The organism is Eoetvoesiella caeni (genome assembly GCF_003315175.1).
GTDB classification, from domain to species: Bacteria; Pseudomonadota; Gammaproteobacteria; order Burkholderiales; family Burkholderiaceae_B; genus Eoetvoesia; species Eoetvoesia caeni.
On sequence record NZ_QNRQ01000002.1, the window covers coordinates 338,666 to 454,008 of the forward strand.

A 115,343-nucleotide genomic window follows, 5' to 3' on the forward strand; every position below is an offset into this window, starting at 1 on the left:
GACCGCCTTCGCGAATCGCGAAGCGCAGGCCTTCTTCCATGGCGATCGGAGCAATCAGCTTGACGGTCATGGACACGTTATCGCCGGGCAGAACCATTTCCTTGTCCTGGGGCAGGTCGATCGTACCCGTCACGTCCGTCGTGCGGAAGTAAAACTGGGGACGATAGCCATTGAAGAACGGCGTGTGACGGCCACCCTCTTCCTTGGACAGGATGTACACCTCGGAGCTGAACTCCGTGTGCGGGTTGATCGAACCGGGCTTGGCCAACACCTGGCCGCGCTCGACGTCTTCACGCTTGGTGCCGCGCAGCAAGATCCCGACGTTGTCCCCGGCCTGACCCTGGTCCAGCAGCTTGCGGAACATTTCCACGCCCGTGCAAGTGGTCTTGACCGTGTCTTTGATGCCGACGATTTCGATTTCTTCGCCGACCTTGACAATGCCGCGCTCGATACGACCGGTCACGACGGTGCCGCGACCCGAGATCGAGAACACGTCTTCCACAGGCATCAGGAACGTGCCGTCCACCGCGCGCTCGGGCGTGGGGATGTACGTGTCCAGCGCTTCGGCCAATTGCATGATGGCTTGCTTGCCCAGAGGACCTTCGTCGCCTTCAAGCGCCAGCTTGGCCGAACCCTTGATGATCGGGGTGTCGTCGCCGGGGAAGTCGTACTTGGACAGCAGCTCGCGCACTTCCATCTCGACCAGCTCGAGCAACTCTTCGTCGTCGACCATGTCGGCCTTGTTCAGGAACACAATGATGTACGGCACACCGACCTGGCGGCTGAGCAGGATGTGCTCGCGCGTTTGCGGCATGGGGCCGTCTGCGGCCGAGACCACCAAAATGGCGCCGTCCATTTGTGCTGCGCCCGTGATCATGTTCTTGACATAGTCCGCGTGGCCCGGGCAGTCCACGTGCGCATAGTGGCGCGCCTGCGTTTCGTACTCGACGTGCGAGGTGTTGATCGTGATGCCGCGTGCCTTCTCTTCAGGAGCCGCGTCAATTTGCGCGTAGCCCTTGGCTTCGCCGCCGAACGCCGTGGCCAGCACCGTCGTGATCGCCGCCGTTAGCGTCGTTTTGCCGTGGTCAACGTGGCCAATCGTGCCCACGTTTACGTGCGGTTTGGTCCGCTCAAACTTACCTTTTGCCATGATTTATCCCATCGATATTTTCAAGGAAACAAAAAAATTTTCCCGCCCACATTTGATTACGTGGGCGGAACCTGTATTACTTATTTGCCGCGTGCGCTGATAACTTCATCAGCAACGTTCTTTGGAGCTTCGGCGTAATGCTTGAACTCCATCGTGTAGGTTGCGCGACCTTGCGTTTGCGAACGCAAGCTGGTCGAATAACCAAACATTTCGGCCAACGGAACCTCGGCCTTGACGATCTTGCCGCCGCCCGGGATGTCATCCATGCCCTGGACCATGCCGCGACGTGAGGACAAGTCGCCCATCACGGTGCCGGCGTAGTCTTCAGGCGTTTCGACTTCAACCGCCATCATGGGCTCGAGCAGCACAGGACTGGCCTTGCGCATACCCTCTTTGAAGCCCATGGACGCAGCCATACGGAAGGCGTTTTCGTTCGAGTCCACATCGTGGTACGAACCGAAGAACAGCGTAACCTTCACGTCGACCACCGGATAGCCCGCCACCACACCGGCTGGCAGGGTTTCCTGGATACCCTTGTCAACGGCGGGAATGTATTCGCGAGGAACCACACCGCCCTTGATGGCGTCCACAAATTCGTAGCCGCTGCCGGGAGGCAGGGGCTCGAGCTTGAGCACAACGTGACCGTACTGGCCGCGGCCGCCCGATTGCTTGACGAACTTGCCTTCGACTTCTTCGCAAGTTTTGCGAATAGTTTCGCGGTAAGCCACCTGCGGCTTGCCGACGTTGGCTTCAACACCGAACTCGCGGCGCATACGGTCAACCAGAACTTCAAGGTGAAGCTCGCCCATGCCGGAAATAATCGTCTGGCCGGACTCTTCGTCGCTGCGGACACGGAAAGAAGGATCTTCCTGTGCCAGACGGGACAAAGCGATACCCATTTTTTCCTGGTCGGCCTTGGTTTTCGGCTCGACGGCCTGCGAAATGACGGGCTCGGGGAATACCATGCGCTCGAGCAGGATGTGCTGACCGACATCGCACAGGGTTTCGCCCGTGGTAACGTCTTTCAGGCCAACCACAGCGGCGATGTCGCCTGCCAGAATTTCTTTGATTTCAGCACGGTTGTTGGCGTGCATCTGCAAGATACGGCCGATACGTTCTTTCTTGCTCTTGATCGGGTTGTAAACCGTTTCGCCAGAATGAAGAACGCCCGAGTAAACACGCACGAAGGTCAATTGACCCACGAACGGATCGCTCATGAGCTTGAATGCCAAAGCTGAAAACTTGGCGCTGTCGTCGGCCGGCAGGCTGATAGGATTGCCGTCGTCGTCCATGCCTTCAACCGGAGGAATATCCACAGGCGACGGCAGGTAGTCGACAACCGCGTCCAGCATGCGCTGCACGCCCTTGTTCTTGAACGCCGTACCGCACAACATAGGCTGGATTTCGCCAGCGATGGTGCGAGTGCGAATGCCAAGATTGATTTCGTCTTCAGTCAGGGCACCTGTTTCCAGGTACTTGTCCATCAACTCTTCGGACGACTCGGCGGCCGATTCGATCAGCTTTTCATGCCATTCGTTGGCTTGGTCGACCAGGTCGGCGGGAATGTCGATGTATTCGAATTTCGTACCCTGGCTGGCTTCGTCCCAGATGATACCGCGCATCTTGACCAGGTCGACCACACCCTTGAACGTATCTTCAGCCCCGATAGGGATGACGATAGGCACAGGGTTGGCCTTCAGGCGCAGCTTGAGCTGGTCGTAGACCTTGAAGAAGTTGGCGCCCGTACGGTCCATCTTGTTGATGAACGCCAGACGGGGCACGCCATACTTGTTGGCTTGGCGCCAAACGGTTTCGGACTGCGGCTGAACGCCGCCCACGGCGCAATACACCATGCAAGCGCCGTCGAGCACGCGCATCGAGCGCTCTACTTCAATAGTGAAGTCGACGTGTCCCGGGGTGTCGATGATGTTGATGCGATGCTCGGGACGATCGCCGGCCATGCCACGCCAGAAGGCAGTGGTAGCAGCCGATGTAATCGTGATCCCGCGCTCTTGCTCTTGTTCCATCCAGTCCATTGTGGCGGACCCTTCGTGCGTTTCACCAATTTTGTGGTTGACGCCGGTGTAGAACAGAATGCGTTCGGTAGTTGTAGTTTTACCGGCATCGATATGCGCGGAAATACCAATATTGCGATAGCGCTCGATTGGGGTTTTGCGGGCCATGTTTCTATCCTTAGATTACCAACGGAAATGACTGAAGGCTTTGTTGGCTTCAGCCATTTTGTGCGTGTCTTCACGCTTTTTCATCGCACCGCCGCGACCTTCGGCCGCATCCAGCAATTCGCCAGCAAGGCGCAAATCCATGGACTTTTCACCGCGTTTCTTGGCTGCTTCGCGCAACCAGCGCATTGCAAGCGCCAGGCGGCGCACAGGGCGCACTTCAACTGGCACTTGGTAGTTCGCACCGCCCACACGGCGGCTCTTGACTTCAACGACGGGCTTGATGTTGTTGATCGCGGTGTTGAACACCTCGATAGGCTCTTTGCCAGTTTTAGCCTGGATCTGGTCAAACGCGCCGTAAATAATACGTTCGGCAACAGCTTTCTTACCAGACAACATAACAACGTTCATGAATTTGGCGAGCTCTACGCTGCCGAATTTGGGATCGGGGAGAATTTCACGCTTGGGAACTTCGCGACGACGAGGCATTTTTAACTTCCTTGTGACAGTTCAGTTGAACCGTGACTTACACGGTCTCGGCCATCAAAAATGAAGGCCACTTACATGCTATGGGCCCATGCCCACGGCTGCACTGATACGACTAGCGAGGCTAGCCAGACAAATAACTTAAGCTTTTTTCGGGCGTTTCGCACCGTACTTAGAACGCGACTGCTTGCGGTCTTTGACACCTTGCAAGTCGAGCGAACCGCGGACGATGTGGTAACGAACACCAGGCAAGTCTTTTACACGACCACCGCGCACGAGAACAACCGAGTGCTCTTGCAGGTTGTGGCCTTCACCGCCGATGTACGAAATGACTTCGAAACCGTTGGTAAGACGTACTTTGGCGACTTTACGCAAAGCCGAGTTAGGTTTTTTAGGGGTGGTGGTGTACACGCGAGTGCAAACACCGCGGCGCTGTGGGCAATTTTCGAGCGCGGGGCTCTTGCTGTTGGCGCGGCTGACTTCGCGCGGTTTACGCACGAGTTGACTAATGGTTGGCATGACCTTTACGCATCCTATGGCCTGTACGCTAAAAAAACGTGCGTACTGATTTACGTATTTGAATGAACGCCCCGGCCAGACTGACCTGGCCAGCTGCCTTGCTACCCATTGGCGCCTGCGGCGCAATGGACAAAAACAACTTGGGCGGTTTACGCAAAAACCGCCCAGAAACGAATACAACATACGTAAAAGAGCGGGTCTTGCAACTTAGCTTGCACTGGTACTTTGCAGACTAAAACCAAAAGGTTTCGGCAATTAAATCCTTTGGTTAGCTTGCCATAGTATCACGAGAAAACAGAAGCGGTCAATGTAAAGCCTCTTTCAATATGAGATGAGTCTGAGCGGGGTCTCGGGAAGGGCCTGTTTGAAGGCCGAGTTTGTATATTTGCCACAAAAGTGACTTAGCCCGGCTCCCGACCTGCTGGATTGACTAATGCGCCTGCTTAAACCAGCCAAACGGCAAACGGTGTATTAGCTACCCATGAACTTTGCCGGACGCTTAGCGTGGAATGCTTCAACGCCCTCGCGGAAATCATCCGACGAACGCAAGCGACTGTAACAATGCCCTTCCAGCTCGATAGCAATCGATAATGTTGAGTCTTCGGTATCGTTTAGTAGCTTTTTCGCTGTACGCTGCGCAAGCGGCGAAAACTTCCGCAGTTCGTCAACCAATTCGTCGGTGGCCGCCTCAAGTTCGGAGTCTGAGACGCACATAGTAGCGATGCCCCAATCATACGCCTGGTGCCCAGGAATTCGGCGCGAACGCATAACGACGTCTTTGGTACGAGTAACGCCCACCATTTTTTGTAAGCGAGCCGACCCACCTGACCCAGGAATTTGCCCCAGCTTTTGCTCCGGTAGTGCATATTGCGACGTTTCGGACACGATGCGAAAATCGCAAGCCAGCGAGATCTCAAAGCCAACCCCAAAGCAATAGCCCCGATTGGCGGCAATCACGGGCTTGGTGCAACGTGACGGCGCAGCGATATTCCAGGCCAGCTTAGAGACGTGCTCCGGGGTGGCGTCCAAGAAGCCTCGAATATCACCACCACTGGAAAAATGCTCGCCATGCGCGCGCAGAACAATAACCCGCACAGCTGGGTTCTCGTCGAGCGACTCGAAGACGAGGCGCAACTGCTCACGTTGCGGCATTGAAATAATGTTGAACGGCGGCCGGCTCAACACAATGTCGGCGCGCTCTCGAGCCTCATCGATAACAACCGAAAATCCATCCAGCTGTTCGAGCTGTGTATGCGCGGGGTGCTTAAGTTGAGACATATCGCTTATTACTCCAGATATAAATAATTGAATTTGAATTTTTCACGCTGAATCACACCGCAATAACTTCGTCCAGACTCACTCTATCAAAGGTCGACGAGGCATCTCCCTGCATAACAATCTGGCCACGCTCCAGGGCGTAAAACCGTGTTGCCACGTCAAGCGCACGGTGCACGTTCTGCTCAACCAGCAAAATGGGAATGCCCTCGTCGCGCAGACTGGCGATAATTGCAAAAATCTCGTCCACAATGATCGGAGCCAGCCCTTCGGTCGGCTCATCGATCAATAACAGTTTGGGGGCTCCGATCAAAACCCGGGCAATGGCCAACATTTGCTGTTCGCCACCAGACAAAGCAGTACCCATTTGAAACCGTCTTTCCTTCAAGCGCGGAAAGCGTTCGTAAGCCTGCTCAATCATTAGCCTGGACTCTCGGGTGGGCCGCCACGGGCATTGCAATAGCCCCAGCTTTAAGTTTTCTTCAACCGTCAGTCCCGGAAAAATGCGCCGGTCTTCAGGCACCAGGCCTATACCCATGCGGCAAATACGATCGGATGACAACCCCTCCAGCCCAACTCCGTTAAGCCGGATCGATCCAGATGCCGCTTTAACCCAGCCGGCAATCGTCTTGATGGCCGTAGTCTTACCCACGCCATTGCGACCGCACAGCACTACCACCTCGCCAACGCCCACAGAAAGTGTTATGCCTTGCAGAACATGGCTCAACCCGTAATACGCTTGTACGTCTTCCAATTCAAGCATCAGACTCTCGCTGTCCAAAATAAGCGGCCTGAACCGCAGGATTAGCACGGACTTCAGCCGGTGCGCCCTCTGCCAGTTTCGCCCCCTGCGCCATAACCACCACATGATCGGAAAGGCCCATAACCAACCCAACATCGTGCTCGACCAGCAAAATAGATACTTCGCCCGCCAGTGACTTGATCATGGCACCGGTCTCTTTGGTATCGGCATGCGACATGCCTTGCGTCGGCTCATCCAAAAGCAAAAGCTTGGGCCTGCTCGCCAACGCTACCGCAATCTCCAAGCGTCGCTGTTCGCCATGGGAAAGATAGCCAGCTTGTTCATTGACTTTGTTATGCAGACGAAATTGCTCTATAAGTTCATCCACGCGTTGACGGGCATGATGGTTGCGGCTTAGCGGTAAAAACACATGACGGGCGGACTCGAGCGACTGCGCTGCCAAGCGCAAGTTCTCACGCACCGACAAATCAAAGAACAATTTCGTAATTTGGAACGAGCGAGCCAAACCCGCATGCAAAAGCCGGTGCGGCGGCAAGCCGGTAACTTCGATGCCATTGAACTTGACCGACCCGCTACTTGGCCGGATCGCACCGCTGATAAGGTTGAACAACGTGCTCTTTCCCGCACCGTTTGGGCCGATCAACGAAGTGATATGTCCGCGCCTGGCCTTGAAACTTACTTGATCCACAGCCCTAAGGGCACCAAAGGCTACCGAAATATTTTTGATGTCAAGGACGTCCGCGCTACCGTTGGCCATCGAATTTCCTGCCGGCGTCATGATTGCTCCTTGCGTCGTAGCAACCATGGCTCGACTTGTGTTTTCAACGCCCCAATGACGCCCTTCGGGAAAAACATGACCAAACACATAAACAGCAGCCCGATCACAATCAGATGATGCTCGGTAAATGAACCTACGATAGACTTCAACGCAGTCAGAATGACGCTGCCGTACAACGGCCCGATCAGTGTTCCCACCCCGCCGAGGATGACGGTTATAACAGCGTTGCCCGATGAATGAAAATACAGCAACTCTGGTGAAACGAACCCGCGCAACATCGGATACAGAGCTCCCGACAAAGCGGTCACGTTCGCGGCGATGACAAAAACCCCAAGCTTGTAGCGCTGCGAGTTGAAACCAAGGAAAGGAACTCGATCTTCGTTGGCTTTGATGGCCACCACGAGACGTCCAAACGGCGTTCGCAACAGCGCCTCTAGCGCAAAGTAAAACGCCATAATGACAACCAGAACCAGGAGAAAGAAATGGGCGGCATTGCTGGTATCAACAGAGAAGAGCAGAAAATTCGCCTTGATAATAGGGACGCCAATGATGCCATCCGACCCACCCAACTCTTGCGTGTTGAACACCGCTTTGGCAAGAACCTCGGCCATACCAAACGTAATCAATGCAAAATACACGCCTCGAGCGCGAATGGCGATTGCACCAGCGACGACACCAACAAGCGTGCCAACACACAGCGTTACGGCAAGCGCAAGCCAGAATGACGGCGCCACCTCTTTCAGTACGACCGCAGATGTATACGCCCCCAGCCCGAAAAACAAAGCATGGCCCAGCGACAACAAGCCGCCAAACCCGAGCAACAAATCGACACCCATGGCAAAACCGCCATAGATCAATGCCTCGGTTGCCAGACGGAAGAAAAATACATCACCATACGCCTGCGCTATAACAGCAAACACCAATGCCAAAATTACAAACACGTAGGCAAAATAGCGCAGAACATTGCGGGCGAGATCTTCACGCTGAAAGCCTGAACTACTTGGCAAATAACCCAGAGTCACGGAACTAGTGCTACGCATGGCCAAGCCTCCCGAACAAGCCCTGGGGCCGTATCATCAGGACAACCACCATAATGGCAAACACCAAGGGGTCGGTCCACGAAGGCGAAATATATAGACTGGAAATGGCCTGAATCTGCGTCAGAACCAAACCCGCAATCAGCGCCCCTTTTATGCTTCCCAGGCCACCGACAATAACCACGCTGAAGGCCAGCAAGATAAAGTCTTTACCCATTGTTGGAAACACCGAATAAACGGGTGCCAGCAATACACCGGCCAAACCGGCCAGGGCTACGCCGAACGCAAAAGTGCCCGCATAGACGTGCGACACAGGCACACCAAGCGACGAGGCCATATCCTTATCGAATGCGGCGGCACGAACCATGGCTCCCAGACTGGTTCGATATACCAGCAGCCATACACCAACGATAATCGCCGCGCCTATCCCCATAAGAAACAGACGATAGTTCGGAAAAAAAACACCCAATACTTCGCTGCCGCCACCAATCGGCGTTTTGATCGAAAGCGCCTGGGGCCCATATATGAGCTTATATACATCTTCCAGCACAATCGCCAGACCGAATGTCAACAGCAAAGTCAGAATGTGTCTGTCCTTCTGATGGAACACGCGCTGAATGAACAAGCGCTCGGTCACATAGCCCAGCGGCGCCATGATCAATGGGACGAACAATAGCACCACCCAAAAACTCACCCCCAAAGCCATCAGGGTGACCCCGACATAAGCACCTAACGCATAAAACTCACCGTGCGCCATATTGATTACGTCCAACAGGCCGAAAATAATGGTCAAGCCCAACGCCATCAAAACCACTGCAACGCCTATAGACAAACCGTTGATGATTTGAGGCGCAAATACAAATTGCAGTGTGTCAATAAACCCGCTCATAATTAACATTCCTTATCTTGGCTACGACTGACCGGCAAAGCTCACGCCGCACCGGCCAATACACGAACGCTTTCGATCAGAATCTCGTGCACGTATCGGGGCCAATCGCCGCCGCGCCGTCCACCTTGCTCAGAACCTTGAACTGACCATTTTGCAGGCTGGTAACATACATGTCCTGAATAGCCTGATGATCCCCTGCACGCATGGTTTTCTTGCCTTGGGGTGTCATCCACTCCAATCCTTCCATAGCCTTGCGAACCTTGACCGTGTCGGTGCTCTGCGCTTTCTCGACGGCAGCCTTGTAGAAATACATCACGCCGTAAGAGTCGGCGCCATATAGATCGGGCGAAGCCTTGTATGCCGCGTCGAATGCGGCCACGAATTTCTTGTTTTCGGGAATATCCAGATCAAGTGAATAACCCACACCCGTGGTAAAGCCCTCGGCATTCTTGCCCATGGCATCTAAATTCTGCGAGGTGACTGTTCCCGAGGCGCCGACAATAGCCATTTTCTTCAATAAGCCGTATTCGCTCAATTGATTAAACAAACGTACAGTGTCGTTACCGGCGACCGACGTGTACATCACATTCGGACGGGCCGCACGAATCTGGCCAAAGAAGGGTGAGTAGTCCTTGTTGTCAAGCGGCGCAAACACTTCACCCACTGTCTTGGCTCCCTTGGCTTCCGCCGCGGTTTTGAAGGCGTGAACTGTGCTTCGCCCCATTTCATAATCAGGGCCTAGATAAAACACTTCGGCGTTCGGCCTGGCGTTGCTAAGCCATTCAGCCAAAGCCACTGACTGCTGGCCCGCCTTGGCATTCACCCTAAACACATTGGGTGAGCATTTGTCTCCGGTGATCGCATCGGAAAACGAAACAGTGGTAGCGATAAGACGTTCATTGCGCTCGGCCACCTGACCGACTGCCAGCGTCGAGGCAGAGCTGACCGTGCCGGTCAGAAAATCCACCTTCGATACCTGAAACAGCTTCTCTGCTTTAGGTGTAGCAACTGAAGGGTTAGCCTCTTCATCTTCAAAGAGCAATTCAATCTTGCGCCCCATAACGCCGCCGGCATCGTTTATCTCTTTGGTGGCCAGTTCAATGCCCCAACGAACTTGCTGCCCAAGACTTGCATACGTGCCAGACAATGGCGTCAGCACCCCGATCTTGATTGGCTCGGCAGATTGCGCCGCGACGGTGCCCGCGAAGCCTGCTGCCAACGTGGCGATAATGATTCCGCAAAATAGTTGTGAGTTGTTCATATTGTCTCCTGATTTTGTCTTTAAGAATGTTCAGCCTGCTGTATTGCCAACCACGTCCTTCTACTGTTGCTCGGGTTCGTATTCGTTAGCCACCAATTTTCGACGCAGCAATTTCCCGACTGGCGAGCGGGGCACCTCACGGACGAAGACGTAAGAGCGAGGACGCTTGAAGTTTGCCAACCCAGAAGAGCGACAGTGATTATCCAGCTCGTCTTCCGTTACTGCGCCAATCCGCTTAATGAAAGCGGTAACCTTTTGACCCCAGCGTGGATCCGAAATGCCCACCACCGCCACCTCATCGACGGCCGGGTGCAGCGAAAGCAGACTTTCTATCTCGATGGGAGAGATGTTTTCCCCCCCACTGATAATCATGTCGTCAGTCCTGCCCGATACAAAAAGGTCGCCATCGCTATCGACGTAACCTGTGTCGCCGGTAAAGTACCAACCCCCGCGCAATGCCTTGGCATCGGCGTCCGGCCTGTTCCAATAGCCCTCGAACGATTCGTCCCCTGCAAGGTCGGCGATGATCTCACCCTCTTCGTATTCAGGGACGACGCAGTCCGGATCCCCGGAGTTCAACTGAACGACCCGGATGCGTTGATTGATTCCGGCCTTGCCCGCACTACCCGGCTTTTTTGCGGCTTCTTGATCAATAGTGAAGGTGTAGACCTCCGAAGAACCGTAGTGATTGACGAAGAGTTCAGGCAAAAAAACTGCAACCAGCTTTTGCACCAAATCCTGATTCATTGATGCGCCAGCAAAGCCAAGCTTGCGCACTGACGATAAATCCGTACGCGCACAATCCGGGTGTGCCACGACATCGTGATAAAGCGTTGGAACCAGATACAGGTTTGTAATGCGTTCGGCTTCGATGGTGGCCAACACAGAGGCTGGATCAAATTTAGGAACGCACACAAAGCACCCGTCAATCAAGGCCATGGCCAACAATGAGCGCACACCCATGGTGTGATAAAGAGGCATAACACCCAATGTGCACTCGCCATGCCGGTAGAGATTCTGGGCAACATGAGCCAACGCCGCAGAACGCTCGTGGCGGTGGCGGCGAGGCACCCCTTTGGGCTTCCCTGTGGTTCCAGACGTATACAGCATCAAGGACCAATCTTCAGCACATGCACTTACGGGCTTCATCAGCTTAGCCGCCTGCAGCAAGTCATCAAGTGTCAAATTGCCGCCGGTGGCTCCTCCAACGGCTATGCGCGACAAACGCCGCGCGGTGCTCGACTCGGCCACCGCCTGTGCCGAAACGTCCTGAAACGCAAGCACCCTGGCACCAGAATCCTCAATGCAGTAATCGATCTCTTCAGGCTTGGCACGCCAATTCAACGGAGTAACTATCGCGCCAAGAAACTGACACGCCCAATGCAGAGTCGCCATCTCCCACCGGTTCTGCAGCACCAGAATCATATGGTCGCCCTTCTCGACTCCCATATTGCGCAAACCACCCGCAACACTCCGAATGCGCTCATACCACTCTGCATAGCTAAGACGCACTTCTCCATCAACTACGGCAATCGCACCTGGGCTGCGCTCCACCGCCGCCAGAAAACTTGTCCCCAAATCAAGCATTTTTATCTTCCACCAAAGTAGGGTTATTACGCAACGCGGCAACATCAAGCACCGCATTGACAATATTGGTATAGCCAGTGCATCGGCATAGGTGTCCCGAAAGCATTTCGCGCACGTCATGCTCGGTAGGATTTGGAACGCGTCTTAAATAGTGCTCGCAAGACATCAAGATTCCCGCCGTGCAATAGCCGCATTGCAGCGCGTGGTGACGATGAAATGCTTCTTGCAGATCGGCCAGCCCCTCTGCGGTTTCTTGCGCCAAGCCCTCCACTGTGTCGACCTTGCGATCCTGGGCCTGCACGGCAAGTTGCAGGCAGGATCGAACGGCAATTCCGTCGATCTGCACCGTGCACGCACCACAAACTCCATGTTCGCAACCAACATGAGTGCCAGTTGCCCCCAGCTCAAGACGCAGGAAATCCGACAACAACATACGCGAGTCGGTGTACCCGCTGCGTTCGACCCCATTCAGCGTCAATGAAATCCGATTGAAGGTGTCTTTCTCGTATCGCTTCATGCCTTCGCCTTTTCAATCAATTTGCGCCCCATATTTCGCACCAGGTGCCGGCGATAATGCGCACTGGCGTGTGCGTCGCCCTGAGCATCCAGTTCCCATGCAAAATCATTCAAAGCAATGTCCAAGTCATTGCCTTCCAACATCGACCACTGCCTGCGCTGAGGACGATCGGCTACTCCTCCGACCGCTACGGCAATGCTGTCTTTGCTGACTATTGCCGCCATTGCAACAATGGCGAAATCCCCATGCCGCATCGAAACCTCTTCGAACCCGTAACGAGCTTTAGGATCGCGCAGTGGGAACCGCACCTCCTCCACGATTTCTCCCGGCCTTACAGCAGTAAGCAACATCCCTTGAAAAAACTCCTCGGCCTCCAGCACCCGACGTCCCGATTTCGAACGCAATACAACCTGGCCATGCAAGGCCGTCAGACACAACGGCAACTCTGCGCTTGGATCGGCGTGGGCCATGGAACCGCAAACAGTTCCATGGTTGCGAATCTGAAAATGCGATATCCACGGGAAGATCAGCTTAAGCAATGGGACTTCTTCCGCCAGAGTCGGCCTTGTTTCCACGCTGGCCTGAGTCGCAGCGGCACCCACCGCCAGGTACCCTCTCTCAATGCGGATATAGTCCAGCTCCGCACAGCGGGATATGTCCACAAGGATTCGAGGCTGTGCAAGACGTATATTCAGCATAGGCATCAGCGACTGCCCTCCCGCCAGAATTTTGGCTTCTTCGCCGTATTGCGCCAAACTATCCACCACTTCCTGCGCTGTTTCGGCACGAATGTAATCAAACCCCGCCGGTTTCATTTCGACACCCCCAACAAATTTAGAAGATGCCGCCACCACGATTGGCCCGGCACCGCCGCATCGCCCCCGGCCTGGCGTCCCAATTGCTCAAACAATTGCTTAAGCACCACTTTGGCCGCACCTTCCAGCATCCTTCCACCCACAGCAGCCACCTTGCCGCTTACAGCGACTTCATAGTCATACGACAAGCGCATGCCATTGGGAGTCGGCTCCAGCTGCAACCGGCCGTTACCCTCTGCGGAGCCTAGCGAACTGACTCCGCTGCCCCCCAGTGACAAACCATGCGGAGGATCCAGGTCACTTAACCTGACTTGAGCCAAATAGCGGGCCTTGACCAGGCCGATGCCGATTGTGACGTCGGCGCGATAGTGATTCTCGCTAATCAAGGTGAGGCCTCGGCATCCTGGAACCACTCGGGCCAAAGCATCCGGACTCAGCAACACTGCATATACCTGCTCGGGAGTGGCGGCCAAATCAACCGCGCCGGACATATGCAACGCATGCCCACCCTTGCTTTTCTTTACGGGGGCCTGCGGGTGCGAAGCCTGACTCATAGGGCTAGGCTCTGGATCGGTGGTGGCCAACAGCGCATGAATGCGGGAAGGGGTCAGCGGCAAACGGATATCGGCAACCCCTAGCGCGTCTGCCACAGCGTTGGCAATACACACCGGCGTGCTCATGTTGTTGCCTTCACCGATTCCTTTCGTGCCAAGCGGCGTGAAAGGAGAAGGCGTTTCCATATGCAGAATCATTGGGTCGGGAACCTCGCAGCTCGTCGGCACCAAGTAATCCGCGAAGGTGCCGGACAAGAAGCTGCCGTCATCACCGTAGACGAACTCTTCCAGAAGCGCAGCACCAACACCTTGCGCGAATCCTCCGCGGGATTGTCCATCCGCCAAAGCGGGATTAAGGATTTTTCCGGCGTCGTGCAAAGTGATATAGCGATCAATGCGGACTTTGCCCGTCACTCGATCCACCTCCAGCCCGCAAATATCAAACACCAAGCCGTATACCGCCGAGCTGTTGATTACATCATTTTCATCCGGTGCCACTAACTGAGGGGGAGTCCAAAATACCGTCTCACGTAGCCCTGGCTCCATGCCCGACGGCAGCGTGGCCGGAGACCAATGCGCATTGCCGGCCACACGATGAAACGCAAGCTTATGCTCGGGGTTGGACTGTACGAAGATTTTTCGCTGAGCAAAGACTAGTTCATTAGGCGAAACCCGCAGCGTATCGGCAGCGATCAGCGCCAGCTTTTCGCGTACCTTCATCGCCGCAAGATGCACGGTGCCTGCTACGGCACCAGCGAAGCGGCTGGAATAATTGCCAGCCGCAATCGACCAACCATCCTTTTGTGTATCGTGCTCGGTATTGACCACGATATCGTCGGGCTCCAGGCCCAGCGCGTCGGCCACGACTTGCGCAACAACCGTACGATGCCCCTGGCCTTGCGGTACCGAGTCGATCATTACGCTTACGCTTCCAAGCCCGTCGATATTGATGGTGGCGCTAGTATTTGCGCCGTTCTTCGGGCCCGCTTTGGCACGCTCGTCCGGCGTCAGGGCGGTGGTGATATAGCCCATATTGGAGATGGATGGCTCAACAATCATGGCGTAGCCTATGCCGTACACGCCACCCTTCGCCCTCACCTGTTCACGCCGCGCCAGTAGCTCGTCCAGCCCCCCCTCCTTACAGGCCTGGCTGATCGCCGCTTGATAGTTTCCAGAATCGTATAAGGATCCGGCCGGCGTCAGATATGGAAACGCGTCCGCTTCAATCAAATTGCGGGCGATTACATCCAACGGATCCAAATCCAGCTCAACGGCGATCCGTTGCATCAAGCGCTCGAGCGCGAAATACATTTGGGGTCCACCAAAACCTCGCACCAAACCGGTGGGCGTCTTGTTTGTTAAAACAACCTGGTTACGCACATCAAGGTGCCGTACTTTATATGCTCCCGTGAGCATTCCGTGCATACGATAGAAGGTTGCAGGCTCGGGGGCGCGCAAATATGCGCCGCAGTCATCAATTTGATGATAACGAAGCGCCAGTATCTCGCCATCGGCCTGCACCGCCGCCTCAATCGTTGTAACGCGATTGGTAGCGGAAACCGCAGCCACCAAATGCTCCAGACGGTCTTCGATCCACTTCACCGGCGCTCCCGCTTTTCGCGACGCCAGACACATCAACACGACGTAAGTCGATACCGCCTGTTTGGTGCCAAAGCTGCCGCCCGAATCGTGAGGCGTACGCATGCGCAATTTGGCCCCGGGCACTTTCAGCGCTCGCGCCATCACAGGGTGCAGCGCGAACGGTCCCTGAAAATTCGACAGCACATCGTAACCATCGCCGCCGGACAGGTACTCCGCCACAACGGCAAAGCACTCCATCGGCGTACAGGAATTTCGTGGATAATGCACCTTGATGCTGACCGTGCGTTCGGCCGAAGCAAACACCGACTCGGGGTCGCCGTAACGGAAGTTCCTATCGTTGACCGCGTTGGTACCCACAGCGTCGTGCAGAACCGGAGCATCCGGACACAACGCCTGTTCCGGATCCACGACGACACCCAGCTTGACGTATTCCACACTAATCAACTCTAGCGCGTCTTCAGCTATATAACGACTTTCCGCCATTACAACAGCCACCGGCTCTCCTACATAGCGTACGCGCTCTATCGCCATACACCAATGCTCCATCGGCTGCTTCACCCCCACCGCAAATGGGGTCGCCCAATGTTTGATGTCGGCGCCCGTCAACACGGCACGAACGCCAGCCAGCCGCAGCGCGGCGGAAGTGTCGATGGATCGTATCTGCGCATGGCCATGCGGTGAACGCAATATAGCTGCATACAACGTACCTGGCTTAACACCAACGTCATCAACAAAACTTCCACGGCCTGTTAGCAGAGGCGTGTCCTCCACTCGCAGCGCGGAGCGTCCAATATGCTTTTGCGCACCGGTCCGAGCGGAAGCGGCAGCAGCACCGGCAAGAACTGTAGTTGAGCAATCCAAAATAGGCGCCTCTTTTTGCAACATGACTAATGCAAAAAGTGTAGGGCGGCATGCGATGAAGCGCGTTACCTTCGAGTCTGGCTATTTACCATAGAGTCTTTTTTTTACTGATGCAAGAAGCTTGACGCACCCAGCCGCCAGCGGCGGCACATTTATGAAGATCAGTTGGAATAGGGCCGAAGACGAATGAAAAGGCTTAAGCGGGAGACTGCGCCAATACGTTGACCACTTTACGGTACTGGCTGGGCGTGGCGCCGACATGTTGATGAAAGAACCGCGTGAAATGGCTTTGAGCACTAAAACCAAGATTTCCCGACAGCAACGCCAGCGGCTGCTGAGTTTGAGCAATCCCCTGGATAGCCGCTTCCATGCGCAGCACATTGGCATAGACAATTGGCGTTACATGCGTGGATTGCTGAAAAAGCTTGAAAAAGTGTGCTCGCGACAAGCAAGCCTGCTCGGCCAGGGTGTTTATGTCGAGCTCGGAGCCGAGATTGGCCCGCATATATGAAATTGCCCTGCGGATGCGAAAATCCGGTATGGCAGGAATATTGCCCTGTAGCAGTAAATTAAAACGGCGCCACTCGGAAAACGACTCGATTACCGCAATCATCAGATTGAATAGTTGCTCTTCCAGATATTGATCGCTTAAATCGTCTCCGTACAACATCTCGGTTGCCAGAGTATTTGAAAGTTTGCGCACGCGATCGGAAATTTGCACGCACGAATGGGGAAAGAACCCTGGATTACCACTGGAAATTAATGCCTTTTCAATTTCGACCAGCCATTGAGGCTCGATATAAAGACCCAGAATAATCGTGCGCGGAGCCTCGGTATTGTGCGTATATGCATGCGGTTCCCAGGTGTTTATGAGAACCATGGTGTCGTCGGTTAACGGCACAGATTTATCGCGTACGGAAAAATGCGTATCTGCGCCACCAACCTTGATTAACGCATGACACTGAGTATGGGCGTGTGTAACCAACGGTCGATCCATATCTAATAGAGCGATCCGTCCAAACTTACCCTGAAAAGCTCGTATTGCGACAGACATTGGAACTCCCGGAGCACGATCGACACAATGGCAGGGCCGAAAAGACATTCCTTTTGGCGGCACAACCCGTATTTGTGCGCAAACAGCCAATACACCGAATATTTTAGAGTTGTAGATGTGCCCTTGCGTATTCTGACTTGCTTTTTGTTGCGCCGAAATCGGGGCAAACCATTACTGCCGGTTTGCCGATTGCTTGCTTTAAACATTCTAGTCAAGCAAACACCACACTCTGCAAAAGCAAGGCCGCATTTAGCCGTGCGCGCCATCACCGCAAAAAAAACGCCAGACAGAATGACCGCCTGGCGTTTTTTGAGCACTTAAGTGATGATTACTCTTCGGTCGAACCTGCTTCTTGATCCGAAGCCTGGTCTTCTTGCGTTTCAGCAACCACTGCCACAGGCGCATCCTCGAAAGGATTGGCCAGGGCGCGGGCGGCTTGGCGTTCGACGTCTTCGAGGCGCTCTTTTTCCTTGCGGGCCATATGGTAGGCCATGCCGGTACCCGCCGGGATAAGGCGGCCGACAATGACGTTTTCCTTGAGGCCGCGCAAGTCGTCGCGTTTGCCCATGATGGCGGCTTCGGTCAGGACTCGCGTGGTTTCCTGGAACGATGCGGCCGAGATGAACGAGTCGGTCGACAGGGATGCCTTGGTAATACCCAGCAGTACGTTGTCGTACGAAGCTGTAAGCTTGCCATCGGCCTCCATGCGATCGTTTTCGTTCAGCAGTTCAGAGCGTTCGACCTGTTCACCCGTGATGAAGCTGGTGTCGCCTGCATCGCTGATGTTCACACGGCGCAACATCTGGCGAACAATCACTTCGATGTGCTTGTCGTTGATCTTCACGCCCTGCAGACGGTACACGTCCTGGACTTCGTTGACGACGTACGTGGCCAGGCGCTCGATACCTTGCAAACGCAGGATGTCGTGCGGATCGGCCGGGCCGTCGACAATCATCTCGCCCTTGTTGACGACTTGACCGTCGTGCACCAGAACCTGTTTTTCCTTGGGAATCAGGAACTCGTGGCTGACGCCGTCCAGGTCGGTAATGACCAGACGCTGCTTGCCCTTGGTGTCCTTGCCGAACGAAACCGTGCCGGTGACATCGGCCAACATGCCGGCGTCTTTGGGCGAACGGGCTTCGAAGAGCTCGGCCACGCGGGGCAGACCACCGGTAATGTCACGAGTCTTTTGCGATTCTTGGGGAATACGCGCCAGGACTTCGCCGACATTGACCTGCTGTCCATCACGCACGGTAATCAGCGCGCCCACCGGGAAGGAGATATTCACCGAGTGGTCGGTGCCCGCGATCTTGACTTCTTCGCCAGCATCGTTGAGGAGCTTGATTTGCGGACGCATCATCGTCTTGCCGCCACGCGTTTTAGGCGTGATGACCACAAGCGTCGACAGACCGGTGACTTCGTCGAGCTGCTTGGCTACCGTTGCGCCTTCTTCGATGTTTTCGAAGCGGACGCTGCCGGCATACTCGGACACGATGGGGCGCGTCAGCGGATCCCAGCTTGCCAGGCGTTCGCCGGCCTTGATGGTGTCGCCGTCGCCCACGGCAATCGTTGCACCGTAGGGGATCTTGTGGCGTTCGCGTTCGCGACGATTGTCATCAAAGATGACGATTTCGCCGGAACGGGAAATCGCGATCCGTTCGCCCTTGGCGTTGGTGACATAGCGGATGGTCAATGCAAAGCCCACCGTACCGGCAGACTTGGTTTCGACCGAGCTTGCCATGGCTGCACGCGATGCCGCACCACCGATGTGGAAGGTACGCATCGTAAGCTGGGTACCCGGCTCGCCGATCGACTGCGCAGCGATAACGCCGACCGCTTCACCGCGGCTGACCATGGAACCCCGGCCCAGGTCGCGGCCGTAGCAATGCGCGCACAAACCGTGGCGCGTTTCGCAAGTCAGCGGAGTACGCACCTTGACTTCGTCAACGCCCAGGCTGTCGATCAGTTCGACCAGATCTTCGTCCAACAAAGTGTTGGCGGCGATCGCGGTTTCCTGATTGTCCGGATTGACGATGTCGCTGGCGGTAACACGGCCCAGAACGCGGTCGCGCAACGGCTCGATGACCTCGCCGCCTTCGACCACGGCTTTCATGGTGTAGCCATGGGAAGTGCCGCAATCGCGCTCGGTAATGACCAGGTCCTGCGTCACATCGACCAGACGGCGCGTAAGGTAACCGGAGTTGGCGGTTTTAAGCGCGGTGTCGGCCAGGCCTTTACGTGCGCCGTGAGTCGAGATGAAGTACTGCAGTACGTTCAGGCCTTCACGGAAGTTGGCGGTAATCGGCGTTTCGATAATCGAGCCGTCAGGCTTGGCCATCAGGCCGCGCATACCGGCCAGCTGGCGAATCTGAGCAGCCGAACCGCGGGCGCCGGAGTCGGCCATCATGTAGATGGAATTGAACGACTCTTGGCGGACTTCGTCGCCATGGCGGTCGGTGACCGGCTCGGTGGCAAGCTGTTCCATCATGGCCTTGCCGACTTTATCGCCGGCCTTGCCCCAGATGTCGACCACGTTGTTGTAACGCTCTTGCGAGGTAACCAGACCCGACGAGTACTGCTTGTCGATCTCTTTGACCTCTTTGCTGGCCTGGGCAAGGATTTCTTCCTTGACCGATGGGATCAGCATGTCGCCCATGGCGATGGAAATACCGCCGCGCGTTGCCAGGCGGAAGCCGGACTGCATGAGCTTGTCGGCGAAGATCACCGTGGCGCGCAGGCCGCAGCGACGGAACGACTGGTTGATCAGGCGCGAAATTTCCTTTTTCTTCAGGGCGCGGTTAAGCACCGAGAAGGGCAGGCCCTTGGGCAGGATCTCGGACAACAGCGCACGGCCGACCGTGGTTTCGAAGCGGCGCAATACAGGCTGCCATTCGCCGGCAGCATCCTTTTCGAACTCGTTCAGGCGCACGGTAATGCGCGTTTGCAGTTCGACTTCGTTGCTGTCGTAAGCGCGCTGCACCTCGGACACGTCCGTCAGGAACATGCCTTCGCCCTTGCCGTTGATACGTTCGCGGGTGGTGTAGTACAGACCCAGCACAATGTCCTGGGACGGCACGATGGAAGGCTCGCCGTTGGCCGGGAACAGAATGTTGTTCGAGGCCAGCATCAAGGTACGGGCTTCCAGCTGCGCTTCAAGCGACAGAGGGACGTGAACAGCCATCTGGTCGCCGTCGAAGTCGGCGTTGAAGGCGGCGCAAACCAGCGGGTGAAGCTGGATGGCCTTGCCTTCGATCAGCACCGGCTCGAATGCCTGGATGCCCAAACGGTGCAGCGTTGGCGCACGGTTGAGCATGACCGGGTGTTCGCGGATGACTTCTTCAAGGATGTCCCAGACCACAGGCTCCTGGCTTTCGACCAGGCGCTTGGCGGCCTTGATGGTGGTAGCCAGGCCCATCATTTCAAGGCGATTGAAGATGAAAGGCTTGAACAGTTCAAGAGCCATCAGCTTGGGCAGACCGCACTGATGCAGCTTGAGCTGCGGACCCACCACAATGACGGAACGGCCCGAGTAGTCGACGCGCTTACCCAGCAAGTTCTGGCGGAAACGGCCGCTCTTGCCCTTGATCATGTCGGCCAGCGACTTGAGCTGGCGCTTGTTGGCGCCGGTCATGGCTTTACCGCGGCGGCCGTTATCCAGCAGCGAGTCGACCGACTCTTGCAGCATGCGCTTCTCGTTGCGCAGGATGATGTCCGGCGCCTTGAGCTCGAGCAAGCGCTTGAGGCGGTTGTTGCGGTTGATGACGCGGCGATACAGGTCGTTCAGGTCCGACGTGGCGAAACGGCCGCCGTCCAGCGGCACCAGGGGACGCAGGTCGGGAGGCAGCACGGGCAGCACTTCCATGACCATCCATTCGGGCTTGATGCCCGACTTCTGGAAGCCTTCCAGCACCTTCAGGCGCTTGGAGATCTTCTTGATCTTGGCGTCGGACGAAGTGGCCTTGAGTTCGGCGCGCAGCGTTTCGACGTCGCGGTCGATATCGATGGTGCGCAACAATTCGCGCACGGCTTCCGCGCCCATCAGGGCATGGAAGTCGTCGCCGTACTCTTCGGTCTTGGCAAGGTAGTCGTCGTCGGACATGATCTGGCCGCGCTTGAGCGGCGTCATACCCGGTTCGATAACGCACCATGCTTCAAAGTAAAGCACGCGTTCGATGTCGCGCAAGGTCATGTCCAGAACCATGCCCAGACGCGACGGCAGGCTCTTCAGGAACCAGATGTGCGCAACCGGGCTGGCCAGTTCGATGTGGCCCATACGCTCGCGGCGAACTTTGGCGACTGTGACTTCGACGCCGCATTTTTCGCAAATGACACCGCGATGCTTAAGGCGCTTGTACTTGCCGCAAAGACATTCGTAGTCCTTGATAGGCCCGAAAATCTTGGCGCAGAACAAACCGTCGCGCTCGGGCTTGAAAGTACGATAGTTAATCGTTTCAGGCTTGCGCACCTCGCCATAAGACCAAGAGCGCACCTTTTCAGGCGACGCAATACCAATCTTGATGGCGTCGAATTGCTCGTCTTGCGAGACTTGTTTGAAAAGATCGAGTAGCGCTTTCATTATTTACGCTCCAGATCCATGTCCAGAGACAGGGATCGAATTTCCTTAACCAGGACGTTGAACGATTCAGGCATGCCGGCATCGATGACGTGGTCGCCCTTGACGATGTTCTCGTAAACCTTGGTACGGCCTGCAATATCGTCGGACTTGACGGTAAGCATTTCCTGCAAGGTGTACGACGCACCGTAGGCTTCCAGCGCCCAGACTTCCATCTCCCCGAAACGCTGTCCACCGAACTGCGCCTTGCCTCCCAGCGGCTGCTGGGTAACCAGGGAGTACGGACCGGTAGAGCGGGCATGCATCTTGTCGTCGACAAGGTGATGCAGCTTCAGGTAGTGCATGTAGCCGACCGTGACGGGACGTTCGAACTGTTCGCCGGTACGTCCGTCGAACAACCATGCCTGCGTGCGGCTGGGAGTCAGCTTGAGGCGCTCGGCGACGTCGTCGGGGTAGGCCAGTTCGAGCATCTTGCCGATTTCTTCTTCGGTGGCGCCGTCGAAAACGGGGGTTGCCAGAGGCACGCCGTTCTTGAGATTGCGCGCCATCTCGATGATTTCGTCATCGCTGAGCTGCTCGAGGTGAGCCGGGGTGCCGCTGCTGTTGTAGACCTTTTCGAGATAAGCGCGGATGCTCTTGACCTGCACCGTCTTTTCTTCGTTGATCATTTCAGCAACACGCTGGCCCAGGCCTTTTGCGGCCCAGCCCAAATGCACCTCAAGAACCTGTCCGACGTTCATCCGCGAAGGCACGCCCAGCGGGTTAAGAACGATGTCGGCGGGAGTTCCGTCGGCCATGTGCGGCATGTCTTCGATAGGCGTAATGCGCGAAACAACACCCTTGTTGCCGTGACGGCCGGCCATCTTGTCGCCAGGCTGCAGGCGGCGCTTGACGGCCAGGTAGACCTTGATCATCTTGAGCACGCCGGGGGGCAGCTCGTCGCCTTGCGTCAGCTTCTTGCGCTTTTCTTCGAAGGCCAGGTCGAACTGGTGGCGTTTCTGTTCAAGCGACTCTTTGCCTTGCTCGAGTTGAACCGCATGCGACTCATCAGACAGGCGAATGTCGAACCACTGCCAGCGGTCCAGGTCGGCCAGATAGTCCTTGGCCAGGACCGTACCCTTGGCCAGCTTGCGCGGGCCGCCGTTGACGGTCTTGCCGACCAGGAATTTCTCGATACGATCGAAGGTATCGTCTTCGACGATACGCAACTGGTCGTTCAAGTCCTGGCGATAGCGGCGCAGTTCGTCGTCGATGATGGACTGGGCGCGCTTGTCGCGCTCGATGCCTTCGCGGGTGAAGACCTGAACGTCGATGACCGTGCCGATCATGCCCGAAGGCACGCGCAGCGAGGTGTCTTTAACGTCGGAGGCTTTTTCGCCGAAAATTGCACGGAGCAGTTTTTCTTCGGGGGTAAGCTGGGTTTCGCCCTTGGGTGTAACCTTGCCGACCAGTACGTCATCGGCGCGCACTTCGGCGCCGATGTGCACGATGCCCGAATCGTCCAGGCGATTCAATTGGGTTTCAGCCAGGTTGCTGATGTCGCGCGTGATTTCTTCCGCACCAAGCTTGGTGTCGCGGGCAACAACAGTAAGCTCTTCGATGTGGATCGACGTATAGCGGTCGTCGGCCACGATTTTCTCGGAGATGAGAATCGAATCCTCGAAGTTGTAGCCGTTCCAGGGCATGAACGCGATAAGCATGTTCTGGCCCAGGGCGAGTTCGCCCAGGTCGGTCGATGCGCCATCGGCCAGCACGTCGCCGCGCGCGACGATGTCGCCGCGTTTGACGATAGGACGCTGGTTGATGTTCGTGTTCTGGTTGGAACGCGTGTACTTGATGAGGTTGTAGATGTCGACACCGACTTCGCCGGCGACGTTTTCATCGTCGTTGACCCGAATAACCACACGCTCGGCGTCGACATGGTCGACCAGGCCGCCACGGATGGCTTGCACGGTCGTACCGGAGTCGACGGCCACGGTGCGCTCGATACCTGTACCTACCAGCGGCTTTTCAGGGCGCAGGCAAGGCACGGCCTGACGCTGCATGTTGGCACCCATCAGGGCCCGGTTTGCGTCGTCGTGCTCGAGGAACGGAATGAGCGAAGCGGCAACCGACACGATCTGCGAAGGCGCAACGTCCATGTAATGCACGTTGGTCGGCGATGTCAGCATGGTTTCGCCGGCTTCGCGGCAAGCGACCAGGTCGTCGGTGAAGCGGCCTTCGGCGTCGAGCTCGGCGTTGGCCTGCGCAATGACGTAGTGGCTTTCTTCGATGGCCGACAGGTAGTCGATTTGCTCGCTGACTTTGCCGTCGATAATCTTGCGGTACGGGGTCTCGAGGAAACCATACTCGTTAAGACGGGCGTACAAGGCCATGGAGTTGATCAGGCCGATGTTCGGACCTTCCGGCGTTTCGATCGGGCACACACGGCCGTAATGCGTGGGATGCACGTCGCGCACTTCGAAGCCCGCGCGTTCGCGAGTCAAACCGCCAGGTCCCAATGCCGAAACGCGGCGCTTGTGCGTGATTTCGGACAAGGGGTTGGTTTGGTCCATGAACTGCGACAATTGGCTCGAACCGAAGAACTCTTTGATCGCCGCGGAAATCGGCTTGGAGTTGATCAGGTCATGCGGCATGAGGTTTTCGGTCTCGGCCTGGCCAAGACGTTCTTTGACAGCGCGCTCGACACGGACCAAACCGGCACGGAACTGGTTTTCGGCCAGCTCGCCCACGCAACGCACACGGCGATTGCCCAGGTGATCGATGTCGTCGATCTGGCCGCGGCCGTTACGCAATTCGACCAATACCTTGATGGTTTCAAGGATGTCTTCGTTGGTCAGGGTCATGGGACCCGTGATGTCTTCGCCACGGCCCAGACGGCTGTTGACCTTCATGCGGCCAACGCGCGACAGGTCGTAGGCGTCTTCGCTGTAGAACAGGCGCTGGAACAGTGCCTCGACGGCCTCTTCGGTGGGAGGCTCGCCGGGACGCATCATGCGGTAGATGGCAACGCGCGCGGCCATCTGGTCGGCGGTTTCATCGGTGCGCAACGTTTGCGAAATGTAGGGACCGCGATCGAGATCGTTGGTGTACAGGGTTTGCATTTCGTGGATGTTCGCGGCGCGCAAATCGGCCAGCACACCTTCGGTGATCTCGTCATTGGCATTGGCAATGACTTCGCCCGTTTCGGGGTTGACCACGTTCTTGGCCAGTACCCGGCCCAGCAGGAAGTCTTCGGGCACGGAGATGTACTCGACCTTGGCGGCAGCCAGGTCGCGCAGATGCTTGGCATTGATGCGCTTGTCTTTTTCGACGATGACGGCGCCGCTGCGATCGGTGATGTCGAAGCGCGCAACTTCGCCCTTCCAGCGCTCGGACACGAACTCGAGCATGCCGCCTTCTTTCTTGATGTCGAAGTGATCGAAATCGAAGAAGTGGGCCAGGATGCTTTCGGGCGTCATGCCGATAGCTTTAAGCAGTATGGTGACAGCCATCTTGCGGCGGCGGTCGACACGGAAGAACAAGACGTCCTTGGGGTCGAACTCGAAGTCCAGCCACGAGCCGCGATAAGGAATCACGCGGGCCGAGAACAGCAGCTTGCCCGAGCTATGGGTCTTGCCGCGGTCGTGTTCGAAGAACACGCCAGGCGAACGGTGCAGCTGCGACACGATAACGCGCTCGGTGCCGTTGATGACGAAAGAGCCGGTATCGGTCATGAGCGGAATTTCGCCCATGTATACTTCTTGCTCTTTCACTTCCTTGATGGTTGGCTTGCTGACTTCGCGATCCATCAGCACCAGGCGCACTTTGGCGCGCAGCGGGGACGCATAGGTCAAGCCCCGGAGCTGGCACTCTTTAACGTCGAAGACGGGCTCGCCCAGCACATAGCTGACGAACTCCAGACGTGCCATCTGGTTGTGGCTAACTATAGGAAATATTGATGTAAAGGCAGCCTGAAGGCCTTCGTCTTTACGTTTGGAAGATTGTGTATCCGCCTGCAAAAATGTTAAGAATGATTGCAGTTGAGTCGCCAAAAGGTAGGGGACGTTTTGAACGTCTTCACGTTTGGCGAAGCTCTTACGTATGCGCTTTTTTTCGGTGTACGAATAAGGCATGAGCACTCCGACTCGAGGGGGTTACATGGGCCGTCAACCACGGCCCCGGTTTACGACTCCACAGAACCCGGCTTGGGTAAAAATACAACACCAAACACGGGTTTTCTGGAAACGCAAAAGCCCGGGAAGGCTTTTTTCCTTCCCGGGCCGGCAAAAAAAGCTTATTTCAGCTCGACTTTTGCACCAGCTTCTTCAAGCTTCTTCTGGGCGGCTTCAGCGTCAGCCTTCGAAATGGCTTCCTTAACGGCCTTAGGGGCACCGTCAACGAGGTCTTTCGCTTCTTTCAGGCCGAGACCGGTGATTTCGCGCACAGCTTTAATCACGCTAACTTTGTTAGCGCCGACTTCGGCCAAAATAACGTCGAATTCAGTCTTTTCTTCAGCAGCAGCTGCGCCAGCGGCAGCAGGAGCTGCAACAGCCACAGCGGCGGCAGCAGCCGACACGCCGAATTTCTCTTCCATGTCCTTGATCAGTTCGGACAATTCGAGCACGGTCAAGCTTGCGACCGCGTCGAGGATTTCTGTTTTGCTTAATGCCATTTGTAGAACTCCAAATATAAATAAATGCCAGGGTTGGGTGTCGCTAGGTCGTTCAACGAAGTCCGAAACCGCTTACGCAGCTTCTTTCTGGTCGCGCACAGCCGCAAGGCCACGCACGAACTTTGTGGGAACTTCATTGAGCGTACGCACAAATTGCGCGACGGGTGCCTGCATGGTGCCCAACAGTTTCGACAGCAACTCTTCACGAGACGGCATGGTGGCCAAAGCCATTACGCCATCCTGGCCAAGGACGTTATTGGGCAATGCCCCGCCTTGAATAGCCAGCTTATCGTTAGTCTTTGCGAAACCGGCGAGTACTTTTGCCGCCGAAACCGGATCTTTGCTGATGCCATACATCAGCGGACCGGTCATCTGTGCCGTCAGTGCCTCGAAAGGCGTTCCGGCTACAGCACGACGAACCAACGAGTTCTTGAGAACACGCAGATACACACCCGACTCACGCGCTTGTTTGCGCAATACGGTGACGGAAGCGACGTCCAGACCACGGTACTCTGCGATAATGATCGATTCGGCGGTTGCAACTTGTGCAGCGACTTCTTCGATGACTACCGCCTTCTCTTGACGATTGAGACTCACGGTTTGAACACTCCATCTAATGACGCAAGAGAGGGTCCCTTGCGTCTACCGAATGCGGCGCACCTCTGGTCGAGTTCTTTGAAAAGAATTCTTCCATGGGCGCCGTCTACGCTGGATTCAGACTGAAAAACACCTGAGATTAAGCCCGGAACCGGTTGCTTGCGCGGTTGGTTCAAGGCTCCAGCGGTCTTTGACAGCAACATCCGAATACCTTTCGGATGCGGCCCAAAGTCCTTTTTTGTCGCAGCTTAAAACGATTAAGCTGCGAGCGAAGCTATTTCTACGCGAGCACCGCCGCCCATCGTGGACGAAACGGCCAGCTTGCGCATGTAAACACCCTTGGATGCTGCGGGACGAGCCTTGTTCAAGGCGTCGACCAAAGCGGCAAGGTTCGACTGCAATTGCTCGACGCCGAACGAAGCGCGGCCGATTGTGGCGTGAATGATGCCGGCCTTGTCGGTGCGATACTGCACTTGACCAGCCTTGGCATTCTTGACGGCGGTTACAACGTCGGGCGTAACAGTGCCGACCTTGGGATTAGGCATCAGGCCGCGAGGGCCGAGGATTTGACCCAGGGCGCCAACAACACGCATGGTGTCGGGCGAAGCGATCACGATATCGAAATCGAGATTGCCGGCCTTGATGCTTTCAGCCAGGTCGTCCAGGCCGACGATATCGGCGCCGGCAGCCTTGGCGGCTTCGGCTTTTTCGCCTTGGGCGAACACGGCGACACGAACCGACTTGCCGGTACCGGCAGGCAAGACCACCGAGCCGCGCACGAGCTGGTCGGATTTTTTCGGGTCGATCCCCAGCTGAACGGCGACATCGATGGACTCGTCGAACTTGGCTGTTGCGGTTTCTTTAACCAAGGCAAGCGCCTCGGCAACCGGGTACAGCTTGGCGCTGTCAATCTTTGCCTGAATGGCGGCAATGCGTTTGCTAAGTTTGGCCATGATTAAACCACTCCCTCAACAGTAATACCCATGCTGCGGGCGCTGCCAGCGATCGTGCGGACAGCGGCGTCCAGATCGGCGGCGGTCAGATCGGGCTGTTTGGTCTTGGCGATTTCTTCGGCTTGCGCACGTGTCAAGGTACCGACCTTGTCGGCGTTGGGACGCGGCGAACCTTTTTGCACACCGGACGCCTTCTTGATGAGGATCGTCGCGGGCGGCGTCTTCATGATGAAGGTGAAGCTCTTGTCGGCGTAAGCGGTAATGACAACAGGAATTGGCAAACCGGGCTCGACGCCTTGGGTCTGGGCGTTGAACGCCTTGCAGAATTCCATGATGTTCAGGCCGCGCTGACCTAAAGCCGGGCCAATGGGGGGGGACGGATTAGCCTTACCAGCTGGTACTTGCAGCTTGATAAAGCCGACGATTTTCTTCGCCATGCTGTACTCCTTGCGGGTTCATGCGCCAAGGCTGCTTCATGCAGGCCGCTTGGCTCCCCGGGGTTGAAATCAGGTCTTTTCGACCTGGCCGAAATCGAGTTCCACAGGGGTGGCGCGGCCAAAAATCGTAACCGACACTCGCACCTTGCTTTTCTCGTAATTTACATCTTCCACGTTGCCGTTAAAGTCGGCGAACGGGCCTTCTTTGACGCGGACCATTTCGCCCACTTCAAATAGAACTTTAGGCTTGGGCTTTTCGACGCCCTCTTCCATTTGCGACAGTATCTTTTGAACTTCGCGGTCGGAGATGGGAGCCGGCCGATTGCCGGAACCGCCCAGAAAGCCGGTAACCCGGTTGGTGTTTTTAACCAAATGCCAGGTTTCGTCGGTAAGGTCCATTTCGACCAGCACATAACCCGGAAAGATCCGGCGCTCGGAAATGGACTTCTTGCCGCCTTTTACTTCTACAACTTCTTCGGAAGGAACCAGAATGCGCCCGAAGGAGGTTTGCAGTTCGGCGCGTTCGATACGCTCGACCAACGCCTTATGCACGCTTTTTTCCATACCGGAATAAACATGGACTACATACCAACGCTTGCTCATGTGCGTCCTTTATTTCCAGCCCAGCAACAGGCCGTATATGACCCAGCCCAAAAGCTTGTCGACCAGCCAAAGCAATGCGCCCATGGCAACGACGAAGGCAAACACGATGCCGGTCATTTGGGTGGTTTCTTTGCGCGTAGGCCAGATGACACGCTTGGTCTCGTTATACGAGTCGCGCGAGAAACTGATAGTGCGGCGACCGGGTTCGCTAAACCAGGCAATGAAGGCAGCAACTACCAAACTACCTATGAAAATACCGACGCGCACCACCGTAGGCTGGTCGGCCAATACGGAAAATGCAACAATACCGGCAACGATAACAAGCAGCGCCAGGGCCAACTTTACGCGGTCGAGGGTGCTGGTAACTGTTTCTACGTTGTTGTTCGACATATTCCGTTGAGTGTCCCGCTATGCGCGGCCTGAATGCAGTACTGCCGATGGTGGCAGGGGCAGTAGGAATCGAACCTACAACCTTCGGTTTTGGAGACCGACGCTCTGCCAATTGAGCTATGCCCCTATACCCTGAAATTCGGCAGCAAGCCCGCCGGTAGCCTTTGCTACTTCCTTCCGCTTTCTTGCTGCCTTGACGACTACAGCGGCAAAGAGCGCATATTACGCTCAAGCCGCTGAATCGACCATTGTAACGCTTATTTGATGATTTTGGCTACCACGCCGGCGCCGACGGTACGGCCGCCTTCGCGAATCGCGAAGCGCAGGCCTTCTTCCATGGCGATCGGTGCAATCAGCTTGACGGTCATGGACACGTTATCGCCGGGCAGAACCATTTCCTTGTCCTGGGGCAGGTCAATCGTGCCGGTTACGTCCGTCGTGCGGAAGTAAAACTGGGGACGATAGCCATTGAAGAACGGCGTGTGACGGCCACCCTCTTCCTTGGACAGGATGTACACCTCGGAGCTGAACTCCGTGTGCGGGTTGATCGAACCGGGCTTGGCCAACACCTGGCCGCGCTCGACGTCTTCACGCTTGGTGCCGCGCAGCAAGATACCGACGTTGTCGCCAGCCTGACCCTGGTCCAGCAGCTTGCGGAACATTTCCACGCCCGTGCAAGTGGTCTTGACCGTGTCTTTGATGCCGACGATTTCGATTTCTTCGCCGACCTTGACAATGCCGCGCTCGATACGACCGGTCACGACGGTGCCGCGACCCGAGATCGAGAACACGTCTTCCACAGGCATCAGGAACGTGCCGTCCACCGCGCGCTCGGGCGTGGGGATGTACGTGTCCAGCGCTTCGGCCAATTGCATGATGGCTTGCTTGCCCAGAGGACCTTCGTCGCCTTCAAGCGCCAGCTTGGCCGAACCCTTGATGATCGGGGTGTCGTCGCCGGGGAAGTCGTACTTGGACAGCAGCTCGCGCACTTCCATCTCGACCAGCTCGAGCAACTCTTCGTCGTCGACCATGTCGGCCTTGTTCAGGAACACGATGATGTACGGCACACCGACCTGGCGGCTGAGCAGGATGTGCTCGCGCGTTTGCGGCATGGGGCCGTCTGCGGCCGAGACCACCAAAATGGCGCCGTCCATTTGTGCTGCACCCGTGATCATGTTCTTGACATAGTCCGCGTGGCCCGGGCAGTCCACGTGCGCGTAGTGACGCGCCTGCGTTTCGTACTCGACGTGCGAGGTGTTGATCGTGATGCCGCGTGCCTTCTCTTCAGGAGCCGCGTCAATTTGCGCGTAGCCCTTGGCTTCGCCGCCGAACGCCGTGGCCAGCACCGTCGTGATCGCCGCCGTTAGCGTCGTTTTGCCGTGGTCAACGTGGCCAATCGTGCCCACGTTTACGTGCGGTTTGGTCCGCTCAAACTTACCTTTTGCCATGGCTAGACTCCTGACTATGGAATTACGCTGTGAAATTGAATAAATCGGTTTGGTGCCCATGACGCGGATCGAACGCGTGACCTCTCCCTTACCAAGGGAGTGCTCTACCACTGAGCCACATGGGCAACTGCTTTTCTGATGCCGCTTGTTTTCGAAGGAAACTTCAACAACAAGCGCCAAAAAACTGGAGCGGGTGAAGGGAATCGAACCCTCGTCGTAAGCTTGGAAGGCTTCTGCTCTACCATTGAGCTACACCCGCGAGGGGATTCTTGTTCATTCCCGGCTTTTAAAGCAACTTATGCTGCTATTTGCCAGCGCCGCAGGGGTGCTGAAACAACCGCATACATAAGCCAAGCTCTTTTGGTGGTGGGAGTTGGATTCGAACCAACGTAGACGCAAGGTCAACAGATTTACAGTCTGCCCCCTTTAACCACTCGGGCATCCCACCAAAAGAGAACCACGGATTATGAAGGTTTTTTTTTTGCTTGTCAAACAGCATTTATTGTATTTTTAATATTCATGCAAGGAAATAATCCTGCAATTGGGTCGCGTCCGGGCTTTGGGCAAGCGCCAGCATAAGAAGAATGCGGGCTTTTTGCGGATTGAGGCTGCCCGCGACAATAAACCCGGCATTGTCGTCGTCGACTTCCATATTGCGCACGACGCGCCCCGAGCCGGTGCGGCTGGCACGTACGATTGCCACGCCTTGGGCGGCCGCCTGACCCAGTAGAGCCAGCGCTTCGTCGGTGGTATTGCCGTTACCCACGCCGGCCAGCACGATTCCGTCCGGCTTCAGGGCCGTCATGGCCCGCAGCAAGTCAATGTCCAGGCCACCATGTGAATACAAGACATGCACCTTGGCCGGGGCCGCCGGCAAGGATCCAAACAAAGGCGGCTTTTGCGGAGCCGCGGCGCCGTAAAAGCCAATATCGCGATCGTGCACCCAACCCAAAGGCCCGCTGTTGGGCGACGCGAACGCGTCCAGGCCAGACGCCGCCATTTTCTGGACATCGCGCGCGCAGTGGATTTTCTGGTTCATGACAGCCAACACCCCCCGGCCCGCCGCCAAAGGACTGGCGGCAACCGCCAATGCGGACAGCAGGTTGGCCACGCCGTCGGAACCGGGCGCGTGGGCCGGGCGCATGGCTCCGGTCAATACCACCGGGACCCGGGTACTTAAGACCAGGTCCAGCAAGTAGGCCGTTTCTTCCAGCGTATCGGTACCGTGGGTGATGACAATGCCGTCGACATCGCCCAGGTCGAGCCTGGCTTGCACCGCAAAAGCCAGCCTGCGCCAGTCTTCGTAGACGATATTCTGGCTGCCCACATTGGCTACCTGCTGGCAGTCCAGATGCAGCCACTCTTCCAGGCCTGGCAGCGCTGTCAGGATGTCTTGCAGCGACATGCCGCCGGCCCGATAGCCCAGGCCCTGCGCCGCAACGCCCGCAATAGTACCGCCCGTTCCCAGGACGGCAATGCGCGGACGGCGCAGATCAGGCATCGACGACTCCGGCCAGCCCCTGGCGCTCCAGCAGTGAATTCAAGTGCTCCCAGTCGTGAAAATCGATAAGCAACTGGCCGCGATTGCGCGCATTGATCTTAAGGGTGACTTTGGTACCCAACTGATCGGACAGCGCGGCTTCCAGACGCCGGGCATCGCCGGACTGCGCGACAGCCTGGCGCGGTAAACGGGCTTGCGGTTCTTCGGCTTCGCGGATGGTGCGTCCAACCAGCTTCTCGGTTTCACGAACCGACAAGCGCTTGGCGATGATCTCGTTGGCCAGCAGAATTTGCTGGGCCGCGTCGGTGGCCAGCAAAGCCCGGGCATGGCCCATGTCGATATCGCCCGCCAGCAGCATGGTCTGCACCGGGCCAGTCAGGTTCAACAGGCGCAGCAAATTGCTGGTTGCCGAGCGCGAGCGCCCGACCGCCTGGGCAGCCTGTTCGTGCGTAAGCCCGAATTCGTTCAGCAAGCGCTTGACGCCCTGCGCTTCTTCCAGGGGGTTGAGGTCTTCACGCTGGATGTTCTCGATAAGCGCCATGATGGCGGCATTTTCATCGGCGACTTCTCGAACCAGCACCGGCACTTCGCCAAGGCCCGCGATCTGCGCCGCGCGAAAACGCCGTTCGCCGGCGATGATTTCGTATTTTCCGGCGTGCTCGCCACCAAGCGGCCGCACCAGAATAGGCTGCATGATGCCCTGGGTACGTATGGATTCGGCCAGTTCGTTCAAGGCGCCTTCGTCCATGCGGGTGCGCGGCTGATACTTGCCGGCAACCATGAGCTTTACGTCAAGCGCCGTAGGCACGCGGGCGTCGGCCTGGGCCGGTGTGCGGCCGAGAATCTCTACCGCGGCGGCGTCGGCGCCCAACAGGGCTTCCAGGCCGCGGCCAAGGCCTTTTGGCTTTTTCGTTGCAGCTTTTGCCGCAGTCTTGGCCGCAGTTTTTACGGCTGTCTTTGTAGCCATGATCGATATTCCTTATAAATTGACTTGGCGGGGCGGCTGGGCAATTGCCTTGAGCGCCTCTTTCTTGACACGTTTCACCAGCTCATTGCCAAACTCGATATACGCTTTTGCACCACGCGAATTCTTGTCGTAGACCGTTCCTGGCAAGCCGTGGCTGGGAGCTTCGGCAAGACGCACGTTGCGGGGGATGACGGCCTTGAAGACGCGGTCGCCGAAATGGGTTTCGATTTGCGCAGATACTTGCTGCTGCAACGTTACGCGCGCGTCGAACATGACACGCAACAGGCCTATGAGCTGAAGATCCGGGTTGATGTTGTTGTGCACGCGCTTGATCGTGTTGACCAGGTCGGACAAGCCCTCCAGGGCGAAATATTCACACTGCATGGGAATGATCACGCCATGCGCGGAAGCCAGCCCGTTCAAGGTAAGCAACGACAAGGTGGGCGGGCAGTCGATGAGAATGAAGTCGTATTGGTCCAGAACCAAAGCAATGGCTTGCTTTAGCTGCTGTTCGCGCTGGTCCATCTGGATAAGGTCGATCTCGGCGCCCGAGAGTTCGCGGTTGGACGGCAGCACATCATAGCCGCCCGCTTCGGAACGAACCCGGGTTTGTTCGATGCTGGCCTCGCCAAGTAGCACTTGGTACAGATTGGACTGAACCTTGTTTTTATCGACGCCGCTGCCCATGGTGGCATTGCCCTGGGGATCGAGGTCGATAAGCAATATTTTTTTTCCCAGCGCGGCCAAGGCCGCCGCCAAGTTTATTGCCGTGGTGGTCTTGCCGACCCCTCCCTTCTGGTTTGCAATGCAAAAGACCTTAGCGATTTCGCCGGCACTATTCTGACTCATGGGTTTCCTTGACGACTCATCCAGACTAAACAACGTTGGGCATCCAGTTCCGGCACAGCCAACGATTCAATGCGCTCCACGCGCCAATCGGTTTCCTGCTTGAGGGCCTCGATTTCGGCGACGGGTTCGCGCCCTTTCATTGCCAGCAAGCGACCGCCTTGCGCCGCGTGAGGCCCTGCCAAAACTGCAAAGTCGCGCAACGAGGCAAACGCCCGCGAAACCACGATATCGGCGTTGAATGCCGGCAGACTTTCAATGCGGGCATGCACAGCATGCAAATTTGGCAGCCGCAATACGCCGGACATCTGGCACACGAATGCCATTTTCTTTTCGACCGCATCGACGCAATGCACTTGCCATGACGGAGCCATGGCGGCAAGCACGACGCCCGGAAGCCCACCGCCCGAACCCACATCCACAATCGTGGGCGTGAGCGAAACATTAGCATTGCCCAAGGCCCGCCGCAATGGCTCAAATATGGCCAGGCTGTCGAAAATATGCTGGACCAGCATTTGACTGGCGTCGCGCACTGCTGTCAGGTTGTAGGTGCGATTCCACCGCTGCATTTGCTCTATGTAGGCCAGCATGGCCTGCAATTGGCTGGGGGTAGCCTGCACCCCCAACTTCAGCGCTGCGTCGCTTAGACGGGCCGCAAAATCGTTCTGTGCCATTACGCTGCTTTCTTGCCGTATTGCAATCGTTTGATGTGTATAAGCAGCAAAGATATGGCCGCCGGGGTGACTCCCGATACCCGGCCCGCCTGGCCCACGGTTGTTGGCCGCGCAGCCTTCAAGCGCTGACGCACCTCGATGGAAAGGCTGGTAATGGAGTCATAGTCGATCTCAGCTGGAATCGGCTGCTCGTTCTGCGCGGCCTGCTTTTGCACTTCGTCCTGCTGGCGCGCTACGTAGCCCGCATACTTGACCTGGATTTCGACTTGCTCTGCGGCTGTCTCGTCGGCCAGGCCCGGACCGCCCAGTTGCTGGTCGTTCGTGTCCTTCAGTTGCACCAAGGCATCGTAGGAAACCTCCGGGCGTCTCAGCAAATCATAAAGTGAGTACTCACGTTCAATATGCTTTCCCAGCAGAGCTATCGATGCTTCTTCGGAAAGTATTCGTGGATTGACCCAAGTGGATTTAAGCCGCTCGACCTCGTTTGCCACGGCATCGCGTTTGCGATTGAACATTGTCCAGCGCACATCGTCGATCACCCCCAGGCCTCGCCCTATTTCCGTCAAGCGAAGGTCGGCATTGTCTTCCCGCAAGCTTAGGCGGTATTCCGCCCTGGAGGTAAACATACGATACGGTTCTGTAACCCCGCGAGTAATGAGGTCATCGACCAAGACCCCCAGGTATGCTTCGTTACGCTTTGGACTCCAGCCTTCCAGGCCTTGAGACTGGCGCGCTGCATTGACACCGGCCAACAAACCTTGTGCCGCGGCTTCTTCGTAGCCGGTGGTGCCATTGATCTGTCCGGCAAAGAACAAGCCTTTGATTGCTCGTGTCTCCAAAGTGGCGGAGATTTCACGTGGATCGAAGTAATCGTATTCAATGGCATAGCCCGGCCGCATAATTACCGCATTTTCCAGCCCGGGAAGGCTTCGCACTAGCGCAAGCTGTATATCGAAAGGCAAGCTCGTGGAAACGCCGTTCGGATAGATTTCGTTGGTCGACAGCCCTTCAGGCTCAAGAAATATCTGATGGCTGGCTTTGTCGGCGAAACGATGAATCTTGTCTTCGATTGACGGACAATATCGGGGACCTATACCTTCGATCTCGCCCTTGTCGCTGTACATCGGCGAACGATCCAATCCAGACCGCACTATGTCATGCGTCTTTTCATTGGTGTGAGTAACCCAGCAAGGCAACTGCCTTGGGTGCATATCAGCAGACCCAAGATAAGAGAACACGGGAATTGGATCGGTGTCTCCTGGTTGAACCTCTGTACGGCTAAAGTCTATGCTGCGTGCGTCGATACGCGGCGGAGTTCCTGTTTTAAGCCTACCTTGTGGCAGCTTCAACTCTTTTAATCTTTGACCGAGCGATATAGCCGGTGGATCCCCCGCCCGACCGCCTGAATAGTGATCAAGCCCCACGTGAATCAATCCATTCAGGAAGGTACCTGCAGTCAACACCACGGTTTTCGACTTGAATTTGATACCTACTTGCGTAACCGCGCCAACAACACGATCACCTTCCAGCATCAGGTCGTCGACTGCCTGCTGAAAAATCATAAGATTAGGCTGGTTTTGCAATATCGTTCTGATCGCCTTGCGATATAAGGATCTATCCGCCTGTGCACGTGTCGCGCGTACCGCTGGGCCTTTCGAACGATTAAGTATCCGAAACTGTATCCCCGCCTGGTCTGTGGCGTAGGCCATGGCACCGCCCAGCGCATCAACCTCTTTAACCAGATGACCCTTGCCGATACCCCCAATAGAAGGGTTGCAAGACATCTGCCCCAAGGTTTCCATATTGTGGGTAAGCAGTAAAGTCTTGGCGCCGGTTCGAGCTGAGGCCAAAGCAGCCTCGGTTCCCGCGTGGCCGCCACCAACGACTATTACGTCGAATTCGTCTGGGTAAATCATTTTTTGCTTGATGAACAGTAAGAAGGTCTTGATTATACTTCTCGTGCCCAAGTGTTTCACGTGAAACACGAGCTTAGTTTGTAATAGATGGCTCAGATTGGCCCACGCTCATCAAAAAACAACAAAGACACATTGTTTCGAAATTTCTGCCTGCCACAAAGTAACGATACCATCCAACACATTGTTCCACGTGAAACAAATCAAACAAGTACGTAATCATTGCCATGCGGACTATTAATCAATATGGCGCGCAGCGGCAACAATAGAATAGGGATTCCCGCTTGCGGGTTTACATAGCCTCTAATGAAATGCCTGCCCAAACCACATCAGTGCCGCCAGACTCCTGCAACAGGCGACCACACCATAACAGGCATGCAACGAGCACCCGCCTGCTAGCAGCCTTAAGCCGCTCACTCCCGCATAGATCGCACAGCTAATATATATAGGCATCAGCAGGCTGCTACCATCGAAATGGCAATGCACCTTGCATACGTAAGAATGACATGAGTGTTTCACGTGAAACACAGGGGCGGCAGGTGTGACTGAACACAAGCGCTAAATGCAAACACTTAGACCAGCCGCGTCGTATCCGTCCATACACCAGGACCTGGCGAAAACATTCCATGAAGACCTAACCGAGTCATATATATGAACAGAAAGGCTTTGACTTCCATCACGTCCCGTCCGCCTACCAGGCTTGCATAATCCACCCCGGGCAAACACTGCAACGAAAACATCATTAAATCCAACAGCCACGCCAGTTAACAAAACACAGTCAGAATTCCGTTTTAATGTTCGGGATAACGTAATGAGCATACCTGTGGGTAAACATGTGAATAACCCGGTGAACTCTTATGTACAAATTGGGGATAACTTGCTGCAATGCAGAAAGCTCAAATCCGTCTCTGCACAAGTATGCTTAACCTGAGTTCCCCATAAGCAGCAAATCCGCCGGCGCCAAGCCCTATGTCTCTGGCAACCGTCTACAACGCGAAGCGAACCCGCTGTGTATAACTTTGTGCATAAGTCGGTGGAAACACGCTATCATTTGGCGTCCGTACGACTGGTCGCACGCCAGGAATCAAACTTGGCAGCTAAACGAAAAACGCCCCAACAAAGTGGGGCGTTACGTAATTTGTGCGACTAGCCACACAAATCAGGCGGCAATTACACGGGGCGAATTGCCGCTGCTTGTGGGCCTTTAGGGCCGTCTTTTACTTCGAACTCAACTTCTTGACCTTCGTTGAGGCTGCGGTAGCCGCGACCTTCAATTTCCGAAAAGTGAGCGAATACATCGGCTCCGCCTTCGTCTGGGGTAATGAAACCAAAACCCTTGTCAGCGTTGAACCATTTAACTTTGCCCTTCTGAGCCATAATGTGTAGCGTCCAAAAAAATAAACAAAAGTGCAATGAACCAAGACGCCTACACAAACCAAAATAAGTTTTGCTAACAGACATCAATTTAAAAATTGAAGCCTTGTAAGACCTTTAATACCAAGACTTGCATACGGCTTGTTTCAAATACAGGTGTGAGCATACCTACAGGCCATCGCATTTTCAAATAGTTATTAACCCCAATGTGGTTTTTTTTCATCAACCGCGGTTAATGACCTGGAAACCGTATAACACTTGGACACACAGGTACTTTTTAATTCAAAACATAAAACTCAAGCGATTATTACAATGAATTTTCAATCCAAGCTACCCAACGTCGGGACCACAATTTTTACCACCATGAGCCAATTGGCTTTGCAACACCAAGCCATAAATCTGGGCCAAGGGTTTCCAGACTTCAGCCCCGACCCCAAGCTGATAGGCCTGGTACACGAGGCTATGCTGCAGGGCCATAATCAGTACCCGGCCATGCCGGGCGTTCCGGCACTGCGCGAACAAATAAGCCTTAAGGTCAACAAGCTGTATGACCACAGCTACAACCCGGAGACCGAAGTAACCATAACCAGCGGCGCAACCGAAGCCTTGATGTGTTCGATCCTGGCTTTGGTCAGAAGCGGGGATGAAGTCATTGTTATTGAACCGGTATACGACCTGTATATACCGGCAATTGAACTAGCCGGAGGTACTCCTGTTGTCGTTCCTATGCTGGCCCCCGATGCACAGCATGGCAACTACAGAGTCGACTGGCAACGGGTTCGAGATGCCATCAATGCTAAAACCCGGATGCTGGTGTTGAACTTCCCTCATAACCCCACGGGAATCATTCTTACCGAAAATGATCTGGATATTCTGGAGGCCATCGTAGCCGATTCGGGTGTCTTCATTTTGTCCGACGAAGTGTACGAACACATCGTGTTTGGCAATGCATTGCATTGCAGCATGGCCAAGCGCAGCGCTTTGATCGAGCGTTCGATCATTGTTTCTTCGTTCGGCAAGACCTACCACGCCACTGGTTGGAAACTTGGGTATTGTCTGGCAACAGCCACGGTCATGCACGAAATAAGAAAAGTTCATCAATTTACGGTCTTTACTGTGTACTCGCCGATGCAATATGCAATGGCTCAATTCCTGCAAGATCCTGCGCCCTATACCGAGTTGTCACGTTTTTACGAGTCGAAGCGCGATTACTTGGCTAACGGTTTAAAAAATTCCCGGTTCAAACCGTTGCTTAGCCAAGGTACTTTCTTCCTGCTTGCCGATTACAGCGGGATATCGACTGAACCTGAAGCGGTGTTTGTCAGGCAATTGACGGTAGAACATGGTGTAACGGCCATTCCTATGTCGGCCTTTTATCAAAACCCCGATGCCGCCGAGTCCAACCACCAACTTATCCGACTTTGTTTTGCCAAGGAAAATGCAACCTTGGATGCGGCTTTGGATCGATTGAAAGAGCTTTGAGCAAGTGAGAAGTAATTGGATGGAACGAAGTATAGGCCAGGATTTGTTTTTTTTTGTTGGCTGTCTGGCGCTGGAAAAAGAAGGAGTGTTTAAAGTTCTTATCTTTTCTTTATATATACTTGGTAATAATTATGGGTGTCTGGGGATAAGTGGAACAACGTAAAAATCATCTTTGGTCTCATGGAGTTAGAGCTGATTTTTTGCCAGCATAAGTCGGCTTTTTACAAAGGATGGATTCTGAACAACTTTTGAAGGCCTGAAAAACAAGACAGTTGTTCGCGTTATGTCCACAGCCTGTCCACAATCCCTTTGCCAGAGCTTATCCACAACGTAATAAATTGTAAATTCTTTGTTTCGACGGTCGTTTCGCGGTCTTTTAAACTGGAAATGCGCCGACGCCGGTGATTTCGGATGTGGTACGACGAAGGGGATTCGTTTTCCATACCGCAACGAGATCTTTGGCTCAAGATTGAAAACCAGGAATGCTGGGCCGTGTTGCGCACCCGTCATTAGTCATGCGCGGCTATGGGCTTGGCGTAGATGCACAAGGCGGCTGTATGCCGCAAGGCTGGAGCGTCGGTTGCGGCCGCGTTGCAGGCCGTGAAGGGGTCAACAAGTGGGTAGAGAGGGAAGAGGGGGCATGCGGGCCGTCAAGCCCGTTGGGGCCCCTAAAACGGCTTGGTGGTAAGCGTTTCGCCGGTATCGAATACCAGCCGGCTTTCAGGCCATTGCAAGGCGGCCAATTTGTAGCGGGACTCGCTTACGCTGCGGTGTGCCTTGCGGTCGCGCCAGCGTGCTCCTACCGAATAGTCAATACAAAAGACATTATGCAATTTGCCATGCCAGGTGGTGGGAGGGATATTGCGGAATAGCTGGCTATAACGGGGCGCCTGTTCGAAATTTCGGGGTTTGATCAGGCGCCAGTAATGGCCAATAACGACCGGAGTTTTCTCTTCGTAATTGTCCCACCAGTTGACCCGGTCGGAGAATCGCCAACGGTTCCCGGCAAAGAACGCGGTTTCAGCCTGTTGTTCCACACCCGAGGTCAGGACTTTCAGTGGGTTGACCATTTGTTGGGTTGCTTCGTATTCGGCTATGGCGTGCAGAAATGGCGGGGGATTTTTTTCGTCTTCGAGTTGGGCGGCCCAGTGGGTTTTTTCCGCCTGATAACGTTCGTACAGGCCCGAGGCTTCGGCGGCCGATTGCGCGGCATATTCCCAGGCTTTATATTGCTCGGCGATGGTGCCGATAGGCAGCCCTTGAATGGCCTTGACGGCCGGAGTGCTCCAGGCCGCATGAACCACGCGGATATCTTCCCGAACAAGTGCAGCCGGCAAGCTTCCCAGGAAATCGCGGACGGCTTGGCGGCGTTCGGGCGGCGTGCGTTGAAACGGCGCATAATTTTTCAGGTCGGCGGTGTAGCGTTCGTCGAAAAACCAGCCCGAACCGTCCTTGATGTCGTCTATCAGGAGATTGATTTCGTGATTGCCGAGTATTGAATAGGCGTTGCCTGTTTCGATCAGCGCCTGTACCAGTTGTATCACTCCGTCGCTGTCGGGCCCGCGGTCGACAAGGTCGCCGATAAACACCAATTTGCGATGCTGCGGATGGTTTCCGCAAGCGTCGTACCCCAATTGTTGCATCAGGGTTTGCAATGCGGTCAGTTCGCCGTGGATGTCTCCGACTATATCCAGTGGATTGTCGGGCAGGTTCTTAATTAAATGCATTCATTCAAGTTTTAGTGTTTGTTTGAAAATAATCCATTTTTTTCAATAAAGGAAATAACCTGGTCCAGGCCGATGTTCTTTTTAAGATCGCACATGACGAAAGGGCGATCCAAGCGCATGCGCCTGGCGTCCTGTTCCATGATGTCGAGCGATGCTCCGACATAAGGCGCAAGGTCGATTTTATTGATGATGAGCAGGTCCGACTTGGTAATGCCGGGGCCACCCTTGCGCGGGATTTTCTCGCCGGCGGCTACATCAATGACATAAATAGTCAGGTCGGATAATTCGGGGCTGAATGTGGCTGCCAGATTGTCGCCGCCCGATTCAATGAAGACGATATCGGCGTCGGGAAACTTCACCAGCATGCGATCGATGGCTTCCAGGTTGATGGAGGCATCTTCGCGGATAGCCGTATGCGGGCAACCGCCGGTTTCCACACCCATGATGCGCTCGGGCGGCAAGGCCCCCGATATGGTCAGCAGGCGCTGGTCTTCTTTGGTGTAAATGTCGTTGGTAATGGCCACCAGGTCGTATTCAGGCGACATTTTTTTGCACAGCATTTCAAGCAAGGTGGTTTTGCCGGATCCGACCGGGCCGCCGACCCCTACGCGCAACGGAGGCAGAGATTTTGTGCGTGCGGCGCGGGTTTGGCTTGCAAAAGTAGCGGTGTTCATGAAGATGCCTTTAAGAACGAAACAGACGGGAATACTGGGTTTCGTGCCGGGACGACAAAATGGAAAACTGCGGCGCCAGCGTGGCCAGTCTTGGGGGAGTGGCAAGCGCGCGGTCCGTGGCTTGCAGCACGATATCGGGTATTAGCTGCCGAGCCTTGTTCAGAATACGCTGCCCGGCGACCTGCCCCAGCGGTACGGCCTTGATTGCGGCCATTACCTGGTTTTCGAGCCAAGTGAACAAATAGGCCGTCAGGCCGTCCAGTTTGTCCATTTGCAGTACATGCGCGCAAAATGCGTGGGCATAGGGCAAGGTAATCGATGACGCGGATGAAAGCAGTGTTCGTGTGCCTTCGTCGCCCCATTGTAAATCCGAAGCCAATTTGGCCAAAGACCAACCCATTTGTTCGGTTTCCAGCCGTGCTTCGCGGGTTTCGCGCGAGGCAAGAAACCATTGATTCCATGCAAGCGCTTCAGTGTGCTCTTTGCCGGCCCAGGCGTCAAAGAGCAATAGCCATATGGGCGCTTCGCATTGCGCTATGACGATTTGCAATTGGTCTGCGATCCAGCCGAGTGCGCCGGCTTCATCGACAACAATTCTATGTTCGACCGCGGCTTCGAAAGCTTGCGAATAGCTGAAGCCGCCTATAGGCAGGGTAGGCGAAGCAAGTTGCAAAATAGCGGTAAGCCGTTGGTTGTCCATCGACCCGGCTTACTTGTGCGAATGTTTGTGGTCATGACCGTGAGCGTGGCCATGACCGGCGCCATGTGCTTGATCGTGACTATGCGCATGTCCATGGTCGTGCGCCTTGTAGGCGTCTTGAGCCAGGGCGTAGTCTTCGGCAAAGGTTTCGTCGTGCCCGTGCTTGTGGCCGCCGCCGTAAGCGCCGGTTTCGGGTTCGAAAGGCTGTTCGACCGCTACGGCCGAAACGCCGCCCATGCGTTCAAGCATGTCCACCAGCACGGGGTCGTATTCCAGGTGCAGGTAGTCGGGACCGATTTCCAGCAAAATATGGCGATTGCCAAGATGATACGCGGCGCGGGCCAGTTGCTGGGCGGTTTTTGCGGTGACGCGCAAAACAGGTTCGTTGGCGGCCTGCACCACAATGAATTGGCCATCGTCGGCCAGCAGCAGGTCGCCTTCGCGCAAAACGGTTCCGTGCGGTAATGCCAGGCCGACTTCTTCGCCGGTGGTGAGTTGCAGTTTTTGCCGGCTGCGGCGTCTGGCCTCCAGGGAAAGGACTGCGCTTGGCGCATTATTCCAGAGAGCCCTGGCGACTTTTCCGGCAGGCAGGTATTTTTGAACGATGCGCATAATCAAAAAAGAAAATAACGTTGTGCCATGGGCAGGGTCTGGGCTGGTTCGCAGGTAAGCAATTGGCCATCGGCAACGACCTGGTATGTTTGCGGGTCGACGGTAATATGCGGCAGCCAGGTATTGCGTACCATGTCTTTCTTGCCCACTGTTCGGCAGCCGTGTACGGGTTCGAGGGTTTTGACCAGGCCCAGGCTTTGTATGGTGGGATTGTCGTACCCGGCCTGGGACAGAAAGGTAATGGAGGTCTTTAGCCCTTTGCCGTAGGCGCCGTACATCAGGCGCGACATAACCGGCTGAGGCGTGGAAATGGAAGCGCCGAAGTCGCCGCTGGAGGCCAGCGCGATCATTCCTCCTTTTAGCACCATATACGTTTTTACGCCGAAGAATGCCGGGCGCCATATGACGATGTCGGCCAGCTTGCCGACTTCGATGGAACCCACTTTATGGGCGATGCCATGAGCCACGGCCGGGTTGATGGTGTATTTGGCAATGTAGCGCTTGATGCGCTCGTTATCGGCACGGGCGCTGTCGCCTTCAAGTGCGCCGCGTTGGGCTTTCATTTTGTCGGCGGTTTGCCAGGTTCGCAATACGACTTCGCCCACGCGGCCCATGGCTTGCGAGTCGGAGCTCATGATGGAGAACGCGCCCAGATCGTGCAGGATGTCTTCGGCGGCAATGGTCTCGCGCCGGATGCGGCTTTCGGCAAAGGCCAGGTCTTCGGCCAAAGAGGGGTCAAGATGATGGCAAACCATCAGCATATCGAGATGCTCGTCGATGGTGTTGCGGGTGAAAGGCATGGTTGGATTGGTGGAGGCCGGCAAGACATTGGGCATCCCGGCGGCCCGGATGATGTCGGGCGCATGCCCGCCGCCCGCGCCTTCGGTGTGGAAGCTGTGGATGGTGCGGCCCTTGAAGGCCTTGAAAGTGTCTTCAACGAAACCGCTTTCGTTCAGCGTGTCGCTATGAATGGCAACCTGAATGTCCATTTTGTCGGCAACGGTCAGGCAGGTGTCGATGGCGGCGGGTGTGGTGCCCCAGTCTTCATGTAATTTAAGGCCGATCACGCCGGCGTTGACCTGTTCGATCAGCGGCCCCTGGGTGCTGACATTGCCTTTGCCCAACAAACCGATATTGATGGGGAAGGCGTCGAGCGCCGACAGCATGGAATGGATGTGCCAGGGGCCGGGCGTGCAGGTGGTGGCCAGTGTTCCCGTGGCTGGCCCGGTGCCGCCGCCGATGAAGGTGGTCGTTCCGGTGGCAAGGGCTTCTTTGGTTTGTTCGGGACTGATGAAATGCACGTGGGTGTCGATGGCGCCGGCCGTGATGATCATGCCTTCGCCGGCAATGACCTCGGTTGCGGGCCCGATGACAATGGTAATGCCGGGTTGCACGTCGGGATTGCCGGCCTTGCCTATGCCGCTGATATGGCCGTTCTTGATACCGATATCGGCTTTGACGATGCCGGTTACGGCATCGATGATAAGCGCATTGGTAATGACTGTATCGACGCAATCGGCGCTCATGCGCTGGCTTTGGCCCATGCCGTCGCGTATGACTTTGCCGCCGCCGAACTTGACCTCTTCGCCAAATATCGTGAAGTCCTTTTCGACTTCAGCAAGCAATTGGGTGTCGGCCAGGCGGATGCGGTCGCCGGCCCCGTTGGCCGTGGTGGGGCCGAACATTTCCGCATAGGCGCGGCGAGACATCGTAGTCATTAAAGTGCCCCCATGATTTTGCCGTTGAAGCCGTAGACTTTGCGGTCGCCCGAAAACTGGATCAGTTCGACGGTTCGCCGTTGTCCGGGTTCGAAGCGCACGGCCATGCCGGCGGCAATATTAAGCCGCGAGCCGCGGGCAAGCTCTCGGTCGAACTGCAATGCGTCGTTGACTTCGGCAAAGTGATAGTGCGAACCCACTTGTACGGGTCTGTCGCCGGTATTGACGACGCTGATGGTGGTGCTGGGCCTGTCGCTGTTGAGTTCGATTTCGCCGGGTTCGGCAATAATTTCGCCAGGTATCATTTTTTCTGTCCAAAGGGAAGGCGCGTGAATATTGGGAATTACAGGTGGGTTCAGGCGACGGCAAGCAGGGCTACGCCGTAGGCGGCTATGCCTGTGCCCGCTATGCGTGTAAGCCAGGCGGAGCGTTGCTTCAGGCTAAAGCCGGTGAACAGGCCGACCAGGTGCAATGCCAGGGTTGCAAGCATGAATCCGGCAATGAAATAGGCTGGGCTGCCAGCTTGCGGCAGTTCTGCACCGTGAGCCATGCCGTGGAATAAAGCAAAAAATCCGACCAGGGCTGCGCCCGCCCAGGCGGGCAACGTGGTGCGGCTGGCAACCAGCAGTCCCAACACCAGCAGGGAAGCCACGATGACGGGTTCTACGGCGGGCAGGTGCAGCCCTGCCATGCCGGCCAGCGCGCCCACCAGCAGCAGGCAAAGGAAACATGCCGGAGTCCACAGCGCCTGTCGCATGGTTTGGTGGCTTAATGCGCTCCAGAGGCCGACCGCCAGCATGGCAAGCAAATGGTCGACGCCGGTCAGGGGGTGCACCAGGCCCGAAATGAACATATTGGCGGAAACCTCGTGGCCTGGATGAGCCAGGGCGGCGCCGGAAACCAGGGCCGGAATGCAGGCGCGGGCGAGGAACGAGCTGGCTTTATGGATCAAAGTTGGGATGGACATGGGAACTCCGGGTAAATGCGTTGCTTTTAATATTCAGACAATGGGCTGGTGCACGGTGATGAGTTTCGTGCCGTCGGGGAAAGTAGCCTCGACCTGGATGTCGGAAATCATTTCCGCAACGCCTTCCATGACGTCGTCGCGGGTCAGTATCTTGGTGCCGTAGTGCATCAGTTCGGCAACGGTCCGGCCGTCCCGCGCGCCTTCCAGCAGCGCGGCAGTGATCAGTGCGATGGATTCCGGATAGTTGAGTTTTACTCCGCGGGCTTTGCGGCGTTCGGCAAGCAGTCCGGCGGTGAAGATCAAAAGTTTCTCTTTTTCGCGAGGTGACAATTCCATAGTCTATTCCTGTGGGGGCAAGGTAGGCCGCAATTTTTGCGTGCAGCCGACGCTTTGAATGTTGGTGTTATTGGTGTCGGCTTGAGCCAATGATAGTTAGGTAGTCCATAGCCGTAAAGGCACTGCCGGCGTGTTCATCAATAGCGGCCGCAACGCCGTCCATTGGGCTACAAGCAAGTTGCGGACGTCCTCCATATGGGTGCCCACGGCCCTGACTAAAATCAGCGCTTGCTCATGCTTTTGCGGCAAACAGGTAATACCGGCGCGCAGGCAGTCAGTCCAGGGCAGGGTGTCCGCCAATTGTTCGATGATGTCCTGGTCGGGGGCGGTACCGAAGCCCCACAAGGTGCCCATGGCGGAAAAGCCGTCCAGGCCGTTGGCGGCATGGCGCAGGCGGTCGCTTGCGCCAAGTTCTCCGGCATCTATCCAGACCAGGCTGCCGTCCAGGTATACCTGCGTATTTAGCCCTATGCGGCCATTGTTCCAGTGGCCGTCGCTGTCGATGCTGCCCAACTGGGCCATTTCCCAGCCGATGGCGCTGGCGCCGGTTTGCAATTGGACATGGGTTGCGCTGTGTGCATCGGTGCCCTCGAAGTAGATGTTTTCCTGGGGCAGCCAGTCTATTCGGGCATCGCGAACAACATGGATGGTGGTGGTTTGGGACGCGTTGCGGCCGTTGGATTTATACCAGCGGGTTGCGCCGGGGGTGGCCAGGACGGCGTGGGCTTGTTGGCCGACATGAACGTCGATGGTGAGGACATCGCCGCCGGCAATGCCGGACGGCGGATGCAGGATGGCAACATGGCAGATGCCGGGGCCTTCTGGGTAGAGGGCCTTCTGGACCAGTAAAGGGCCTTCGTGCCAACGGTCGGCCAATACGGTCTTGTACTGCCCCTGGCTGGCAAATGAAAGGGCCAGACGGGCCTGCCATTCGTTCGCCATACCGTTCATATTCTATCTGCCAAAGTCCATAACTAGCAGATTTTAAACTGGAAATCAGTTCTGGGCTGGAGGAAGGAAGACCTTCTGCAAGAGCCGCAGCAGCTCTAGGCGTTCGTGTTCGGCCAGTGGTTGCCGGCTGCCGGACCCTGGTCCATTTTCCGTTTTTTCCAGCGCGATTTCCGCCTTGGCGCACGCTGCGGCTCCGGTGGAGGTAAGCGCCAGGCTTTGCGAGCGCCGGTCCAGGGGGTTGCGCTGGCGCAGAAGCAGCCCGCCGGTTTCCATACGGTCCAGCAGGGTTGCCAGATTGGGGGGGGAGATATTCAGGGTTGTGCCCAGACGTTTCTGATTGATGTCGGGGTTGGCCTTGATCAGCGAAAGTACGGTGAACTCCACCGGCCGCAAGGAATACTTGGCCAACTGCTTTTTGGTGACGGGCACCAGGGACAAATAAGCTTGCAAGCAGTTGTAGCCCAGCAGACCAAGCAGTACTTGCTGGTTTACCGGGTCTTGCGGCCGGGTTCGGGCGGGCTGTTTAGCTGGCGCGGCTGGCATGGGCTATGGCGTTGCTGAGGTAGGCTGGGCGTTTGCCGGAAGCTGCTTCGTGCAGGCAGCCTTCGATAACCGATAGAAGTTGCTGCGTTTCGGGCAATACGAACGAATAGTAGTAGTCGGCCGTACTAAGTTTTTCCTGGTGAAAGGCGGGGTCGCTGTTGTGGTTCCGGTGCGCGGTGTCGGCCGCGCGCAGCCATAGCCAGGCAAGGGCGCAATGCCCGACCAGCCGCAGCATTTCAGAGGCGATGGTATAGGGCAGTTCCGGGTGGCTGGCCGAGGCTTTGGCGATGTCGCCGGCGCAATGGCGGATGCGTTGGGCCAGGCTTAGCAGTGTGCCGGCGTAATGCGCGAAGGGGCCGCTATGGTGCTGTTGCGCGGCGGTTTCGACGCCTTCAAGAAAGTGCTCCAAACGCTGGCCGCCGTCGCCAATGATTTTGCGCATAAGCAAGTCGACGGCCTGGATTTCGTTGGTGCCTTCATACACCATGGTGATGCGCGCATCGCGCAGGTACTGCTCGATGCCGGTTTCAGAGATGTAGCCGTGGCCGCCATAAACCTGCAATGCCTGGCTGGCGCCCTGGAAGCCTTGCTCGGTAAGCATGGATTTGATGATGGGCGTCATCAGCGCAAGCTGTTCGTCGGCGGACTTACGCACGGCGGCGTCGGGGTGGTGCTCGGCGTTGTCCAGAAGCAGTGCGTTCCAGTAGGTAAGCATGCGGCCGCCTTCCAGGTAGGCGCGCTGCGTCATCAACAGCCGTTGTACTGCCGGGTGCATGATGATGGGATCGGCTGCTTCGCCCTTGCGTTCGGCCGGCCGGTTGACCGCGCGCATTTGCAGTCGCTCCTGCGCATAGGCCAGCGAGTTCTGGTACGAAGTTTCGGCAATGGCTACGCCGTTGATGCCGACAGCCAGGCGTGCGGCGTTCATCATCACGAACATGGCGGCCAGGCCATGGTTAGGTTCACCCACCAGCCAGCCGCGCGCCTGGTCGAACTGCATACTGCAGGTCGGGCTGCCGTGTATGCCCATTTTGTGTTCGATGCCCGTGCATTGAACGGCATTGCGTTCGCCCAGAGCTTCGTCCTGAGGAAGGAACTTGGGCACCAGAAATAACGAAATGCCTTTGCTGCCTGCCGGCGCGTCGGGCAGGCGGGCCAATACGAGATGGACGATGTTATCGGTCATGTCCTGCTCGCCGCCCGAGATGAAAATTTTATTGCCTGAAATCAGATAAGAGCCGTCAGGCTGCGGTACGGCCTTGGTGCGCAGCAAACCCAGGTCGCTGCCGGCATTGGCTTCGGTCAGGCACATGGTGGCCAGCCATTCGCCGCTGATTATTTTAGGAAGATAGCGGGTTTTGAGTTCAACAGAGGCATGCCGGTGCAGGCAGGCGTAAGCGCCGTGCAGCAGCCCCGGAAACATGGTCCAGGCATGATTGGTGGCGCTGAGCATTTCGTACAGAACGCTATTCAGGGTATTGGGCAAACCCTGGCCACCGTATTCAGGGTCGCAAGCCAGCGCGGGCCAGCCGGCTTCGCAGAACTGCCGGTAGGCGGCGGCAAATCCGGTGGGAGTCTTGACCTTGCCTTCGGCGTATTGGGCGCCTTCCCGGTCGCCGACGGCGTTCAGCGGGAACAATACTTCGCTGGCAAAGCGCCCGGCCTCTTCGACTACTTGCAGCATAAGGCCGTCGTCTATTTCGGCAAAAGCCGGGATTTGGTTCAAGACTTCAGTCGCGTTCAAAAGGTCGGACAGGACGAACTGAATATCCTTGAGCGGCGGTTGGTAGGTGAACATTAGGCAAGACTCCGGCGGTATAGGCGTTATGTATGGGCGGCGAGGCAGGACAGCGAGGGGCGGTTGTTCCGGCGCCAGCGTGCGGTGCAGTGTTGTGCGTTGCGTTGGACGTAGGCTTGCTCAGGAAGGCTTGAACTGGACCTTGTTTTTCTTGCCTTGCAAAAATTGCGCCAGCAGGTCCAGTGTGGCTGGGTCGGTCTGAGCGACCGCAGCCATCAGTGATTCGGTGGCAAGGCCGTCTTGTATGGATTGATCGGCAATGCGCGGCAGCATGTGCATGACCCCGTAGTTGGTCATGGCGGCATTGGTGGCAATGCTTTCAGCCAGCTCCATGGCCTTGGCCAGGCCCTGGCCGTTGCCGACCGAGTATTGCGAGATGCCGATCTGGTGCCCTTCTTGCGCGTTCAGCACCCGGCCGGTAAGCATCAGGTCGGACATGCGGGCAACGCCGATAAGGCGCGAAATGCGCACCGAGCCGCCGCCACCGACAAACAGGCCGCGCTTGCCTTCGGGCAGGGCATAAAACGCGGACTCTTCGGCCACGCGTATATGGGCGGCCGAGGCCAGCTCAAACCCGCCGCCCACGACGGCGCCGTGCAGAACGGCGATAACGGGCGCACGCCCGAATTGAACATGCTCGAATGCCGCATGCCACATGCGCGAGTGCAGCACGGATTGGGGTACCGTGTGGGCCGAGACTTCGGAAAGGTCCAGTCCAGCGCAAAAGTGGTCGCCTTCGCCGTACAACACAATGGCTTTGACGGATTCGGGCATGGACTCGAAACAAGCCTTGATGGCCATGACCAGGTCTTCGTTCAACGCGTTGCGTTTATTGGGCCGGGTAATACGCACCTGGGCGACGGCGCCGATGTGCTTGACGGACAGGAGATGAGAATAATCGGGCTGGCTCATGATGGCTGGATTCGCGAAAAGGGGATGGGAGATGAATTTAGTTATTAAACATAATTGTTATTGATTATAAATAGTTGGGAAGAATAAGCAAGAGGAAAAGAGCGGGACGCGCGGCGGCTGCGGTTGCGGAGTGGGCACTTGCGCTACATGCAATGTAGGGATCTTTCAGATTGAAAAAGCGCCCGGCCGGTGTTGGCGCGGGCGCCAGGTGTACTTATATAGGGATCTGCGGTACTGACAGCCACTATGGCTTTTTACCGGAACAGGGTGTCGACGTAGTCTGCGCCGATGCCGACTTTTTCGTAATGTTCGCGGCACATTTTGATGTAGTCGTGCACGTCGAAATAGCCGTCGGCTTCGCCTTTGTCGTCAAGCCAGATCAATGGGCCTTTGACGATGAAAAAGGTCTTCATGGGGTCTTTGTGTTCGTAGGCAACCAGGGTGTGGCCTTCGCCCGGGGTTTCATAGACGAAGTCGCCGGCGGTGGCTGTCCAGTCATGTTCAAGATAGCCCCATTTGCCCGAGATGGTGTAGGCGAAAACCTCGTGCGGATGGTAGTGGCGGTTGACCAGCCCGGCGGATTTGGCCATGAGGATGTCGGCCCATTTGTTTTGGGTGGGCGAGATCCACAGGGGGCGGGACGATACTGTGTCGGAAAACGGTACGTAATACCGCTCGTCGTCGGTGGGGGCGTTGGCTATGTAAGCTTCAGGCAGGGCGTCTGGTTTGAAGACATTGGCAATGGCGGGAATGTCTTTCCAAAATTCGGTGGTAGGCGCGTCGGCCATGATGATCTCCTTGCAATGAAAACAGCGCGCGATACGAAGGAGTATCACGCTTGAGCGTCTGGTCTGCTCGCGGACACATAAGCTTAGCGCATACTGAGTTTTACAGTGAGATACATTTTTATATATGCAGGCCGGCGCGCATCGGTGGTGCCCGATTGCCGATGCAATCCGATCGAATCGTGATATTTCCAAGATTTCCGTGGCTTATGGCTTATTTGCCGATACAGAAGGATTGATTGAGTCGTATCTTTCGGATCATCTCTTGCCGCCTGGCTTGCCAGAATGGGCGTAAATGGGTTTCCAAATGGAATGTGGGGATTTTTGGGTGTAAACGGGTGTACTATTGGTTGCATGATTCGCACCGACTCTCTCCAGATCTCCCCGGAAATCCTCGGCCTGATCGCCGGCATCGACGAATTCAAGGGCGCCTGGCGCGCCCTGGGCACGCTGGCGCCTGACCGGCTGTCGGCATTGCGACGGGTTGCCACCATCGAGAGCATCGGTTCCTCGACACGGATCGAGGGCAGCAGACTGTCGGACCGTGAAGTCGAACGCCTGCTCTCCAACCTGCAGATCAAGTCCTTCGAGACCCGCGACGAACAGGAAGTGGCGGGTTATGCCGAAGTCATGGAGCTGGTGTTCTCGTCCTGGCAGGACATTGCACTGACCGAGAACCACATCCGGCAGTTGCACCGCGACCTGTTGACCCACAGCGACAAAGACGCCTGGCATCGCGGCAACTACAAAACCACCACCAACAGCGTCGCGGCATTCGATGAAGATGGCAAGCCGCTTGGTGTGGTGTTCGAGACTGCAACGCCTTTCGATACGCCACGCCTGATGGCCGAATTGGTGGCCTGGTTCAACGAGGAACGCAGCCGTGGACGCCTGCATCCATTGCTGTTGATCGGCATCTGGGTCGTGGTGTTTCTGGAGATCCACCCCTTTCAGGACGGCAATGGTCGCCTGAGCCGGGTGCTGACCACATTGCTGCTGTTGCAGGCCGGCTATGCCTACGTGCCTTACAGCTCGCTGGAAAGCGTGATCGAGCAGAACAAGGAAGCCTACTACCTGGCGCTGCGCCAGACACAAGGCAGTATCCGCAGCAACGCGCCGAACTGGCAGCCTTGGCTGGTGTTCTTCCTGCGCGCACTGTCCCAGCAGGTACGTCGCCTGGAGCGCAAGGTCGAGCGCGAGAAGCTGGTGTTGGCCAAGCTGCCGGACCTGGCATTGCAGATCGTCGAATTCACGCGCGAGCACGGCCGTATCACCATGGCCGAAGCCATCCGCCTGACCGGCGGCAACCGCAACACGCTCAAACAGCACTTCCGTACGCTGGTGGAGCAGGGGCATTTGCTCCAGCAGGGGGGCGGGCGTGGGACGTGGTACGAGTTGCGCTGAGTTGCCTGCCAAATCCAGAAAGATCCATCGGACATCAGTATCATGAGTGAATACCAATACTACGAATTCGCGGCCATCGACAGGCCGTTGACCCGTACCGAGATGGCCGAACTTCGCGCTGTCTCCACTCGCGCCGTCATCATGCCCGCCAGCTTCACCAATCACTATGAGTGGGGCGATCTCAAGGCCGATCCTGCCGAATGGATGCGGCGCTATTTCGATGCCTTTGTCTATTTGGCCAATTGGTGCAGTTGTCATGTGTCGCTGCGACTGCCGAAGGCCGTTTTTCGCAACGCCGAGCTGGATGCCTTCACCCGTTCGGCTGCGCTGTCGGTTGAATCCAGCGATTCGCACTGGATCGTCAGTTGGATGCTGGAGGAAAGCGAGGATTGTGACCGCTTTGCCGAAGACGACGGCAGTGGTTGGATGCGCAGGTTGATTCCCTTGCGAGATGAGTTGATGCGCGGCGATTTGCGGCCTCTGTACCTGGGCTGGTTGGCTGCTGGCAATGCCTTGCACGATGACGTGCTGGAGCCGGAAGTGCCTTGTGGGTTGGCCGACCTCTCGCCAGCGCAGCAGGCCTTGGTCGAGTTTCTGGAAATCGACCCGGATCTGCTTGAAGCCGCCAGCATGAACAGTGCCGCGGCCACTTCGTTGCACGACGAAACGCTGCCAATATCCACCTGGCTGGATACCTGGCAGACAGCGGATATGGAGGACGTGCTCAAGACAATTGCATTGGGTCGGGGCCAGGAGGCGGAACGCCAGGTAAAGTCGCGCTACGCGGCCTGGCTCAAGGCACAACGCCCGGCATCTTCGGGGGCCGCCCGACGCCAAGTGGCGGAACTGCGAGAACTGGCGCAATCGGCTGCCGCAGCCAGGCGGGCTCGCGAAGCCCAGGCTCATGCAAAACGCGAGGCGGAACGGCGCCAGAAACGCGAGGCCGAATTACGCCGGATCATGGACTCGCCGGACAAATACTGGAAAGCGGCAAGTGAACAGGCATCTCGCGGCAGTGCATCCGGCTACGAAAAAACGGTCAGTCTGCTGAAGGTGCTTGCCGAAGGGTATGCGTTGGTTGCCGGCCCAGACGCCTTCGATCGCCAGTTGCGGCGCTTTCTTGTCCCTCACGCCAAGCGGGCGGCACTGCTGCGTCGCCTGGCCGAAGCGGGCTTGTGGTCAGGATAAAGCGCAGGCGATGACTGGCCGCGACGACGAACTCGCCCGCCTTCGTGCCGAGAACGCCCGCTTGGTCGCTCTGCTTGAAGCGCACGGCATCGTTTGGCAAACACCTGCCCCGGTTCCCAAGTCTCCGGCAACTTTATCGTTGACCACAGGCGAGAAAGTCGCGCTCTTTGGCCGGTTATTCCGGGGCCGCACCGACGTCTATCCAGTCCGCTGGGAAAGCAAGACCGGCAAGAGCGGCTACTCGCCGGCTTGTGCTAACGAGTGGCGTCCAGGCGTCTGTGAAAAGCCGCGCATCAAATGCAGTGACTGCCAGCAGCGGCAACTGTTGCCATTGACCGATCAGGTCCTTTTTGATCACCTGGCGGGACGCCATACCATCGGCTTTTATCCGCTGCTGGCAGGCGATGATTGCCATCTGCTTGCCGTTGATTTCGACGAATCGGACTGGCGTGATGATGCCCGAGCCTTCGTTCAATCTTGCCGTGAGCTGGGTGTTCCGGTGGCGCTGGAAATTTCGCGCTCCGGCAATGGTGCCCATGCCTGGATCTTCTTTTTCGGCCGCGTCCCTGCCCGGGATGCCCGCCGGTTGGGAACGGCTTTGATCAGTCACACCTGTGCTCGTACGAGGCAATTGGCACTGAGCTCCTACGATCGTCTGTTCCCGAACCAGGACACCCTGCCCAAGGGTGGGTTCGGCAACCTGATTGCCCTGCCTTTGCAGAAGATGCCTCGCGAGCGTGGGGCAAGCGTCTTTGTGGACGATGCCCTGCAACCGCATCCCGACCAATGGGCCTTCCTTGCCTCGCTGCAGACGATGGAGCCGCACGACATCGAGCCTGTCATCCTGCGCGCCACCGGCGGCTCTCATCCACTGGACGTCACCTTTGCTACTGAGGAGGACCTGCACGAGCCATGGAAACGTTCGGCAGTGAGCCGGCAACGGTTGGTTGGTGCGATGCCGGCTTCGCTCACATTGACTTTGGCCAATCTCATCTACATCGAGAAGGACACACTTCCGCAGGTATTGGCCAACCGGCTCATCCGTCTGGCCGCTTTCGCCAATCCTGAGTTCCATCAGGCCCAGGCGCTGCGCCTGCCGGTCTGGAACAAACCTCGTCTGATTGGTTGCGCCGAGAATTTCCCTCACCATATCGCCCTGCCACGTGGCTGCCTCGATGCTCTCCACGAGCTACTGCGTGAGAACGCTATCGGCTGCGCACTGTGGGACGAACGCTGCGGCGGCCAAGCCCTTGCTGTTGAGTTCGAAGGCCAACTTCGTGAGGACCAGGAGCAAGCCGTCAGAGCGATGCTCCGCTTCGATACCGGCATCCTGTGCGCACCCACCGCCTTCGGAAAAACCGTTACCGCCGCAGCATTGATCGCCCGGCGTGGCGTCAACACGCTGGTACTGGTGCATCGCACGGAATTGCTCAGGCAGTGGCAGGAGCGGCTGCAGACTTTCCTGGGTTGCGGAAAGGAGATGGTCGGCGTGATTGGCGGCGGCAAGTCCAAGCCGACAGGCCGCATCGACATCGCAGTCATGCAGTCCATACATCGGCAGGGAGAAACCAACCCCATTGTGGAAAATTACGGACACGTCATCGTCGACGAATGCCACCACCTCTCTGCAGTGTCGTTTGAGGCCATTCTCAAACGTGTCCGCGCCCGTTATGTACTGGGGTTGACGGCTACACCGATCCGGCGCGATGGCCGTCAACCCATTCTGTTCATGCAGTGTGGCCCGATCCGCCATACCGCTGCCAAACCGGCTGGTGCGCCACAGATGCTGGAGTGTGTGCCACGCTACCTGCCGGCGCGAACCGCATTTCCTGAAGATGCGGCCATCCAGGACATATTCCGCCAGCTTTCCAGCGATATCACCCGTACCGCTACGATCGCCGACGAGATCGCGAAGGTTTTTGCACAGGGCGGCAAGGTGCTGGCCTTGTCCGAACGGACCGATCATCTTGACGGCTTGCACGCCGCTCTGGTGGGGCGTGTCCAGCCCTTGTTCCTGCTGCATGGCCGCCAGTCGAAGAAACAACGCGCCAGCGTGATCGCTGCCTTGAATGCATTGGATGCCGATGTCCCGCGCGTGTTGCTGGCCAGTGGCAGATTGGTGGGAGAAGGCTTCGACCACCCGCCGCTCGACACGCTGGTGCTGGCAATGCCGATCTCATGGAAAGGTACGCTGCAACAGTATGCCGGCCGTCTGCACCGGGAGCAGGTGGGCAAGCAGCGTGTGCGCATCATCGACTTCATCGACGCTGGACATCCTTCGCTGCTGCGCATGTGGGAACGGCGGCAGCGTGGCTACCAGGTGATGGGTTATCGGATGGCGACTGCGGAGGAGTTGGACCTGGAGTTACCAACGTAGCGCATGCTTTTTGCTCCTGGTAATGAATACGGGTAGCACGCAGTTCGGATTGTTTGCAGCGGCAGCGATGATGCTGGGGTGAGATAGCGGCTCCTTTGGCCATGTGGCCGATACCGACAGGAGCCTTGCCATGTCACATCAACCTTCAGACATCATCACCCCGAAAGCTTTGTTGCTCGATGAGCGGCTGACTCCGCTGGTCGAGTACCGCCGCAACCCGATGACCGGCTTCTCCATGGTCAGCCGTTATGCCGTGCGGAATCAACCACTGACGTTCGTCGAAGCATGCCTGGAAGACGACGATTACCTGCCGTTGCTCGAACGGGCACTCAACCATACCAGGGCGACGATTCGCCAGTTGGCTCAGTCCATCCTCGGCGAGGCCATGCGTCAGCCTGATGCTTTGGAGAGGTTGCCCGCTGTAGCGAGGGAGTGCATCGAACTGCTGCGGGGCAAAACTCATCCTTGGTCAGGTAATTCTTGGCGACGGCCACATCGGTTTTCAGAATCTTGCCTTCGGGCGCGCTCGCCCAGGAAGTCAGCCCCATATGCGGCTTGCTGCTATCGGCCCGCTTGCGGATCAACTCAGCGGCCGTATGACCGTGGATGGCGTAATGCAGTTTGTTCTGCACTTTGGCGAAGAATGCCTTGGTAGTCGGTGCGTCCTTGTTGTAATCCACGCTGGTGGCATAGATGTCGGTGATCTTCTGGTAGAAGCGTCGCTCGCTGAGCCGGATCTCGCGGATTTCCGCCAGCAGTCGCTCGAAGTAGTCCTCGCCCAGGAAGCTGCCGTTTTCCATGCGCTGACGATCCAGCACATAGCCCTTGATGGCGAACTCTCGCAGGACGCCGGTCGCCCACTGGCGGAACTGCGTTGCGCGTATGGAGTTGACCCGATAGCCGACGGAAATGATGGCGTCGAGGTTGTAGAAGTCCACCGCCCGGGACACCTCCCGATGGCCCTCCTGCTGAACTATCCGGAATTTCCGGATAGTTGCCTCAGGCGCGAGTTCCTGGCTGGCAAAGATGTTCTTCAGGTGCTCGCTGACGGTGCGCACATCCACCCCGAACAGTTCGGCCATCAGCTTCTGCGACAGCCACAGGGTCTCGTCCTCGTAGCGGGCTTCGATGCTCTGCTCGCCGGCTTGGCCAGTGAAGATCAGAAACTCGGCTGTGCTGTTGCGAATCAGTTTTTTGCCATTCATACCAAGTATCTCCACGTGGTCTGTACTTCGACCAAGCATGCAACTGTCATCCTTGGGCTTGAGCGCCTTGAGCGCGGTATCTGTGAGAGACATGGACCCTCCTTGAGCCCATACAAGCCAATAATCAGGCTATTCGGCGAACTTGGACCCGTAATCAGTGATGTCCCTGAACCACACCTCACTTCCCGATACAGAAGCTGGAAAAGATCTCGCCCAGCAGGTCGTCGCTGGTGAATTGGCCGGTGATGGCGCATAGGTCGTCGTGGGCCAGGCGCAGTTCTTCGGCGAACAGATCGAGGACGCTGTCGTTGTGGCTGGCGTGCTCCGCGGCCAGTTCAAGATGCTCGGCGGTCAGGCTCAGTGCGCGCAAGTGGCGTTCGCGGGCAAGCCAGGGCGATTCGGTGCTGGGGTTCCAGCCGGCGATGTCGAGCAGTTTGTGGCGCAGGTCGTCCAGGCCGGCGCCTGTTTTAGCGGAAATTCCAAGTCTGAACTCGACATGGGCGTCGGCCGATCCGGTTGACGCTGCGGCAGGATCCGCCGCAACGGCAAGGTCGTTTGGCAATGTTGCGGGCTTGTTCGAGGCAGCATCGGCCAGCAAGTCGATCTTGTTGAACACCTTCAATACCGGTGTGCGGGCGGGCAGGCGTTGGGTAATGGCGGAGTCGAGTTCGTCGTTGTGGGTGCGGGCGTCTTGCAGGTGGACGATGACGTCGGCTTTTTCGATTTCAGCCCAACTGCGGGCGATGCCGATGCTCTCGACAGTGTCTTCGGTTTCGCGCAGCCCGGCGGTGTCGATGATGTGCAGGGGCACGCCCTGGATATGGATTTGCTGGGCGACTTTGTCGCGGGTGGTGCCGGCTATGGGGGTGACAATGGCGATTTCGTCGCCGGCCAGCGCGTTGAGCAGGCTGGACTTGCCCACATTGGGTTGGCCCGCCAGCACCACTTGCAGGCCTTCGCGCAAAATCATTCCTTGCCTGGCCTGGCGGGTCAAGTCCGCCAGGTCGTCGCGGATCTTGGCCAGGGTGGCGCCCGCCTGGTATTTTTCCAGGAAGTCTATTTCCTCTTCGGGAAAGTCCAGGGTGGCTTCGACCAGCATGCGCAAATGCACGATGCGATCGGCCAGGGCGTTGACATGGGTAGAGAACTGGCCGCTAAGGGAAGCCATGGCGCTGCGCGCGGCTGCCTCGGATGACGCGTCGATGAGGTCGGCCACCGCTTCGGCCTGGGCCAGGTCCAGGCGCTCGTTCAGGAAGGCGCGCCGGGTGAATTCGCCCGGTTCGGCGTGGCGCAGTTCCTGATTGCGGCCCGCCTCAAGACAGCGCTCAAGCAGGCGGCGCAATACGGCGGGACCGCCATGGCCTTGCAGCTCCAGCACATCTTCGCCGGTATAGGAGTTGGGCCCTTTGAAGTAAAGAACGATGCCGGCGTCGATAGGTTGTCCCTGGGCGTCTTTGAAGGGCAGATAATGGGCGTGTCGCGGTTGCAGAGGCGTGCCGAACAGGCTTTGCGCCAAGGCGCTCAGGTCGCGGCCCGAAATGCGCACCACACCGATGCCGCCGCGCCCGGGGGCGGTGGCTATGGCAATAATGGGCTGATGCGAGTAAGAAGTCATGGACTGTAGGACGGCAATTGTGGAGTTGTCACATTGTAGTGGGCGGGACGATGAAAGGCTAAGCGCCGCTCCATTGGCGAAAGCTGGCGCGGCGTTTAAGATAAGCGTTGAAACCACGCCTTTTTAAGGAAGCGCCATGCCTTATATGATCGACACCTACGACAAAGAGCACATGCACGCTTTGCGCCAGGCCTTGCGCGACAAGCATCTGGACTACCTGGACGAAAACCGCGCCTTGTTGCTGGCATGCGGTGCCAAGCTCGAAGACGACGGGGTGACAGGCTTGGGCAGTTTTTACATTATTGATGTGGAAACCCGGCAAGAGGCCGAACAGTTCATCAATGACGACCCGTTTACCAAAGGCGCCTTGTTCGACCGCATCAGCATTACCCGCTGGCGCAAGGCGTATCTGGACGGCAAGTGCTATTTGTAGCGCTACCCACTGGCCATAAAAAACACCCCAAAGCCTGGATCAGTGTCCAATTTTTGGGGTGCTGTTTGCGGGGCAGGTGCCTTCCGCGGCCGTATCGACGACCCGGGGCTTGAGCCGCCTAGCGGTGCGCTACCGCTGTTTGTTTGTCCAGCTTGTGCATGATGTAGCGCTGCTGGGCGATGGACACAATATTGTTGACGCACCAGTACAGAACCAGACCCGCGGGGAAGAAGAACATCATGCCGCCGAATACCAAGGGCATGATCAGCATGATCTTGGCCTGCATGGGGTCCGGAGGAGTCGGGTTCAGCTTGATCTGCAGGAACATGGTGCCCATCATGATGGCCGGCAAAATAAACCATGGGTCGCCGATCGACAGATCGTGAATCCAGAGGATCCAGGGTGCGCCGCGCATTTCCACGCTGCCCAGCAGGACCCAGTACAGGGAAATAAAGACCGGCACCTGAACAACCATGGGCAGGCAGCCGCCCAGCGGGTTGATTTTTTCGGTGCGGTACATCTCCATCATGGCCTGGTTCATTTTGGCCCGATCGCCGCCGAACTTTTCACGCAAGGCCTGCAGGCGCGGCGTGACCAGTTTCATTTTGGCCATGGAGCGGTAGCTGGCGGCCGAAAGGGGGTAGAACACCAGCTTGATCAGCAAGGTCAGCAGCACGATCGTCCAGCCCCAGTTGCCGACGAAACTATGTATCCAGGTCATGAGCTGGAACAGGGGCTTGGCGATAATGGTCAGGAAGCCGTAGTCGACGACCACATCCAGGCCGGGGGCGACATGCGCCATGGCTTTCTGGTCTTGGGGACCCAGCCATAGGTGGGCGGTGGTGGCCTGGTGCTGGCCCGGTTCGATGGTGCCCAGCGGTTCGATGGCCCGTACGGCGTACAGGTTGTCGGAAACGCGCAATGCCTCGTTATGGCGCACTTTGCCTTCCGCCGGTACCCAGGCGGTGGCGAAATAGTGCTGCACAATGCTGATCCAGCCATTGTCGGCCTGCTTAATGTAGCTGGCCTTGTTCTTGTCGATATCGGAGAACTTGATCTTCTGGTACTTGTCTTCGCTGGAATAGACCGCGGGACCCGTAAATGTGCTGTAGAAGTGCGAAGTATTGGGAGGATCGTTGCCGTCGCGTGTCAGCTGGTAATAGATGGACGGATTAACCGGGGCCGTGCCCACGTTGTACAAGTCGTTTTGGACGTCGATATCGTAGCGGCCCTTGTGCAGGGTGTAGGTCCGGACGACTTTTAGGCCGTCGGACTGCGCTTCGAAGACGACTTTAAGCGTGTCGCCCGACATCGTGCGTTCGGATGAGGTCATCTGAAACGGCGTCAGGTGCGTGGGAAAGCTTTGGCCCTGCGCAGCGCCGACCACGCCGGCCTGGACCAGATAGGTCAGGCTGGCCGAGTCGTCCAGCAACATCATGGGTTTGCTGGGATCTTCGAGGTCTCTGTATTTGGTCAGTTGAGCCTTGACCAACTGCGCACCCGTGGTGTCGAAGGTCAGCTCGTAGACGTCGGTCTTGATCTGGATTTTTTCCGAGGCGCTGGCTGCTTTTTGGCCCGCGCCGGGCACCGTCTCGTTGCCGGCGGCTGGGGCCGGCGTTACCGCGGCCGGAGCACCGGCCGGAACGCTGGCGTTGGGCGCCTTGGTGCCGTTTGCCGCCTGTTTCGGTTCTGTACCGGCGGTCTGGCTTGTGGTCGAGCCGCCAAAGAGCGAAGGCTTGCCAGTATGCACTTGCCAGTTATTCCACAGCAGCAAGAGCGAGAAAGAGAAAATCATCCAGAGGACGGTGCGTCGGATATCCATAGCGCCTGTTTTCTTAAGTTAAAGCGGAGCAAAAGCTCGTTAGTTTAACGTAGCTCAACTGAACCGCAGTTGAGCATGAGGGGATTCATAAAAACGAGCGGTAAACAGCCGATGAGCCGGCTGGTTATTTGCTCGTGTGTTTCGAGCCCGGAACGGGATCGCAGCCGCCTGAACACCAGGGATGGCAGCGGGCGATACGCCGTACGGCCAGCCACAGGCCTCGCAGCGGGCCATGGATTTCGATGGCTTCGATGGCATAGGCGGAACAAGTCGGGGTGAAGCGACAGTTGCGGCCTAGCCAGGGGCTAAGGAAATACCGGTAAAAGCGGATGGGGGCGATAAGCAGGGCCTGAGGCAGACTATGGTTCATCGCACCGCCCGGTCAAGCAAGGCATCAACTTCGGAACGTACCAGCTTTTTCAGTTCGGTCAGCGTAAGCGGGCCGACTTTGGAATGCAGCCGGAATACGTAATCGCACTGGGGGAGCTCGTGCCGGCGCAACCGGAATGCTTCGCGGATGACGCGCTTCATGGCATTGCGGGTAACGGCTCTGGCGGCATAGCGTTTGGCTATTATCAACCCCAGACGAGCCTGGTCGGCACCCTCGGCAGCATCCCGGGGCGTAGTTATAACAAACAAAGCCCCTCTGGCAATACGTTTACCCTTGAGGGCGGCGGCGTATTCCGAGGGGCGGTGCAAACGCGCCGCGGGAGTAAACGTGGCACGCATGGGCTTTATAGCCAAGGGCAGCCTTGGCTGGGCCAAACGGGCTTAAACGGCCAAGCGCTTGCGGCCTTTGGCACGACGCGCTTTGATGACGGCGCGACCACCACGGGTCTTCATGCGTACGAGAAAGCCATGGGTGCGCTTGCGGCGGGTAACGGAAGGTTGAAAAGTGCGTTTCATGGGTAATCCAAATAAAAGAGCTATAAAGAGCTGTTGTCGAGCCGAGCGCCGAAAAGCCGTAGTCGGTCGCTTGCTTTGCTGGTTTCACCGCCGGGTTTGTTGTACCGATTAAACAGTAAAACAGATGCCAGGCGGTTTTTTTAGGCCCAAGGCTGATGCCTTGCCGCCCATAAGACTTGCAGTTGTGGCTGCCACCATTTGCTGTTACGTCTTTTTTTGCACCCCGTAGCCGCGTTTTTAGCGGTTTTCGCGCAGCTTTTGATGGCTTTTGGGGGGCTTAGGGTATTAAAAGCCGCACCAAGCGCAGCAACAAAAAGGCCGTCTCAGCATTAAAAATTCTTGAAAAGCCCACTATTTCATCAAATTCTATGTGTTTAGTCAAATGCTTAGCATAAGTACTGGGTGCCGATCTTATCCTGGCTTGTGGATAACTTGCCGCTCAACAAGGTAGAATCGAGGTTTACAGAAGTGGTGGACATGAACGAATTTTGGCAGACTTGCATTCATCGGCTCGAGCAAGAACTTCCTCCTCAGCAAATAAGCGCCTGGATAAGGCCCTTGGTTCCGCTCGCGTTCGATGAAGCGCAGGCTGTGCTGCGCGTGTCTGCTCCCAATCGATTCAAGCTAGACTGGGTGCGCAAGAATTTTTCGCACCAAATAGAAAACTTGGCGTCCGAATGGTTTAAACGCCCGGTGCAGGTATCTTTCGAGCTGGCGGCGTCCAGTCGGCCCGCGCCGGTTGCGCGCGCCGCTGCCGCCGTGGCAACCCCAACCAACAATGTTGTGCCACAAGGGCAGGCGCCGGTTCAGGTTCCCGCCATGCCGTCGACGGCCGTCAATGCCGCTACGGCCGAAGCCGCGCACGACCGTTCGCGCCTGAACACCGACCTAACCTTCGAGAACTTCGTTACCGGTAAAGCCAATCAGCTTGCGCGTGCGGCGGCACTGCAGGTGGCCGAGAATCCAGGGGTTTCGTATAACCCTTTGTTTTTGTACGGCGGCGTCGGCTTGGGCAAAACCCATCTTATTCACGCTATCGGCAATGCGTTGCTGGCCAATGGCAATGGAACCCGCGTGCGCTATGTGCATGCCGACCAGTATGTGTCCGATGTGGTCAAGGCGTACCAGCGCAAGGCGTTCGACGAATTCAAGCGTTATTATCATTCGCTTGATTTATTGCTGATAGACGACATCCAGTTTTTTGCCGGAAAAAACCGTACGCAGGAAGAGTTTTTCTACGCCTTCGAAGCCATGGTGGCGCAGCGCAAGCAAATCATTATTACGTCCGATACCTATCCCAAGGAATTGGCCAATATCGACAGCCGGCTCATTTCGCGTTTCGACTCGGGGCTGACGGTTGCCATCGAGCCGCCCGAACTGGAAATGCGGGTTGCCATTTTGCTGCGCAAGGCTGAAACCGAAGGCGTGACCATGCCTGAAGAGGTGGCGTTTTTTATTGCCAAGCATCTTCGCAGCAACGTGCGCGAACTCGAGGGCGCGTTGCGCAAAGTATCGGCTTATGCGCGCTTTCACGGCCGCGAAGTCCTTACTGTGGAAGTCTGCAAAGACGCCCTGAAGGATTTGCTGTCGGTGTCCAATGGGCAGATTACCGTCGAGAACATTCAAAAGACGGTGGCCGACTTCTACAAGATCAAGGTGGCCGACATGTATTCGAAACGTCGGCCTGCCAACATAGCATTACCCAGGCAGGTGGCCATGTATCTGGCCAAAGAGCTGACGCAAAAAAGCCTGCCTGAAATCGGAGATTTGTTTGGGGGGCGCGACCACACTACGGTGTTGCACGCGGTACGCAAAATTTCCGATGCACGGTCCAAGCAAACCGAGCTTAATCACGCTTTACATGTATTAGAACAAACCTTAAAAGGATAACCATGCAACTCGTACAAACGACTCGCGATGCATTGTTGAAACCGTTGTCAACGGTGGCGGGAATTGTCGAAAGAAGAAATACGTTGCCTATTTTGGCCAATATTCTGCTGCGCAAAGAAGGCAATAACGTTGCGTTTATTGCCACCGACCTTGAAGTCCAGATCACGACCCATGCCGAGTTCGGCGTAGGCGACTCGAACGAGTCCACAACGGTTGCCGCGCGCAAGTTGCTTGACATCTTGCGTGCCTTGCCCGAAGTGGGCGATGTAACGCTGTCCCAGGTCAGCGGCAAGCTCACCGTGCAGTCCGGAAAAAGCCGTTTCAACCTGCAAACGCTGGGCGCGGCCGAATTCCCCACTTTGTCGCAACCCGAGAAATGGGATGTCTCCCTGTCGTTGCCGCAAAAAACGCTTAAGCACTTGTTCAATATGGTGCACTTCGCCATGGCGCAGCAAGACATTCGCTACTACTTGAACGGGCTGTTGTTCGTGTTCGAGCCCGGCTTTGTGCGCGCGGTGGCCACCGACGGTCATCGCCTGGCACACAGCGGCACCACTGTCGAGGGCATTACAGAAAAGCACGATGTCATCGTGCCGCGTAAAACAGTACTTGAAATTCAGCGCCTGCTGGCCGACTCCGACGACCCCGTGGCCATTGACGTCGCGCCCGGCCAGATCCGTTTTCGCTTTGGCGACGTCGAGCTGGTCTCTAAGCTGGTCGAGGGTAAATTCCCCGATTTCACCCGCGTGATCCCCAACAACTACACGCGCTTTTTCGAAATCAATCGCGAAGCCCTGCAAGGCAGCTTGCAGCGGGCCGCCATTCTTACCACCGACAAGCTCAAGGGCGTACGCATCCAGTTGTCCGACCATCTGCTCAAGATCTCGTCAACCAACGCCGAGCAGGAAGAGGCGCTGGAAGAGCTGGATATCGATTACGGCCACGAGCCGCTGGACGTAGGTTTTAACGTTGGCTATTTGCTGGATGTGCTGGCCAACGTCAAGACCGAAACAATCAAATGGGCCGTCCAGCCCGATGTCAATGCTTCGGCGCTTATTACTTCGCCCGACGACGAGCAGTTCAAGTATGTCGTCATGCCGATGCGCATCTAGCCTGGATATGAACAATACAAAGGCGTGTTGCGTTCAAATGTGTGGTCATGTCGATGCGCATTAATCTGCTTGGGATTCATGCCGAATAGGCCGGTCCGGCGCGCTGTTTGCGTGCGGCCGATTTATTCGTCACACAGCTTTTATAGGGTTTTAAATTAGTCATGTCAGATCAAACCGCGAATACCGTCGATACCGGATACGGTGCCGATTCCATCAAGATGCTCAAAGGGCTCGAGGCCGTACGTAAACGCCCGGGCATGTACATTGGCGACACATCGGACGGGACCGGACTTCACCACATGGTGTTCGAGGTTGTCGACAATGCTATCGATGAAGCGCTAGCCGGTTATTGCGACGATATTGTTGTCACGATTCATTCGGACAACAGTATTTCTGTAAGCGATAACGGCCGAGGCATACCTACGGCCATCCACAAAGACGACGAATTCGGGCGCAGTGCGGCCGAGATCGTCATGACCGAACTGCATGCCGGCGGCAAGTTCGACCATAACTCGTACAAGGTTTCCGGCGGCCTGCACGGTGTTGGCGTGTCGTGCGTCAACGCGCTGTCCGAGTGGCTGCGCTTGACCATCTGGCGCAATGGCCACGCACACGAAATGGAGTTCAACCGTGGCGAACGGGTACAGCCGTTAGGCATTACCGGCGACACCGACCAGCACGGAACGCGGGTGCAGTTCCTGGCCGACCCAGAGATTTTCGAGAACATCGAATATCACTACGAGATCCTGGCCAAGCGCCTGCGCGAGCTCTCTTTCCTGAACAACGGCGTAAAGATCCGTCTTATCGACGAGCGCCAGGACAAAGAAGAAAACTTCGCTTTTTCGGGTGGGGTCAAAGGCTTTGTCGAATACATCAACCGTACCAAAACGGTGCTGCACCCCAATGTATTTTCTGTCAGTACCGAATCCGTCGTCAACGAAACGGCCATCGGCGTTGACGTGGCCATGCAATGGAACGATGCCTACACCGAAACGGTCCTGTGCTTTACCAACAATATTCCCCAGCGCGACGGCGGCACCCACCTGACGGGCCTGCGCGCCGCCATGACGCGCGTTCTTAATAAATACATCACCGATAACGAGTTGGCGAAGAAAGCCAAGGTCGACACCACCGGCGACGACATGCGCGAAGGCCTGGCCTGCGTGTTGTCGGTGAAGGTGCCCGACCCCAAGTTCAGCAGCCAAACCAAAGACAAGCTGGTTTCCAGCGAAGTGCGTCCGGCCGTGGAAGAGGCTGTGGCGCGTACCCTGGAAACCTGGTTGCTGGAAAACCCGGTCGACGCAAAAGCGTTGTGCAACAAAATCATCGACGCTGCGCGAGCGCGTGACGCCGCACGCAGGGCGCGCGAAATGACGCGCCGTAAAAGCATACTGGAAGGCGCCGGCTTGCCTGGCAAGCTGGCCGACTGCCAGGAAAAAGATCCTGCGCTCAGCGAAATTTACATCGTCGAGGGCGACTCGGCCGGCGGCTCGGCCAAGCAAGGCCGCGACCGCAAGTTCCAGGCTATTTTGCCTTTGCGCGGCAAAGTGCTCAATGTGGAAAAAGCGCGTTTCGACCGCCTTATCGCCAGCGAACAGATCACCACCTTGATTACCGCATTGGGTACCAGCATCGGCCCGGATTTCAACATCGATAAATTGCGCTATCACCGCATCATTATCATGACCGACGCCGACGTTGACGGCGCGCACATCCGTACTTTGCTGCTTACGCTGTTTTATCGCCAAATGCCCGAGCTGCTGGAGCGCGGCTATATTTATATTGCCCAGCCGCCGCTGTACAAGGTCAAGGTAGGCCGCGACGAACGTTACCTGAAAGACGACCAGGAAGAAGCCCAGTTCATGATGCAGCTTGCGCTGAAAGATGCCAAGCTGTTCCCCCGCGAAGGTGCGAACGCCATCGAGGGCGATGCCCTGGGCGAACTTGCGCGCCAGTATATTCTGGCCGACACCGTCATCAACCGCCTGTCGCGCTACACCGACCTGGACTCGCTCTCGGCCATGGCCGAAGGCGTTGAAATCAATCTTGACAGCGCCGACCACGCCGCCGCGTCGGCCCAGCGTTTGCAAGCCGCCATCGAAGATCCCAAGCTGCCGCATACGGTCTCGGTCGAAGTCGAGTCCAACGACGAAGACACCATTTGGCGTCTGGTTGTACGTCGCATGCACCACGGCAATATACGGGTCAGTATTTTCGACCGCGCATTCGTGCGCGGCGCTGACTACGCTGTCTTGGCCAAGGCGGCCAAGACCTTCGTCGGCATGCTTGGCGCCGGTGCCAAGGTTGTGCGCGGCGAGGGCGACAAGCGCAAGGAGAAGCTGGTCGGCGATTTCCGCGAGGTCATCCAATGGCTGCGTAGCGAAGCCGAGCGCAGTGTCAGCAAGCAGCGCTACAAAGGCCTGGGCGAAATGAACCCCAGCCAGTTGTGGGAAACCACCATGGATCCCACCGTGCGCCGCTTGCTGCGCGTGCAAATCGAAGACGCCATCGCCGCCGATGAAATCTTCACAACGCTAATGGGCGACCATGTGGAGCCGCGCCGGGCGTTTATTGAACAGCATGCGCTGCAAGCGGGGAATATTGATATTTAAGTTTGTTGGGCCATTTGATAAGCTGGCCAACGAACCAGCGTTGAGATGACATATCGTTCTTGATGAACGCAAAAGCATAGGCTCATAAATTGCAAAATTTATGAGCCTTGTGTTTTTGGTAATAGGTATCTATTTTTTGGGAACGACGTTACTAGAATCCGTGAAACAAGAAGTCTATTGCGGCTACGATATCATCGTGACGATTTTGAATATTGAATATCGCGACTTTGAGGTCCTTGACGGGGACCGCAGCTAAGTATTGGGTCACCATTGAGTACTCGATGCCTTCTATATTAAACAAGGGGTTGAGCGTCTTTGCGGGCTTTGGCGCTTCGGCAAGAGGCAGCAGCGGAATCACGATACGAGTTAAACGGGTGCATCAAGTCTGCTTGGACATTGACGAGATACCCGGAGCCTGAAGGATTAGGGTAGACGTTAAATCGGCTCATCAGAACATTCTGTACTTTGCTAGGGGCAGACCGTGCTCTTCGACGAAAGCGTTAGAGCTATCAATAGCCTCTTTATTTTCCTTCAGCCAGAGTTCTGTACGCTTGCGCTTAATGGCTAGGGCCACTCCTGCCTCAGCAGCCTGTGAAATATTGATGTGCAGTGCCTTAGCTTCGGAGAGCAGGCTTTCCGTTAGGGTCACGTTGGTCGCCCGTTTGGGGGCGCTTTGGGAACTACTTAGCGAGGGCATAAGTCGACTCCTTTTTCAATATAATCAATAGTGCCATGGATGCGCATATTTCATAACATGAACTGTAAATTTACTACTTGACTATCCAGAGCCATGGTCCTTTACCCTTCAATATACGTCGCTTCTAGGGATTTCTCCGGACCGAGGATGCGAGGTATTTTGAGTCGCTTCTATGAGCGGCTTGCCGCTCTGATTGTTCTTAATCTTGGGGCACCGCCGGTGGCAGCTAGCTGCCTGCGCCCGTTGGCCTCAACTTGCGCCCCAACCTCTGCCGATCCAACGCTCCCGATGCCGCCGCCTGGAGCAACCCCTGAAATGTCGGGCATTCGGCATGGCTGGGCGCGGGGCATGCGGCTGCATGCCGTAGCCCGCGGCTTACGGCCCTGAGCTGCTTGATGGTTGCGTCTATCTCGTCCGCCTTCGCGGAAAGCAATCGGCGGTCGATGTTTGGTGGGCCGGCGGGCGAGAGCATGGACTGGATCTCGTCCAGGGAAAGGCCCGCCGCCTGACCCAGTGCAATCAGCGCCAGCTGGTCCAGTACCCCGGGGGCGAAGCGGCGTCGTGCTCCTTGCGGGCCGACGGACGCTATGAGGCCCCGTTTTTCGTAATAACGCAGCGTGGAAGCGGGCAGCCCAGCGCGCTTGGTTACTTCTGAAATGTCCATCAAAAGCCCCTTGACTTGAAGTTGACTTCAACTTCTATAGTGTCCTCGAATACTTCGCGAGTCAACCAAAGAGGCATCTTATGACGTTATTGCAACTAACTTTCGGGGCTGTATTCATCGGCATTGGCGCTACCGCGGTCATGGACTTGTGGCTTGTCTTTCTTAAACGCATGGGCATGCCGTCGATGAATTTTGCGCTTGTGGGCCGCTGGGTTGGGCATTTGATGCGCGGAAGGCTGGCGCACGCAGCTATCGGCAAGGCGGAACCCATATCGGGGGAGCTGGCATTGGGCTGGTTCACGCATTATGCAATCGGCATTGCGTTTGCTGCTCTGTTGCTGGCGATTCAAGGGGCGTCATGGGCGCTGAACCCGACGCCGCTGCCTGCCGTAGCCGTGGGTGTGTGCACGGTGCTGGCGCCGCTGTGCATCATGCAGCCAGCCATGGGCGCGGGGTTCGCATCAACCAAAACGCCGACACCGTTGAGGAACTGCCTTCGCAGTTTGGCCAATCATACGATTTTTGGTGTGGGCCTCTACTTGTCTGCATTCTTTTTAAGCGGCTTATAGAGAATGGCAATGGGTCTGGACGGCCCGATGCAAGGCTGCTTTTCTTTAAGCCATGACTTTGTCCAAGGTTATGGGCAGGTCGCGGACGCGGATGCCGGTGGCGTGGAAGACCGCATTGGCAATCGCTCCGGCGACTCCGGTAATGCCGATTTCGCCGATACCGCGGGCGCCCAGTTCGTTGATGTAGGGGTCGCCATGGTCCAGCACGGTGATATCGATCGCCTGGATATCGGCGTTGACGGGTACGTGGTATTCGGCCAGATTGCCGTTGGAATAGCGGCCGTAGCGCAGGTCCAGGTCGCTGACTTCGGTCAGCGCCGAACCGATGCCCCACACTACCCCACCCATGAGCTGGCTATGCGCGGTCTTGGCGTTGAGTACGTTTCCGACATCGTAGACGGCCACGACTTTCGCCACGCTGATGGTGCCAAGGTCGGCGTCCACGTGCACTTCGGCGAAGACGGCGCCGAACGAGTGAAAGGCGTAGTTTTTCTTCTCGTCGCCCGGTTCAGCGCTTGCCGTGGCTTCGATGGGTTTGCCGCCGTTGCGGGCAATGAGCGCCGCGGCGGGTTCGCGCCGCGATGCATCGGTACGGTCGATCAGCCATCCGCCTTCCACCTTGACCCGGTCCGCAGTGGCGCCGCTCAAGGGCGACGCGGAATCGGCGATCGCCAAGGCAATCAACTTGGCGCGTGCCTGCGTTGCGGCTTCGCGCACTGCGGGCGAGACGCTTGCCACCGACTGTGATCCGCCGGATACGGGCGCATGCGGCAGTGAGCTGTCTCCCAGTTGGAAATGCACTTTGTCCAGAGGGAATCCCAACGCGTCGGCGGCCACTTGCGTCATCACGGTGAAAGTGCCGGTGCCCAGGTCTTGCGTGCCGGATGCGGCCATGGCCGTGCCGTCGGCAAGAACGCGCGCGATCGCCGAGGCCTGGCTGCGGTTGGCGGGATAGGTGGCGGTGGCCACGCCATAGCCGACCAGTACATTGCCCTGGCGCATTGAGCGTGTTTGCGCAGTGCGGCGCGACCAGCCGAATTTCTCCGCGCCGATGCGGTAGCAATCGTTCAGGTATTTGCTTGACCAGGGCTTGTTGTCCTGAGGCTCGGTTTCTGCGTAATTTTTGATCCGCAACGCCAGCGGGTCCATGTCAAGCATATACGCCATCTCGTCCATGGCCGATTCCAGCGCGAACGAGCCGCTGGTCTCGCCGGGAGCGCGCATGAAGGTGGGTGTGCCAAGATCCAGTTTGACCAGTTTGTGCGATGTGGCCTGGTTGGGGACTGCATACAGTTTGCGGGTTATGAGCGCTGAAGTTTCGGTCCAGTCTTCGAATGTCGAGGTGGGCGAGATCACGTCGTGCCGCATGCCGTTCAGCGTGCCGTCTGTTTGCGCGAAAATTTGGAAATGCTGGTCGGTGCAGGGCCGGTTGCCCACCATGCCGAACATCTGCGGCCGCTGTAATACCAGCCGTACCGGGCGCCCGGTTTGCTTGGCCGCCATGGCGGCCAGCACCGTATGCGACCAGGTTGAGCCCTTGCAGCCGAAGCCGCCGCCGACAAAGGGGCAGATCACACGTACTTGTTCAGCCCGAATGCCCAGCACCTTGGCCACGGCGTTGCTGACGCCGGATACGCCTTGCGTGCTGTCGTGCAGCGTCAAATCCGGCCCGTCCCAGTGCGCCAGCGTGGCATGCGGCTCCATGGGGTTGTGATGTTCATAAGGAGTGGTGTAGACCGCGTCCAGATGAGCAGTCCCTTGCCGCAAGGCGGCGGAGATGTCGCCTCGGCTGGAGCTGGCCTGGCGACCCATCATTTGTTCGGGCTCGTAGGCGCTGCTTTTCGTCTTATTAAAGCTGACGTTCGGTTCGGCGGCTTCGTAGCGGATTGTTTTTTGCAGCCGGTGCGCGCCTTCGGTTGCGGCTTCCAGCGTTTCGGCAACCACGACGGCGACCGGTTCGTTGTTGTAGCGGACCCGATCGTCCTGTAATAGAGTCAACACGCGAACGGCTGGCGGTTCGGCATCTGTGACGCCGCCATCAGGAAGACGCATTGCGGTTTGATGAGTCATTACCAACACCACGCCTGGCATTGATTCGACCGAACCAGCATCGATGGAGACGATCCTTCCCTTGGCTATGGTGCTGGTGACAAGAACGGCATGCGCCAGTTTCGGTTCGGTGTAGTCGGCGGAATATTTCGCCTGGCCGGTAACTTTGGCCAGCCCGTCGGTGCGGTCTACCGGTTGTCCTAAAACAGTCATGCGGCACCTCCTGCAATGGAAACCGCCCGCACGATGGCGCGTTGCGCCAGTGCAATTTTGAATTCATTACCCGAGTATGCTTTGGCGCCTTGCGTGGCAAGTGCCGCGGCGTCTCTTAACGCGTTGGTCGACAGAGCTTTGCCGGTAAGCATCTGTTCCGTCGCTGTTGCGCGCCACGGCTTGTGGGCCACGCCGCCCAGGGCGATGTGGATGGTTTGTACAGTACCGTTATCTATCTGCAAGCCGACGCCCACAGATACCAGGGCAAAGGCGTAGCTCGCACGATCGCGAATCTTCAAATAGTGCGCATGCTCGGCAAAAATCGGCGCAGGCAAGTCGATGGCTGTAATCAATTCGCCGGGCTCGAGCGTGGTATCCCGTTCGGGATGTTCGCCCGGCAGGCGATGGAACTGTTCGATCGGAATCGTGCGCTCGCCTTGAGGGCCGGCCACCCGAATCACGGCGTCCAGCGCCGCCATGGCGACGTTCATGTCGGACGGATTGGTGGCAATGCATTGGCTGCTGGCGCCCAGGATTGCATGGATCCGATTGTTGCCTTCGATCGCCGCGCAGCCGCTGCCGGGCACGCGCTTGTTGCAATGGGGAAAGGCCGTGTCGTAGAAATAATAGCAGCGCGTGCGTTGCATCAGGTTGCCGCCCATGGTTGCCATATTGCGCAACTGGGCGCTGGCGCCCGCCAGGATGGCTTGCGACAAAAGCGGGTAGTGCGCGCGCACCATGGGATGGTTGGCGGCGTCGCTGTTGGGCACGGCCGCGCCGATTCGCAGGCCGCCTCCCGGTAGCTCTGTAATGCTGTTCAATCCTTCGACGTGGTTGATGTCGATCAGCGCACGTGGTGCCGCTACGCCGCCTTTCATCAAGTCCAGCAGGTTTGTGCCGCCGCCTATGTAGGCGGCGTCCGGCTGCCGGCCCGCGCTTAGTGCGGCGTCTACGTCGCTTGTGCGTTCGTAAGTGACGGTCTGCATTCAACGCCCCCCGGTTTTTTGGCCGGCCACGGACTGGATGGCGGCAACGATATTGGGATAAGCGCCGCATCGGCAGATATTGCCGCTCATGCGTTCACGGACCTCCGAGTCGCTTAGCTGGGTTGGCCGTTGGCGTACGTCGCCCGTTGCCGCGCTGGCTTCGCCGGCCTGGAATTCGTCGATCAGTGCGGTGGCCGAACACAGTTGGCCGGGTGTGCAGAAGCCGCACTGGAAGGCGTCGTTCTCGATGAAGGCCTGTTGCAGCGGGCTAGGGATTTGATTTGACGACAGCCCTTCAACCGTCGTGATGGCCTCGCCGGCGTGCATGACGGCAAGCGTCAGACAGGCATTGATGCGCCGGCCGTTGGCAATGACGGTACAGGCGCCGCACTGGCCGCGATCGCAGCCCTTTTTAGTGCCCGTCAGACCTGCATGCTCGCGCAGCGCGTCGAGCAGGGTCGTGCGGGCCTCAAGAAGAAGGTCGAAGGGCCGGCCGTTCAGCGTCAGCCGGACGGGCTGCAAGGCGCTGCCTGGGGCAGGCAATGGCGCGGAGCCATTTGCGGATGCTGCGACCCGGTCCAGCGCGGCCGATACGCCGGCGGCGGCGCCGGGCGATCCTTGTGCGCCCGCATTGGCAGATAAGGGCGCGACAGAGACGGCGGCAGCCGCGGCGGTGGATTGCAGGAACCGGCGCCGGGATGGATCCAGAGAGCTGGCCTCCTGGGGTGAAGGCGGGAATTTTGCGGGATAGAAGGGCCAAGTCTGGCGGGGCGCTTTATGCTGCATGGTGATGAACCCTCAAGGCGGACGCAATGAATGACGGATTCGTTTCGTCAGCAAGTGCGGTGCCGAAGGAAATTACGCCTGAGGGCAAAGGCGGTTGCCGGCCGTTGAATATGGCGCGAAGCTGGGGAGGCGTTCTGCGCAAAAGAAACGGCCCATTGAGCGATTCCTCAATGGGCCGGTAACGGTGTTGCGCCTGCCTAGCAGGCGTACAGCGAGTCTGTGGTTTAACCGATTTGCGTGCGTGCGAAATTCAGGCGTTCCATGATGGGCGCGTCGGAGAAGCGGAACAGGTCGAATTGCGTTTCGGCCTGCAGCGACCAGGACACCCAGGACGGAATGACGAACATGTCGCCGATGTCGAGCTTGTGCTCGATGCCGCCCAGGACGATGGAACCGCGGCCTTCGAAGACTTGAAAGACTGTGGAACCGACTTCGCGGCGGGTGGCGGTGGCTGCGCCGGCGCGGATACGGTGGAATTCGCAGCGGATGGTGGACATGACATCCCCGCCCGTGGTCGGGTTGATATAGCGCACGGCGGCGTGGCCCGGTTCGACCGTGCCGGGATGGCCTTCGGCTTCAAGCCGCAGTTGTTCGGTAAGCGCACGGTCGGTGTATTCCCAGCGGTATGCGCCTATGGGCGAACTGGGTGTGTTTTGCAGGCCCGACAGGGGGCGCAGGCCGGGGTGGCACCACAGGCGCTCGCCGCGCGAATAGTCGGGCGTGGTTTCGTCGGAAAGCTTTTCAGAGCCGAATTCAAAGAAGCCGACATCATTCTGGTACGAAAATGGGATGTCGAGCCCGTCGATCCAGGCCATGGGGTGGTCGGTTACGTTTTGGTGGCCGTGGAAGTTCCAGCCCGGGGTAAGCAGGAGGTCGCCGCGGCTCATGCGTACGGGGTCGCCGCTGACGACGGTCCAGACGCCTTCGCCTTCAACCACGAAACGAAACGCGTTTTGTGCGTGCCGGTGTTCGGGGGCGGTTTCTTTGGGGCCGAGGTATTGAATGGCAGCCCACAAGGTGGGGCTGATATAGGGCTGGCCGCCAAGGCCGGGATTGGCGAGCCCGATGGCACGGCGTTCGCCGCCGCGGCCTACTGGAACGAGGTCACCCGAGCGCTTGGCCAAGGGGTAAAGCTGGGACCATTTCCAGACATGGGGCAGGGCCTGCGGCGCCGGATGCACGGGCATCAGCGAACCCAGTTGGGTCCATAGCGGCATCAGGTGCAGCGACTCGAAATCGGCGTAAAGCTGGCGCAGTTCTGGGGTGTCTTCCGGAGCCATGACATTGTGAGCGGGAGTTTGCCCGGCCACGGGAAGATCGGAGGTGGGGGTTGCAGTCGTCATAATGCAGCTTCCTTTCAAAGAAGGCTCAGGCCTTGCGGCAGCCGAGCCAGAGGCGGACAGTAATACGATTCTACCTTGCCGATTCCTGATAAGGGCTTAAATACTTTAGCTATTGTGGATTATTATCATCCATAAATATTCCATATAGGCGTGTTCGATGAGCCTGCGATTTTCTGGTCGCCGTTCGGCGGTGCATTCAGGGCTTCGTCCTGGAAAGGCCAGCGCGCTTGCGGCCATGTCGCCCGCTTATTTCGGCGTGGTCATGGCGACGGGAATCGTTTCACTGGCGGCGGACATGATGGGCATGGCGTCTTTAGCGCAAGCCTTGTTCGGGCTGAATGTCGTTCTGTATGCAGGTTTGTGGGTGCTGACGCTCGTTCGGGCGGTGTGTTATTCGCAGCGTTTTTTCAGCGACCTGTTCGACCACGTGCGGGCATGGGGCTTTTTTACTATGGTGGCCGCGTCGTGCATTCTGGGCGAGCAGTTTCTTGGGCTGGCCGCCAACGAAATCATGGGCTGGGCTTTATGGGCAGTATCGCTGCTTTTGTGGTGTGGGCTTACCTATACCGTTTTTGTGGCGCTCATCATCAAGACAAGCAAGCCGTCCATCAGAAGGGGCATTCACGGCGGCTGGCTGCTGGCGGTGGTGGCGACCCAGGCGCTGGCATCGCTGACGATTCTGCTGGTGCCGCAAGCCGGCGCGGCCTATAAAGACGGGCTGGCCTTTTTTTCGCTGACGATGTGGCTGTGGGGCGGCATGTTGTATATCTGGATGGCCGCGCTGATTTTTTATCGGGATATGTTTTTTCGTTTCGCTCCGGCCGACCTGGTGCCGCCCTACTGGATCAATATGGGCGCGATGGCGATTTCGGCATTGACGGGGACTTCTTTGATCACCCTTGCCGCCCAGGTGCCCTATTTGACGGAATTTGCGGGATTCCTCAAGGGCTTTACTGTTTTGTTCTGGGCCACCGGCACTTGGTGGATACCCATGCTGGTTGTGCTGGAGTTATGGCGCCATGGCTACAAGCATTTTCCCTTGAAGTACGACGCCCTTTATTGGGGTGCGGTCTTTCCTTTGGGCATGTACGCGGCCAGCACGCATCAAGTGGGCGCGGCGCTGGGGCTCGATTTTCTACGGCCCATCGCCACGGTATTTCTATATCTGGCGCTGGCGGCCTGGGCGCTTACTTTTGCGGCATGGGTCGTAACTGCAGCGCGCCGGCTGCGACGCAGCCCTTGGCTTTGAGTGCTGGCGCATGCACGGCTTCTTTGCCGGTTCTTGCGGTGGACATGCCGGCCATGGAAGACCGCCTTAGCGGGATCCCAACGAGGCGATGTTGTTATAAATTTTCACGAGCAGCCGCTTGAGCATTACGACTTCGTTTGGCGAGATATTTGCCAGGGCAATTCTTTCGTAAAGGTCGGCCAAGGGGGCGATGCGGACGGCCAGGTCTTTTCCTGCCTCTTGTAGCATGACGTTGACCGAGCGCTTGTCCGTTTCCCCCGGCTTTCTTATGACCAAGCCTTTCTTTTCCATCGAAGCGACCAGCCTGGACAGGGTCGAGATGTCGATGGATGTGTATTCGGCAAGATGGGTCATGCGCTGGGCGTCTGTGCGCAGCAGCGATGCAATGACGCGCCACATCGGCAAGGTCAGGTTGAACTTGACCAGCTCATGGGAAAAAGTTTCGCCGATGCGCACCCCGGCCCTGTTCAGCAGGTAGGGTACGGCTTTCTCAAGCGCATAGTCGTCTAGGTTGAACTGGCTCTCGGCTTTCATTTTTCAGCTTTCATTGGCGGGTGATCTTCAAATATATTCGGCCTTGGCAAAGTTTACCGGCTTCAAGGCCGACGCGGGCCGGATGCGGCTTTGCGCGGGATGGACACGCCGTATTGGGACTGTGTTGGAAAGCCATATTGCCTTTATACGCCCAGGTGCCGCTGACTAAGCTCGGGATGAGCCTGTAGCTGCGCGCTGCTTCCTTGCCAGATTACCCGGCCTTTTTCAATGATGTAGTGTCGGTCGGCAATTTGAGTCAGGGCATCGATGTTCTTGTCGATGATCAGGATGGATTGCCCTCTTTTTTTCAGTTCCCAAATGCATCGCCATATTTCTTCGCGGATCAGCGGGGCCAGTCCTTCGGTGGCTTCGTCAAGGATAAGCAGCCGCGGATTGGTAAGAAGCGCGCGCGAGATTGCGAGCATTTGCTGTTCGCCGCCCGATAATTGGGCTCCCATGAAACGCCTGCGCTCTTTCAGGCGCGGAAAAAGCCGGTACACCTCGGATAAAACCCATGGGCCGGGGCCACGCGCGGTAGCCACCAGGTTTTCTTCGACAGTCAGGTTGGGTGTGATCTGCCTGCCCTCCGGCACCAGGCCGATGCCAAGCCGGCAAATGCGGTAGGGCTGCAGCCCGGCTATGGGCTGCCCATGAAAGCTGATGTGCCCGGCGGTAGGCTGCACGATGCCCAGCAGCGTGTGGACGGTAGTGGTCTTGCCCATGCCGTTGCGCCCCAGCATGGTGACGACCTCTCCGCTTTGTATCGACAGCGAGATGCCGAACAGCACGCGGCTGCTGCCGTAGCCCGATTCCAGGTTCTCGACGCTAAGCATGCTGGAATCCTTTTTCTTCTTGCTTGGCGCCCAGGTAGGCTTTCTGGACTTCGGCGTTGGCGCGGATCTCGTCAACGGTGCCGGTTGCTATTACGGTTCCGTACACCAGGACGGACACCCTGTCGGCCAGGCTGAATATTGCGTTCATATCGTGTTCGATAAGCAGGATGGTGTGATGCTGTTTAAGTGTTTCAAGCAGTTGGATGATTTGCGCGCTGTCTTCTATGCCCATGCCGGCCAGCGGCTCATCCAGCAACAGCAGTTCGGGTTCCGAAGCCAGCGCCATGGCGATTTCCAGTTGCCGTTGTTCGCCGTGAGCCAGGTTGCTTGCCAGCACGTTGGCGCGCGACTGCAGGCCGACGCGGGCCAGCAGGTCGGCCGCCGGCGATCGCAGCGAGGACTCTTTGCGGGCGTTCGACCAGAAATGGAAGCTGTGCCCCTGGTGGGCCTGCACTGCCAGCATGACATTTTCCAGTGCGGAAAAGCCATTGAATATGGTGGTCATCTGGTAGGACCGGGCGATACCCAGCGCGGTGCGCGCGTAGACCGGAAGCCCTGTGATGTCCTGCGCCTTGAACCGGATTTTTCCTTCGGTGGGTGCGATTTCGCCGGACAGCTGGTTCATCAATGTGGACTTGCCCGCACCGTTGGGGCCGATCAGGGCGTGGGTTTCGCCTTTGGCGACCCGCAGATTGAGCGCATTGCTGGCCAGCAGCCCGCCGAAACGCTTGGTCAGATTATCTACTTGCAACAGGTCAGTCATTGTCCGCTCCGCGACCGGTAAGCAGGCCATACAGTCCACGGCGCGCGAACAGAACGCCCAGAAGAAGTAGCGGGCCGTATACAAGATGCCAATGTTCGGTATAGCCCGACAGGACGTCTTCAAGCCCGAGGATGGCCGCAGCGCCCAGTACAGGTCCCATCAGGTTGCCGGTTCCGCCTATGACGACCATGGCGATGATGTCGCTGGACCGGACCCAGTGCATGAACGCCGGGCTGATGAACTTGCCGTGGTTGATCATCAGCGCGCCGGCCAGGCCGGCTATGGCGCCCGCGATGACGAATGCCGTCAATTTATACCTGAAGCTGGAATAGCCCAGGGCGGCCATCCTTCTTTCGTTTTGCCGGCTGCCGCGCAACACCATGCCGAAGCGCGAGTTCACCGCGCGGCGCAGGAATATATAAACCAAGGCCAGGATGACGAAGGTGACATAGTAAAAGACGACATGGTCGTTAAGATTGAGCAGCCCCGAGGTGCTTGACCGTTCGGCCAGGCGCATGCCGTCTTCGCCGCCATAGGCGTCGAGATTGATGAAGAAAAAGTAAATCATCTGCGCAAACGCCAGCGTCAGCATAATGAAATAAACGCCGCGGGTGCGCAGCGCGATCAGGCCGATGACCAGCGCAACCAGGGCGGACACGAGCATGGCCGCGGGCCAGGTAATGAAGGCGCTGGTGGTGCTTTGAATGGTGAAGGGCCAGGTCATGAGCGGCACGCCGTTCAGGGCGTGGTCGGACATGATGAGGACGACGTAGGCGCCCACACCGGCAAAGGCCGCCTGGCCGAAACACACGAGGCCGGCAAAGCCCAGGATGAATCCCAGGCTTACCGCCACAATGCCGAAGATCATGATGCGCGTCAGCAGCGTGACATAGAACGGGGTGTCGATAATATGCGCCAGGACCGGGAACAGCGCCAGCATGAGCGCGATTGCGGCAACGAGAACCTGCGGCGGGATTCTTGGAATCGCCGCGAACCGGCTCAGTGGCTTGAAAAATGGCATTTGCATTAATTTATCCATTGGCCGGAAACAGTCCTTGAGGACGCCACGACAAAATGGCGGCCATCAGCAGATAAACGGAAATATCGCCGAACAGCGGCGGAAGCAGCAAGCGGCCGAATGTGTCGATAAGCCCGACCAGTATGGCTGCTGCAAACGCGCCCCGAAAGGAGCCTATGCCGCCGATGACGACAACGATTAGCGCAAAGATAAGCACGCTTTCGCCCATTCCGGCCTCTACGGCCAGGATCGGAGCCGCCAGCGCGCCGGCAAGCCCTGCCAGCGCCGCCCCGACGCTGAAAGCGCAAGAGAAAACAAAGTTGACGTTGATTCCGAGCGCGCCGATAAAGGTCCGGTTGCTTGCGCCCGCCCGCACCAGCATGCCGGTGCGGGTCTTGGCAATGATCAGGTACAGCAGCAGTGCCACCAGCACGCCCACTGCCAGGATGACCAGCCGGATGACCGGGTAGGAAATGCCAGCGATGACTGGTATGGAAGAATTGAGCGCGCCGGGCAGGGTGACGTTCAGCGGCTGGGGGCCCCAGATGATGCGGGTCAGCTCGTTGAAGAAAAGAATCAGCCCCAATGTTGCCAGGACCTGGTCCAGGTACGGCCGCCGATAGAACGGCTTGAGCGCCACCCGTTCGAGCAGCGCCCCGATGAACCCGGTAAGGATTACGGCCAGCAGAACGCTTACCCAGAACGCGCCCACCCTTTGCAGGATGGTGGCGAACAGATAGGCTCCGATCATATAGAAGGAGCCATGCGCAAGGTTCACGAGGTTCATGATGCCGAACACCAGCGTGAACCCCGCGGCGATCAGGAACAGCATGACGCCGAACTGCAAGCCGTTTAACGTCTGCTCGATGAACAAGGATATAGTCATGGCGTTCGTGCGGGGTGTGAGTCAGGGCTTGGCGTGAGCCATTTTGCATTGGCCCGCGTAGGCGTCCGCATAAGCCGTTGTAATGGTCTTCACGACGGTATTGACCAGGCGTCCTTGTGCGTCTTTTTCGACCTTCAACAGATAGTGGTCCTGGATCGGGAAGTTATTGGTGTTGAACTTGAAGTCGCCGCGTATGGACTTGAAGTCGACTGTGCGCAGCGCCTTGGCGAAGGAGTCGGCGGAAACGAACTTGCCGCCGTTCTGCTTCAGCGCCGCATCGATCAGGCGGGCTCCGTCGTATCCCATGGCTGCACGCGGCGACGGAATTCTTTTGTAGGTTTTCTCGAAGTCGGCGACGAATTTTTTATTCAATGGGTTGTCGAGCTGTTCGCTCCAGTAGGCCGTGGACTCTATGCCCAGCGCTGCGTCGCCAATGCCCGGTAAAGTGTCCTGGTCGGTGGAGAAGACGGTGTAGACGGGGATTTCGCCTTTCAGCCCCGCTTGGGCCAGCTGCTTGAAGAAATTGACGCCCATGCCGCCGGGATAGAACACGAACAAGGCGTCGGGTTTCACGCTACGCAATTTGGCCAGCTCGGCCGAATAGTCCAGCTGCCCGAACTGAGTGTAGATTTCGGCGGCCACCTGGCCTTTGTATGTGCGCTTCAGGCCGGCCACCATGTCCTTGCCCGCGGCAAAGTTGGGAGCCATGATGTACAGGTTCTTGACGCCTATCTGATTCAAATGCAGTCCCATGGCCTCGGGCACGGTGTCGTTCTGGTGCGCCACGTTGAAGAAATGCGGCGAACAGCCCTTGCCCGCCAGTTCGGATGGGCCGGCGTTGATACTGAGGTAGATGCGGTCCGCATCCAGTACTTTGGGTACAGCGGCCAGCAGTACATTCGACAGGTTGATGCCGGTAACGATGGGAACGCGGTCGCGTTCGACCAGTTTTTGCGCCGCCTGGGCGCCTACGTCGGGCTTGCCCTGGTCGTCGCGGGCAAGCACTTCTGCGGGAACGCCGCCCAGCTTGCCGCCAAGTGAATCGACGCCCAGCTGGAACCCGTCAAGCAGGTCGCGGCCCAGTGTTGCCTGGCTGCCGGACAGGCTGGCGATAAAGCCGATCTTGATAGTGTCGTCGGCATGGGCGGGAGCCTGCATCAACGCCAGGCCTACCACTGCTGTAGCTATTACCTTGAACATATTGCTCTCCTTGGGTGGATACTTTGCAAAGTCTCTGTTGCTTTTATCGGAACTGCCAATAGTTTGCTTCTAGGAACTGCCAATGGCTTCAGGCGTCCGGCCCAGTCGGCCGGGCGCGTGTCAGTCGGACAAGGGTTGTACGGTGGTGTAGGTTCCGGCGTGGAAGGCCAAGGGCGTGGCCTGCGAATACGCGTAGCGCTTTACCGCACCGTAAAAGACAATGTGGTCGCCGACGCCGTGGTGTTCGATTTGTTCGCATTCGAACGTGGCCAGCGCGTCTTTAAGGGTGGGAACGCCGTCGAGGCCATCGAAGAATTCGTCGGTCAGGCCTTCGAATTTATTCAGTTGGGGGCTGCAGAAATGCCGCGATATTTCGACCTGGCGGGCATGCAGAACATTGATGCAAAAGTGCGATGCCCGTTCAAAGGTGGCCAGGCTGCCTGCGTCTTTTCTTAGGCTCCAAAGGACGATGGGCGGGTCGAGCGAAACCGAGCAAAAGGAGTTTGCGGTAAGCCCTTCGAGCTTGCCGTCGGGGCCGCGAGTAGTGATAACGCACACGCCAGTTGCGAACTTGCCTAAAGCATTGCGCAAGTCACGCGGGTCGTGGGACAGGTCTGTATGGCCGTCGATTCGCGGGTACCGGCTGCGGCCATCGGCCGCTTGTGTTGCTGGAATCATTTCTTTCTCCGGGATTGTTGTCAATCGGGCCAAACTTGATGTCAGAAATTATTGATAATGCAACTTGTTTTTAGTTTAGAGCAAATCATAAAAACTAACACCTGTTTATATCTCGGGGTTTGCCCTGATAAATGAGGGTGGGCATGTAAGCAGCAGATAATGCAAGCTATTAAACGCGAACTTGGCCCCTGTTCATATGCTTTCGGGACTAGGGTTTACGCGCAATTTCTAGCTTATGGCACAATTTTTATTTGCAAACAAAAATAAAATAGAATAGATTGATCGCATAGCTTCAACCACTTTTCAATAGCCGAGGCGAACGATGGGCCATCCAGAAACTTGCGGTTTTCTACCTCCCGAAGCGGCATGGTTCGATGCGCCGGGACGGCGTACGTCAATTTCCCATGCCCCCGAATGTGCAACTTTGCTGGGCCGCGCCCGTGACCTGGCCAACGGCCATCTGAAGGAAAACGCGCGCAATACCGAGGCTGCGCGCCGGGTTTCGCAAGAGACCACGCAAATGTTCCGCGAGGCGGGCTTTTTTCGATTAATGCAGCCGGCCAGGTTCGGAGGCTATGAATACGGCTTTACGCCGTTTATCGACATCATCAGTGAACTTGCCCGCGGCTGCCCTTCTTCGGCCTGGGGATGCTCTTTGGGCGCTGTACACCAATGGCTGGTGGGGACCTTTCCCGCGCAGGCGCAAGACGATGTCTGGGGAGAAAATCCAGAGGCCATCATCTGCGGCTCATATGCGCCGGTGGTAAACGCCGAAAAGGTCGATGGCGGATATCTCATCTCGGGCAAATGGCACTGGGCATCCAATATAGACAATTCCGAATGGGCCGTGGTTGGCGTGTTCTTCCCGCCGGATGAAGAGACGCCTGAAAAGCATGCCGGCTTTTTGCTTGTGCCCAGGACAGACTGGGTTGTGGACGACGACTGGTTTACCGCGGGGCAGGCGGGTACCGGCTCCAAGACGGTCTGGATCGATAAGCCGGCGTTCGTGCCGGCTTATCGAAAGCTGACCTTCGGCCAAGCCTCGTCCAACAACCCCCCCGGCGCGCAGGTCAACGACAACCCTATTTACCGCATACCGTTTCTTTCGGCGGTGCCCGTGTGCCTGGTTGCACCCATCCTGGGCGCGGCGCAAGGAGCGATCGACGAATTCATGCAGATCGCCGGGACGCACGTAACGCGCGGCGCTGTTTCGGGCGGGGGCGGCAAGTTAAGGGAATTCTTTCCGGTGCAGTCGCGCCTGGCCGAATCGATGGCGTTGCTGGACGCGGCGCGTTTGCTGATTTACCGCGATACCGCGCAGGTCGAGCAAATGGCGGCGGCCGGACACAAGATCGATGTCGATACGCGCATACGCAACCGGCGCGACCATGCATTTGCGGCGCGCATGGCCAGGGACGCCATAGACGCAGTGTTTGCCAATGTGGGCGGCAATGGATTGGCATTGGATCAATCCATTCAGCGCTTTTGGCGCGATGGCAATGCCATTGCCAAACACATCAGCCTGAACTGGGACGCGGTTTCTTCCATGGTCGGGCAGCAGTTGCTGGGCCTGGAGCCGCGTGGCCAGTACTGAACTATATGGCGCGCGGTCCGCGCCACCTTCAACGCATTGTTTGTACTAACTGAACAGAAAGGAGAATCCCGCCATGGACGGAAAAATCGGGCTTGAGGAACACTTTGCCATACCAGAGACATTGAGCGATTCGGCCGGATTCTTGCCGGACGAAAGCTGGCAGGAGCTTAGCAAGCGGCTGCTTGACATCCACGAGGGCCGCCTGCGCCAGATGGACGAGCATGGCATGGAAATGATGCTGCTTTCGTTGAATGCGCCGGCGGTGCAGGCCATACACGAAACTTCCAAGGCATGCGAAATCGCCACGCGCGCCAACGACTTCCTGGCCGAACAAGTGGCAAAGCGCCCCGACCGTTTCCAGGGCCTGGCCGCACTGCCCTTGCAGGATCCCGACCGCGCAACGCGCGAACTGGAGCGCTGCATCAAGGACCTGGGCTTTCGCGGAGCGCTGGTGAATGGCTTTTCGCAAGTGGACAGGCCGGACAACGTGGTCTATTACGATGCGCCGCAATTCGACAGCTTCTGGAAGACGGTGCAAGAACTGGATGTGCCTTTTTATCTGCACCCGCGCAACCCCATTCCGGCCTGGGCGCAGATATACGAAGGACATCCATGGCTGCTGGGCCCGACATGGGCCTTTGGCCAGGAAACGGCCGTGCACGCCCTGCGTTTGATGGGGTCAGGCCTGTTCGACCGCTATCCCCGCCTGAAGATTATCTTGGGCCATATGGGCGAAGGCTTGCCCTACAGCATGTGGCGCATCGACAACCGCAATGGCTGGACGAAGGCGCCCAAAAGCTATCCCGCCAAACGCAACTTCGCGGAATACTTCCAGGAAAATTTCTATTTGACGACGTCGGGCAATTTCCGTACACAGACGCTGATCGACGCCATCCTGGAAATCGGCGCCGACCGTATTCTGTTTTCGACCGATTGGCCGTTTGAAAATGTGGACCATGCCGCAAACTGGTTCGATGCGACATCAATCAGCGAAGCCGACCGCTTGAAGATAGGGCGTACCAACGCAGTTGATTTGTTCAAGCTGTAAGGCGGGCCACGCCACTACGCCACGATATAAAACAAATACTCCTGGCCATTTTTAACCGGCTCCTGCGCGAAGGTGTAGCCTCGGCGCAGGGCTTCTTCGGGTACGTTGCGAAATGAGCCGGGACAGTCGGTGATGACATGCAGCAACTGGCCTTTATCCAGCTTCTCCAGCGTTTCAAGGGTGTAGATGACGGGGTAGGGACAGGACTCGCCGCGCAGGTCCAGCGTGAAGTCGGGGGAAAGTTCGGTTTGCATGGGGTGGACCTCGGTATCGTTATGCGCGCGCCGCCATCAGACTGGCAGAGAGGTGGCGCTTTTCGTGGAACAGGGTGTAGGCATAGAGCAAGCCCAGCATTGCCAGGGTAATGACGATTGCCGCGGTGGGGCCTATGCTGCTGACGAGGTTGATTTTCTCGCCCGGGGCCACCAGAAGGTTGTAAATGCCAAGGTGGTCCCAGGCATACGCCAGCAGGGTGGCTCCGGCAATATTGCCGATAAAGACCACCAGGTAAAGTACCTGGCCTTCCATAAGCCGGTACATCATGCCGGTTTCGCAGCTTGTGGCCATGACGATGCCAAGGCCGAACAACAAGCCTCCCACAAAAGTACTGGGCGCGGCTATTTGCGTAATGGGCGAGAGTCCATAAACGCTGATGACGATTATGGTCATGACCGCACTCAAGGCCATGCCCGCAATGATGGCCTTGGACATGACGGCGCGGCCCATGATCCATAGGTCGCGAAAGGCCGAAGTAAAGCAGATCTGGCCGCGTTCGATCAGGATGCCGAACATGGCGCCGAACAAGGCGGCAATACCAAGCGGCCTTAGTCCGGAGACGAAGAAGTAGACGATAAGGCAGGCATAGCCCAATGCAAGCAGTCCCCCAACGACGGGCTGGATGCGAAGCGAGCCCGGCGGAGTGGCGGCCGCCTTGCCTTTGGTCAAGGTGGGCCGGCCTTTCCACCAGCGGTTTTTGATGAGCCGGGTGCCCAGCAGTGTGCCAAGGCCGGTGGCGACAATAAAGATCCAGGCATGGAACGAGAATTGCGGAACGCCCGTAAAAAAGGCGGCAAGATTGCACCCCATGGCCAGACGCGCGCCGAAGCCGGCCACAATGCCGCCGGCCAGGGCCTGGACCCAGCGGCGTCTTTGTTGCGGAATGCGGATCTTGAAGCTATTGCTGAGCAGCACCGTGATGAGCGCGCCGATGAACATGCCCCAGACTATCCAGCCGTCGGTGCGCGACAAGGTGCCGCCTTGTATTTTGACGAGCTTGAAGTAGGCCCAGTCGCTGGTGTCGACGCCGGCAAGATGCAGCATTTGTCCGCCAAGGCGGGTAAATTCGCCGGTTACCGCCCAAACTGTTCCCGTCAGTCCAAAGTAGATGGCGCTTAGTGCACCGGCTGCCACCAGCACGGGAAAGGGGCGCCAGTAGTGATTGAAGAAAAAACGCAAGGAATGGGTGGGCATTTGTGAAGCCTGAGACGCCTGAGTATGCAAAAGTACGGCTATTTTGGCATACAGCGCAGGCAAGCATCGGAATGCCGCGCCGTCAAACTTGGGCTGTCGTCAGATTGAGCAGGGGGCGGGCGGCGGCCAGGCTTTAGCCGCCGCAGACCGCCATGCCATAATGATTCTTGCTTTTTCGCGGGGCGCACCTTGGCGTGCGCCTATTGTTCCTGACGCCTATTGAGTCTCTTGCACCATGACAGATCTTTCCGCATTTCCCATTACCAAGAAATGGCCGGCGCAGCATCCCGACCGCATTCAGCTTTATTCCCTGCCCACGCCCAATGGCGTGAAGGTGTCGATCATGCTCGAGGAAATGGGGCTGCTCTATGAGCCCCATTTGGTCAAATTCGATACGCACGACCAGACCTCGCCGGAGTTCATGTCGCTGAACCCCAATAATAAAATTCCGGCCATCATCGACCCGAAAGGACCTGGCGGCAAGCCGCTGGGCCTGTTCGAGTCGGGGGCGATACTTATTTATCTGGCCGAGAAGACCGGCCAATTCATGCCGCAAAACGCCGCGCTGCGTTACGAGACGATACAGTGGCTTATGTTCCAGATGGGCGGCATCGGCCCCATGTTCGGCCAGGTGGGATTCTTCAACAAGTTTGCCGGCAAGGACTATGAAGACAAGCGGCCGCGCGACCGCTATGTGGCCGAGTCGAAGCGTTTGCTGGCCGTGCTCGAGCAGCGTTTGACCGGCCGGGCCTGGATCATGGGCGACGACTACAGCATTGCCGACATTGCGACTTTTCCTTGGGTGCGCAATCTTATTGGCTTTTACGAGGCGGCCGAGCTTGTGGGGATAGCCGACTTTCCGAACGTGACGCGCGTACTGGATGCTTTCCTGGCGCGGCCGGCCGTCGCGCGCGGACTGGATAGTCCCAAGCGTAGTTGATATAACGCAAAAACAATTCAGGCCGGGCAGTGCATACTGCCCGAAGTTACCTATGCCTGCCTTGGGTTCGAGGCAGGCATAGGCATATTTAAAAGCAGGAAGGGCTTGACTTTATTGGGGATTGGGCTAAAGTAGGGTTCAGTCCTCATTGTGTAGCCGGCTTTTTAATTTTTGATTAACAGATTGTTTGTTTATTGATTAAAGGTTCTGCCAATGCCTGAAATTTCCACCGAGCTTCTTTCCGTTGTCGCAGGCCAGCCTACTCTGGTTAACCCCCCCGGCCTGTACGATCCCAGCGGTTTTGGCTATTCACATTTGGCGGTGGTCGAGACGCCTGCACGCTTTGTGTATATAGCGGGCCAGGGCGGCGAAAACGAGCAGGGCGAAATTGCCCCCGACTTCGAGTCCCAGGTAGAACAAGCCCTTGGCAACCTGCAAAAAGCGCTTGCCAGCGTCGGCGCCGATGCCGGCCATCTTGCCAAGATCTCGGTGTTCATCGTCGACCACTCCATGCAGCGGTTGCAAATATACGGCAAACATTTTCAACGTTTTCTAGACGGCCGCAAAGCGCCGGCCTGTACTCTTATTCCCGTGCCATGCCTGGCCCTGGAAAGCATGCTGTTTGAAATCGAAGCCACTGCGGTGGTTCCTTTGCAAGACCTTTAACGTCCCACCTCCCATTAATCATCCGGAGAGCTCCATGGTCAATTTGACTCGGCGCCAATTCTTCAAGGTGACAAGTACTACGCTGGCAAGCTCCAGCCTGGCCTTGCTGGGGGCAGCGCCCAGCCCGGCCCTGGCCGAAGTCAGACAGTACAAACTGTCGCGCATGAAGGAAACGCGCAATACCTGTCCCTATTGTTCTGTTGCCTGTGGAGTACTTATGTACAGCCTGGGCGATGGCGCCAAAAACGCCAAGGCCAGTATTGTCCATATCGAGGGCGACTCCGACCACCCCGTCAATCGCGGCACGCTTTGCCCCAAGGGTGCGGGTCTTATCGACTTCATCCACAGCCCCAACCGCCTGCAGTATCCCGAGTACCGCGCGCCGGGCTCCGACAAATGGCAGCGCATGTCCTGGGAAGACGCACTAAGCCGCATCTCCAAGCTCATGAAAGCCGACCGCGATGCCAACTTCATCGAGAAAACGGACGACGGTAAAACCGTCAATCGCTGGACGACCACCGGCATGCTGGCTGCTTCGGCCAGCAGCAACGAAGTTGGGTATGTAACCCACAAGGTCGTCCGTAGTATGGGTATTCTTGGATTCGACAACCAAGCTCGTTTCTGACATGGTCCGACGGTGGCAGGTCTTGCCCCGACGTTTGGCCGTGGAGCGATGACGAATCATTGGGTCGACATCAAGAATGCGGATGTAGTGCTTATCATGGGCGGAAATGCCGCCGAGGCCCACCCTTGCGGGTTCAAATGGGTCACCGAAGCCAAGGCGCATAACAACGCCAAGCTGATCGTCGTGGATCCGCGCTTTACGCGTTCGGCATCCGTGGCGGACTTCTACGCGCCCATACGTACCGGCACCGACATTATCTTTTTGGGCGGGGTTATCAAGTACCTGCTCGACAACGATAAGATCCAGCACGAATACGTTCGCAACTACACCGACTTCTCCTTTATTGTCCGCGAAGACTATAAATTCGAAGACGGCCTGTATTCGGGCTACAACGAAGAAAAACGCAGCTACGACAAGGACTCGTGGGACTACGAACGCGGCGACGACGGCTATGTAAAGACCGACAGCACGCTGCAGCACCCGCGCACGGTGTATCAGCTATTGAAGAAACACTATTCGCGCTATACGCCCGATATGGTTTCCAGTGCTTGCGGAACGCCCAAAGAAAAGTTCCTGAAGGTCTGTGAAATGCTGGCCTCGACGGCCGGCACCGACAGAACGGCTACCATCATGTACGCGCTGGGCTGGACGCAGCACACGATAGGCTCGCAAATCATCCGTACGGGCGCCATGGTGCAGCTGTTGCTGGGCAATATCGGCGTTGCGGGCGGCGGCATGAATGCGCTGCGCGGCCACTCCAACATCCAGGGCCTGACCGACCTGGGGCTTATGTCCGACCTGCTTCCGGGCTATCTGACCTTGCCCAAGGACGGCGAACAGTCCTTTGACGACTACATAGGAGCGCGCGCGCAGCAACCCTTGCGGCCCAATCAACTTAGCTATTGGCGCCACTACAAGAAGTTCCACGTCAGCCTGATGAAGGCGTGGTGGGGCGACGCCGCAACAGCTGAAAACAACTGGGGCTACGACTACCTGCCCAAGCTGGACAAACTGTACGACATGTTGCAGGTGTTCGAGCTGATGCATAAAGGCCAGGTCAATGGCTATATATGCCAAGGCTTCAACCCACTGGCGGCCTCGCCAAACAAACAGAAGCAGCTCGAGGCTCTTGCCAAGCTCAAGTTCCTGGTCATCATGGATCCGCTGGCCACTGAAACGTCAGAGTTCTGGCGCAATGTGGGCGAATACAACGATGTGGACACCGCCAGCATCCAGACCGAAGTCTTCCGGCTGCCCACTACCTGTTTCGCTGAAGAGGAAGGCGCTCTGGTCAACTCGGGCCGCTGGCTGCAATGGCACTGGCAGGGGGCGGAACCCCCGGGCGAAGCAAAAAGCGACATCGAGATCATGGCGTTGCTGTTTGCGCGCATACGCAAGCTCTACCAGACCGAAGGAGGCAAGTTCCCCGAACCTATCCTTAAATTGTGGTGGCCCTACAAGAACCCCGAATTCCCGACGGCTGCCGAGCTGGCCAAAGAGTATTCGGGCCGGGCACTGACCGACCTTACCGACCCTGCCGATTCTTCCAAGGTGCTGCGCAAGGCGGGCGAGCAACTGTCAAGCTTTGGCGAGTTGCGCGACGACGGGTCCACCATCAGCGGCTGCTGGATCTATTGCGGAGCCTGGACCCAGGACGGCAACCTCATGGCCCGGCGCGACAACAGCGACCCGACAGGCATAGGCCAGACGCTGAACTGGGCCTGGTCCTGGCCGGCGAACCGGCGCATTCTGTACAACCGGGCTTCAGCCGACCTGCAAGGCAAACCCTGGAATCCAAAACGCAATCTGATTTCATGGAACGGCAAGTCCTGGGTCGGGGCCGACGTGCCCGACTTCAAGCTGGATGAAAATCCCGCCGCCGGCATGGGGCCGTTCATCATGAACCCCGAGGGCGTTGCGCGCTTTTTCGCCCGCAAGAGCATGGCTGAAGGACCTTTCCCCGAGCACTACGAGCCCTTCGAAACTCCGCTGGGCTATAACCCGCTTAGTCCGAAAGAGAAGCGTTCCGTCAATAATCCGGCGGCCCGCATCTTCAAGGACGATTTGGCGGCAATGGGCAAGGCCGAACAGTTCCCGCATGTGGGAACGACCTACCGCCTGACCGAGCACTTCCACTTCTGGACCAAGAACGTGCAGCTCAACTCCATATTGCAGCCGCAGCAATTCGTCGAGATCGGCGAGGCGCTGGCCAAAGAGCTCGATATTCCCAACGGCTCGGAAGTGAAGGTGTCTTCCAACCGTGGCTATATCAAGGCGGTGGCGCTGGTTACAAAGCGGATCAAGGCGCTGACGATCGAGGGCAAGACTGTGCACCAAGTGGGCATTCCCATCCACTGGGGGTTCGTCGGCCTGGCCAAGCCGGGGTTTTTGGCGAATACCCTGACCCCGTCGGTGGGCGATGGAAATACGCAAACCCCCGAGTCCAAGTCGTTCCTGGTCAAGGTCGAGAAGGTATAGGAGAACAGCCATGGCATTGCAATCACTTGATATCAAGCGGCGTTCTGCTACTACCACGCCTCCTCCCGGCATACGCGAGCCCTCCACGGGGGGCGTCGCCAAGCTTATCGACACGACCAAATGCATAGGCTGCAAAGCCTGTCAGGTGGCCTGTATGGAGTGGAACGACCTGCGCGACGAAATCGGCCTGAATGTCGGGGTGTATGACAACCCGGCCGACCTTACCGAAAACTCCTGGACTGTCATGCGGTTTTCCGAATACGAAAACCAGCAGGGCGATCTGGAATGGCTGATCCGCAAGGACGGCTGCATGCATTGCGAGGATCCAGGCTGTCTCAAGGCCTGCCCGTCGCCGGGCGCCATTATTCAGTACAACAACGGCATTGTGGACTTCCACGAAGAAAACTGCATAGGTTGCGGCTACTGTGTAACAGGGTGTCCGTTTGACGTTCCCCGCATCGCCGAGAAAGACCACAAGGCCTATAAATGCACTTTGTGTTCCGACCGGGTGGCGGTGGGCCAGGAGCCGGCCTGCGTGAAGACCTGTCCAACGGGCGCCATTGTTTTCGGCACCAAAGAAGACATGAAGCTGCACGCGGCCGAACGCATCGTCGACCTGAAGTCGCGCGGCTTCGAAAATGCCGGGCTGTACGATCCGCAAGGCGTGGGCGGCACGCACGTCATGTATGTACTGCATCATGCGGACAAGCCAGAGCTGTATAGCGACTTGCCGAAAGACCCTGTCATCGACCCCATGGTGTCCGTCTGGAAAGGCATAGCCAAGCCCCTGGGCGTGGCGGCCATGGCCCTGACCGCCTTGGCAGGCTTCTTCCATTACATTCGTACAGGCCCCAACGAAACGGACGCAGAAGACGAGCGCCGGGCCCAGGAGGAAGAGCATCATGAATGACCTCAATAAATCCAGGCTTATCGTGCGCTACACAGCAAGCCAGCGCATCAATCATTGGATCATTGCCATCACCTTCGTTTTGCTGGCTTTGTCAGGGTTGGCGTTGTTCCATCCGGCTTTTTTCTGGCTAAGCAATCTATTCGGGGGCGGAACCTGGACGCGCATTCTGCACCCCTTTGTGGGCGTGTTGATGTTTCTTTGCTTCGCGGTGTTTGCCGCACGCATGTGGGGCAACAACCGCATGACCAAGCAAGACAGGCAGTGGCTGCGCCAGATCGGCGATGTGGTCAATGCACGCGACGAGAAACTGCCCGAGGTCGGGCGTTACAACGCAGGACAGAAGGTGCTGTATTTTGCGTTGATCATCTTTATGATTGTCTTGTTGATCAGCGGCGTGGTGATTTGGCGCGTGTATTTTCAGGACTACTTTTCAGTTGAAACAATCCGCCTGGCCTCGTTGTTGCATGCTTTGTTTGCGTTCCTTCTGATATGCGCCATTATTGTGCATATCTATGCGGGCATTTGGGTCAAAGGATCGGTGCGGGCCATGACGCGCGGTACGGTGTCGCCGGGCTGGGCATGGAAGCATCACAGGGCCTGGTTCCGGGAAGTGCGCGGCAAGCCGGCGGTCGACAAATAGCGTTGCGTATGTCCGCCTGCAAGTCAGGATCCGGACATACGGTTACGTAGGCGTCCCGGCCGCCAGGCCGAGGCATTCACATGGCTGCCCTTGGATGGGCAGCCATGGTTTTAGGAGAATACTTTGCAGCGAATTCTCTCGCGTGGCGAAATCGAAAGCCTGGATCACACCGCAATTCCCCGTTTTGGCCTGCCAGTGCGCGCTACGGTTTTTGCTGACAGGGCCGCGCGCTTGCGTCATCTGGCGCAGGATAATCCGGCTTCGGCTTACCTATTGCTGATGGCCAAGCTGGTCGATGCGCAACAGCGTGTTCTTAGCGGCTTTTCCGCCCCCGAGGCTCCCGCCGAGCGGTTGTCTCTGGCACAGGCTCACGGCATGCCGCCGATGCAAGCCATAGGCTGGCAGCGCGACCCCGCGTGGCGGGGCATGCTTGTGGCGATGCTCGACCATGTGGCGGGCGCCGGCGTACCCGAGCCCGCGGCCAAGGTGTGTGCGCAGCTCAAGCGCCTGGCCCATGAGGACAGCGCCGCCCTCGAAACCATGGCCGACGCGGTCCTGGCCGAACGCGACGGCGAGGTCGACAGCGCCATGGCGCCATTTGTCATGGCTGCCCTGCAGGTGTACTGGACCGATCTGGCCGGCCGCTTCGACGAACGGCAGTTGCCGGTTGTCAGCCCTTTCGGCGTGTGCCCGGTATGCGCCAGCCTGCCGGTTGCCAGTGTGGTGCGCATCGGAGGCCAACGGGACGGCTGCCGTTATTTGTGCTGCTCTTTGTGTTCGACCCAGTGGCATCTGGTGCGTGTCACGTGTTCACATTGTGAACAGACCGAAGGCATCGCGTATCACTCCATCGAAGGCGGCCCCGAGGGCATCAAGGCCGAATCTTGCGATCATTGCCATACGTACCGCAAAATTTTCTATCACGACAAAGACCAGTATTTCGAAGCGGTTGCCGACGATCTGGCCACTTTGCCGCTTGACGTCCTGATGGGCGAAGAGGGGTATTTGCGCGCCAGCGCCAATCCTTTGCTGTGGCAACATCCGTAGGACAATCATGGGGGCGATACACCATGCAGACCTGGCGTCGGCCGCCGATATTCCCTCGGTCGACCGCCTGCTGAACGCGCCGCTGGCCAAGCCTTTGCTCGAGCAGTACGGGCGCACCCAGGTAACCGCGGCCTTGCGCGGCATGCTGGACGGCTTGCGCGAAAAGGCCCTGGCCGGCATTTTGGCGCGCGAGGCCTTGCAGGCGCAAGCGTTGATTCTTGGCTTGCAAGACCAGCTTGCGCAGTCTGCAAAAAGCCGCCTGCAGGGCGTTTACAACCTGACCGGCACGGTGTTGCATACCAATCTGGGCCGGGCCTTGTTGCCGCAAGAGGCGGTGCACGCAGTCGTGCGCGCTTTGACGATGCCGGCCAATCTCGAGTTCGACCTTGCCACCGGCCGGCGCGGCGATCGCGACGACCTTATCGAAGACCTTATCTGCGAGCTGACCGGCGCTGAGGCGGCCACCGTGGTCAATAACAACGCCGCTGCGGTACTGCTTATGCTTAATGCGCTGGGCAACCGGCGCGAGGTGGTGGTGTCGCGCGGCGAACTTGTCGAGATCGGCGGAGCATTTCGCATACCGGACATCATGCAGCGGGCCGGCGCCCGCCTGGTCGAGGTCGGCACCACCAATCGCACCCATGAGGCCGACTACGAAAACGCAATCAATCCGCGCACGGCCATGTTGATGAAAGTCCATTGCAGCAACTATGCGGTGACCGGGTTCACGAAAAGCGTGGCGGTGGCCGACGTAGCGGCCATTGGCGCCCGGCACGGGATACCGACAGCCGTCGACCTGGGTAGCGGCACCTTGGTCGATCTGACCCAATGGGGGCTGCCGCGCGAAGACACCGTGCGCGAAACGGTACAGGCCGGCGCCGACATCGTTACGTTCAGCGGCGACAAGCTGCTGGGCGGTCCCCAGGCGGGCCTGCTGGTGGGGCGTGCCGACCTGATCCGCAAGATCAAGAAGAACCCTTTGAAACGCGCGTTGCGCGTGGGCAAGTTGACATTGGCCGCGCTTGAGCCCGTGCTGGCCTTGTACCGCGCTCCAGAGTTTTTGGCCGGGCGGCTTGTTACGCTAAGGCTCCTGACACGGCCGCGCGAGCCGATGATGCAACAGGCGCAGCGTTTGCTGCCGGTATTGCAGCAGGCGCTGGGGCAGACGTATATCGCGCAGGACGCCCCCATGTTCAGCCAAATCGGAAGCGGCGCCTTGCCCATAGACCAATTGCCCAGCCATGGGCTGAAGATTGCTTATGCGGGCGGGGGCCGGGCCGGGCGCCATCTTGACCGGCTTGAGGCGCGCTTGCGCGGCTTGCCGCGCCCTGTCATAGGCCGGATTGCCGACGATGCCCTGTGGCTGGACCTGCGCTGCCTGGAAGAAACCGATGAAGCCGCTTTCGCAAAGCAGCTGGAGGCCCTGGCTGAATGATCATTGGTACCGCCGGCCATATCGACCATGGCAAGACCACCTTGGTTCGTGCCTTGACCGGAGTGGAAACCGACAGGCTCAAAGAAGAGAAGGCGCGCGGCATTTCCATCGAACTGGGCTATGCCTATACGCCGCTGGATAACGGCGACATATTGGGTTTTATCGACGTTCCGGGGCACGAGCGCCTGGTGCACACGATGGCGGCCGGAGCCAGCGGCATCGACTTCGGCCTGCTGGTGGTGGCCGCCGACGACGGCGTCATGCCGCAAACGCGCGAGCACCTGGCCATCTTGTCGTTGCTGGGCGTTAGGCACGGGGCTGTGGCGCTGAACAAAGTGGACAGGGCCGATACGGCACGGCAGGAGGCGGTGCGGTGCGAGATCGCCGAATTGACGGCAGGGACGTTCTTGGCTGACGCGCCCGTTTTTCCCGTGAATGCGGCGGCACCGGACGAGCCGGGAATAGCGGCCCTGCGCGGCTACTTACATGCGCGGGCCACCGGCATGGCGGCGCATAATGCCGCCGGCTTGTTCCGCTTGGCGGTGGATCGCGTGTTCACTTTGCAAGGCCATGGCACGGTCGTCACCGGTACCGTGCATGCGGGTGCGGTGAGGGTGGGCAATGAAGAAGCCGAGTTGCGCCTGATGCCTGCCGGCCAGCCCGTTAGGGTGCGCAGTATTCACGCGCAGAACCAGTCCAGCGAGCAAGGGCTTGCGGGCCAGCGCTGTGCCTTGAATCTGGCCGGCGTGAGCAAAGAGTCGATCGAGCGGGGTGCCTGGATAGCGGATGCCCGCTGCTTTGAGCCGTCGCGCCATGTAGACGTAAGCATGCAGCTATTGGGCGCGGCCGGGCAGCCGGTGCGGGCCTGGTCGCCGCTGCACATCCATTTGGGGGCTGCGCATTACGTGGCGCATATTGTGCCGCTTGAACCCGCCTCTTTGTTGCCGGGACATAGCGGTACAGTGCAATTGGTGTTCGACGAACCGGTATGCGCCATGCCGGGCGACCGCTATATTGCGCGCAATGCGCAGGCCAATCAGACGGTGGGCGGGGGCGTGGTGCTGGATGCCAATGCTCCCGACCGCAAGCGGCGCGCGCCGCAGCGGCTGGCCTGGCTGGGCGCCATGCAGGCCATGCTGGACGGAGCCGGCATAGAGGTGCTGCTGGCGCAGGCCAGGCATGGCCTGGACGAAAACACGCTGATGCATTTGACGGGCTGCGATACCCGCGGCCTGGCGCCGCCCGCCGAGGCCGTCTGGATAGCCGGGCATGGCGGACAGGCGCCGCGCACCTTGATCTTGCGAGAACATTGGGCGGCCCTGGCGGACAAGGTTGCAGGGGTTCTGGAAGTTTTCCACCGTACTTCGCCGGATGAGCCGGGAGTGGAGTCTTCGCGCTTGCGGCGTATGGCCTTGCCTGCGCTTTCCCAGCCGCTATGGCTGTCGCTGCGCGACGAGATGCTGGGCCAGGGCCGCATGGCGCGCAACGGCTCCTGGCTGCATTTGGCCGGGCATGCCGTTGTTTTGTCCGATGCTGAAGCCGGCCTGGTCCAGCAACTGCTGCCGTTGATCCATGCCGGCAAGTTCGACCCTCCCTGGGTGCGCGACCTGGCGCAAAGCGTGGGCCAGCCTGAAGATATGCTGCGCCAGGTATTGCGTAAACTGGTCCGGCGCGGCGAGCTGTACCAGGTGGTGCGCGATTTGTTTTATCACCATGAGCGGATCGCGGCGCTGGCGGCATTGGTTGGCGAGCTTGGCGGGCCTGAAGGAATCGGCGCGGCCAGATTTCGCGATGCCACGGGACTTGGGCGCAAAAGAGCCATTCAGGTGTTGGAGTTCTTCGATCGTATTGGCTATACCCGCCGCTTGCGCGACAAGCATGTGTTGCGCGACGAGGGCATGGCTTTTGCGGGGCCGTCGCAGTAATAGTTTGCGCCGGCGCAATCCGCAGCATGCAGGCAGGCGCTATCATACGGCCTTGATGGAAAGCATTCGTGCCCGGTGGCGCGGCTGGGCTTCAAACCCAGTTGGGGGCGTCAGACGTTCCCAGGTAGGTTCGACTCCTGCTGCTTTCCGCCACTTTATCGCCGCAACTGAAGCAGGCTGTACGGCGGGCGTTTGCAAGGCTGGTCTTGCCGGCGCATTTTGCCTGGGAGACCACCATGACGCAATCGTCAGCTATTACCGACACACCTCGATTGACTTCGCTTTCGCATGGGGGCGGTTGCGGCTGCAAAATAGCGCCGGGCGTGCTGTCCGAACTGCTGGCCAATATGCCGGCGGGGCACATTTACCCGAACTTGCTGGTCGGCACCGAAACGTCGGACGACGCTGCGGTATATAAGCTCAATGCCGATCAGGCGCTTATCGCCACCACCGATTTTTTCATGCCCATCGTCGACAACCCTTACGATTTTGGGCGCATTGCCGCAACCAACGCGCTGTCCGACATCTACGCCATGGGCGGCTCGCCCATTATGGCGCTGGCCATAGTCGGCATGCCCATCAACGTTCTGCCCAAAGAAGACATTGCCCGCATACTTGAAGGCGGGGCATCGGTGTGCGTCGAGGCGGGCATTCCGGTTGCCGGCGGGCACTCCATTGATTCGGTCGAGCCCATCTACGGCCTGGCGGTCATGGGCCTGGCGCATCCCGACCGCATCAGGCGCAATATGGACGCGCGGCCTGGCGACGTGCTGATCCTGGGCAAGGGCCTGGGGGTAGGCATAATGTCGGCCGCGCTTAAAAAGAACTGCCTGGATGAAGCCGGTTATGCCGCCATGCTGGCCAGTACAACCAAGTTGAATACGCCGGGCGTGGCGCTGGCGGCGTTGCCGGGCGTGCATGCCATGACCGATGTAACCGGCTTTGGCTTGCTGGGCCATGCCCTGGAAGTGGCGCGCGGCTCGAATCTGAATGCAGCCATACGCTTGAACGACTTGCCCTGGTTGCCGGGGGTGCGCGCCTTGGCCGAGCAGGGCATGGTTACCGGAGCGTCGGGGCGCAATTGGGTGGCATACGGCCAGTCCATCGACTTGCCGGCGGCTATTGACGATGCGTCCCAGGCATTATTGACGGACCCCCAGACTTCAGGGGGACTGCTGGTGGCCTGCGCGCCCGACGCGGTTGCCGCCGTACTGGATATATTCAGGTCCGAAGGCTTCGACCAAGCCACCGTTATCGGCGAACTTAGTAGTGGCGAACCAAAAGTGCGCGTTATATAAGCCCTTTTAATAATGTCCGAGGCTTTATCGGCCGTTATGTACCTTTCATAATCCTCTGAAAAAGGAAAGCCGGAGATGTTATCGATCTGCCATAAAGCAATTGCCCTGGCCGCTGCCGCAATGTTGTCCTTGCCGGTCATGGCCGATGAAGTGCAGGTGGCTGTGGCCGCCAACTTTACCGCGCCGATGCAGGATATTGCGGCACAGTTCGCCAAGGACACCGGCCATGTGGCCAAGCTGTCGTTCGGCGCAACCGGCAAGTTCTATGCGCAAATCAGCCATGGCGCGCCGTTCGAAGTGTTCCTGGCCGCCGACTCCAAAACACCCGCCAAGCTGGACGCTGAAAATGCAACCGTGCCGGGAGCGCGTTTTACCTACGCCAAGGGCACGTTGGTGTTGTGGAGCAAGGACGACAAAACGGTAGACGCCAAGGGCGAGGTGCTGAAAACCAGCAAAGCCCCGCACTTGGCGATTGCCAATCCCAAGACTGCGCCCTACGGCACGGCCGCCATTCAAACCATGACCAAGCTTGGCGTGATGGACTCGTGGCAGTCACGGCTGGTGCAGGGCGAAAACATTGCCCAGACCTATCAGTTCGTCGCTACCGGCAATGCGCCGCTGGGCTTTGTGGCGCTGTCGCAGGTATTCAAGGACGGCAAGGTTACCAGCGGTTCGGCCTGGATCGTGCCGCAGGATATGCACGACCCCATTCTTCAGGACGCCGTATTGCTGAAAAAGGGCGAGAGCAACGCGGCTGCGAAAGCCTTGCTTGAGTATCTGAAAGGCAGCAAGGCGCACGCCATCATCGAGTCGTATGGCTACGGCCTGTAAGAAGACTGGAGCCGCGCAAATGGCGATACTTCGGAAAAGCAATGAAAAAGGCAGCGTGTCGGGATGAACGCAACCGATCTTGCCACGATCTGGCTGACGCTTAAGCTGGCGACTGTCGTGACGGCCATCTTGCTGGTGGTGGGCACGCCTATTGCCTGGTGGCTGTCGCGCACGCATTCGAAATGGAAGGGGCCGGTAGGCGCGGTGGTGGCATTGCCGCTGGTGCTGCCGCCCACGGTATTGGGATTCTATCTGCTGGTCGTCATGGGGCCGCAGGGGCCGGTAGGGCAGCTGACGCAGGCTTTGGGCATAGGCCTGCTGCCGTTCACCTTTGGGGGCCTAGTGATAGCTTCGGTGCTGTATTCGCTGCCTTTTGTGGTGCAGCCTATTCAGAACGCCTTCGAGGCCATGGGAGAGCGCCCGCTTGAAGTCGCCGCCAGCTTGCGGGCCTCGCCGCTGGACGCTTTTTTCAGCGTTGCGCTGCCCTTGTCGCGCTCGGGCTTTTTGACAGCCACGATACTCGGTTTCGCCCACACCGTGGGCGAGTTCGGCGTTGTGCTGATGATAGGCGGCAATATCCCCGGCCAGACTCGCGTGGCTTCGGTGCAGATCTACGATTACGTCGAAGCCATGGAGTATGGCCAGGCGCACTGGCTGGCGGCGGTCATGGTGGCCTTCAGTTTTCTGGTCTTGCTGCTGCTTTACACGCGGCGCCGCAAGCAAGGGTGGTCGTTATGATCGAGGCCCGTTTCAAGGTGGATTATCCCGGCTTCGGGCTGGATGTGGATTTGAGGCTGCCTGAAAAGGGCGTGACGGCCTTGTTCGGCCCTTCCGGATCGGGCAAGACGACGGTCTTGCGCTGCGTTGCCGGCTTGAGCCGGGCGCCGGAAGGGCGGCTGGTGGTGGGGGGGCAGGTCTGGCAAGACAGCTTGGCGGGCGTTTTCCTGCCCGTGCACCGACGGCCCCTGGGCCTGGTGTTCCAGGAAGCGAGCCTGTTTGCGCACTTGTCGGTGCGCGGCAACCTTCAGTACGGCATGAAGCGCGCGGGAAACAGGGCGGGGGAAGGATTCCAGAGCATAGTCGACCTGCTGGGCATAGCCGCCTTGCTCGACCGCATGCCGGGCGGTCTTTCCGGCGGCGAGCGGCAGCGCGTGGCTATTGCGCGCGCGCTGCTTACCCGGCCGCGGCTGCTGCTGATGGACGAGCCCCTGGCCGCGCTGGACCTTAAACGCAAGCTGGAAATCCTGCCTTACCTGGAAAGGTTGCACGACGAGCTGGACATACCCGTGCTGTACGTCAGCCATGCCCCGGACGAAGTTGCCCGCCTGGCCGACCATCTGGTATTGCTGGATGCGGGCAAGGTGGCGGCCAGCGGAGATTTGCGGTCGACCTTGGCGCGCACGGACTTGCCGCAAATATTCCTGGACGATGCCGGCGTGGTGCTGGAAACGGCGGTGGCAGGCCATGAAGACGATGGGTTGACGCGGCTGGGTTTTGCCGGCGGGCATTTGTATGTATCGCAACGTCCCGAGGCCGTCGGCCATCGCCTGCGCTGCCGGATTCATGCGCGCGATGTCAGTATTGCGCTCAAGGCCAACAGTGACAGCAGCATTCTGAACGTATTGCCGGCCACGGTGGCGGCTATAACGTCCACCGATACTCCCGGACATGTGCTGCTGCGGCTGGAGCTGCAGGGGGGCGACGCCTTGCTGGCCAGGATTACCGTCCGTTCGCGCCGCACGCTGGGAATCGAGACAGGCATGGCGGTCATGGCGCAGGTGAAGTCGGTGGCCTTGCTGGGCTGATATGTTGCGCGGCAGTTGCCTTATCAAGCCGGATCATCTGATTGATCTGGGGTATGCACGAACCGCAGCCGGTGCCGCATTTAAGCGTTTCTTTCAATTGTTCCAGGCTGTGGCCCGCGTCAATGGCTTGTTGTATGGTCTGGTCGCTGACGTTTTCGCAGGTACAGACAATGCGCAGGCGCACGGCCGCAGGACCACGGCCCATGAGTATCTGAGTAAGGTTTTCAGGAGCCGCCCCGCTTTGTGCCCAATTCAGCAGCACATCCTGGGCGCGGGTATCGCCGGCCAGCAGAAACGATTTGATACGACGGCCGTCGCGCCCTATGCGGCGCACCAGTCCGCGCGCTGGGTCGTCAAAAGCCAGATCGGCCTGGCCCAGTTGCAGATCGTGAATAAGCTCGTCAAGCTGGTCCGGCCGAGGCGCCTGCGTTGCCGCTACGCGTAGCCGGACACCTTCTTTGCCGATGGCTGTGGGCAGCACGGCCGCATAGGGAAAGGCCGCCAGCCATTTGGACAGCTTGCCGCGCCAGGTGCTGATCGGGCCCTGTACCCACGCGCAGGCCTGCCATTCATAACCCGGTATCTCGATGCCGACGGCGCTGTGCTTGAGTTCCGGCTGATGGGAGATGGGGTCGCGTGCGCTGGTCGCCAGCGCGTTGATGCCATCGCCGGCAATGAAACCGCTGCCCCAATGCATGGGTATAAAGGCTTGCCCAGGCCTTACGCTATCGCAGGCCCGGGCCGGCAAGATGATGTGGCCGCGGCGTGATTTGACCTTGACCAATGCGTCGCTGGCAAGGCGAAAGCGCCGCATGTCGGCCTTATTGAGCGCGACAAAGGGCTCTTCCGCGTGCCGGGTCAGGGCGGGCACGAGGCCCGTACGGCTCATGGTGTGCCACTGGTCTCGCAGCCGCCCTGTGGTCAAGTGCAGCGGGTACTGGGCGGATATGTTTTCGGCCAACGGCGTGTAGCCGACGTCCATGAAGCGGGCGCGCCGGTTGCCGGTTGGGAAGCGTCCGTCCTCATACAGGCGCGCGGTGCCTTGTGTTTGCGCCGAGTAAGGCCATTGCTGCGGTCCCTCGGCATCCAGCACGGCGTAGCTCAGTGCGCTGTAGTCCAGATCGCGGCCCGCGGTGCAGCGGGCATGTTCGCCGAAAATCGCCGCTTCGTCCGGATAGTCGAACAAAGCCCTCTTGTGGGGGGCGATACGGGCGGCGAGTCTTTGGGCGATGGCGCAGGCGAGCTTCCAGTCCGCCATCGCTTCACCGGCAGGCGCGATGGCGGCGCGCACGCGGCTGATGCGCCGTTCCGAATTGGTGACGGTTCCTTCCTTTTCGGGCCAGGTTGCAGCGGGCAGGACCAGGTCGGCATAGGCCAGGGTTTCAGTATTGGCGAAGGCCTCTTGCACAATGACCATTTCCGCCTTTCGCAGCGCGGCCCGTATTTTGGACTGATCCGGCATGGACTGGGCCGGATTGGTTGCGGCGATCCACAGGACTTTGATCTTGCCTTGCAGGACGGCGTCGAACATGTCGATCGCTGTATGGCCAGGACTGGACGGCAGCGCTTCGACGCCCCACAGTGCGGCGACTTCGTGCCGATGCTGCGCATTGGCGGGGTCGCGGTGGCCGGGCAGCAGGTTGGCCATGCCGCCGGCTTCGCGCCCGCCCATGGCGTTGGGTTGTCCTGTCAAGGAGAAGGGGCCGGCGCCCTTCATGCCGATTTGCCCTGTGGCAAGATGCAGATGGATCAGGGTCGCGTTTTTTGCCGTGCCGCTGCTGGACTGGTTGAGGCCCATGGCATACAGCGACAGAGCCGCGTTGGCAGAGCCGAACCAGCGTGCCGCGCGCGCGATATCCTCGGCGGCGACGCCGCAAATGTCCTGGACAGCGCGTGGCGTGAATTCATGAATGCGCCGTTTCAGGTCGTCAAAGCCTTGAGTGCTTTGCTGGATGTAGCGCGCATCGATCATGCCGTCCCAGATCAAGACATTGAGCATGGCGTGGAACAGCGCCACGTCGGTACCCGGCGCAATGGCCAGGTGCAGGTCCGCAATGTCGCAGGTGTCGGTGCGGCGAGGATCGACGACTATGATCTTCATGTCGGGCCGAGCGGCCTTGGCATGGGCCAGACGGCGAAACAGCACAGGGTGGGCATAGGCCATGTTGGAGCCCGCAATCAATACCGTATCGGCGCTATCCAGGTCTTCGTAGCAGGCCGGCGGGGCATCCGCGCCAAGGGTAGCCTTATAGCCTGAAACAGCGCTGGACATGCACAGGCGCGAATTGGTGTCGATGTTGTTGGTACCGACCAGGGCGCGCGCAAGCTTATTGAAAACCGCATAGTCTTCGGTCAGCAACTGACCGGAAAGATAAAACCCGATGGCGTCGGCGCCATCGCTTTGTATTACCTGGGCCAGCTTGTCTGCCGCCAGATCGAAGGCGGCTTCGAGCGCGATGGGCCGCTGCGGTCCGTTCTTGTGGGGGCGCCACCGGGCCCCGAGGACGCGGCTGTCGTCGTTGCGCACGGTTTGGGCCAGGGCCATGCCCTTGCTGCACAGTTTGCCGAGGCTTGACGGGTGGTCCGGGTCGCCTGCAACCTGTATTACCCGGCGTCCCGCCGTATGTATCCGCACCCCGCAGCCTGTGCCGCAATAACAGCATACCGATGCTACGACGTCTTGCCCGGGTTGCAGGCCTGGTGGTGTGCTGGGCCGGTTCATGATTGGTCTTGTTCGAGCCGCAAGTTCAGGTAGACGCGTTTGCCGTCGACCCGGACGCCGACCTTGCGCACGCAGCCCTCGTCGGGCGCCTGTGCCTGGCCGTTCTCCAGATTGATGGTCCAGCCATGCAGCGGGCAGGTTACGGCATGCCCGTGCACCAGGCCGGATGAAAGGGGACCGCCCTTGTGCGGGCAGCGATCCACGACGGCGAAGACCTGATTGTTCGACGTGCGGAATACGGCGATATCGTCGTCTCCGCTGCGTTGTACGACGCGCGCGCCCAGTGTGGGGATTTCATCGATATTGCAGATGGCGTGCCATTCGGATTCGGTAGATGCGTGCATTGCGGCCTTATACATGTAGAGGTTCGAATTCCCGGCGGGCCGGGGTTTTCTCTATGCGTTCGGCCCAGGGGTCGGCTTCGAACGACAAGGCGAATTTCAGGCGGGCGTAGAGCTCTGCACGGTTCTGGGCATCGTCGACCACGCGCGATTTAGCATGGTCCAGTCCAACGCGGTTCAGGTAGTGGCAGGTGCGCTCCAGATAGAATGCCTCTTCGCGGTAAAGCTGCAAGAAAGCTCCGCAGTGCTCCAGCACATCATCGTGGGTCTGCACTTTGGCAAAGAATTGCGCGACTTCAGTCTTGATGCCGCCGTTGCCGCCTACATAAAGCTCCCACCCGGAATCCACCGCGATGATGCCTATGTCCTTGATGCCCGATTCCGCGCAATTGCGCGGGCAGCCCGAAACGGCGAGTTTCACTTTGTGCGGGCTTGTCATGCCGACAAGCTCTTTTTCCAGCGCGATGCCCATGCCTGTCGAGTCTTGGGTGCCGAAGCGGCAAAACTCTTTGCCCACGCAGGTCTTTACGGTGCGCAAGGTCTTTCCGTAAGCGTGCCCTGAGGGCATGTCCAGGTCCTTCCATACCTTGGGAAGGTCTTCCTTCTTGATGCCAAGCAAGTCGATGCGTTGCCCGCCCGTTACCTTGACCATGGGGACATGGTATTTGTCGGCAACGTCGGCGATGCGGCGCAGTTCGGCGGCGCTGGTCACGCCGCCCCACATGCGCGGTACGACTGAATAAGTGCCGTCTTTCTGAATGTTGGCATGCACCCGCTCGTTGACCAGAAGCGACTGTGCATCGCTTTTTGCTTCTCCGGGCCATGTCGAGGTTATGTAATAGTTCAGTGCTGGGCGGCAGCTTGCACAACCATCAACGGTTCGCCATTCCAGAAAACGCAAGGCCTGGGGGATGGAAATCAGGTGTTGTTCTTTAATGGCTTTGCGAACCTGGCCGTGCGTAAATTCGGTGCAGCCGCACATAGGCTTTTCTGATTTTGGCTTGATGTCGGCGGCGCCTCCAATGCAACTGATCAGCAGTTGTTCGACCAGGCTGGTGCACGAACCGCAGGAGCTTGCCGCCTTGGTTTGTTTCTTGATTTCGTCGACAGTGAACAGCCCCTGCTCGCGAATGGCTTTGACGATGGTGCCCTTGCAGACACCATTGCAGCCGCAGATTTCCGCGCTGTCGGGCATGCCGGCAACGCTTATTTCGCCCGCGTGGCCTGTGTCGCCCAGTGCGCCCTCCCCGAACATTAAGTGCTCGCGCAGTTCCGCTATCGGCTTCGCCTCGCGGATAAGACGGAAATACCAGGCGCCATCGACTGTGTCGCCGTACAGGCAGGCACCTACCAGTCTGTTGTCCCTGATGACCAGCTTTTTGTAAACGCCGCCAACGGGGTCGGCCAAAGTGATGGCTTCGGTGTCGTTGTCGTCGTTGAAGTCCCCGGCCGAGAAAACATCGATACCGGTGACTTTAAGCTTGGTCGAAGTCGAGCTGCCCGAGTATCGGCCAATGCCATGGAAAGCCAGGTGGTTGGCCGCGACCTTGGCCTGTTCGAACAAGGGGGCGACCAGACCGTAGGCGATGCCGCGGTGGCTGACACACTCTCCAACGGCATAAATACGGGGGTCGTAAGTTTGCAGAGTGTCGTTGACGACAATGCCTCTGTCGGTGTAAATGCCAGCCTGCATGGCCAGCTCGGTGTTGGGGCGGATTCCGACTGCCATCACAACCAGGTCGGTGTCCAGTTCCGATCCGTCCTTGAAGCGCAACCCTGTGACTCGTCCTTGTTCATTGCCCAGGACGGCGTCGGTCTGGCGACCCATCAGGAAGCTGAGGCCGCGCATTTCGAGGCTGGTTTGCAGCATGCCGGCGGCGGCCGCGTCGAGTTGGCGGTCGAGCAGGGTGGGACCCAGATGCACTACCGATACCTTCATGCCGCGTGAGGCGAGTCCGTTGGCGGCTTCCAGCCCAAGTAGCCCGCCGCCGATCACGGTGGCATGTTCAAGGCGTGTCGCGGCATCGACCATGAGGTCGACATCGCGAATGTCGCGGAAAGTGATGACGCCCTCCAGATCGTTGCCGGGGACGGGCAGGATGAACGGATTGGATCCTGTGGCAATGAGCAGGCGGTCGTACTGTGCGACGGTGCCGTCGTCGGCAATGACTTGCTTGCGGGCCCGATTGATTTGCGTGACCCGGCAATTCAGGTAAAGGCGGATGCCGTTCGCTTCATACCAGCCAAGGTCGTTGAGAATGATGTCCTTGATAGTCTGTTCACCCGTCAGAACGGGCGAGAGCAGGATGCGGTTGTAGTTGGGATAGGGTTCGGACCCGAATACAGTAACGTCGTACAGATCGGGGTCGAGCTTCAGCAGCTCTTCGAGCGTTCGGATGCCCGCCATGCCATTGCCGATGACGATCAATTTCATTTTTTTCATGATGCAGCCTGATGCAGAAAGCTCGTCACGGCGGCCCGGCATGAGGCGAAGACCGGGTCGTCGATGAGCGCAAGACGGTTTCTTGGGCGTGGAATGCCGACATCGAGAGTGGCCGCGACGGTGGCGGCAGGACCGTTGCCAAGCATGACAATCCGGTCTGAAAGCAGGACCGCTTCGTCGACATCGTGGGTCACCATGATGGTCGTTGTCCCGGTAGCGGCCACGATGCGCAGCAGTTCGTCCTGTAGGTGGGCCCGCGTCAACGAGTCCAAGGCGCCGAATGGTTCATCAAGAAGCAGTACTTTGGGCTTGAGGGCCAAGGCCCGCGCAATACCGACGCGTTGCTTCATGCCTCCGGAGATCTCGCGCGGCAGTTTGTGCTCGGCATGCCGCAATCCCACCATATTTAGCGCGGCCGAGGTGCGGGCCCGGATCTGTCGCTTGTTTTCGGTGGCCGAGAATACGCGCTCCACCGCCAAGTAGACGTTTTGGAAGCAGGTCAGCCACGGCAGCAAAGAGTGGTTCTGGAACACAACGGCGCGATCCGGGCCGGGTCCTTTTATCTCCTTGCCGGCGCACAGCAGAACGCCTTCGGTAGGAAGTGTCAGGCCCGCAATCAGGTTAAGCAAGGTGGATTTTCCGCAACCTGAATGGCCGATCAATGAAACGAATTCGCCCTGGCGCACGGCAAGGTTGATGTCCTTGAGCGCGACGAATGGGCCGCTGCGCGTCTCGAACGATTGTTCGACGTACTCGAGGCTGACGTAGGCCATTATGTCGGCTCTGGGCCTGGACAAGGAAGCGGATGCTGCGGGAAGAGAGTCGGCCATGGCTTCAAGCCTCCTTGTAGCTGTAGCGTCGGCCCAGCGCAAGCAGCGCGGCATCGAGCAACAGGCCGATTACGCCAATGATGAATACGGCGATGAGAATGTGCTGTACGTTCAGGTTGTTCCACTCATCCCACAGCCAGAAGCCGATGCCTGTGCCGCCCGTCAGCATTTCGGCGGCGACGATGACCAGCCAGGCAGTGCCGATGGACAGCCGTATGCCTGTAATCAAATAGGGCAGTACGGAAGGCAGCAAGATGCTTTTGAATATCTTCCATTCGGAAAGGTCCAACACTCGGGCGACGTTAAGGTAGTCCTGCGGCACCCGCTTGACGCCGTCGGCCGTGTTGATGACGATGGGCCAGATGGAGCAGATGAAGATCGCCCAGATCGCGGCGGCGTTGGCTGCCTGGAACAGCAGCAGGCCAAGCGGAAGCCACGCCAGCGGAGATACCGGCCGCAGCAGGCTGATAACTGGCGAGAACATATTGTCGAGGGCGTGGAAGCGTCCGATCAGGAATCCGGCCGGGATGCCGACGACGGCCGCCAAAAAAAAGCCCAGCGCCACGCGGCGCAACGAAGCGAGGATGTTCCAGCCTATGCCCACGTCATTGGGGCCGTTGTCATAAAAAGGGTGTTTGAATAGCTCGACGGCGGCAAACAATGTGGAGGCGGGGCCGGGAATTTCAGCGATCCGCATGGAGATCAACTGCCACATCAGTATCATCATTGCAAAGCCGGCGGCGGGGCCGGCGCAGGCGGCGAATAGGCGTCCGAGGTATTCCCGCCACGGGGCGCTACGCGGTTGGGAGGCGGGTGGGGCGGCAAGCGTGTTCATGATTATCCCGTTATGTTTAGGCGTGGATCTTGAAGCTGTCGGCATAGGCTGCGGGATCCGTGGCGTCCCAGACGACACCATCCATAAGCCGGCTGGAACGGATTTCGGATGAAGGCAGCGCGGCTCCGGCGGCTGTGGCGGCTTCCTTGTACAGGTCGATCCGGTTGACTTGTTTTGCTACGCCCAGGTAGTCGGGATGCTTGTCCAGCAGGCCCCAGCGTTTATGCTGGGTCATGAACCACATGCCGTCGCTCAGATATGGGAAGTTTGCGTCGCCCTCGCCATAAAAACGCATGGGATGCTTGTCGGCCCATGTCTTGCCCAGGCCGTTGCTGTATTGGCCTAGCATGCGGTCGACTATCATGCCGGCGCTGACGTTGACGTACGATTTGGCGGCAATGGTCTCGGCTGTCCTGCGGGTATTCGCTGGCGAGCTGTCTATCCACTTGCCCGCTTCCAGGATGGCGGCCATGACGGCGCGCGTGGTGTTTGGATATTTTTGTGCGAAGTCCGCACGCGTGCCCAGAACTTTTTCGGGATGATCGATCCAGATGTCCTGTGAGGTCGCTACGCTGAAGCCTGCATTGTCGATAATGCAGCGAGCGTTCCACGGCTCGCCCACGCAGAAGCCGTCCATGTTGCCGATGCGCATATTGGCCACCATTTGCGGCGGCGGCACCGTAATGGCGCGCACGTCCTTTACCGGATCGATGCCGTGGCTTGCCAGCCAGTAGTACAGCCACATGGCGTGCGTGCCGGTAGGGAATGTGTGGGCGAAGGTAAAAGCCCTGGAATCGCTGGCGATTTTCTTCTGCAAGGTTTCGCCGTCGACAACGCCGGCTTCGCGCAACTGATTCGACAAAGAGATGCCCTGGCCGTTTTGATTCAAGCCCATAAGTACCGCCATGTCCTGCTGCTTGCCGGCAATGCCCAATTGCGTGCCGTAGATCAGGCCGTAAAGCACATGCGCAAAATCCAGGTCGCCATTGGCGAGCTTCTCGCGCACGCCGGCCCACGAAGCCTCTTTGCTTGGGACGATGGTCACGCCATGCTTTTTGTCCAGGCCCAGTACGGACGCCATGACGATAGGAGCGCAGTCGGTCAGTGGGATGAAACCGATCTTTACCTCGGTTTTCTCTGGTGCGTCCGAGCCGGCGGCCCAGGCGGCAGGTTGTACGAAGGTTTGGCCCAACGCCATGGCGCCCAGGCCTAGGGCGGCTTTGGCGGTACTGGCCAGCCAGCGGCGGCGGGCCTGGTCGCCAGGCGCTGCGGAATCGTTATGGACGGGTGTTGGGGGCTTGTCGGTGATGCTCATAGGTATTCCAGCTTGATCATGGGAGGCAATCGGGAGAAGAGCGGCAGTCGCCCTTTTGGGGCGCGGCGGCAGTAAACTCTTTAGAAGGTTCATATCGATCAAAGCAATATCCATGCCAGTTTTTCCCGCAATGTTGCAAGAGGGACCGTAGCGGTGTGCGAGGCCGCCAATGCACCGCGACTGGGCGCAATGCAACACAGTGGGGCGATAAACGCCGGCCATGCGCGCGGGCAATAGGCGCGGGGTGGCGGTTTGAGTATCATGGGCGCTTGAGCGCAACAGGCCGCTCGCAACACAACGGAGATTAAGGCGGGTGAGCCAGGTCCACGACAGCCACGGCAGGCCGGTGCCGCTAGCCCGGCATCTTAAGCAGTTTCGTTCGGTGCTTGCCGTCAGCAAGACCGGCAGCACAGCGCATGCCGCGGGTTTGCTGCCGCTGTCCCAATCGGCGATTGCGCGCGCAATACGCGAACTTGAAGCCAGCCTGGGCGTTACGCTGTTCGAGCGGGCCGCGCGGGGCATGCTGTTGACCCCGGAAGGGCGCTTGCTGGCGCGCCGCGCCGAACGGGCTTTCGAGCAATTGGTTCTGGCCGAAACAGAGGTGCGCAATTTCGTCGGACAGGACGCCGCGGCGGCTCGCCTGCCTGCAGGCCGGTTTTCGGGTTCTTGCGCATACCGCCACCTGGAAACCTATATTGCATTTTGCGCTACCGGCGGCGAGACCGCCGCGGCCGCGCAATTGGGGATCAGCCAGCCCGCGGTCAATCAAACGCTGCGGCAGCTTGAGCACTTGCTTGGCGACAAGCTGTTCCAGCGGTCGCTGCGAGGCATGCGGCTGACGGAAAGCGGCGAAGCGGTATTGCGCCGGGCCAAGCTGGCTTTGGCCGAGTTTCGCCAAGCCGAAGAAGACATGGCCGCCCTGCACGGGAAAATGGTGGGCCGGCTGGTGATCGGTTCTCTGCCCTTGTCCTCGGGTGTCCTGGTGCCGCGCGCGGTGGACCGGGTGCTGGCAATGCATAAGGACATTCATGTGACGATAGTCGATGGCACCTACGATAGCCTGATGCATCAGTTGCGCCATGCGGACGTCGACGTCATCGTGGGGGCGTTGCGTTCCCTGGAACCCAACTCGGATGTGGTCCAGGAAGCCTTGTTCGAGGACACGCTTTCGGTGGTCGCGCGCCAGGGCCACCCATTGATGGGCGCGGCGCCGCGCGGCCTGCGCGACTTGATCGGCGAGCAATGGATCGCGCCATTAAGCGGGACTCCCGCCCGGGCGGCGTTCGAGCGGGCGTTTGCCGCCGACGGAGTGGCGCCGCCGCGCGCACCGCTCGAGGTCAACAGTCCGGTCGTGCTGCAGGCTTTGCTGATGGACAGCAACAGGCTGGCGCTGCTGTCGCGGCGCCAGATAATTCGGGGGGTCTCGGCCGGGCTGCTGCAGGTGGTGCCGGTGCCGGTCAAGGAAACCAGCCGCCATATTGGCTTGACGACGCGCGCCGACGCCGACCCCAGCGCCAGCCTGATCTCCCTGATTGCCGAGCTGCGCGCCTTGAGCGAACCCGCCAATTAGGACGCAGGCGGGCGCCTGTGCCCTGGGCTATAAGTAGAACGCATATCTCGTATGTTGATTGGCATTGGTCTAAACGCCGGCTGTAGTGCGACTATCTGGGTTAGTTCGGCGCAAACCGTGCGGCGAGTACAACCAGAATGTATCGGAGACAACAATGCAATCATTTTTAGGCAGGTACCTGGGAACGGGCGCCGTTCTATTTGCAGCGGCGGCGCTTGCGTTTGCCGGTCCGGCCAAGGCCGATGAAATCAAGGTAGGGCTGCTGAGCCAGTACTCGGGCACCTACTCGTGGTGGGGGCAGGAGTACGACAAAGGCACCGAATTGTTCCTGTCCGAGCATGGCGGCAAGGTTGGCGGCCACACCATCACCATGGTCAGGCGCGACGAGGGCGGGGCAAGCCCGCAGCGGGCCCGGCAATTGGCGCAAGAGCTGGTCGTGCGCGACAAGGTCCAGTATCTGGTCGGGGGCGCGTTCACGCCCACGGTCATGGGCACGGCCGATATCGTCAACCAGACCAAGACGCCCTATGTCTTTGTCAATGGCGCAACCGCCAACATGACCGACAAGTCGCCGTACTTCGTGCGCGTGGGCTATACATCATGGGCTTATTGCGTTCCGTTGATCACGTGGGCCTATGAAAACGGCGCACACAAGGCGGTTACTGTTACGGCCGACTACGCGCCCGGCGCCGATATTGTCGACGCCTTCAATGACACGTTCAAGAAGCTGGGCGGCGCCATGGTCGAAAACATCAAGGTACCGCTGGGCACGACCGACTTTTCCACCTATTTGCAGCGCATCAGCGATTCGGGCGTGAAGCATGTGTTCATGTTCATGCCTGTCGGCCCGATGTCGGCCGGCTTTATCAAGGCCTACCAAGAGCGCGGCCTGTCCAAGGGCGGCATTGCCTTGTACGCGGGCGCCGAAACCCAGGAATCCGACCTGCCGGCAATTGGCGATTCGGCCCTGGGCATCGTGACCGCATTGCATTATTCGCCGTATCTGGATACCAAGGCCAACAAAGATTTCGTAGCCAAGTACAAGGCCAAGTTCGGCAAAGATGCTTTGCCCAGCCTGGCTTCGATGGCGGCCTACGATGCAATGACGGTCGTTGCGCACATGATCGAGGCTACCGGCGGCAAGAACGATGGCGACAAGGCTATTGCGTCGGCCAAGGGCTTTGCCTGGGAAAGTCCGCGCGGCCCGGTTTCCATCGATCCGGAAACACGTGAAATCGTTCAGAACATTTACATGCGCCGTGTAGAGAAAGTGGCCGACGGCGCATTGGGCAATGTGCCATTCTTTACTTATAAAGCCGTGTCCGAACCCTGGCACGTCGCGCAAAAGGCCAAGTAAGCCTTTCTCTTGCAGATCCGATGCGCGGCGCCGCATCGGATCATGTCAGTACCCAAGTCTAAAACAATCCCAGGAGTTAATTTTCATGCAATCCCGATTTGTGAGTTGCGTCAAGTTCGGCGCGGCCGTATTCGCCACGGCAGCCAGCTTGTATGCGGCCCCCACCCACGCCGACGAAATCAAGATTGGGCTTCTTAGCCAGTATTCAGGCACGTATTCCTGGTGGGGCCAAGAGTTCGATCGCGGTACCGAGCTGTATCTTTCCGAGCACGGCGGCAAGATCGACGGCCATACCATCACTATCGTCAAGCGCGATGAAGGCGGCTCCAGTCCTCAGCGTGCGCGCCAGTTGGCGCAAGAGCTGGTGGTGCGCGACAAGGTGCAATACCTGCTGGGGGGTGCCTTTACGCCAACCATCATGGGCACGGCCGACATCGTCAACCAGACTAAAACGCCGTACATCATGGGCAATAGCGGGACGTCCAGCGTAACCGATAAGTCGCCCTATTTCGTGCGCGCCGGGTTTACTCAGTGGCAGCTCAATATTCCCCTTACAAAGTGGGCATACGACCAGGGCGCGCGCAAGGCGGTTGTCGTCGCGGCTGATTTCGCACCGGGCCATGACGCCATCGACGCCTATAAGGCAGGCTTTACGCAAGCGGGCGGCGAGATCGTCGAAGAAATCAAGGTGCCGCTGGGCACGACGGACTTTTCCACGTACTTGCAGCGCGTCAGCGACTCGGGCGTAAAACACGTATTCATGTTCATGCCCGTGGGCCCTATGTCGGCCGGCTTCATCAAGGCATTCTATGAGCGCGGCCTGGCAAAGAACGGCATAGCGCTGATGGCCACCAATGAAACTCAGGAATCCGACTTGCCGGCCATCGGCGAAGGGGCTCTTGGCATGGTAACCGCCCAGCATTACACCCCCTATCTGAATACTCCGGTAAATAAAGACTTCGTCGCCAAGTACAAGGCCAAGTTCGGCAAGGACGCCTTGCCTACCCTGGCTTCGTTGGCTGTATACGACGGCATGAACTTGATTGCACAAATGATCAAGGCTACCGGCGGCAAGAAGGACGGCGACAAGGCGATGGCAGCGGTCAAGGGCTATTCGTGGGAAAGCCCGCGCGGCCCGGCGACCATTGACGCCAAAACGCGTGAAATAACGCAGAACGTCTATATGCGCCGCATCGAAAAGGTTGACGGCGTTCTGGGCAACGTGCCCTTCAGCACCATCGCCGCGGTTGTCGAACCCTGGCATGTAAAGCAGGCCAAGTAAGCAGTGTGCAGGCGTCCGGCCCGCGCCGGGCGCCGTGTTCTATCTGTAGTGCCGTAGTCGGCCGCGGTCCGAACATGGTTCTTTCCCGCGGCCTTGATTTGCAAACCGGATTTTCTCCATGCCACATACACTTTCCACCTTCCTGACGCTGCTGGTCGATAGCGTTTCGTACGGAATGATGCTGTTTCTTATTTCCGTCGGCCTGACTATTACCATGGGCGTGATGCGTATCGTCAACCTGACGCATTCGGCCTTTGCCATGATTGGGGGATTCCTGACGCTTTGGCTGGCCACCTACGGCGGCCTGCATTATTTTGTGGCCTTGCCGCTGGGTGTGGCCGGAACAATGCTGATCAGCCTGCTGCTCGAGCGCACTTTGTATCAGTGGGTCTATAAAGGCGACGCGCTTGGCCAATTGCTGATGACGCTGGGCATGACTTTCGTGGTGACGGCCATCGTCAAGAACATTGCCGGCCCGCAAATTCAAAGCATAGCCCTGCCGGCGGTACTGACCGGACAGTGGGCCATAGGCTCGGTCAATATTTCGATCTACCGGCTGTTTGTCCTGGGATTGAGCGTGGTGGTCGCCGGAGGGCTGTGGCTTTGCCTGGAATACACGACGTTCGGCGCCCGCTTGCGCGCGGCGGTCGACAATCCGCGCATGGCCCGCTGCGTCGGGATCAATGTGCCGCTGGTGTTCTCGATTACGTTTGCCATCGGCTGCGGCCTGGCCGCGCTGGGCGGCGCAGTAGGCACGCAGATGCTGCCTCTTGAACCGTATTACGGCCTCAAATACCTGGTGCTGGTCCTGATTGTGGTGGCCGTGGGCGGAGTGGGCAGCCTGAAGGGCTCGCTCTATTCCGCCTTGCTGCTGGGCTTCATCGATACGATGGGGCGCTACTACATACCTGCCCTGGGCGGCTTCATCATTTATTTTGCCGTCCTGGCCATTTTGCTGCTAAGGCCGCAGGGCCTGGTATCGCGCGTCGGGTAACGGCGAAATATTTCCGATTCGTGGAGACATCATGAACAAACTTTCCGGCACCGGTCTTGTCATTGCCTCGTTCAGGCGGCAACGCTACACCTGGGTCGACGTGCTGCTGGTCGTGGCAGCCGTGCTTACATTCTTTTTTGCCGAAGGCTATCTGGCCCTTGCCGCGCTGGTGGTCGTCATGGCGGTTTTTGCCTTGTCGCTGGATCTGGCCCAGGGCTATGGCGGCGTAGAGTCGCTGGGCCACGCCGCGTTTTTCGGCGTCGGGGCATATACGGCGGCATTGTATGCCTTGCACGTTTCGACCGAACCGATCAGCGGCTTGCTGCTTGCCGCCGTGATAGCGGGCGTGGTGGGGCTGGTTACAGGCTTTGCCGTTTTGCGCACACATGGCCTGACCCAACTGATGCTGACTTTGGCCATGGCAACCCTGTTGCTGGAACTGGCCAA

The 115,343-nt window shown here is 58.0% G+C and carries 100 protein-coding genes and 5 tRNA genes (1 of these 105 cut by a window edge); 30 read left to right on the forward strand and 75 right to left on the reverse strand.

The genetic code is table 11. The annotated features are described in order from the left end of the window. From tuf (DFR37_RS05250) to DFR37_RS05415, 34 genes are all read right to left on the reverse strand, one after another. Nucleotides 1-1,150 (reverse strand): elongation factor Tu (gene tuf, locus DFR37_RS05250; RefSeq protein ID WP_113932176.1); only part of this gene is annotated, 1,150 nt, incomplete at its 3' end. Nucleotides 1,151-1,230: 80 nt separating this feature from the next. Further along, complete coding sequence (gene fusA, locus DFR37_RS05255) at nt 1,231-3,333, reverse strand: elongation factor G (protein WP_113932177.1); 2,103 nt, start codon at nt 3,331-3,333, stop codon at nt 1,231-1,233. Nucleotides 3,334-3,348: 15 nt separating this feature from the next. Continuing rightward, nucleotides 3,349-3,819: a 30S ribosomal protein S7 gene (gene rpsG, locus DFR37_RS05260; protein WP_113932178.1), complete on the reverse strand. Its 471-nt coding sequence runs from the start codon at nt 3,817-3,819 to the stop codon at nt 3,349-3,351. Between the two features lie 138 nt (nt 3,820-3,957). Then, nucleotides 3,958-4,335 (reverse strand): 30S ribosomal protein S12, encoded by a 378-nt coding sequence (rpsL, locus tag DFR37_RS05265; protein WP_113932179.1) that lies wholly within the window; start codon nt 4,333-4,335, stop codon nt 3,958-3,960. A gap of 471 nt (nt 4,336-4,806) precedes the next feature. After that, nucleotides 4,807-5,613 (reverse strand): enoyl-CoA hydratase/isomerase family protein, encoded by an 807-nt coding sequence (locus DFR37_RS05270; RefSeq protein WP_113932180.1) that lies wholly within the window; start codon nt 5,611-5,613, stop codon nt 4,807-4,809. A 52-nt stretch (nt 5,614-5,665) separates the two neighbouring features. After that, on the reverse strand, nt 5,666-6,373 hold the full coding sequence (locus DFR37_RS05275; protein WP_113932181.1) for an ABC transporter ATP-binding protein: 708 nt from the start codon (nt 6,371-6,373) through the stop codon (nt 5,666-5,668). Beyond that, the gene (locus tag DFR37_RS05280; protein ID WP_242341714.1) at nt 6,366-7,151 is read right to left on the reverse strand and encodes an ABC transporter ATP-binding protein; all 786 of its coding nucleotides are present in this window, start codon (nt 7,149-7,151) and stop codon (nt 6,366-6,368) included. Before DFR37_RS05280 ends, DFR37_RS05275 begins: the two co-directional genes overlap by 8 nt. Then, entirely contained in the window at nt 7,148-8,191 is a 1,044-nt protein-coding gene (locus DFR37_RS05285) for a branched-chain amino acid ABC transporter permease (RefSeq protein WP_218951383.1), read from the reverse strand. Before DFR37_RS05285 ends, DFR37_RS05280 begins: the two co-directional genes overlap by 4 nt. Next, entirely contained in the window at nt 8,184-9,077 is an 894-nt protein-coding gene (locus DFR37_RS05290; RefSeq protein WP_113932182.1) for a branched-chain amino acid ABC transporter permease, read from the reverse strand. The genes DFR37_RS05285 and DFR37_RS05290 overlap by 8 nt, the downstream gene beginning before the upstream one ends. 76 nt (nt 9,078-9,153) lie before the next feature. After that, entirely contained in the window at nt 9,154-10,338 is a 1,185-nt protein-coding gene (locus tag DFR37_RS05295; protein ID WP_113932183.1) for an ABC transporter substrate-binding protein, read from the reverse strand. Between the two features lie 60 nt (nt 10,339-10,398). Beyond that, the gene (locus tag DFR37_RS05300) at nt 10,399-11,925 is read right to left on the reverse strand and encodes an AMP-binding protein (RefSeq protein ID WP_113932184.1); all 1,527 of its coding nucleotides are present in this window, start codon (nt 11,923-11,925) and stop codon (nt 10,399-10,401) included. Continuing rightward, a complete protein-coding gene (locus tag DFR37_RS05305; protein WP_113932185.1) occupies nt 11,918-12,442 on the reverse strand; it encodes a (2Fe-2S)-binding protein in 525 nt (174 codons plus the stop codon). The genes DFR37_RS05300 and DFR37_RS05305 overlap by 8 nt, the downstream gene beginning before the upstream one ends. Further along, nucleotides 12,439-13,257, reverse strand: a complete 819-nt coding sequence (locus DFR37_RS05310; RefSeq protein ID WP_113932186.1) for an FAD binding domain-containing protein — start codon at nt 13,255-13,257, stop codon at nt 12,439-12,441. The genes DFR37_RS05305 and DFR37_RS05310 overlap by 4 nt, the downstream gene beginning before the upstream one ends. After that, nucleotides 13,254-16,298 (reverse strand): xanthine dehydrogenase family protein molybdopterin-binding subunit, encoded by a 3,045-nt coding sequence (locus tag DFR37_RS05315; protein WP_113932187.1) that lies wholly within the window; start codon nt 16,296-16,298, stop codon nt 13,254-13,256. The genes DFR37_RS05310 and DFR37_RS05315 overlap by 4 nt, the downstream gene beginning before the upstream one ends. A gap of 172 nt (nt 16,299-16,470) precedes the next feature. Beyond that, on the reverse strand, nt 16,471-17,328 hold the full coding sequence (locus DFR37_RS05320; protein WP_113932188.1) for a helix-turn-helix transcriptional regulator: 858 nt from the start codon (nt 17,326-17,328) through the stop codon (nt 16,471-16,473). A gap of 328 nt (nt 17,329-17,656) precedes the next feature. After that, on the reverse strand, nt 17,657-21,904 hold the full coding sequence (gene rpoC, locus DFR37_RS05325) for a DNA-directed RNA polymerase subunit beta' (protein ID WP_113932189.1): 4,248 nt from the start codon (nt 21,902-21,904) through the stop codon (nt 17,657-17,659). Further along, on the reverse strand, nt 21,904-26,016 hold the full coding sequence (rpoB, locus tag DFR37_RS05330) for a DNA-directed RNA polymerase subunit beta (RefSeq protein WP_113932190.1): 4,113 nt from the start codon (nt 26,014-26,016) through the stop codon (nt 21,904-21,906). The genes rpoC and rpoB overlap by 1 nt, the downstream gene beginning before the upstream one ends. A gap of 161 nt (nt 26,017-26,177) precedes the next feature. After that, complete coding sequence (gene rplL / locus DFR37_RS05335; RefSeq protein ID WP_113932191.1) at nt 26,178-26,555, reverse strand: 50S ribosomal protein L7/L12; 378 nt, start codon at nt 26,553-26,555, stop codon at nt 26,178-26,180. Between the two features lie 72 nt (nt 26,556-26,627). Beyond that, on the reverse strand, nt 26,628-27,152 hold the full coding sequence (gene rplJ / locus DFR37_RS05340; protein WP_113932192.1) for a 50S ribosomal protein L10: 525 nt from the start codon (nt 27,150-27,152) through the stop codon (nt 26,628-26,630). Between the two features lie 257 nt (nt 27,153-27,409). Next, entirely contained in the window at nt 27,410-28,105 is a 696-nt protein-coding gene (gene rplA, locus DFR37_RS05345) for a 50S ribosomal protein L1 (protein WP_113932193.1), read from the reverse strand. Between the two features lie 2 nt (nt 28,106-28,107). Beyond that, a complete protein-coding gene (rplK, locus tag DFR37_RS05350; protein WP_113932194.1) occupies nt 28,108-28,542 on the reverse strand; it encodes a 50S ribosomal protein L11 in 435 nt (144 codons plus the stop codon). Nucleotides 28,543-28,611: 69 nt separating this feature from the next. Beyond that, nucleotides 28,612-29,145 carry a transcription termination/antitermination protein NusG gene (gene nusG / locus DFR37_RS05355; RefSeq protein ID WP_113932195.1) on the reverse strand — a complete coding sequence of 178 codons (534 nt, stop codon included), beginning with the start codon at nt 29,143-29,145 and terminating at the stop codon, nt 28,612-28,614. 9 nt (nt 29,146-29,154) lie between these two features. Continuing rightward, on the reverse strand, nt 29,155-29,535 hold the full coding sequence (secE, locus tag DFR37_RS05360) for a preprotein translocase subunit SecE (protein WP_113932196.1): 381 nt from the start codon (nt 29,533-29,535) through the stop codon (nt 29,155-29,157). A gap of 51 nt (nt 29,536-29,586) precedes the next feature. After that, nucleotides 29,587-29,662, reverse strand: a tRNA-Trp gene (locus DFR37_RS05365). 130 nt (nt 29,663-29,792) lie between these two features. Next, entirely contained in the window at nt 29,793-30,983 is a 1,191-nt protein-coding gene (tuf, locus tag DFR37_RS05370) for an elongation factor Tu (protein WP_113932197.1), read from the reverse strand. Nucleotides 30,984-31,033: 50 nt separating this feature from the next. After that, a tRNA-Thr gene (locus tag DFR37_RS05375) sits at nt 31,034-31,108 on the reverse strand. Between the two features lie 60 nt (nt 31,109-31,168). Next, nucleotides 31,169-31,242 (reverse strand) — tRNA-Gly (locus DFR37_RS05380). A gap of 102 nt (nt 31,243-31,344) precedes the next feature. Next, nucleotides 31,345-31,431 (reverse strand) — tRNA-Tyr (locus tag DFR37_RS05385). A 69-nt stretch (nt 31,432-31,500) separates the two neighbouring features. After that, nucleotides 31,501-32,484 (reverse strand): asparaginase, encoded by a 984-nt coding sequence (locus DFR37_RS05390; RefSeq protein ID WP_113932198.1) that lies wholly within the window; start codon nt 32,482-32,484, stop codon nt 31,501-31,503. Next, nucleotides 32,477-33,451: a ParB/RepB/Spo0J family partition protein gene (locus DFR37_RS05395; RefSeq protein WP_113932199.1), complete on the reverse strand. Its 975-nt coding sequence runs from the start codon at nt 33,449-33,451 to the stop codon at nt 32,477-32,479. The genes DFR37_RS05390 and DFR37_RS05395 overlap by 8 nt, the downstream gene beginning before the upstream one ends. Nucleotides 33,452-33,463: 12 nt before the next feature. Continuing rightward, entirely contained in the window at nt 33,464-34,300 is an 837-nt protein-coding gene (locus DFR37_RS05400; RefSeq protein WP_113932200.1) for a ParA family protein, read from the reverse strand. Then, nucleotides 34,297-34,971 carry a 16S rRNA (guanine(527)-N(7))-methyltransferase RsmG gene (gene rsmG / locus DFR37_RS05405; RefSeq protein WP_113932201.1) on the reverse strand — a complete coding sequence of 225 codons (675 nt, stop codon included), beginning with the start codon at nt 34,969-34,971 and terminating at the stop codon, nt 34,297-34,299. Before rsmG ends, DFR37_RS05400 begins: the two co-directional genes overlap by 4 nt. Next, complete coding sequence (gene mnmG / locus DFR37_RS05410; protein ID WP_113932202.1) at nt 34,971-36,887, reverse strand: tRNA uridine-5-carboxymethylaminomethyl(34) synthesis enzyme MnmG; 1,917 nt, start codon at nt 36,885-36,887, stop codon at nt 34,971-34,973. The genes rsmG and mnmG overlap by 1 nt, the downstream gene beginning before the upstream one ends. Before the next feature lie 1,167 nt (nt 36,888-38,054). After that, complete coding sequence (locus tag DFR37_RS05415; protein ID WP_113932203.1) at nt 38,055-38,261, reverse strand: cold-shock protein; 207 nt, start codon at nt 38,259-38,261, stop codon at nt 38,055-38,057. Nucleotides 38,262-38,570: 309 nt separating this feature from the next. Between DFR37_RS05415 and DFR37_RS05420 the strand changes: the two genes are divergently transcribed. Further along, entirely contained in the window at nt 38,571-39,740 is a 1,170-nt protein-coding gene (locus DFR37_RS05420) for a methionine aminotransferase (RefSeq protein WP_113932204.1), read from the forward strand. 668 nt (nt 39,741-40,408) lie between these two features. Here DFR37_RS05420 and DFR37_RS05425 read toward each other — a convergent pair. The 13 genes from DFR37_RS05425 to DFR37_RS05485 all read right to left on the reverse strand — a co-directional run bounded on the left by DFR37_RS05425 (nt 40,409) and on the right by DFR37_RS05485 (nt 51,466). Further along, complete coding sequence (locus DFR37_RS05425) at nt 40,409-41,467, reverse strand: metallophosphoesterase (protein ID WP_113932205.1); 1,059 nt, start codon at nt 41,465-41,467, stop codon at nt 40,409-40,411. An 11-nt stretch (nt 41,468-41,478) separates the two neighbouring features. Beyond that, the gene (gene ureG, locus DFR37_RS05430; protein WP_113932206.1) at nt 41,479-42,141 is read right to left on the reverse strand and encodes an urease accessory protein UreG; all 663 of its coding nucleotides are present in this window, start codon (nt 42,139-42,141) and stop codon (nt 41,479-41,481) included. Between the two features lie 10 nt (nt 42,142-42,151). Then, nucleotides 42,152-42,841 carry an urease accessory protein UreF gene (locus DFR37_RS05435; RefSeq protein ID WP_113932207.1) on the reverse strand — a complete coding sequence of 230 codons (690 nt, stop codon included), beginning with the start codon at nt 42,839-42,841 and terminating at the stop codon, nt 42,152-42,154. A gap of 9 nt (nt 42,842-42,850) precedes the next feature. Beyond that, nucleotides 42,851-43,453 (reverse strand): urease accessory protein UreE, encoded by a 603-nt coding sequence (gene ureE, locus DFR37_RS05440; protein WP_113932208.1) that lies wholly within the window; start codon nt 43,451-43,453, stop codon nt 42,851-42,853. 2 nt (nt 43,454-43,455) lie between these two features. Beyond that, nucleotides 43,456-45,171 (reverse strand): urease subunit alpha, encoded by a 1,716-nt coding sequence (ureC, locus tag DFR37_RS05445; protein WP_113932209.1) that lies wholly within the window; start codon nt 45,169-45,171, stop codon nt 43,456-43,458. Further along, nucleotides 45,171-45,476: an urease subunit beta gene (locus DFR37_RS05450; RefSeq protein WP_113932210.1), complete on the reverse strand. Its 306-nt coding sequence runs from the start codon at nt 45,474-45,476 to the stop codon at nt 45,171-45,173. Before DFR37_RS05450 ends, ureC begins: the two co-directional genes overlap by 1 nt. 50 nt (nt 45,477-45,526) lie before the next feature. Continuing rightward, a complete protein-coding gene (locus DFR37_RS05455; protein WP_113932211.1) occupies nt 45,527-46,138 on the reverse strand; it encodes a HupE/UreJ family protein in 612 nt (203 codons plus the stop codon). A gap of 33 nt (nt 46,139-46,171) precedes the next feature. Then, entirely contained in the window at nt 46,172-46,474 is a 303-nt protein-coding gene (gene ureA / locus DFR37_RS05460) for an urease subunit gamma (RefSeq protein WP_113932212.1), read from the reverse strand. A 96-nt stretch (nt 46,475-46,570) separates the two neighbouring features. Next, nucleotides 46,571-47,425 (reverse strand): urease accessory protein UreD, encoded by an 855-nt coding sequence (locus DFR37_RS05465; RefSeq protein WP_113932213.1) that lies wholly within the window; start codon nt 47,423-47,425, stop codon nt 46,571-46,573. Between the two features lie 45 nt (nt 47,426-47,470). After that, nucleotides 47,471-47,968 (reverse strand): MarR family winged helix-turn-helix transcriptional regulator, encoded by a 498-nt coding sequence (locus DFR37_RS05470; RefSeq protein WP_113932214.1) that lies wholly within the window; start codon nt 47,966-47,968, stop codon nt 47,471-47,473. Beyond that, the gene (locus tag DFR37_RS05475; RefSeq protein ID WP_113932215.1) at nt 47,949-49,766 is read right to left on the reverse strand and encodes an acyl-CoA dehydrogenase C-terminal domain-containing protein; all 1,818 of its coding nucleotides are present in this window, start codon (nt 49,764-49,766) and stop codon (nt 47,949-47,951) included. The genes DFR37_RS05470 and DFR37_RS05475 overlap by 20 nt, the downstream gene beginning before the upstream one ends. 120 nt (nt 49,767-49,886) lie before the next feature. Then, the gene (locus DFR37_RS05480) at nt 49,887-50,678 is read right to left on the reverse strand and encodes a crotonase/enoyl-CoA hydratase family protein (RefSeq protein ID WP_113932216.1); all 792 of its coding nucleotides are present in this window, start codon (nt 50,676-50,678) and stop codon (nt 49,887-49,889) included. 254 nt (nt 50,679-50,932) lie between these two features. Beyond that, complete coding sequence (locus DFR37_RS05485) at nt 50,933-51,466, reverse strand: 2,4'-dihydroxyacetophenone dioxygenase family protein (protein WP_113932217.1); 534 nt, start codon at nt 51,464-51,466, stop codon at nt 50,933-50,935. A 351-nt stretch (nt 51,467-51,817) separates the two neighbouring features. Here DFR37_RS05485 and DFR37_RS05490 point away from each other — a divergent pair, with 351 nt between their 5' ends. From DFR37_RS05490 to DFR37_RS05500, 3 genes are read left to right on the forward strand one after another with little or no spacing between them, the layout of a single operon-like run. After that, nucleotides 51,818-52,867, forward strand: a complete 1,050-nt coding sequence (locus DFR37_RS05490; protein WP_113932218.1) for a Fic family protein — start codon at nt 51,818-51,820, stop codon at nt 52,865-52,867. A 42-nt stretch (nt 52,868-52,909) separates the two neighbouring features. Further along, a complete protein-coding gene (locus DFR37_RS05495; RefSeq protein ID WP_113932219.1) occupies nt 52,910-54,055 on the forward strand; it encodes a hypothetical protein in 1,146 nt (381 codons plus the stop codon). Between the two features lie 10 nt (nt 54,056-54,065). After that, nucleotides 54,066-56,432: a TOTE conflict system archaeo-eukaryotic primase domain-containing protein gene (locus DFR37_RS05500; protein ID WP_113932220.1), complete on the forward strand. Its 2,367-nt coding sequence runs from the start codon at nt 54,066-54,068 to the stop codon at nt 56,430-56,432. A gap of 329 nt (nt 56,433-56,761) precedes the next feature. Here the strand turns inward: DFR37_RS05500 and rhuM are convergent, their stop codons facing one another. Continuing rightward, the gene (rhuM, locus tag DFR37_RS05510) at nt 56,762-57,730 is read right to left on the reverse strand and encodes a RhuM family protein (RefSeq protein WP_211317213.1); all 969 of its coding nucleotides are present in this window, start codon (nt 57,728-57,730) and stop codon (nt 56,762-56,764) included. A gap of 85 nt (nt 57,731-57,815) precedes the next feature. Then, nucleotides 57,816-59,252 carry a tRNA uridine-5-carboxymethylaminomethyl(34) synthesis GTPase MnmE gene (gene mnmE / locus DFR37_RS05515; protein ID WP_113932221.1) on the reverse strand — a complete coding sequence of 479 codons (1,437 nt, stop codon included), beginning with the start codon at nt 59,250-59,252 and terminating at the stop codon, nt 57,816-57,818. A 136-nt stretch (nt 59,253-59,388) separates the two neighbouring features. Between mnmE and DFR37_RS05520 the strand changes: the two genes are divergently transcribed. Then, nucleotides 59,389-59,685, forward strand: coding sequence for a YciI family protein (locus DFR37_RS05520; RefSeq protein WP_113932222.1), 297 nt, complete (start codon nt 59,389-59,391; stop codon nt 59,683-59,685). Nucleotides 59,686-59,803: 118 nt separating this feature from the next. Here DFR37_RS05520 and yidC read toward each other — a convergent pair whose 3' ends face one another. From yidC to rpmH, 4 genes are all read right to left on the reverse strand, one after another. After that, complete coding sequence (gene yidC / locus DFR37_RS05525) at nt 59,804-61,507, reverse strand: membrane protein insertase YidC (RefSeq protein WP_113932223.1); 1,704 nt, start codon at nt 61,505-61,507, stop codon at nt 59,804-59,806. A 124-nt stretch (nt 61,508-61,631) separates the two neighbouring features. Further along, on the reverse strand, nt 61,632-61,865 hold the full coding sequence (yidD, locus tag DFR37_RS05530; protein WP_113932427.1) for a membrane protein insertion efficiency factor YidD: 234 nt from the start codon (nt 61,863-61,865) through the stop codon (nt 61,632-61,634). Between the two features lie 8 nt (nt 61,866-61,873). Further along, on the reverse strand, nt 61,874-62,236 hold the full coding sequence (gene rnpA / locus DFR37_RS05535; protein ID WP_113932224.1) for a ribonuclease P protein component: 363 nt from the start codon (nt 62,234-62,236) through the stop codon (nt 61,874-61,876). A 42-nt stretch (nt 62,237-62,278) separates the two neighbouring features. After that, a complete protein-coding gene (gene rpmH, locus DFR37_RS05540; RefSeq protein WP_113932225.1) occupies nt 62,279-62,413 on the reverse strand; it encodes a 50S ribosomal protein L34 in 135 nt (44 codons plus the stop codon). A gap of 477 nt (nt 62,414-62,890) precedes the next feature. Between rpmH and dnaA the strand changes: the two genes are divergently transcribed. The 3 genes from dnaA (at nt 62,891) to gyrB (ending at nt 68,027) form a co-directional block, all read left to right on the forward strand. Next, nucleotides 62,891-64,303, forward strand: coding sequence for a chromosomal replication initiator protein DnaA (dnaA, locus tag DFR37_RS05545; RefSeq protein ID WP_113932226.1), 1,413 nt, complete (start codon nt 62,891-62,893; stop codon nt 64,301-64,303). 2 nt (nt 64,304-64,305) lie between these two features. Then, entirely contained in the window at nt 64,306-65,415 is a 1,110-nt protein-coding gene (gene dnaN, locus DFR37_RS05550; RefSeq protein ID WP_113932227.1) for a DNA polymerase III subunit beta, read from the forward strand. A gap of 161 nt (nt 65,416-65,576) precedes the next feature. After that, nucleotides 65,577-68,027: a DNA topoisomerase (ATP-hydrolyzing) subunit B gene (gene gyrB / locus DFR37_RS05555; protein WP_113932228.1), complete on the forward strand. Its 2,451-nt coding sequence runs from the start codon at nt 65,577-65,579 to the stop codon at nt 68,025-68,027. A 151-nt stretch (nt 68,028-68,178) separates the two neighbouring features. Here the strand turns inward: gyrB and DFR37_RS23530 are convergent, their stop codons facing one another. From DFR37_RS23530 to DFR37_RS05570, 3 genes are all read right to left on the reverse strand, one after another. Next, nucleotides 68,179-68,385 (reverse strand): CcdB family protein, encoded by a 207-nt coding sequence (locus DFR37_RS23530; RefSeq protein WP_211317214.1) that lies wholly within the window; start codon nt 68,383-68,385, stop codon nt 68,179-68,181. A 90-nt stretch (nt 68,386-68,475) separates the two neighbouring features. After that, a complete protein-coding gene (locus DFR37_RS05565) occupies nt 68,476-68,724 on the reverse strand; it encodes a type II toxin-antitoxin system CcdA family antitoxin (RefSeq protein ID WP_113932229.1) in 249 nt (82 codons plus the stop codon). 226 nt (nt 68,725-68,950) lie between these two features. Then, the gene (locus tag DFR37_RS05570) at nt 68,951-69,388 is read right to left on the reverse strand and encodes a helix-turn-helix domain-containing protein (RefSeq protein ID WP_113932230.1); all 438 of its coding nucleotides are present in this window, start codon (nt 69,386-69,388) and stop codon (nt 68,951-68,953) included. An 80-nt stretch (nt 69,389-69,468) separates the two neighbouring features. Here DFR37_RS05570 and DFR37_RS05575 point away from each other — a divergent pair, with 80 nt between their 5' ends. Continuing rightward, nucleotides 69,469-69,957 carry a DUF2938 domain-containing protein gene (locus tag DFR37_RS05575; protein WP_113932231.1) on the forward strand — a complete coding sequence of 163 codons (489 nt, stop codon included), beginning with the start codon at nt 69,469-69,471 and terminating at the stop codon, nt 69,955-69,957. A gap of 45 nt (nt 69,958-70,002) precedes the next feature. Here the strand turns inward: DFR37_RS05575 and DFR37_RS05580 are convergent, their stop codons facing one another. From DFR37_RS05580 to DFR37_RS05595, 4 genes are all read right to left on the reverse strand, one after another. Continuing rightward, complete coding sequence (locus DFR37_RS05580; protein ID WP_113932232.1) at nt 70,003-72,219, reverse strand: xanthine dehydrogenase family protein molybdopterin-binding subunit; 2,217 nt, start codon at nt 72,217-72,219, stop codon at nt 70,003-70,005. Continuing rightward, nucleotides 72,216-73,205, reverse strand: a complete 990-nt coding sequence (locus DFR37_RS05585; RefSeq protein ID WP_113932233.1) for an FAD binding domain-containing protein — start codon at nt 73,203-73,205, stop codon at nt 72,216-72,218. Before DFR37_RS05585 ends, DFR37_RS05580 begins: the two co-directional genes overlap by 4 nt. Then, on the reverse strand, nt 73,206-73,991 hold the full coding sequence (locus DFR37_RS05590; protein WP_113932234.1) for a 2Fe-2S iron-sulfur cluster-binding protein: 786 nt from the start codon (nt 73,989-73,991) through the stop codon (nt 73,206-73,208). 224 nt (nt 73,992-74,215) lie between these two features. Continuing rightward, a complete protein-coding gene (locus tag DFR37_RS05595) occupies nt 74,216-75,334 on the reverse strand; it encodes a cupin domain-containing protein (RefSeq protein WP_429866782.1) in 1,119 nt (372 codons plus the stop codon). A 157-nt stretch (nt 75,335-75,491) separates the two neighbouring features. Between DFR37_RS05595 and DFR37_RS05600 the strand changes: the two genes are divergently transcribed. Next, a complete protein-coding gene (locus DFR37_RS05600; RefSeq protein ID WP_211317215.1) occupies nt 75,492-76,583 on the forward strand; it encodes a tellurite resistance/C4-dicarboxylate transporter family protein in 1,092 nt (363 codons plus the stop codon). 66 nt (nt 76,584-76,649) lie between these two features. Here DFR37_RS05600 and DFR37_RS05605 read toward each other — a convergent pair whose 3' ends face one another. The 7 genes from DFR37_RS05605 to DFR37_RS05635 all read right to left on the reverse strand — a co-directional run bounded on the left by DFR37_RS05605 (nt 76,650) and on the right by DFR37_RS05635 (nt 82,495). After that, nucleotides 76,650-77,117, reverse strand: coding sequence for a MarR family winged helix-turn-helix transcriptional regulator (locus DFR37_RS05605; RefSeq protein WP_113932235.1), 468 nt, complete (start codon nt 77,115-77,117; stop codon nt 76,650-76,652). Nucleotides 77,118-77,260: 143 nt separating this feature from the next. After that, nucleotides 77,261-77,950 (reverse strand): ABC transporter ATP-binding protein, encoded by a 690-nt coding sequence (locus DFR37_RS05610; protein WP_113932236.1) that lies wholly within the window; start codon nt 77,948-77,950, stop codon nt 77,261-77,263. Then, nucleotides 77,943-78,713, reverse strand: a complete 771-nt coding sequence (locus tag DFR37_RS05615) for an ABC transporter ATP-binding protein (protein WP_113932237.1) — start codon at nt 78,711-78,713, stop codon at nt 77,943-77,945. The genes DFR37_RS05610 and DFR37_RS05615 overlap by 8 nt, the downstream gene beginning before the upstream one ends. Continuing rightward, the gene (locus DFR37_RS05620; protein WP_113932238.1) at nt 78,706-79,740 is read right to left on the reverse strand and encodes a branched-chain amino acid ABC transporter permease; all 1,035 of its coding nucleotides are present in this window, start codon (nt 79,738-79,740) and stop codon (nt 78,706-78,708) included. Before DFR37_RS05620 ends, DFR37_RS05615 begins: the two co-directional genes overlap by 8 nt. Before the next feature lie 4 nt (nt 79,741-79,744). Continuing rightward, nucleotides 79,745-80,617: a branched-chain amino acid ABC transporter permease gene (locus DFR37_RS05625; protein ID WP_113932239.1), complete on the reverse strand. Its 873-nt coding sequence runs from the start codon at nt 80,615-80,617 to the stop codon at nt 79,745-79,747. A 21-nt stretch (nt 80,618-80,638) separates the two neighbouring features. Continuing rightward, a complete protein-coding gene (locus DFR37_RS05630) occupies nt 80,639-81,817 on the reverse strand; it encodes an ABC transporter substrate-binding protein (RefSeq protein ID WP_113932240.1) in 1,179 nt (392 codons plus the stop codon). Nucleotides 81,818-81,937: 120 nt separating this feature from the next. Then, nucleotides 81,938-82,495, reverse strand: a complete 558-nt coding sequence (locus DFR37_RS05635) for a flavin reductase family protein (RefSeq protein WP_113932241.1) — start codon at nt 82,493-82,495, stop codon at nt 81,938-81,940. 322 nt (nt 82,496-82,817) lie between these two features. Here DFR37_RS05635 and DFR37_RS05640 point away from each other — a divergent pair, with 322 nt between their 5' ends. Both DFR37_RS05640 and DFR37_RS05645 read left to right on the forward strand, forming a co-directional pair. Beyond that, a complete protein-coding gene (locus DFR37_RS05640; protein ID WP_113932242.1) occupies nt 82,818-84,089 on the forward strand; it encodes an acyl-CoA dehydrogenase family protein in 1,272 nt (423 codons plus the stop codon). Nucleotides 84,090-84,162: 73 nt separating this feature from the next. Beyond that, complete coding sequence (locus DFR37_RS05645; protein ID WP_113932243.1) at nt 84,163-85,137, forward strand: amidohydrolase family protein; 975 nt, start codon at nt 84,163-84,165, stop codon at nt 85,135-85,137. 14 nt (nt 85,138-85,151) lie between these two features. On the opposite strand, the gene yedF is transcribed toward DFR37_RS05645, so the two are convergent. Next, nucleotides 85,152-85,391 (reverse strand): sulfurtransferase-like selenium metabolism protein YedF, encoded by a 240-nt coding sequence (gene yedF / locus DFR37_RS05650; protein WP_113932244.1) that lies wholly within the window; start codon nt 85,389-85,391, stop codon nt 85,152-85,154. A gap of 19 nt (nt 85,392-85,410) precedes the next feature. After that, on the reverse strand, nt 85,411-86,670 hold the full coding sequence (gene yedE / locus DFR37_RS05655) for a selenium metabolism membrane protein YedE/FdhT (RefSeq protein ID WP_276330266.1): 1,260 nt from the start codon (nt 86,668-86,670) through the stop codon (nt 85,411-85,413). 172 nt (nt 86,671-86,842) lie between these two features. Here yedE and DFR37_RS05660 point away from each other — a divergent pair, with 172 nt between their 5' ends. The 13 genes from DFR37_RS05660 (at nt 86,843) to modC (ending at nt 101,207) form a co-directional block, all read left to right on the forward strand. Next, nucleotides 86,843-87,547, forward strand: a complete 705-nt coding sequence (locus DFR37_RS05660; RefSeq protein ID WP_113932245.1) for a glutathione binding-like protein — start codon at nt 86,843-86,845, stop codon at nt 87,545-87,547. Nucleotides 87,548-87,760: 213 nt separating this feature from the next. Next, nucleotides 87,761-88,213 (forward strand): RidA family protein, encoded by a 453-nt coding sequence (locus tag DFR37_RS05665; RefSeq protein ID WP_113932246.1) that lies wholly within the window; start codon nt 87,761-87,763, stop codon nt 88,211-88,213. A gap of 34 nt (nt 88,214-88,247) precedes the next feature. Continuing rightward, nucleotides 88,248-91,316: a formate dehydrogenase-N subunit alpha gene (fdnG, locus tag DFR37_RS05675; protein WP_147251587.1), complete on the forward strand. Its 3,069-nt coding sequence runs from the start codon at nt 88,248-88,250 to the stop codon at nt 91,314-91,316. Between the two features lie 10 nt (nt 91,317-91,326). Further along, nucleotides 91,327-92,226: a formate dehydrogenase subunit beta gene (fdxH, locus tag DFR37_RS05680; protein ID WP_113932249.1), complete on the forward strand. Its 900-nt coding sequence runs from the start codon at nt 91,327-91,329 to the stop codon at nt 92,224-92,226. Further along, the gene (locus tag DFR37_RS05685) at nt 92,219-92,866 is read left to right on the forward strand and encodes a formate dehydrogenase subunit gamma (RefSeq protein ID WP_113932250.1); all 648 of its coding nucleotides are present in this window, start codon (nt 92,219-92,221) and stop codon (nt 92,864-92,866) included. Before fdxH ends, DFR37_RS05685 begins: the two co-directional genes overlap by 8 nt. 123 nt (nt 92,867-92,989) lie before the next feature. Next, nucleotides 92,990-93,913, forward strand: a complete 924-nt coding sequence (fdhE, locus tag DFR37_RS05690) for a formate dehydrogenase accessory protein FdhE (protein ID WP_113932251.1) — start codon at nt 92,990-92,992, stop codon at nt 93,911-93,913. Nucleotides 93,914-93,920: 7 nt separating this feature from the next. Then, nucleotides 93,921-95,348, forward strand: a complete 1,428-nt coding sequence (gene selA, locus DFR37_RS05695; protein ID WP_113932252.1) for an L-seryl-tRNA(Sec) selenium transferase — start codon at nt 93,921-93,923, stop codon at nt 95,346-95,348. Beyond that, nucleotides 95,345-97,273: a selenocysteine-specific translation elongation factor gene (selB, locus tag DFR37_RS05700; protein ID WP_113932253.1), complete on the forward strand. Its 1,929-nt coding sequence runs from the start codon at nt 95,345-95,347 to the stop codon at nt 97,271-97,273. Before selA ends, selB begins: the two co-directional genes overlap by 4 nt. A 57-nt stretch (nt 97,274-97,330) precedes the next feature. Then, nucleotides 97,331-97,426: transfer RNA gene (locus tag DFR37_RS22955), tRNA-Sec, on the forward strand. A gap of 83 nt (nt 97,427-97,509) precedes the next feature. Beyond that, nucleotides 97,510-98,571: a selenide, water dikinase SelD gene (selD, locus tag DFR37_RS05705; RefSeq protein WP_113932431.1), complete on the forward strand. Its 1,062-nt coding sequence runs from the start codon at nt 97,510-97,512 to the stop codon at nt 98,569-98,571. Between the two features lie 75 nt (nt 98,572-98,646). Continuing rightward, entirely contained in the window at nt 98,647-99,402 is a 756-nt protein-coding gene (modA, locus tag DFR37_RS05710; RefSeq protein ID WP_170139837.1) for a molybdate ABC transporter substrate-binding protein, read from the forward strand. Nucleotides 99,403-99,465: 63 nt separating this feature from the next. Beyond that, complete coding sequence (gene modB, locus DFR37_RS05715; RefSeq protein WP_113932254.1) at nt 99,466-100,140, forward strand: molybdate ABC transporter permease subunit; 675 nt, start codon at nt 99,466-99,468, stop codon at nt 100,138-100,140. Next, a complete protein-coding gene (gene modC / locus DFR37_RS05720) occupies nt 100,137-101,207 on the forward strand; it encodes a molybdenum ABC transporter ATP-binding protein (RefSeq protein ID WP_113932255.1) in 1,071 nt (356 codons plus the stop codon). The genes modB and modC overlap by 4 nt, the downstream gene beginning before the upstream one ends. Here modC and DFR37_RS05725 read toward each other — a convergent pair. The 6 genes from DFR37_RS05725 to DFR37_RS05750 form a co-directional block, all read right to left on the reverse strand. Further along, the gene (locus tag DFR37_RS05725; protein WP_113932256.1) at nt 101,170-103,929 is read right to left on the reverse strand and encodes a nitrate reductase; all 2,760 of its coding nucleotides are present in this window, start codon (nt 103,927-103,929) and stop codon (nt 101,170-101,172) included. The genes modC and DFR37_RS05725 overlap by 38 nt on opposite strands. Further along, nucleotides 103,926-104,273, reverse strand: a complete 348-nt coding sequence (gene nirD / locus DFR37_RS05730; protein ID WP_113932433.1) for a nitrite reductase small subunit NirD — start codon at nt 104,271-104,273, stop codon at nt 103,926-103,928. The genes DFR37_RS05725 and nirD overlap by 4 nt, the downstream gene beginning before the upstream one ends. A 7-nt stretch (nt 104,274-104,280) precedes the next feature. Beyond that, nucleotides 104,281-106,713 carry a nitrite reductase large subunit NirB gene (gene nirB / locus DFR37_RS05735; protein ID WP_113932257.1) on the reverse strand — a complete coding sequence of 811 codons (2,433 nt, stop codon included), beginning with the start codon at nt 106,711-106,713 and terminating at the stop codon, nt 104,281-104,283. After that, nucleotides 106,710-107,486, reverse strand: coding sequence for an ABC transporter ATP-binding protein (locus tag DFR37_RS05740; RefSeq protein WP_113932434.1), 777 nt, complete (start codon nt 107,484-107,486; stop codon nt 106,710-106,712). The genes nirB and DFR37_RS05740 overlap by 4 nt, the downstream gene beginning before the upstream one ends. A 61-nt stretch (nt 107,487-107,547) precedes the next feature. Next, complete coding sequence (gene ntrB / locus DFR37_RS05745) at nt 107,548-108,378, reverse strand: nitrate ABC transporter permease (protein ID WP_113932258.1); 831 nt, start codon at nt 108,376-108,378, stop codon at nt 107,548-107,550. A gap of 16 nt (nt 108,379-108,394) precedes the next feature. Continuing rightward, on the reverse strand, nt 108,395-109,693 hold the full coding sequence (locus DFR37_RS05750; protein ID WP_113932259.1) for a CmpA/NrtA family ABC transporter substrate-binding protein: 1,299 nt from the start codon (nt 109,691-109,693) through the stop codon (nt 108,395-108,397). A gap of 313 nt (nt 109,694-110,006) precedes the next feature. Here DFR37_RS05750 and DFR37_RS05755 point away from each other — a divergent pair, with 313 nt between their 5' ends. The 5 genes from DFR37_RS05755 to DFR37_RS05775 form a co-directional block, all read left to right on the forward strand. After that, nucleotides 110,007-111,263, forward strand: coding sequence for a LysR family transcriptional regulator (locus DFR37_RS05755; RefSeq protein WP_113932260.1), 1,257 nt, complete (start codon nt 110,007-110,009; stop codon nt 111,261-111,263). A 154-nt stretch (nt 111,264-111,417) separates the two neighbouring features. Continuing rightward, nucleotides 111,418-112,620, forward strand: a complete 1,203-nt coding sequence (locus DFR37_RS05760; RefSeq protein ID WP_113932261.1) for an ABC transporter substrate-binding protein — start codon at nt 111,418-111,420, stop codon at nt 112,618-112,620. 85 nt (nt 112,621-112,705) lie between these two features. Next, nucleotides 112,706-113,902 carry an ABC transporter substrate-binding protein gene (locus DFR37_RS05765; RefSeq protein WP_113932262.1) on the forward strand — a complete coding sequence of 399 codons (1,197 nt, stop codon included), beginning with the start codon at nt 112,706-112,708 and terminating at the stop codon, nt 113,900-113,902. Nucleotides 113,903-114,020: 118 nt separating this feature from the next. Next, nucleotides 114,021-114,896, forward strand: a complete 876-nt coding sequence (locus tag DFR37_RS05770; protein WP_113932263.1) for a branched-chain amino acid ABC transporter permease — start codon at nt 114,021-114,023, stop codon at nt 114,894-114,896. 31 nt (nt 114,897-114,927) lie between these two features. Then, nucleotides 114,928-115,343, forward strand: partial view of a branched-chain amino acid ABC transporter permease gene (locus DFR37_RS05775; RefSeq protein ID WP_113932264.1) — the 5' portion only. 571 nt of this gene lie beyond the right edge of the window; 416 of the gene's 987 nt are visible here — the first part of the coding sequence; it begins with the start codon at nt 114,928-114,930; its stop codon lies beyond the right edge, outside the window.

Coding starts and splice junctions, on each gene's coding strand:
- fusA (WP_113932177.1), bottom strand. CDS start 3,333: ATGGCCCGCAAAACCCCAATCGAGCGCTATCGCAATATTGGTATTTCC.
- rpsG (WP_113932178.1), bottom strand. CDS start 3,819: ATGCCTCGTCGTCGCGAAGTTCCCAAGCGTGAAATTCTCCCCGATCCC.
- rpsL (WP_113932179.1), bottom strand. CDS start 4,335: ATGCCAACCATTAGTCAACTCGTGCGTAAACCGCGCGAAGTCAGCCGC.
- DFR37_RS05270 (WP_113932180.1), bottom strand. CDS start 5,613: ATGTCTCAACTTAAGCACCCCGCGCATACACAGCTCGAACAGCTGGAT.
- DFR37_RS05275 (WP_113932181.1), bottom strand. CDS start 6,373: ATGCTTGAATTGGAAGACGTACAAGCGTATTACGGGTTGAGCCATGTT.
- DFR37_RS05280 (WP_242341714.1), bottom strand. CDS start 7,151: ATGACGCCGGCAGGAAATTCGATGGCCAACGGTAGCGCGGACGTCCTT.
- DFR37_RS05285 (WP_218951383.1), bottom strand. CDS start 8,191: ATGCGTAGCACTAGTTCCGTGACTCTGGGTTATTTGCCAAGTAGTTCA.
- DFR37_RS05290 (WP_113932182.1), bottom strand. CDS start 9,077: ATGAGCGGGTTTATTGACACACTGCAATTTGTATTTGCGCCTCAAATC.
- DFR37_RS05295 (WP_113932183.1), bottom strand. CDS start 10,338: ATGAACAACTCACAACTATTTTGCGGAATCATTATCGCCACGTTGGCA.
- DFR37_RS05300 (WP_113932184.1), bottom strand. CDS start 11,925: ATGCTTGATTTGGGGACAAGTTTTCTGGCGGCGGTGGAGCGCAGCCCA.
- DFR37_RS05305 (WP_113932185.1), bottom strand. CDS start 12,442: ATGAAGCGATACGAGAAAGACACCTTCAATCGGATTTCATTGACGCTG.
- DFR37_RS05310 (WP_113932186.1), bottom strand. CDS start 13,257: ATGAAACCGGCGGGGTTTGATTACATTCGTGCCGAAACAGCGCAGGAA.
- DFR37_RS05315 (WP_113932187.1), bottom strand. CDS start 16,298: ATGTTGCAAAAAGAGGCGCCTATTTTGGATTGCTCAACTACAGTTCTT.
- DFR37_RS05320 (WP_113932188.1), bottom strand. CDS start 17,328: ATGTCTGTCGCAATACGAGCTTTTCAGGGTAAGTTTGGACGGATCGCT.
- rpoC (WP_113932189.1), bottom strand. CDS start 21,904: ATGAAAGCGCTACTCGATCTTTTCAAACAAGTCTCGCAAGACGAGCAA.
- rpoB (WP_113932190.1), bottom strand. CDS start 26,016: ATGCCTTATTCGTACACCGAAAAAAAGCGCATACGTAAGAGCTTCGCC.
- rplL (WP_113932191.1), bottom strand. CDS start 26,555: ATGGCATTAAGCAAAACAGAAATCCTCGACGCGGTCGCAAGCTTGACC.
- rplA (WP_113932193.1), bottom strand. CDS start 28,105: ATGGCCAAACTTAGCAAACGCATTGCCGCCATTCAGGCAAAGATTGAC.
- rplK (WP_113932194.1), bottom strand. CDS start 28,542: ATGGCGAAGAAAATCGTCGGCTTTATCAAGCTGCAAGTACCAGCTGGT.
- nusG (WP_113932195.1), bottom strand. CDS start 29,145: ATGAGCAAGCGTTGGTATGTAGTCCATGTTTATTCCGGTATGGAAAAA.
- secE (WP_113932196.1), bottom strand. CDS start 29,535: ATGTCGAACAACAACGTAGAAACAGTTACCAGCACCCTCGACCGCGTA.
- tuf (WP_113932197.1), bottom strand. CDS start 30,983: ATGGCAAAAGGTAAGTTTGAGCGGACCAAACCGCACGTAAACGTGGGC.
- DFR37_RS05390 (WP_113932198.1), bottom strand. CDS start 32,484: ATGCCTGATCTGCGCCGTCCGCGCATTGCCGTCCTGGGAACGGGCGGT.
- DFR37_RS05395 (WP_113932199.1), bottom strand. CDS start 33,451: ATGGCTACAAAGACAGCCGTAAAAACTGCGGCCAAGACTGCGGCAAAA.
- DFR37_RS05400 (WP_113932200.1), bottom strand. CDS start 34,300: ATGAGTCAGAATAGTGCCGGCGAAATCGCTAAGGTCTTTTGCATTGCA.
- rsmG (WP_113932201.1), bottom strand. CDS start 34,971: ATGGCACAGAACGATTTTGCGGCCCGTCTAAGCGACGCAGCGCTGAAG.
- mnmG (WP_113932202.1), bottom strand. CDS start 36,887: ATGATTTACCCAGACGAATTCGACGTAATAGTCGTTGGTGGCGGCCAC.
- DFR37_RS05415 (WP_113932203.1), bottom strand. CDS start 38,261: ATGGCTCAGAAGGGCAAAGTTAAATGGTTCAACGCTGACAAGGGTTTT.
- DFR37_RS05420 (WP_113932204.1), top strand. CDS start 38,571: ATGAATTTTCAATCCAAGCTACCCAACGTCGGGACCACAATTTTTACC.
- DFR37_RS05425 (WP_113932205.1), bottom strand. CDS start 41,467: ATGCATTTAATTAAGAACCTGCCCGACAATCCACTGGATATAGTCGGA.
- ureG (WP_113932206.1), bottom strand. CDS start 42,141: ATGAACACCGCTACTTTTGCAAGCCAAACCCGCGCCGCACGCACAAAA.
- DFR37_RS05435 (WP_113932207.1), bottom strand. CDS start 42,841: ATGGACAACCAACGGCTTACCGCTATTTTGCAACTTGCTTCGCCTACC.
- ureE (WP_113932208.1), bottom strand. CDS start 43,453: ATGCGCATCGTTCAAAAATACCTGCCTGCCGGAAAAGTCGCCAGGGCT.
- ureC (WP_113932209.1), bottom strand. CDS start 45,171: ATGACTACGATGTCTCGCCGCGCCTATGCGGAAATGTTCGGCCCCACC.
- DFR37_RS05450 (WP_113932210.1), bottom strand. CDS start 45,476: ATGATACCTGGCGAAATTATTGCCGAACCCGGCGAAATCGAACTCAAC.
- DFR37_RS05455 (WP_113932211.1), bottom strand. CDS start 46,138: ATGTCCATCCCAACTTTGATCCATAAAGCCAGCTCGTTCCTCGCCCGC.
- ureA (WP_113932212.1), bottom strand. CDS start 46,474: ATGGAATTGTCACCTCGCGAAAAAGAGAAACTTTTGATCTTCACCGCC.
- DFR37_RS05465 (WP_113932213.1), bottom strand. CDS start 47,425: ATGAACGGTATGGCGAACGAATGGCAGGCCCGTCTGGCCCTTTCATTT.
- DFR37_RS05470 (WP_113932214.1), bottom strand. CDS start 47,968: ATGCCAGCCGCGCCAGCTAAACAGCCCGCCCGAACCCGGCCGCAAGAC.
- DFR37_RS05475 (WP_113932215.1), bottom strand. CDS start 49,766: ATGTTCACCTACCAACCGCCGCTCAAGGATATTCAGTTCGTCCTGTCC.
- DFR37_RS05480 (WP_113932216.1), bottom strand. CDS start 50,678: ATGAGCCAGCCCGATTATTCTCATCTCCTGTCCGTCAAGCACATCGGC.
- DFR37_RS05485 (WP_113932217.1), bottom strand. CDS start 51,466: ATGGCCGACGCGCCTACCACCGAATTTTGGAAAGACATTCCCGCCATT.
- DFR37_RS05490 (WP_113932218.1), top strand. CDS start 51,818: ATGATTCGCACCGACTCTCTCCAGATCTCCCCGGAAATCCTCGGCCTG.
- DFR37_RS05495 (WP_113932219.1), top strand. CDS start 52,910: ATGAGTGAATACCAATACTACGAATTCGCGGCCATCGACAGGCCGTTG.
- DFR37_RS05500 (WP_113932220.1), top strand. CDS start 54,066: ATGACTGGCCGCGACGACGAACTCGCCCGCCTTCGTGCCGAGAACGCC.
- rhuM (WP_211317213.1), bottom strand. CDS start 57,730: ATGTCTCTCACAGATACCGCGCTCAAGGCGCTCAAGCCCAAGGATGAC.
- mnmE (WP_113932221.1), bottom strand. CDS start 59,252: ATGACTTCTTACTCGCATCAGCCCATTATTGCCATAGCCACCGCCCCC.
- DFR37_RS05520 (WP_113932222.1), top strand. CDS start 59,389: ATGCCTTATATGATCGACACCTACGACAAAGAGCACATGCACGCTTTG.
- yidC (WP_113932223.1), bottom strand. CDS start 61,507: ATGGATATCCGACGCACCGTCCTCTGGATGATTTTCTCTTTCTCGCTC.
- rnpA (WP_113932224.1), bottom strand. CDS start 62,236: ATGCGTGCCACGTTTACTCCCGCGGCGCGTTTGCACCGCCCCTCGGAA.
- rpmH (WP_113932225.1), bottom strand. CDS start 62,413: ATGAAACGCACTTTTCAACCTTCCGTTACCCGCCGCAAGCGCACCCAT.
- dnaA (WP_113932226.1), top strand. CDS start 62,891: ATGAACGAATTTTGGCAGACTTGCATTCATCGGCTCGAGCAAGAACTT.
- dnaN (WP_113932227.1), top strand. CDS start 64,306: ATGCAACTCGTACAAACGACTCGCGATGCATTGTTGAAACCGTTGTCA.
- gyrB (WP_113932228.1), top strand. CDS start 65,577: ATGTCAGATCAAACCGCGAATACCGTCGATACCGGATACGGTGCCGAT.
- DFR37_RS05565 (WP_113932229.1), bottom strand. CDS start 68,724: ATGCCCTCGCTAAGTAGTTCCCAAAGCGCCCCCAAACGGGCGACCAAC.
- DFR37_RS05570 (WP_113932230.1), bottom strand. CDS start 69,388: ATGGACATTTCAGAAGTAACCAAGCGCGCTGGGCTGCCCGCTTCCACG.
- DFR37_RS05575 (WP_113932231.1), top strand. CDS start 69,469: ATGACGTTATTGCAACTAACTTTCGGGGCTGTATTCATCGGCATTGGC.
- DFR37_RS05580 (WP_113932232.1), bottom strand. CDS start 72,219: ATGACTGTTTTAGGACAACCGGTAGACCGCACCGACGGGCTGGCCAAA.
- DFR37_RS05585 (WP_113932233.1), bottom strand. CDS start 73,205: ATGCAGACCGTCACTTACGAACGCACAAGCGACGTAGACGCCGCACTA.
- DFR37_RS05590 (WP_113932234.1), bottom strand. CDS start 73,991: ATGCAGCATAAAGCGCCCCGCCAGACTTGGCCCTTCTATCCCGCAAAA.
- DFR37_RS05595 (WP_429866782.1), bottom strand. CDS start 75,334: ATGACGACTGCAACCCCCACCTCCGATCTTCCCGTGGCCGGGCAAACT.
- DFR37_RS05600 (WP_211317215.1), top strand. CDS start 75,492: ATGAGCCTGCGATTTTCTGGTCGCCGTTCGGCGGTGCATTCAGGGCTT.
- DFR37_RS05605 (WP_113932235.1), bottom strand. CDS start 77,117: ATGAAAGCCGAGAGCCAGTTCAACCTAGACGACTATGCGCTTGAGAAA.
- DFR37_RS05610 (WP_113932236.1), bottom strand. CDS start 77,950: ATGCTTAGCGTCGAGAACCTGGAATCGGGCTACGGCAGCAGCCGCGTG.
- DFR37_RS05615 (WP_113932237.1), bottom strand. CDS start 78,713: ATGACTGACCTGTTGCAAGTAGATAATCTGACCAAGCGTTTCGGCGGG.
- DFR37_RS05620 (WP_113932238.1), bottom strand. CDS start 79,740: ATGCAAATGCCATTTTTCAAGCCACTGAGCCGGTTCGCGGCGATTCCA.
- DFR37_RS05625 (WP_113932239.1), bottom strand. CDS start 80,617: ATGACTATATCCTTGTTCATCGAGCAGACGTTAAACGGCTTGCAGTTC.
- DFR37_RS05630 (WP_113932240.1), bottom strand. CDS start 81,817: ATGTTCAAGGTAATAGCTACAGCAGTGGTAGGCCTGGCGTTGATGCAG.
- DFR37_RS05635 (WP_113932241.1), bottom strand. CDS start 82,495: ATGATTCCAGCAACACAAGCGGCCGATGGCCGCAGCCGGTACCCGCGA.
- DFR37_RS05640 (WP_113932242.1), top strand. CDS start 82,818: ATGGGCCATCCAGAAACTTGCGGTTTTCTACCTCCCGAAGCGGCATGG.
- DFR37_RS05645 (WP_113932243.1), top strand. CDS start 84,163: ATGGACGGAAAAATCGGGCTTGAGGAACACTTTGCCATACCAGAGACA.
- yedF (WP_113932244.1), bottom strand. CDS start 85,391: ATGCAAACCGAACTTTCCCCCGACTTCACGCTGGACCTGCGCGGCGAG.
- DFR37_RS05660 (WP_113932245.1), top strand. CDS start 86,843: ATGACAGATCTTTCCGCATTTCCCATTACCAAGAAATGGCCGGCGCAG.
- DFR37_RS05665 (WP_113932246.1), top strand. CDS start 87,761: ATGCCTGAAATTTCCACCGAGCTTCTTTCCGTTGTCGCAGGCCAGCCT.
- fdxH (WP_113932249.1), top strand. CDS start 91,327: ATGGCATTGCAATCACTTGATATCAAGCGGCGTTCTGCTACTACCACG.
- DFR37_RS05685 (WP_113932250.1), top strand. CDS start 92,219: ATGAATGACCTCAATAAATCCAGGCTTATCGTGCGCTACACAGCAAGC.
- selA (WP_113932252.1), top strand. CDS start 93,921: ATGGGGGCGATACACCATGCAGACCTGGCGTCGGCCGCCGATATTCCC.
- selB (WP_113932253.1), top strand. CDS start 95,345: ATGATCATTGGTACCGCCGGCCATATCGACCATGGCAAGACCACCTTG.
- selD (WP_113932431.1), top strand. CDS start 97,510: ATGACGCAATCGTCAGCTATTACCGACACACCTCGATTGACTTCGCTT.
- modA (WP_170139837.1), top strand. CDS start 98,647: ATGTTATCGATCTGCCATAAAGCAATTGCCCTGGCCGCTGCCGCAATG.
- modB (WP_113932254.1), top strand. CDS start 99,466: ATGAACGCAACCGATCTTGCCACGATCTGGCTGACGCTTAAGCTGGCG.
- modC (WP_113932255.1), top strand. CDS start 100,137: ATGATCGAGGCCCGTTTCAAGGTGGATTATCCCGGCTTCGGGCTGGAT.
- DFR37_RS05725 (WP_113932256.1), bottom strand. CDS start 103,929: ATGAACCGGCCCAGCACACCACCAGGCCTGCAACCCGGGCAAGACGTC.
- nirD (WP_113932433.1), bottom strand. CDS start 104,273: ATGCACGCATCTACCGAATCCGAATGGCACGCCATCTGCAATATCGAT.
- nirB (WP_113932257.1), bottom strand. CDS start 106,713: ATGAAAAAAATGAAATTGATCGTCATCGGCAATGGCATGGCGGGCATC.
- DFR37_RS05740 (WP_113932434.1), bottom strand. CDS start 107,486: ATGGCCTACGTCAGCCTCGAGTACGTCGAACAATCGTTCGAGACGCGC.
- ntrB (WP_113932258.1), bottom strand. CDS start 108,378: ATGAACACGCTTGCCGCCCCACCCGCCTCCCAACCGCGTAGCGCCCCG.
- DFR37_RS05750 (WP_113932259.1), bottom strand. CDS start 109,693: ATGAGCATCACCGACAAGCCCCCAACACCCGTCCATAACGATTCCGCA.
- DFR37_RS05760 (WP_113932261.1), top strand. CDS start 111,418: ATGCAATCATTTTTAGGCAGGTACCTGGGAACGGGCGCCGTTCTATTT.
- DFR37_RS05765 (WP_113932262.1), top strand. CDS start 112,706: ATGCAATCCCGATTTGTGAGTTGCGTCAAGTTCGGCGCGGCCGTATTC.
- DFR37_RS05770 (WP_113932263.1), top strand. CDS start 114,021: ATGCCACATACACTTTCCACCTTCCTGACGCTGCTGGTCGATAGCGTT.